This window comes from Zhongshania borealis (assembly GCF_039539625.1).
Lineage (GTDB): Bacteria > Pseudomonadota > Gammaproteobacteria > Pseudomonadales > Spongiibacteraceae > Spongiibacter > Spongiibacter borealis.
In genome coordinates, this window is record NZ_BAABDM010000001.1 from 287,876 (window position 1) to 403,218 (window position 115,343).

General features: G+C 50.1%; 106 protein-coding genes, 1 tRNA gene and 1 pseudogene (1 of these 108 cut by a window edge). 76 read left to right on the forward strand and 32 right to left on the reverse strand.

The genetic code is table 11. The annotated features are described in order from the left end of the window. Positions 1-10 precede the first annotated feature (10 nt). Complete coding sequence (locus ABD836_RS01360) at positions 11-634, forward strand: glutathione S-transferase family protein (RefSeq protein ID WP_344931918.1); 624 nt, start codon at positions 11-13, stop codon at positions 632-634. A gap of 47 nt (positions 635-681) precedes the next feature. On the opposite strand, the gene ABD836_RS01365 is transcribed toward ABD836_RS01360, so the two are convergent. Further along, entirely contained in the window at positions 682-984 is a 303-nt protein-coding gene (locus tag ABD836_RS01365; RefSeq protein ID WP_344931919.1) for a hypothetical protein, read from the reverse strand. A gap of 169 nt (positions 985-1,153) precedes the next feature. Between ABD836_RS01365 and ABD836_RS01370 the strand changes: the two genes are divergently transcribed. The 3 genes from ABD836_RS01370 to ABD836_RS01380 are packed head-to-tail and all read left to right on the forward strand — an operon-like array spanning position 1,154 to position 5,074. Further along, positions 1,154-3,166, forward strand: coding sequence for a DUF3604 domain-containing protein (locus ABD836_RS01370; RefSeq protein WP_344931920.1), 2,013 nt, complete (start codon positions 1,154-1,156; stop codon positions 3,164-3,166). Next, positions 3,163-4,080, forward strand: coding sequence for a peptidyl-prolyl cis-trans isomerase (locus ABD836_RS01375; protein WP_344931921.1), 918 nt, complete (start codon positions 3,163-3,165; stop codon positions 4,078-4,080). Before ABD836_RS01370 ends, ABD836_RS01375 begins: the two co-directional genes overlap by 4 nt. Beyond that, positions 4,073-5,074: a HupE/UreJ family protein gene (locus ABD836_RS01380; protein ID WP_344931922.1), complete on the forward strand. Its 1,002-nt coding sequence runs from the start codon at positions 4,073-4,075 to the stop codon at positions 5,072-5,074. Before ABD836_RS01375 ends, ABD836_RS01380 begins: the two co-directional genes overlap by 8 nt. On the opposite strand, the gene ABD836_RS01385 is transcribed toward ABD836_RS01380, so the two are convergent. Then, the gene (locus tag ABD836_RS01385) at positions 5,068-5,880 is read right to left on the reverse strand and encodes a hypothetical protein (protein WP_344931924.1); all 813 of its coding nucleotides are present in this window, start codon (positions 5,878-5,880) and stop codon (positions 5,068-5,070) included. The two genes, ABD836_RS01380 and ABD836_RS01385, sit on opposite strands and share 7 nt — an antisense overlap. Before the next feature lie 67 nt (positions 5,881-5,947). Here ABD836_RS01385 and ABD836_RS01390 point away from each other — a divergent pair, with 67 nt between their 5' ends. After that, positions 5,948-6,727, forward strand: a complete 780-nt coding sequence (locus ABD836_RS01390) for an alpha/beta fold hydrolase (RefSeq protein ID WP_344931926.1) — start codon at positions 5,948-5,950, stop codon at positions 6,725-6,727. A gap of 100 nt (positions 6,728-6,827) precedes the next feature. Then, positions 6,828-7,694 carry a DUF2971 domain-containing protein gene (locus tag ABD836_RS01395; RefSeq protein WP_344931928.1) on the forward strand — a complete coding sequence of 289 codons (867 nt, stop codon included), beginning with the start codon at positions 6,828-6,830 and terminating at the stop codon, positions 7,692-7,694. Between the two features lie 15 nt (positions 7,695-7,709). Here ABD836_RS01395 and ABD836_RS01400 read toward each other — a convergent pair whose 3' ends face one another. Together ABD836_RS01400 and ABD836_RS01405 are read right to left on the reverse strand one after the other, a co-directional pair. Beyond that, complete coding sequence (locus ABD836_RS01400; protein ID WP_344931929.1) at positions 7,710-9,311, reverse strand: GMC family oxidoreductase; 1,602 nt, start codon at positions 9,309-9,311, stop codon at positions 7,710-7,712. A 117-nt stretch (positions 9,312-9,428) separates the two neighbouring features. Further along, positions 9,429-10,199 carry a pseudouridine synthase gene (locus ABD836_RS01405; RefSeq protein WP_344931931.1) on the reverse strand — a complete coding sequence of 257 codons (771 nt, stop codon included), beginning with the start codon at positions 10,197-10,199 and terminating at the stop codon, positions 9,429-9,431. 174 nt (positions 10,200-10,373) lie between these two features. Here ABD836_RS01405 and ABD836_RS01410 point away from each other — a divergent pair, with 174 nt between their 5' ends. Further along, a complete protein-coding gene (locus ABD836_RS01410; RefSeq protein ID WP_344931932.1) occupies positions 10,374-10,889 on the forward strand; it encodes an SRPBCC family protein in 516 nt (171 codons plus the stop codon). 31 nt (positions 10,890-10,920) lie between these two features. Here the strand turns inward: ABD836_RS01410 and ABD836_RS01415 are convergent, their stop codons facing one another. From ABD836_RS01415 to ABD836_RS01435, 5 genes and pseudogenes are all read right to left on the reverse strand, one after another. Continuing rightward, a complete protein-coding gene (locus ABD836_RS01415; protein ID WP_344931933.1) occupies positions 10,921-11,490 on the reverse strand; it encodes a YtfJ family protein in 570 nt (189 codons plus the stop codon). 126 nt (positions 11,491-11,616) lie between these two features. Beyond that, a pseudogene (locus ABD836_RS01420) lies at positions 11,617-12,026 on the reverse strand (secondary thiamine-phosphate synthase enzyme YjbQ). Between the two features lie 18 nt (positions 12,027-12,044). Beyond that, positions 12,045-13,415: a sigma 54-interacting transcriptional regulator gene (locus tag ABD836_RS01425; protein ID WP_344931935.1), complete on the reverse strand. Its 1,371-nt coding sequence runs from the start codon at positions 13,413-13,415 to the stop codon at positions 12,045-12,047. Beyond that, complete coding sequence (locus ABD836_RS01430; RefSeq protein WP_344931936.1) at positions 13,412-13,744, reverse strand: hypothetical protein; 333 nt, start codon at positions 13,742-13,744, stop codon at positions 13,412-13,414. The genes ABD836_RS01425 and ABD836_RS01430 overlap by 4 nt, the downstream gene beginning before the upstream one ends. Positions 13,745-13,950: 206 nt before the next feature. Further along, positions 13,951-15,426, reverse strand: coding sequence for a sensor histidine kinase (locus ABD836_RS01435; RefSeq protein WP_344931937.1), 1,476 nt, complete (start codon positions 15,424-15,426; stop codon positions 13,951-13,953). A gap of 319 nt (positions 15,427-15,745) precedes the next feature. On the opposite strand from ABD836_RS01435, the gene ABD836_RS01440 reads away from it, so the two are divergent. Both ABD836_RS01440 and ABD836_RS01445 read left to right on the forward strand, forming a co-directional pair. Beyond that, complete coding sequence (locus ABD836_RS01440) at positions 15,746-16,141, forward strand: EF-hand domain-containing protein (protein WP_344931939.1); 396 nt, start codon at positions 15,746-15,748, stop codon at positions 16,139-16,141. Between the two features lie 73 nt (positions 16,142-16,214). Continuing rightward, positions 16,215-16,790, forward strand: coding sequence for an outer membrane beta-barrel protein (locus ABD836_RS01445; protein WP_344931940.1), 576 nt, complete (start codon positions 16,215-16,217; stop codon positions 16,788-16,790). 162 nt (positions 16,791-16,952) lie between these two features. Here the strand turns inward: ABD836_RS01445 and ABD836_RS01450 are convergent, their stop codons facing one another. Together ABD836_RS01450 and bioA are read right to left on the reverse strand one after the other, a co-directional pair. Further along, positions 16,953-17,771 carry an ion transporter gene (locus ABD836_RS01450; protein WP_344931941.1) on the reverse strand — a complete coding sequence of 273 codons (819 nt, stop codon included), beginning with the start codon at positions 17,769-17,771 and terminating at the stop codon, positions 16,953-16,955. Between the two features lie 6 nt (positions 17,772-17,777). After that, complete coding sequence (gene bioA, locus ABD836_RS01455; protein WP_344931942.1) at positions 17,778-19,082, reverse strand: adenosylmethionine--8-amino-7-oxononanoate transaminase; 1,305 nt, start codon at positions 19,080-19,082, stop codon at positions 17,778-17,780. A gap of 134 nt (positions 19,083-19,216) precedes the next feature. Between bioA and ABD836_RS01460 the strand changes: the two genes are divergently transcribed. Then, entirely contained in the window at positions 19,217-20,581 is a 1,365-nt protein-coding gene (locus ABD836_RS01460) for a class II fumarate hydratase (protein ID WP_344931943.1), read from the forward strand. A 9-nt stretch (positions 20,582-20,590) separates the two neighbouring features. On the opposite strand, the gene ABD836_RS01465 is transcribed toward ABD836_RS01460, so the two are convergent. Further along, positions 20,591-21,190 carry a TetR/AcrR family transcriptional regulator gene (locus ABD836_RS01465; protein WP_344931944.1) on the reverse strand — a complete coding sequence of 200 codons (600 nt, stop codon included), beginning with the start codon at positions 21,188-21,190 and terminating at the stop codon, positions 20,591-20,593. A gap of 144 nt (positions 21,191-21,334) precedes the next feature. Here ABD836_RS01465 and ABD836_RS01470 point away from each other — a divergent pair, with 144 nt between their 5' ends. The 4 genes from ABD836_RS01470 to yghU all read left to right on the forward strand — a co-directional run bounded on the left by ABD836_RS01470 (position 21,335) and on the right by yghU (position 24,153). After that, a complete protein-coding gene (locus ABD836_RS01470) occupies positions 21,335-21,886 on the forward strand; it encodes a carboxymuconolactone decarboxylase family protein (RefSeq protein WP_344931945.1) in 552 nt (183 codons plus the stop codon). 128 nt (positions 21,887-22,014) lie between these two features. Next, complete coding sequence (locus ABD836_RS01475) at positions 22,015-22,545, forward strand: hypothetical protein (RefSeq protein WP_344931946.1); 531 nt, start codon at positions 22,015-22,017, stop codon at positions 22,543-22,545. A gap of 102 nt (positions 22,546-22,647) precedes the next feature. Continuing rightward, a complete protein-coding gene (locus ABD836_RS01480) occupies positions 22,648-23,301 on the forward strand; it encodes a DsbA family oxidoreductase (protein WP_344931947.1) in 654 nt (217 codons plus the stop codon). A 3-nt stretch (positions 23,302-23,304) separates the two neighbouring features. After that, entirely contained in the window at positions 23,305-24,153 is an 849-nt protein-coding gene (yghU, locus tag ABD836_RS01485; RefSeq protein WP_344931948.1) for a glutathione-dependent disulfide-bond oxidoreductase, read from the forward strand. A 109-nt stretch (positions 24,154-24,262) separates the two neighbouring features. Here the strand turns inward: yghU and ABD836_RS01490 are convergent, their stop codons facing one another. Together ABD836_RS01490 and ABD836_RS01495 are read right to left on the reverse strand one after the other, a co-directional pair. Then, positions 24,263-24,709, reverse strand: coding sequence for a thiol-disulfide oxidoreductase DCC family protein (locus tag ABD836_RS01490; protein ID WP_344931949.1), 447 nt, complete (start codon positions 24,707-24,709; stop codon positions 24,263-24,265). A 43-nt stretch (positions 24,710-24,752) separates the two neighbouring features. Beyond that, positions 24,753-25,412, reverse strand: a complete 660-nt coding sequence (locus tag ABD836_RS01495; protein ID WP_344931950.1) for an arylesterase — start codon at positions 25,410-25,412, stop codon at positions 24,753-24,755. Between ABD836_RS01495 and ABD836_RS01500 the strand changes: the two genes are divergently transcribed. Next, positions 25,411-26,124, forward strand: coding sequence for an ABC transporter ATP-binding protein (locus ABD836_RS01500; protein ID WP_344931951.1), 714 nt, complete (start codon positions 25,411-25,413; stop codon positions 26,122-26,124). The genes ABD836_RS01495 and ABD836_RS01500 overlap by 2 nt on opposite strands. Further along, positions 26,121-28,619: an ABC transporter permease gene (locus tag ABD836_RS01505; RefSeq protein ID WP_344931952.1), complete on the forward strand. Its 2,499-nt coding sequence runs from the start codon at positions 26,121-26,123 to the stop codon at positions 28,617-28,619. Before ABD836_RS01500 ends, ABD836_RS01505 begins: the two co-directional genes overlap by 4 nt. A gap of 18 nt (positions 28,620-28,637) precedes the next feature. Here the strand turns inward: ABD836_RS01505 and ABD836_RS01510 are convergent, their stop codons facing one another. Continuing rightward, positions 28,638-29,318 (reverse strand): TetR/AcrR family transcriptional regulator, encoded by a 681-nt coding sequence (locus ABD836_RS01510; protein ID WP_344931953.1) that lies wholly within the window; start codon positions 29,316-29,318, stop codon positions 28,638-28,640. 271 nt (positions 29,319-29,589) lie between these two features. Between ABD836_RS01510 and ABD836_RS01515 the strand changes: the two genes are divergently transcribed. After that, positions 29,590-30,381 carry an SDR family oxidoreductase gene (locus tag ABD836_RS01515; protein WP_344931954.1) on the forward strand — a complete coding sequence of 264 codons (792 nt, stop codon included), beginning with the start codon at positions 29,590-29,592 and terminating at the stop codon, positions 30,379-30,381. A gap of 10 nt (positions 30,382-30,391) precedes the next feature. Here the strand turns inward: ABD836_RS01515 and ABD836_RS01520 are convergent, their stop codons facing one another. After that, positions 30,392-34,093: a translocation/assembly module TamB domain-containing protein gene (locus tag ABD836_RS01520; RefSeq protein WP_344931956.1), complete on the reverse strand. Its 3,702-nt coding sequence runs from the start codon at positions 34,091-34,093 to the stop codon at positions 30,392-30,394. Continuing rightward, positions 34,090-35,934: an autotransporter assembly complex protein TamA gene (locus ABD836_RS01525; RefSeq protein WP_344931959.1), complete on the reverse strand. Its 1,845-nt coding sequence runs from the start codon at positions 35,932-35,934 to the stop codon at positions 34,090-34,092. Before ABD836_RS01525 ends, ABD836_RS01520 begins: the two co-directional genes overlap by 4 nt. Before the next feature lie 336 nt (positions 35,935-36,270). On the opposite strand from ABD836_RS01525, the gene ABD836_RS01530 reads away from it, so the two are divergent. Further along, entirely contained in the window at positions 36,271-37,557 is a 1,287-nt protein-coding gene (locus tag ABD836_RS01530; protein ID WP_344931960.1) for an MFS transporter, read from the forward strand. A gap of 322 nt (positions 37,558-37,879) precedes the next feature. Beyond that, complete coding sequence (locus ABD836_RS01535) at positions 37,880-38,350, forward strand: response regulator (RefSeq protein WP_344931961.1); 471 nt, start codon at positions 37,880-37,882, stop codon at positions 38,348-38,350. Positions 38,351-38,521: 171 nt separating this feature from the next. Here the strand turns inward: ABD836_RS01535 and ABD836_RS01540 are convergent, their stop codons facing one another. Next, on the reverse strand, positions 38,522-39,187 hold the full coding sequence (locus tag ABD836_RS01540; protein ID WP_344931962.1) for a nitroreductase: 666 nt from the start codon (positions 39,185-39,187) through the stop codon (positions 38,522-38,524). 179 nt (positions 39,188-39,366) lie between these two features. After that, positions 39,367-40,347: a malate dehydrogenase gene (locus ABD836_RS01545; protein ID WP_344931964.1), complete on the reverse strand. Its 981-nt coding sequence runs from the start codon at positions 40,345-40,347 to the stop codon at positions 39,367-39,369. Positions 40,348-40,644: 297 nt separating this feature from the next. On the opposite strand from ABD836_RS01545, the gene ttcA reads away from it, so the two are divergent. From ttcA to ABD836_RS01660, 23 genes are all read left to right on the forward strand, one after another. Beyond that, positions 40,645-41,538 (forward strand): tRNA 2-thiocytidine(32) synthetase TtcA, encoded by an 894-nt coding sequence (ttcA, locus tag ABD836_RS01550; protein ID WP_344931966.1) that lies wholly within the window; start codon positions 40,645-40,647, stop codon positions 41,536-41,538. Positions 41,539-41,756: 218 nt separating this feature from the next. After that, a complete protein-coding gene (locus tag ABD836_RS01555; protein WP_344931968.1) occupies positions 41,757-42,425 on the forward strand; it encodes a hypothetical protein in 669 nt (222 codons plus the stop codon). Beyond that, positions 42,412-43,428, forward strand: a complete 1,017-nt coding sequence (locus ABD836_RS01560) for a flagellar motor switch protein FliG (RefSeq protein WP_344931969.1) — start codon at positions 42,412-42,414, stop codon at positions 43,426-43,428. Before ABD836_RS01555 ends, ABD836_RS01560 begins: the two co-directional genes overlap by 14 nt. A 58-nt stretch (positions 43,429-43,486) precedes the next feature. Beyond that, a complete protein-coding gene (locus tag ABD836_RS01565; protein WP_344931971.1) occupies positions 43,487-43,828 on the forward strand; it encodes an Hpt domain-containing protein in 342 nt (113 codons plus the stop codon). Between the two features lie 141 nt (positions 43,829-43,969). Beyond that, entirely contained in the window at positions 43,970-44,914 is a 945-nt protein-coding gene (fliM, locus tag ABD836_RS01570; RefSeq protein WP_344931973.1) for a flagellar motor switch protein FliM, read from the forward strand. 44 nt (positions 44,915-44,958) lie between these two features. After that, positions 44,959-45,387 (forward strand): flagellar motor switch protein FliN, encoded by a 429-nt coding sequence (gene fliN, locus ABD836_RS01575; protein ID WP_344931975.1) that lies wholly within the window; start codon positions 44,959-44,961, stop codon positions 45,385-45,387. 15 nt (positions 45,388-45,402) lie between these two features. Further along, positions 45,403-45,960 (forward strand): hypothetical protein, encoded by a 558-nt coding sequence (locus ABD836_RS01580; RefSeq protein ID WP_344931977.1) that lies wholly within the window; start codon positions 45,403-45,405, stop codon positions 45,958-45,960. Next, positions 45,957-46,805: a MinD/ParA family protein gene (locus ABD836_RS01585; protein WP_344931979.1), complete on the forward strand. Its 849-nt coding sequence runs from the start codon at positions 45,957-45,959 to the stop codon at positions 46,803-46,805. The genes ABD836_RS01580 and ABD836_RS01585 overlap by 4 nt, the downstream gene beginning before the upstream one ends. A gap of 91 nt (positions 46,806-46,896) precedes the next feature. Further along, the gene (locus ABD836_RS01590; protein ID WP_425583014.1) at positions 46,897-47,271 is read left to right on the forward strand and encodes a chemotaxis response regulator CheY; all 375 of its coding nucleotides are present in this window, start codon (positions 46,897-46,899) and stop codon (positions 47,269-47,271) included. A gap of 114 nt (positions 47,272-47,385) precedes the next feature. Continuing rightward, the gene (locus ABD836_RS01595) at positions 47,386-48,252 is read left to right on the forward strand and encodes an Hpt domain-containing protein (RefSeq protein WP_344931980.1); all 867 of its coding nucleotides are present in this window, start codon (positions 47,386-47,388) and stop codon (positions 48,250-48,252) included. A gap of 155 nt (positions 48,253-48,407) precedes the next feature. Next, positions 48,408-49,040 carry a cytochrome c biogenesis heme-transporting ATPase CcmA gene (gene ccmA / locus ABD836_RS01600; protein WP_344931981.1) on the forward strand — a complete coding sequence of 211 codons (633 nt, stop codon included), beginning with the start codon at positions 48,408-48,410 and terminating at the stop codon, positions 49,038-49,040. Next, positions 49,037-49,714 (forward strand): heme exporter protein CcmB, encoded by a 678-nt coding sequence (gene ccmB, locus ABD836_RS01605; protein WP_344931982.1) that lies wholly within the window; start codon positions 49,037-49,039, stop codon positions 49,712-49,714. The genes ccmA and ccmB overlap by 4 nt, the downstream gene beginning before the upstream one ends. Positions 49,715-49,802: 88 nt before the next feature. Beyond that, positions 49,803-50,570: a heme ABC transporter permease gene (locus ABD836_RS01610; protein WP_344933553.1), complete on the forward strand. Its 768-nt coding sequence runs from the start codon at positions 49,803-49,805 to the stop codon at positions 50,568-50,570. Further along, complete coding sequence (ccmD, locus tag ABD836_RS01615) at positions 50,560-50,748, forward strand: heme exporter protein CcmD (protein ID WP_344931983.1); 189 nt, start codon at positions 50,560-50,562, stop codon at positions 50,746-50,748. Before ABD836_RS01610 ends, ccmD begins: the two co-directional genes overlap by 11 nt. Before the next feature lie 25 nt (positions 50,749-50,773). After that, positions 50,774-51,235, forward strand: a complete 462-nt coding sequence (gene ccmE, locus ABD836_RS01620; RefSeq protein ID WP_344933554.1) for a cytochrome c maturation protein CcmE — start codon at positions 50,774-50,776, stop codon at positions 51,233-51,235. Continuing rightward, positions 51,232-53,208, forward strand: coding sequence for a heme lyase CcmF/NrfE family subunit (locus ABD836_RS01625; protein WP_344931985.1), 1,977 nt, complete (start codon positions 51,232-51,234; stop codon positions 53,206-53,208). Before ccmE ends, ABD836_RS01625 begins: the two co-directional genes overlap by 4 nt. Continuing rightward, positions 53,195-53,764: a DsbE family thiol:disulfide interchange protein gene (locus ABD836_RS01630; RefSeq protein ID WP_344931987.1), complete on the forward strand. Its 570-nt coding sequence runs from the start codon at positions 53,195-53,197 to the stop codon at positions 53,762-53,764. Before ABD836_RS01625 ends, ABD836_RS01630 begins: the two co-directional genes overlap by 14 nt. A gap of 11 nt (positions 53,765-53,775) precedes the next feature. After that, positions 53,776-54,249: a cytochrome c-type biogenesis protein gene (locus ABD836_RS01635; protein WP_344931989.1), complete on the forward strand. Its 474-nt coding sequence runs from the start codon at positions 53,776-53,778 to the stop codon at positions 54,247-54,249. Next, a complete protein-coding gene (ccmI, locus tag ABD836_RS01640) occupies positions 54,246-55,454 on the forward strand; it encodes a c-type cytochrome biogenesis protein CcmI (protein ID WP_344931991.1) in 1,209 nt (402 codons plus the stop codon). Before ABD836_RS01635 ends, ccmI begins: the two co-directional genes overlap by 4 nt. Before the next feature lie 145 nt (positions 55,455-55,599). After that, positions 55,600-59,100, forward strand: a complete 3,501-nt coding sequence (gene smc / locus ABD836_RS01645; protein WP_344931993.1) for a chromosome segregation protein SMC — start codon at positions 55,600-55,602, stop codon at positions 59,098-59,100. Positions 59,101-59,244: 144 nt separating this feature from the next. Continuing rightward, positions 59,245-60,192 (forward strand): cell division protein ZipA, encoded by a 948-nt coding sequence (gene zipA, locus ABD836_RS01650; RefSeq protein ID WP_344931995.1) that lies wholly within the window; start codon positions 59,245-59,247, stop codon positions 60,190-60,192. 40 nt (positions 60,193-60,232) lie between these two features. Continuing rightward, a complete protein-coding gene (ligA, locus tag ABD836_RS01655; RefSeq protein WP_344931997.1) occupies positions 60,233-62,260 on the forward strand; it encodes an NAD-dependent DNA ligase LigA in 2,028 nt (675 codons plus the stop codon). After that, positions 62,257-62,862: a transglycosylase SLT domain-containing protein gene (locus tag ABD836_RS01660; protein ID WP_344931999.1), complete on the forward strand. Its 606-nt coding sequence runs from the start codon at positions 62,257-62,259 to the stop codon at positions 62,860-62,862. The genes ligA and ABD836_RS01660 overlap by 4 nt, the downstream gene beginning before the upstream one ends. 14 nt (positions 62,863-62,876) lie before the next feature. Here ABD836_RS01660 and gloA read toward each other — a convergent pair whose 3' ends face one another. Continuing rightward, entirely contained in the window at positions 62,877-63,317 is a 441-nt protein-coding gene (gene gloA / locus ABD836_RS01665; protein ID WP_344932001.1) for a lactoylglutathione lyase, read from the reverse strand. A gap of 84 nt (positions 63,318-63,401) precedes the next feature. Between gloA and ABD836_RS01670 the strand changes: the two genes are divergently transcribed. The 5 genes from ABD836_RS01670 (at position 63,402) to ABD836_RS01690 (ending at position 70,986) form a co-directional block, all read left to right on the forward strand. Beyond that, a complete protein-coding gene (locus ABD836_RS01670; RefSeq protein WP_344932002.1) occupies positions 63,402-63,872 on the forward strand; it encodes a flavodoxin family protein in 471 nt (156 codons plus the stop codon). A gap of 206 nt (positions 63,873-64,078) precedes the next feature. Continuing rightward, entirely contained in the window at positions 64,079-66,442 is a 2,364-nt protein-coding gene (locus ABD836_RS01675; RefSeq protein ID WP_344932004.1) for a TonB-dependent receptor, read from the forward strand. A 294-nt stretch (positions 66,443-66,736) separates the two neighbouring features. Further along, positions 66,737-69,328 (forward strand): TonB-dependent receptor, encoded by a 2,592-nt coding sequence (locus ABD836_RS01680; RefSeq protein ID WP_344932006.1) that lies wholly within the window; start codon positions 66,737-66,739, stop codon positions 69,326-69,328. Positions 69,329-69,406: 78 nt separating this feature from the next. Then, positions 69,407-70,387 carry an XdhC family protein gene (locus ABD836_RS01685; RefSeq protein WP_344932008.1) on the forward strand — a complete coding sequence of 327 codons (981 nt, stop codon included), beginning with the start codon at positions 69,407-69,409 and terminating at the stop codon, positions 70,385-70,387. After that, positions 70,387-70,986: a nucleotidyltransferase family protein gene (locus ABD836_RS01690; protein WP_344932010.1), complete on the forward strand. Its 600-nt coding sequence runs from the start codon at positions 70,387-70,389 to the stop codon at positions 70,984-70,986. The genes ABD836_RS01685 and ABD836_RS01690 overlap by 1 nt, the downstream gene beginning before the upstream one ends. Before the next feature lie 6 nt (positions 70,987-70,992). On the opposite strand, the gene ABD836_RS01695 is transcribed toward ABD836_RS01690, so the two are convergent. After that, complete coding sequence (locus ABD836_RS01695; protein ID WP_344933556.1) at positions 70,993-71,874, reverse strand: LysR family transcriptional regulator; 882 nt, start codon at positions 71,872-71,874, stop codon at positions 70,993-70,995. Positions 71,875-72,002: 128 nt separating this feature from the next. Between ABD836_RS01695 and leuC the strand changes: the two genes are divergently transcribed. The 20 genes from leuC (at position 72,003) to ABD836_RS01795 (ending at position 95,527) form a co-directional block, all read left to right on the forward strand. Then, complete coding sequence (gene leuC, locus ABD836_RS01700; protein WP_344932012.1) at positions 72,003-73,424, forward strand: 3-isopropylmalate dehydratase large subunit; 1,422 nt, start codon at positions 72,003-72,005, stop codon at positions 73,422-73,424. Between the two features lie 10 nt (positions 73,425-73,434). Then, a complete protein-coding gene (leuD, locus tag ABD836_RS01705; protein WP_344932014.1) occupies positions 73,435-74,085 on the forward strand; it encodes a 3-isopropylmalate dehydratase small subunit in 651 nt (216 codons plus the stop codon). 207 nt (positions 74,086-74,292) lie between these two features. After that, a complete protein-coding gene (gene leuB / locus ABD836_RS01710; protein WP_344932015.1) occupies positions 74,293-75,375 on the forward strand; it encodes a 3-isopropylmalate dehydrogenase in 1,083 nt (360 codons plus the stop codon). A gap of 75 nt (positions 75,376-75,450) precedes the next feature. Further along, entirely contained in the window at positions 75,451-76,569 is a 1,119-nt protein-coding gene (gene asd, locus ABD836_RS01715; RefSeq protein WP_344932017.1) for an aspartate-semialdehyde dehydrogenase, read from the forward strand. Beyond that, positions 76,569-77,537: an Asd/ArgC dimerization domain-containing protein gene (locus ABD836_RS01720; protein ID WP_344932019.1), complete on the forward strand. Its 969-nt coding sequence runs from the start codon at positions 76,569-76,571 to the stop codon at positions 77,535-77,537. The genes asd and ABD836_RS01720 overlap by 1 nt, the downstream gene beginning before the upstream one ends. 138 nt (positions 77,538-77,675) lie before the next feature. Beyond that, the gene (locus tag ABD836_RS01725) at positions 77,676-81,077 is read left to right on the forward strand and encodes a FimV/HubP family polar landmark protein (protein ID WP_344932020.1); all 3,402 of its coding nucleotides are present in this window, start codon (positions 77,676-77,678) and stop codon (positions 81,075-81,077) included. Between the two features lie 16 nt (positions 81,078-81,093). After that, positions 81,094-81,930 carry a tRNA pseudouridine(38-40) synthase TruA gene (truA, locus tag ABD836_RS01730; RefSeq protein ID WP_344932021.1) on the forward strand — a complete coding sequence of 279 codons (837 nt, stop codon included), beginning with the start codon at positions 81,094-81,096 and terminating at the stop codon, positions 81,928-81,930. Between the two features lie 75 nt (positions 81,931-82,005). Beyond that, entirely contained in the window at positions 82,006-82,641 is a 636-nt protein-coding gene (locus tag ABD836_RS01735) for a phosphoribosylanthranilate isomerase (RefSeq protein ID WP_344932022.1), read from the forward strand. Then, the gene (gene trpB / locus ABD836_RS01740; RefSeq protein WP_344932023.1) at positions 82,642-83,865 is read left to right on the forward strand and encodes a tryptophan synthase subunit beta; all 1,224 of its coding nucleotides are present in this window, start codon (positions 82,642-82,644) and stop codon (positions 83,863-83,865) included. It begins immediately after the preceding gene. Between the two features lie 12 nt (positions 83,866-83,877). Continuing rightward, positions 83,878-84,687, forward strand: coding sequence for a tryptophan synthase subunit alpha (trpA, locus tag ABD836_RS01745; protein ID WP_344932024.1), 810 nt, complete (start codon positions 83,878-83,880; stop codon positions 84,685-84,687). A gap of 150 nt (positions 84,688-84,837) precedes the next feature. Beyond that, positions 84,838-85,707 (forward strand): acetyl-CoA carboxylase, carboxyltransferase subunit beta, encoded by an 870-nt coding sequence (gene accD / locus ABD836_RS01750; protein WP_344932026.1) that lies wholly within the window; start codon positions 84,838-84,840, stop codon positions 85,705-85,707. A gap of 14 nt (positions 85,708-85,721) precedes the next feature. After that, positions 85,722-87,035 carry a bifunctional tetrahydrofolate synthase/dihydrofolate synthase gene (gene folC / locus ABD836_RS01755; RefSeq protein ID WP_344932027.1) on the forward strand — a complete coding sequence of 438 codons (1,314 nt, stop codon included), beginning with the start codon at positions 85,722-85,724 and terminating at the stop codon, positions 87,033-87,035. After that, complete coding sequence (locus ABD836_RS01760; RefSeq protein ID WP_344932028.1) at positions 87,032-87,655, forward strand: SPOR domain-containing protein; 624 nt, start codon at positions 87,032-87,034, stop codon at positions 87,653-87,655. The genes folC and ABD836_RS01760 overlap by 4 nt, the downstream gene beginning before the upstream one ends. Positions 87,656-87,751: 96 nt before the next feature. Beyond that, positions 87,752-88,276, forward strand: a complete 525-nt coding sequence (locus ABD836_RS01765) for a CvpA family protein (protein ID WP_344932029.1) — start codon at positions 87,752-87,754, stop codon at positions 88,274-88,276. Between the two features lie 36 nt (positions 88,277-88,312). Next, positions 88,313-89,833 (forward strand): amidophosphoribosyltransferase, encoded by a 1,521-nt coding sequence (gene purF / locus ABD836_RS01770; protein WP_344932031.1) that lies wholly within the window; start codon positions 88,313-88,315, stop codon positions 89,831-89,833. Positions 89,834-89,857: 24 nt separating this feature from the next. Further along, complete coding sequence (locus ABD836_RS01775; protein WP_344932032.1) at positions 89,858-91,069, forward strand: O-succinylhomoserine sulfhydrylase; 1,212 nt, start codon at positions 89,858-89,860, stop codon at positions 91,067-91,069. Beyond that, the gene (locus tag ABD836_RS01780) at positions 91,059-91,988 is read left to right on the forward strand and encodes an AAA family ATPase (RefSeq protein WP_344932033.1); all 930 of its coding nucleotides are present in this window, start codon (positions 91,059-91,061) and stop codon (positions 91,986-91,988) included. Before ABD836_RS01775 ends, ABD836_RS01780 begins: the two co-directional genes overlap by 11 nt. 2 nt (positions 91,989-91,990) lie before the next feature. After that, the gene (locus tag ABD836_RS01785; RefSeq protein ID WP_344932034.1) at positions 91,991-92,944 is read left to right on the forward strand and encodes a DUF58 domain-containing protein; all 954 of its coding nucleotides are present in this window, start codon (positions 91,991-91,993) and stop codon (positions 92,942-92,944) included. A 1-nt stretch (position 92,945) separates the two neighbouring features. Beyond that, on the forward strand, positions 92,946-94,955 hold the full coding sequence (locus ABD836_RS01790; protein ID WP_344932036.1) for a transglutaminase TgpA family protein: 2,010 nt from the start codon (positions 92,946-92,948) through the stop codon (positions 94,953-94,955). Beyond that, a complete protein-coding gene (locus ABD836_RS01795) occupies positions 94,952-95,527 on the forward strand; it encodes a mechanosensitive ion channel family protein (RefSeq protein ID WP_344932038.1) in 576 nt (191 codons plus the stop codon). The genes ABD836_RS01790 and ABD836_RS01795 overlap by 4 nt, the downstream gene beginning before the upstream one ends. A 12-nt stretch (positions 95,528-95,539) precedes the next feature. Here ABD836_RS01795 and ABD836_RS01800 read toward each other — a convergent pair whose 3' ends face one another. Beyond that, positions 95,540-96,151, reverse strand: coding sequence for a TetR/AcrR family transcriptional regulator (locus tag ABD836_RS01800; RefSeq protein ID WP_344932039.1), 612 nt, complete (start codon positions 96,149-96,151; stop codon positions 95,540-95,542). 114 nt (positions 96,152-96,265) lie between these two features. Here ABD836_RS01800 and ABD836_RS01805 point away from each other — a divergent pair, with 114 nt between their 5' ends. The 3 genes from ABD836_RS01805 to ABD836_RS01815 all read left to right on the forward strand — a co-directional run bounded on the left by ABD836_RS01805 (position 96,266) and on the right by ABD836_RS01815 (position 101,012). Continuing rightward, positions 96,266-97,333, forward strand: a complete 1,068-nt coding sequence (locus tag ABD836_RS01805; protein WP_344932040.1) for an efflux RND transporter periplasmic adaptor subunit — start codon at positions 96,266-96,268, stop codon at positions 97,331-97,333. Between the two features lie 6 nt (positions 97,334-97,339). Next, on the forward strand, positions 97,340-100,459 hold the full coding sequence (locus tag ABD836_RS01810; protein ID WP_344932041.1) for an efflux RND transporter permease subunit: 3,120 nt from the start codon (positions 97,340-97,342) through the stop codon (positions 100,457-100,459). Positions 100,460-100,655: 196 nt separating this feature from the next. Then, positions 100,656-101,012 carry a YibL family ribosome-associated protein gene (locus tag ABD836_RS01815; protein ID WP_344932042.1) on the forward strand — a complete coding sequence of 119 codons (357 nt, stop codon included), beginning with the start codon at positions 100,656-100,658 and terminating at the stop codon, positions 101,010-101,012. A 77-nt stretch (positions 101,013-101,089) separates the two neighbouring features. Here ABD836_RS01815 and arsB read toward each other — a convergent pair whose 3' ends face one another. The 3 genes from arsB to ABD836_RS01830 are packed head-to-tail and all read right to left on the reverse strand — an operon-like array spanning position 101,090 to position 102,982. Beyond that, positions 101,090-102,094: an ACR3 family arsenite efflux transporter gene (gene arsB, locus ABD836_RS01820; protein ID WP_344932043.1), complete on the reverse strand. Its 1,005-nt coding sequence runs from the start codon at positions 102,092-102,094 to the stop codon at positions 101,090-101,092. Positions 102,095-102,129: 35 nt separating this feature from the next. After that, entirely contained in the window at positions 102,130-102,612 is a 483-nt protein-coding gene (locus tag ABD836_RS01825; protein ID WP_344932044.1) for an arsenate reductase ArsC, read from the reverse strand. A gap of 40 nt (positions 102,613-102,652) precedes the next feature. Then, positions 102,653-102,982 carry a metalloregulator ArsR/SmtB family transcription factor gene (locus tag ABD836_RS01830; RefSeq protein ID WP_344932045.1) on the reverse strand — a complete coding sequence of 110 codons (330 nt, stop codon included), beginning with the start codon at positions 102,980-102,982 and terminating at the stop codon, positions 102,653-102,655. A gap of 233 nt (positions 102,983-103,215) precedes the next feature. Here ABD836_RS01830 and ABD836_RS01835 point away from each other — a divergent pair, with 233 nt between their 5' ends. From ABD836_RS01835 to ABD836_RS01855, 5 genes are all read left to right on the forward strand, one after another. Next, complete coding sequence (locus ABD836_RS01835) at positions 103,216-103,641, forward strand: hypothetical protein (RefSeq protein ID WP_344932046.1); 426 nt, start codon at positions 103,216-103,218, stop codon at positions 103,639-103,641. After that, complete coding sequence (locus ABD836_RS01840; RefSeq protein WP_344932047.1) at positions 103,628-105,991, forward strand: CFI-box-CTERM domain-containing protein; 2,364 nt, start codon at positions 103,628-103,630, stop codon at positions 105,989-105,991. Before ABD836_RS01835 ends, ABD836_RS01840 begins: the two co-directional genes overlap by 14 nt. Positions 105,992-106,132: 141 nt before the next feature. Beyond that, a tRNA-Leu gene (locus ABD836_RS01845) sits at positions 106,133-106,219 on the forward strand. Positions 106,220-106,354: 135 nt separating this feature from the next. Further along, a complete protein-coding gene (locus ABD836_RS01850) occupies positions 106,355-107,281 on the forward strand; it encodes a HipA domain-containing protein (protein WP_344932048.1) in 927 nt (308 codons plus the stop codon). After that, positions 107,278-107,973, forward strand: a complete 696-nt coding sequence (locus ABD836_RS01855) for an HIRAN domain-containing protein (protein WP_344932049.1) — start codon at positions 107,278-107,280, stop codon at positions 107,971-107,973. The genes ABD836_RS01850 and ABD836_RS01855 overlap by 4 nt, the downstream gene beginning before the upstream one ends. 160 nt (positions 107,974-108,133) lie before the next feature. Here the strand turns inward: ABD836_RS01855 and ABD836_RS01860 are convergent, their stop codons facing one another. The 5 genes from ABD836_RS01860 to ABD836_RS01880 all read right to left on the reverse strand — a co-directional run bounded on the left by ABD836_RS01860 (position 108,134) and on the right by ABD836_RS01880 (position 112,872). After that, the gene (locus ABD836_RS01860) at positions 108,134-109,843 is read right to left on the reverse strand and encodes a replication endonuclease (RefSeq protein ID WP_344932050.1); all 1,710 of its coding nucleotides are present in this window, start codon (positions 109,841-109,843) and stop codon (positions 108,134-108,136) included. Beyond that, on the reverse strand, positions 109,840-110,049 hold the full coding sequence (locus ABD836_RS01865; RefSeq protein ID WP_344932051.1) for a helix-turn-helix domain-containing protein: 210 nt from the start codon (positions 110,047-110,049) through the stop codon (positions 109,840-109,842). The genes ABD836_RS01860 and ABD836_RS01865 overlap by 4 nt, the downstream gene beginning before the upstream one ends. 104 nt (positions 110,050-110,153) lie before the next feature. Continuing rightward, entirely contained in the window at positions 110,154-110,939 is a 786-nt protein-coding gene (locus tag ABD836_RS01870) for a hypothetical protein (RefSeq protein WP_344932052.1), read from the reverse strand. Then, the gene (locus ABD836_RS01875) at positions 110,936-112,129 is read right to left on the reverse strand and encodes a tyrosine-type recombinase/integrase (RefSeq protein ID WP_344932053.1); all 1,194 of its coding nucleotides are present in this window, start codon (positions 112,127-112,129) and stop codon (positions 110,936-110,938) included. The genes ABD836_RS01870 and ABD836_RS01875 overlap by 4 nt, the downstream gene beginning before the upstream one ends. Next, positions 112,126-112,872: an HNH endonuclease gene (locus tag ABD836_RS01880; protein WP_344932054.1), complete on the reverse strand. Its 747-nt coding sequence runs from the start codon at positions 112,870-112,872 to the stop codon at positions 112,126-112,128. The genes ABD836_RS01875 and ABD836_RS01880 overlap by 4 nt, the downstream gene beginning before the upstream one ends. 525 nt (positions 112,873-113,397) lie before the next feature. Between ABD836_RS01880 and ABD836_RS01885 the strand changes: the two genes are divergently transcribed. Next, positions 113,398-114,414, forward strand: coding sequence for a tyrosine-type recombinase/integrase (locus ABD836_RS01885; protein WP_344932055.1), 1,017 nt, complete (start codon positions 113,398-113,400; stop codon positions 114,412-114,414). An 11-nt stretch (positions 114,415-114,425) separates the two neighbouring features. On the opposite strand, the gene ABD836_RS01890 is transcribed toward ABD836_RS01885, so the two are convergent. Both ABD836_RS01890 and ABD836_RS01895 read right to left on the reverse strand, forming a co-directional pair. Beyond that, positions 114,426-115,280 carry a hypothetical protein gene (locus ABD836_RS01890; protein ID WP_344932056.1) on the reverse strand — a complete coding sequence of 285 codons (855 nt, stop codon included), beginning with the start codon at positions 115,278-115,280 and terminating at the stop codon, positions 114,426-114,428. 32 nt (positions 115,281-115,312) lie between these two features. After that, on the reverse strand, positions 115,313-115,343 hold the final stretch of the coding sequence (locus ABD836_RS01895; RefSeq protein WP_344932057.1) for a DEAD/DEAH box helicase. Its footprint extends 3,020 nt past the window's final position; the window shows 31 of its 3,051 coding nt (coding positions 3,021-3,051); the start codon falls outside the window, past its right edge; the stop codon is at positions 115,313-115,315.

A 115,343-nucleotide genomic window follows, 5' to 3' on the forward strand; every position in this document is an offset into this window, starting at 1 on the left:
GACGCGATAGGTGAAATTATATACATTTGATGCGGCGCCAAATCCACGGCGTGTAGGTCTATTACTGAAATATAAGGGAGTCAAGATCGACACCCAAGCGATTGACCTTATGGGTAAAGAGCAGTTTGCTGATAGCTTCCGTGCGATTAACCCGCGCTCTACTTTGCCAACATTGCAACTTGATGACGGCACAGTGCTAACCGACACCATCGCTATCTGTATGTATATTGATAGTGTCTACCCTGACAAACCCTTGTTTGGCCGCGACGGTCTGCAAAGAGCGCAGGTTATTGGGTACTGCCACCAAATATTTTTTGAAGGCGCCATGGCAGTGGCTGAAGTTCTCCGCAATAAAGGCGAGGCATTTAAAGACAGACCGCTACCGGGGCCACTGAAAATGCCGCAGCTACCGGAATTGGTAGAACGGGGAAACCTTCGGATTGGTGCTTTTTTTGAGTCAATGAACGCAGATATTGGCGGTCGAGAATTCTTGGTTGGCAATGAGCTTAGCCAAGCTGATATCGACCTTTATGTGGTGTTGGGGTTCTGCGGTTGGGTCAAGCGCCAAATCCCGGACAATTGCCCAGCGCTGCAGACGTGGTTTGCCAGCATGAAATCTCGATTCGGCGAATAATACATAATGCCGCTTTTGCCGCTGATTGTGTATCAGCGGCTTAGGGTTTAAATCCCAAGAAATACCTTAACCCGTGTATTAAATGCCGGTTGGTAATTATGTCCGCAGCTGCGGCTGTGAACGTGGCGGACATAGTAGCTGTCATGGCTATCATAGTAATGATCATGGTGGTCATCGCGGACATAGTAAACATCTTGGTTGCGATGATGTTTCTTACTGTGTTGATTGTGGCTGTTATCGTTGCTGTACCGGTAACGAGCTTCAAATTCGCTATGGCGTTGATGATCTGCGTAGCTGTTTGCGGCAAAGGCCAGCCCAGCGACGAGGACAAAACAGGCACTTAACTTCATGTTGATAACTCCTAGGCTGAAGAACAACTGTAGGATGGCATAGGCAATCTGAACCATGGCTGAATCAGTTTTACTGTAAGTTAAGTCGTGCTACTGCGAAAGGATCATAGTCTGGTGGTTCTGTGTAGCGGATAATGTTCTGAGTCTAATAAAAATGGAACTATTGCCAATGCGCATTTTTCTGTCAGCGCTCATGCAAGTGCGACCCAGTATATCTATATTCCCTGTTTTAATGTTTCTTGCCTTTAGCTGCGTTGCGAGCAGTCAGCTTATTGCCCAGCAGCAACTTGCCGTGCAGCCCTATACCGAATTGCGTGAGCCTTGTGCACAGCAATATCCACATCGCGAGGTTTTATTTGGTGACACACACGTACACACCAAATATTCGCTCGATGCCAGCACGCAGGGGACTCGCACTTCGCCTGCGGATGCCTATCAGTTTGCACGCGGCGCCGCTATTGGTGTGCAGCCTTGGACTGAAGAAGGTAAGCCCTTGCGCACCTTACAGATCGACAGGCCTTTAGACTTTGCTGTGGTTACTGATCACGCAGAATTATTTGGTGAAGTCGAAATTTGCCAGAATCCGGCGTTAAGCGGCTACGGTAGCTGGCAGTGTAAACTTTACCGAAACTTTCCGCGCACAGCTTTTTTTCTATTTAATACGCAGTCGTCGCTTGCTGGGCGCCTCGGTTTCTGTGGTGAAGATGGCGAGCGATGTCGGCAAGCAGGCTTGCGCCCTTGGCAAGAGATACAGCAGGCGGCGGGAGATGCATACGACCGCACTAGCGACTGTCAATTTACCAGTTTTGTTGCCTACGAGTGGACAGGCGCCTCTGCCAATCTCGCCAATCTACATCGCAATATCATTTTTAAAAATGAGCAGGTGCCACGCTTGCCATTAAGTTTTATCGATACGCCGTCGGCGGAACAGCTTTGGGATGCCCTAGATCGTGATTGTGTGAATGTCGGCACGGGCTGTGACGTAATGGTGATACCGCACAATTCCAATTTAAGCGACGGCTATATGTTTAGCATCTTGCGGGATGATGGCTCCGCTATCACGGCAGCGGATGCCGCCCAGCGATCGCGCTTAGAGCGTTTAGTGGAAATAATGCAGCACAAGGGTAGTTCTGAGTGTTTTTATAACCCCCTCGCCAGCGCAGATGAGCTATGTGGTTTTGAGCAATTACCGTATAACCGATTTTCAGGTAAGTTCGTGCCTTTTTTGCGAGATGAACCCACCGAAAAATCCGGCTTTCTTCGGGATGTCTTAAAAGAAGGATTACTGCAGGAGCAGCGCTTAGATGTAAATCCCTTTAAATTTGGGTTTATTGCCAGCTCAGATACCCATATCAGCGCACCGGGCGCGGTGAGTGAAAAGGGCTTCCTCGGCCATGGCGGTGCGGGCGTGCCGGCTGGGGCCGAGGTCCCTCAGGGACTTCCGGACGATCTTGAATTTAATCCTGGTGGCTTAGCTGCTGTGTGGGCGACGGAAAACAGTCGCGCGGGCATTTTTGAGGCCATGCAGCGTCGCGAAACCTACGGCACTAGTGGGCCGCGTATGGAGGTGCGATTCTTTGGTGGCTGGCAACTGCCGGCTGATATGTGTGCGCGCCGTGATTACGTGGCAAGTGGTTATAACAATGGTGTCGCGATGGGCGGCGATCTACTGCCGACTATGGATGAAGTGGCGCCGGTATTTTCAGTCTTTGCGCGTATGGACCCGGGCACCGCGAATCAACCGGGTATGCCCTTGAATACAGTTCAGATTATTAAAGTCAGTGTCGCTCCCGATGGCACGAGCACAGAGCAGGTCATTGATGTTGCCAGCAGCGGTGCCACCGATGTTGGTGTCGATACGACGAATTGCAAAAGTTATGGTGAAGGTGCTAGCCAACTTTGTGCGAATTGGCAGGACCCCAATTTTAATGCCGGACAGAGTGCGTATTATTATGCGCGGGTACTCGAAAACCCAAGTTGTCGCTGGAGTCAGCAATTGTGTGTTGCGGCGGCAGTCGACTGCAAAAAGCCAGAAACGATAACGCCAGGCTATGAATCCTGTTGTAGTGCTGATCACCGCCCAATAATTCAGGAGCGAGCGTGGACCTCGCCAATTTGGTATAAGCCCGCGAATAACCGTGAGCAAGCAGCCGCAGATAGCGAAGAGTCTAGGCTGCCTTGATACGTTTACTTCGCGCTAAATTGTTTCACTTTTTTGCTCTTGGCCTCGCCTTGTATGGACTTAACACGGGCTATACGGCGTATGAACAGCGGCAGCTTGTGTGCCCAGCAGCCGGTGAGATGGACGCAATGGTGGCTGTATGGGCCCAGCAAAATCGCCAGCCAATCACGACTGTGGTGCGACAGGCGCTTGGTCAGGCGGCATTGGATGAGCAGATGCTTGTGCGCGAAGCCCAGCTTAAGGGCTTACACAAACGTGATGATGTTGTGCTGCAGCGTTTATTGCGTGATGCAGAATTTCTCGGAATTGAGGGCGGTCGGGCAAGCCAATTAGACGCCGTGCTGGCGATGGGCCTTTTAGAGAGCGATGAGGTCATTCGACGACGGCTGATTCAATTGCAGGAGCATCAGGTGACAGTCGATGTGTCAGCGCAAAACCCGAGAGAGCGAGACCTGCGACGCTTGGCTGCAGTGCATCCGCAGCTTAGTCATCGCCCTCCGCGTTATAGTTTCGAACAGCGGTTTTTCGCAGGTGATTCGCTTGCGCAGCAACAGTCGGCAGCGCGCCTCATGGCACAACTTAATAATGATGAGTCGCCAATTTCTAGTGATGTATTTCTCAGTGGTGAGTCATTTACAAGAATGACAGCCGCGGAGATTAGCCGCATATTTGGGCCGGGTTTTTGGTTTGATGCACTGACGGATGTCAATCTTAATCGCTGGATTGGCCCGCGAAAATCCGTTTATGGTTGGCATCTTATCAATTTACACGAAATAGTCCCTGGCGCAGTGAGAAATTTTGAAGAGATGCGACCGGAGCTCGAACTCATTTGGCGACAAGATCTACAGCGCCGCAGTTGGCAGGTGTATATCGCGAGATTACGTGAACAGTATCGGGTGTCGTGCAGTGAATAAGCTTCGATTATTTTTCTTGTTAATGTGCGTGGGGAATATGACGCAGGCGCATAATTTTGCCCCTTCGCTTTTAGAGTTGCGGGAACAGCCTGGCGGTATAGTTGAGTTGTTATGGCGTACGCCAATGCAAGCCGTTACACAGCCCGCGCCGGTGTTGCCGCAAGGGTGTCGTCAGCTTGGCAAGCGTGTTCAAGTTGTTAATGGTAGCGCAGTTGAGTTTCGTTATTCGCTTGTCTGCCCGGTATCTATGGGCGAGCTGAACTTTTCCGTTCGCGGTCTAACTGAGTCAAAAACGGCAGCTTTACTGCGCTGGCACAGCTTGGCAGGTGGTCGTCAACAGCTTCTGCTGCGCACAGATCAAGATTCCTTTGTACCTAAATCGGATATTGGTATGGGCCGGGCTTTAGTGCAGTTTAGCGCGCTGGGTGTTAGTCATATTTTAGCTGGCGTCGATCATTTGTTGTTTGTGCTGGGCTTGTTGATGCTGGCCTCGGGTATTCGGCAATTAGTGATACTCATAACGAGCTTTACGCTTGGCCACAGTATTAGTTTGGCGCTGGTGAGCTTGGGCTTTATACCTTATATGCCAAGCTTGGCAGAGTGGTTAATCGCGCTTAGTGTTTTGCTGATGGCTGGGTTTCTTAGTACAGGTGTTGGTCAAACTAAATCGCGAGCGGGCATGACTGTTTTAATTGCCGGTTTTGGCCTGTTGCATGGTTTAGGCTTTGCCGGTGTATTGAGCGAATTACTTGATGGGAGTAGCGGTGTAGTATCGGCTTTACTGGGGTTTAATATAGGTATCGAGCTGGGCCAACTGATGTTTATCGCGGCGGTAATGGCCGGGGTTTGGTTGCTTAGGCAGTTGCCTAGCCTGCGGTGGCTTGCTGGTGCACGCTGGGCGGCAATATATCTGATGGGATCAGTGTCAATGTATTGGTTATTGGATCGTGGCCTCAAACTCGTTGAGGCCACGCTGGACTACGGTGTTTATTGAGTTGTAGCTGCTTGGTTAGTCGGCGCTGCCGGGACTTTTCCTGGATAGTGCTTCATGACAATCATAGGGTGAAAAGCCAGCTCAATGCCTTCCTGAATATTGCTTGAACGACTCAAAATCTTTTTACGTCGCACAAAGCTTTTCTGAGATTTACGTGAATCAATGCTGTGTAAGGTGTCTATACCGCCGCGGCTGGAAAACAGCGGTGTGCCGTCAGTGGTATAGATGGTTACCATCAATGTGGCGCCTTTAATAATTTGCGTCCAATTGAAATCGGTCGGTACGCTTGAAGTAGGGCCTTCGGTAGCGGGTTCGCGGCTCACGCCGTACCAGCGTGCGTAGTGTTTCATGCCTGGGCTGTGCTGAATGTCATGCTCTAGCAGGTCGGTAAATACTACTGCGTCGATATCTTTCCGGTCAGCTAGGCTTTGTAGCGTCGCCGACATCACCTGCTGCCATGCAACACGGTCGACCTTACCGGTGGTTGGGTCATAAAAATTGCCGAAGCTTAACAGGGCTTGGCGCCAGGCATTGTCAAACAAGTGGCTGGGTGCGAAGCTGTAGCCATTGCTCTCGAGGTAATCGACGACTTGAGCATCGACTTTGTCGACGCTGTCGCGCAAGATCGATCTTGTCGGTTCGCCACTGACATTCACGCTCGCCAATATAACGTTTTTGATGGGCTTTTGTTTGAGTTGGTCGCGACTGATAAAATAGTCGTAGGTCGTTGGGTTGTATTCTGTTGAGCTACAGCCTGTACTGAGTACAGCACCGACCAATACTAAAATGAGAAAAGATAATCGCACAGTAACACCTTTTTATTTGAAAGCCTGTGCATTCTAACAACCGCTATAGATGAAGAGAAGCGAACATATGCCCAGGGTTCTTAGTTTACACACCGAAGTAGCGGGTGATGGTACGTTCCCCGTTATTTTACTGCACGGTTTATTTGGCTCTGCCAGCAACTTAATGGGCGTGGCGCGTAGTTTAGGCGCCGACTATCAAGTTGTCCGTATGGATTTACGCAACCACGGTAAATCGCCGCACAGCGATATCATGGATATACCCACAATGGCCGAAGATGTGCTGGCCACTATGGATAAACTGAACATTAAAGAAGCGCATATTTTGGGGCATTCGCTGGGCGGTAAAGTCGCCATGCAAGTGGCGATCACCGCGCCAGAGCGGATTCAGCGTTTAATTGTCGCTGATATTGCACCGGTGCGTTACGGGCGGGGTCACGACGACATTATTACTGCATTATTAAGCATGGACTTGCGGGCCTTGCGCAGCCGCGAACAGGCGGATGAATTATTGCAAAAAGCGGTTCCTGAATTGGCTATCAGGCAGTTTCTTCTCAAAAATATCGTTCGGGACGGTAAGGATGCATGGAGCTGGCGGATGAATTTAACGGGGATCGCCGACTGCTATGACAATCTGCGTGACGCACCAAGCGCCGAGCCTTTTGATGGGCCAACCTTATTTATTCGCGGGGAGCTGTCGCGATATATCCGCGACGAAAATCGCGCGCCAATGCAGCGCCAATTTCCGCAAATGGAATTGCTTACCATCGCCGGTGCAGGGCATTGGCTACACGCTGAGTACCCCAAAATCTTTAACGGCATGGTCACGGCGTTTTTGGCCGAGGGCTAAGCTTGGTCGTAAACAGTCTTTAACATTCACAGGACAGACTATACTTTTTGGGGTAAGCCAAATTAGCTAAAAAAGAGGAGGTGGATCACGGTGGTGGCCAATGATTAGTAAAATTACCGAGGCGCTTTTTTCTGAGCCCCCCCAAGAAACCCTGTATCACTACACCTCGCTGAGTGGGGTCTTGGGAATTATTGGCAGTCGCACCTTGTGGGCCAGTGATATCCGCTATATGAACGATTCTGCCGAGCTGCGCCACACTGCAGATTTAGTTGGTCGTGAAGTGACGGCGCGTATCAATGGCGGGCACAGTCGCCCCCATTTGTTAACCTGTTTTTTAGATTGGGTCGAAAACCGTATCACCAACGGTCATATTTTGTTTGGTGCTTCGTTCCGAGCGAACGGAAATTTGCTCAGTCAGTGGCGGGGCTACAGTGCTATTGGTAAGGGCGCTAGCCTTGGTTTTAATCCTGAGACCGTGAGTCGCTGTGCGCAAATGCAGGAGTTTCGCATGGGTCGCTGCATATATGATCGTCAGACCCAACAGGGTTTGATTGCCCAGGTACTTGACGCGGTAGAAGTGCTGGCAGGTGATATTGAAGACGGTGTGGAGCGCGAGGTTTATCATCAACTATTCGAGCATTTAGAGAGTGATTTATTGCGCTTGGCCGCTATCCTCAAACACCCCTCTTTTGAAGAGGAGCAGGAGTGGCGTTTGGTTTCACCGGTAATATCTGACTACCGCCAGGCGGCGGTAAGCTTTCGCGAAGGACGAAGTATGCTCGTGCCGTATATGCGCTTTGCCCTAGTGGCAGAGGAACATGAGGCGGTCGCGCTCGATCATGTGTTCCTTGGCCCAACACCGAATATCAGTCTGTCGATGAACTCCATGAAAATGTGCCTAGCCAAACACAGTATTCGGCCGGCGCGTGGTATTGAATATTGTCAGATTCCCTACCGGCAAAACTAAGTTCTGCAGCGGAGCCTATTCTCCGCCGAGGATAAAGTCTGCGCAGCGCTCACCGATTAACACCGCTGTGGCGTTGGTGTTGCCCGAGATTAACGTCGGCATAATCGACGCATCGGCAACGCGTAAACCTTCTACACCATGCACTTTTAAACGGTCGTCGACCACCGCCATGTCGTCGTTGCCCATTTTGCAGGTGCCAACTGGGTGATACACCGATTCACCGGTATTGCGGATAAACTCAAGCAGTTCTTCGTCACTTTGCGTCGCGGGGCCTGGAATGAGTTCTTCCCGTCGGTGCTTGGCAAATACCGGTGCATCAAAAATGGTGCGGGTCTTGCGCACCGCGGCAATCATCTTCTGCTGATCTTCTTCTTCCGCTAAATAATTATGCAGCAATGCGGGAGCATCACGGGCGTCGTTGCTGCGAATATGCACCCAGCCGCGGCTTTTGGGACGCAAATAACACACCGTTGCCGTTGTCCCCGGTGTGGTGATCATTCGACCTTTTTCATCCTGGGTGCCGGCGGCGGGGGTGAAGTGGATTTGGGCGTCGGGACGGTCTAGTTCAGGATCAGTTTTGAAAAACACACCGACCTGAGACGCAGGATGAATCAACATGCCACTGCGTTTGAATATCAGTTTGGCAAAGGTTTTTATCATGGCCAGCGGTCGGCTTTCCTCGTAAAAGGTTTTTAAGCCAGCAACAGCACGCTGGGTGTTTACCGTCAGATGGTCTTGTAAATTTTCACCAACCCCAGGTAGTGGCACCGTAACCTTAATACTGCGCTGCTGTAATAATTCAGGGTCCCCAATACCGGACAGTTCTAATAATTGGGGCGAATTAATTGTGCCCCCGCACAGAATTATCTCGGCGCGACAGCGGGCAGTAATTTCTTTATTGTTTTGTAAATAGCGAACGGCAATTGCCTTATTGCCTTGAAACTCGATGCGGCTGGCTAGGGCATGGGTTTCAAGGTGTAAATTTGTGCGTTTTAAGATGGGTTTTAAATAGGTTTTTGCGGTGCTCTGTCTTAAGCCATTGCGAATATTAACTTGGAAATAGCCCGCACCTTCTTGCGTCGGACCGTTAAAATCGGTACTACGCGGAATTCCAGACTCCACTGCGGCCTGAATATACATCTCAGCCAAATCGTATTTGTCGCTAACATCGTCTACCCAGAGCTGCCCGTCACTGCCGTGGTAGTCGTCGTCACCATTGGCATTGTGTTCGCAGCGTTTGAAAATGGGCAACAAGTCATCGTAGCCCCAGCCGCGGTTGCCGAGTGCTGCCCAGTGGTCGTAATCCTCACGCTGTCCGCGAATATATACCATACCGTTTATTGAGCTAGAGCCGCCGAGTAACTTCCCGCGAGGCTGATCAATACAGCGTTGATTCATGTGGGGCTCAGCTTCGCTGCGATAACACCAGCTAAAATCCGGATTTTTCATGGTAAAGGCAAAACCGAGGGGGATATGTACCATCGGATGGCTATCTTTACCGCCGGCTTCCAGCAGCAGGACCTTGTGCTTGGGGTTTTCAGATAGGCGGTTAGCGAGTGCGCAACCTGCTGAACCTGCGCCTACAATGATGTAATCGTAATAGTTTGTAATGCTCATGGCGTTTGCACCTGTCATGCCCTTGCTTGCATCGCGTTTGTAAAAGTAGGCACGCGGAACAGAAGGGGAATTCGCTTTTATGCAGATACCATACTGATAAAGTTTCACGCATGTAAGTTATAATTTTGTAACCTTTTCTGGGTGCCAGTCATCGCACAGTTTGTCGTCCCAATTAAAGCGTTGTGCCAAACCGAAAAAATACTCATCTAGCGGCGCATTTACACATATTTCGGCGTCGCTTAGCGGGTGGGTAAAGCGCAGCTGAGCTGCATGCAGTAGCAGACGAGGACAGTTGAGCTGCTCAGCAAAGTAGCGGTTGTGGCGGCCGCGGCCGTGTTTGGCATCACCAATAATTGGGTGTGAAATGTGTTTGAAATGACGGCGCAATTGGTGGCGGCGACCGGTCTTGGGTTGGGCGAGCGCCAAGGAGTAGCGCGACTGCGGGTAGGTTTCGATTTGTGCATCCAGCTCATAGGTTGCTAAACATTGAAAGTCAGTGATGGCCTCTTGCGGGACTGCAGGCTTGCTACGGGCGATTCGTTTATCTGGTTCTTCAGTCAGCGCGTAGTCGATGTGGCCGGAGGTCGGGCAGTAACCGCGCAATACTGCTAGGTAGGATTTCGATATCTGATGTTGCTGGAATACCTGCCCAAGTTGACTGGCGACCTCGGGATTCAATGCAAAAAGCAACACACCGGAAGTTGGCTTGTCTAAACGATGTGCTGGGTAAACATACTGACCGATCTGATCCCTGAGTATTTGTATGGCAAAGCGGGTTTCATGGCGGTCGATGGGGCTGCGGTGAACCAGTAGACCGCAGGGCTTATTGACCGCGAGGATGTTTTCGTCGCGGTACAAAATGGGTAAGGTTTCGGGAGTGTTACTCATGTATCTACCTTCTGGGCTTAGATGAAGACTTTGTCATATTCACCTACATCGCTTGTTAGAGTTTTGCTGGGGGTGTTAGATTTCGGCCTAGTAGCAATCAGCTCAAAGTTTGTTCAATGAATTACTAGCTGATTTTGCGCCAGATTGACAACCATACTCAATTGGAGACGTTGCGTGTCAAAAAGATACCCGTGTAAACCAGTCGATATTACTTTTTTCGATACGGCACCATTTCGCTACGTAGCTGAAGTCGTGGTGAAAGCCAGTGCAGCTGATGTGTTTTCATCTTTCGAAAATGCAGATGATTGGCCGCGTTGGGCAATGCCAATTCAGAAAGTTGAATGGACCGCACCCCAGCCCTTTGGGATTGGTACAACACGCACAGTAAGCATGGTCGGCAATTTGATTGGCTGGGAAGAGTTTATCGCTTGGGAGCGGGGGCGGGAAATGGCATTTTGCTTTACTCATGCCAGCGAAGATAATATTGAATCTTTTGCAGAGCGCTACCAGGTTGAAGAGCTTGATGACAACAGCTGCCGGGTAAAATGGACAATGGCCATGAGGCCCAAGGGGTTCAGTCGATATTTTTTGCCGGTGTTTAGCCCAGTAATGCACGTGGGCGTTAAGCTAATGCTACGCAAATTTGCTAGATTAGTTGAAGGCCGCCATTGTTTTAGCGGCCGCGGCTAGAGCCTTTTTATCGCGGTAAAGGTTGCCAGTATTATTTGCTGGCAACGAGAGCAATTTCTGTTTTCAGCAACGATAAAATAGTATCTATGTCACTAGAATGAAGTTTGCCTTCCTTCAAATAACGAATTTCCCCGCTCGCATCCAGCAGTATCACCGCCACAGTGCCTTTTTGTAACTCCCATGCTTTTAGTCCACGGCTAGCGTCATCGGCGACCATGATAGCTTCGGGGTGAGCGCGTTTGTTTTTCTCCATTTCGCTGCCGACCAGACCTGCAGTTCCCCACATTGCGTCGTCGATGTTCACGACACTGATAGACTGGAAACTGCCGGGAGTGAAATTTTCTTGCTCTAGCCGTGTGCGTAGGGGGTCAATAATTTTGTCTGACGACATTCTAGCTGCAAGATGAAAAATTAATGCGGGAGTGCCGCGGCTGATTGTGCTGGTAGACCACGCTTTGTAGTCAACCTTAGATTTATTTAAGATCAGCTCGCCTTTGGTAGGAATATTGATGTCGGCCAGTGTGCCGCCAAGCTCAAGGGCATAGCCGTTAATGCTGCCGAAAAGCGCTAAACTTATTAAGTATTTTTTAAAACGCAGCATATGCTGTTCACCTGTGGTGTAGTGGATAGATTCAATTTTTGCCAAGAATAGCATAGCGATCACAAAAGAATGATGACGCTTAGTTCATAGTTTACCCCGCTGAGCTTAACCAACACTGAATAGCCGCTATTTGCTCAAATGTAGGAGTACAGTACGTTTGCTGGCAGCATGGCGGTGCTCCCACAGGTAAATACCCTGCCAGGTGCCCAATGCTAGCTGGCCATTGAGTACGGGGATGGCGAGAGAGCTGGCTGTTAGCGCCGCTTTGATATGGGCTGGCTATCGTCCGCACCCTCCATGGTGTGGGTGTACAGTGGGTCGTTTTCGGGCACCAGCCTATTAAGCCAGCGCTCTAGGTCAATTCTGGCGCTGTCGTCGTAATTCTCTTGAATGAGCAAGCTCGCCGAAGTGTGCTGAATAAACAGGGTACACAAGCCATCTTGGCCGGGAAGTAGGCTGGCAATGCTGTTGCTTATAGTGCTGGTGATGCTATGCAGGCCCTGGCCGCTAACAGCAATTACGAGGCGTTCCATCATGGCTAGTTATTCCCCATGTCATTGATTGGATTGTTTCTTGGCATTGCGCAGTATATCGGGATTGAGCTGATGCTTTTTAATCAGTTTATGAAAATCAGAGCGATTTCGGCCTGCTTGACGGGCTGCATCAGTAACATTGCCTTGGGTAGATATCAGCACTTGCTCTAAGTAGTCACGTTCAAACTGTTTACGGGCCTGCGCGAGGGAGGGTATTGCTTCAGTTTTTAGCTTTTCCTGAGGTAGTGCTGCTATGGTTTGGGCTTCACCAATAATCGCCGCAGGAGATAGCGCCGCCAATTGCTCAACAATATTGCTTAGCTGGCGTATATTGCCAGGCCAATCGTAGGACATTAATGCACACAGGGCTTCCGCTGAAAAGCGTTTTGGCGAGCTCCTTGTGCGCAGGGCAATACTTTGTAAAAAATGTTTAGCCAATAGCTGGATATCGGCGCGTCGCTCGCGTAACGGCGGTAGACTAAGAGATGCGACATTGAGGCGATAGTACAAATCCTCGCGGAAGCCACCGTCGCGAATGGCGTCTTCTAAATTTTTGTGCGTGGCCGACAACACGCGAACGTCAATGCCAATATCCTGCTGGCTACCCACAGGACGGATTTTTTGTTCTTGTAAAACCCTGAGTAATTTAACCTGCAGAGGCGCCGGCATATCGCCAATTTCATCTAAAAACACAGTGCCGCCGTCAGCGCTGGCGAATAACCCTTTGTTGTCGCGGCTGGCGCCAGTAAAGGCACCTTTGACGTGACCAAAGAGCTCTGACTCCAATAAGTCCGCGGGAATCGCGCTGCAGTTTATGGCGATGAATGGTTTGGATGCGCGGTTACTGGCCGCTTGAAGAGTGCTCGCCAACAGTTCTTTACCAGTGCCACTTTCACCGCGAATCATGATATTGATATCACTTCTAGCCAATAGCTTTGCTTGCTCCAATAACTGCTGCATTTTTGCGCTGCAGGTGATGATGTCGCTCTCAGTGTTCTGATTCGACGCGGGACCTGCACTTAAGTTAAGCGCCAGCTGGATACTATTTAGTAGCTCGTCCTTATCTACTGGTTTAGTTAGAAAACTGAATACGCCTTTTTGGGTCGCGCTCACAGCCTCTTTAATTGAGCCGTGGGCGGTAAGTACGATAACGGGCAGGCCGGGATACAAATGTTGAATCTTCTCAAAAAGCTCAATGCCGTTCATGCCATCCATTCGCAGGTCTGAGATAACTATGTTTACCAAATTTAACTGTAATTTTGCTAGCGCACTGTCGCCGCCGTCGGCACAAATAACGTCAAAATCGAGTGACTCTAAGCGCATTGATAGTAATTGCAGAACGCCTGGGTCATCGTCCACCAGTAAGATTTTTATATGTTGTTCAGTCATCATTGTTGGCCTCGTAACGACCGGCTGTTGTCGCTGTTCATTTGGGTTTCGATGTCACTGATGCCATCAATGGTGTTGCGCAACTTTGAGCGCAAGAAACGTTGTTCTTGCTGGGCGGCCATCAGCTGTTGGTTGCTGTCGTCGATAAGTGCGAGCAAGGCTCGGTCTGTTTCATTTAAATACTGAAGGTCAATCATTGTTATCAACACTTGGCTTTGAATGGCGTTTTTTGCTGGCGCGCATGTACTTAGTATTAGGCGCTGAAATACGCTGGAATTGTTTTTTTCTATGCGCAGTAGGGCGTCAATTTGCTCTCGTTCTGCCTCAGGCAATAAGCACCAAGCCTGACGTTTTGCGAGTAGTTGAGTTGTCCTGTCGGACGCTAGCGCGGGTTTTTTTGTGCTTCTATGGCATGCGGTATGTGCGGGTGCAGTGTCGGATTTCAGGTCAAAAGCCCCTTGTTTTGTGGATAATTGAGAGCAGGCGCTCACCAGCGTCATTAGGGAAATGAGTAAAGTTTTATTCATAGTGTGTGTTTTCATTGTTTTGGAAAGCAGAGTGTGAACTCTGCACCTTCATTTTTTTTAGACCGTAAACATAGCGTTGCTTTAGATTGCTCTACGCATGCTTTGACAATGGCAAGGCCAATGCCGCTACCCTTCAAAGCACCTTGCCGCTTTTTTTTACCTTGATAAAATGGTCGAAAAATAGCGTCCTGTTCGTCGGTATCAATGCCGGGGCCATCGTCGCTAAGTTGTAGCCACCAGTGACTAGTGGCTTCGCTTTCGCTCGCTATCCTATCACCCTGCTCATTGACAAAGCAGGCACCCCAATTAATATTAACTTCGCCATCCCTCTTGCAAAAGTGAATGGCATTCGATAATAAATTACTCAGAATCATGTCAATAAGTTCGGCATTTGCGGTAACCAGGTACGGATGATTTGGATGATTTATTTTAATGGTGGAGTTAGGCAGGAAGCTCTGATAGCGCGCGATTAATTTCTTACACAGCGCGTTTAAATCAAGGGTTACTTTATGGCTAGCGACCCCTTGCGAAACGGTATTAAAATTCAATAATTGTTGGATAAGCTCTTGTAAGTTCTCGGCCTGGCTTCGCAGTATTTCCAGTACGGCCATCTGCTGATTGTTGATTGCGCCGGGAATTTGATCCGCTAGCAAGGCTTGGGCGTCCATTATGGCAGCGAGCGGGCTTTTAAGTTCGTGGGTTATGTGTTGAGTGAACTGGGCCTTTTGCCGTTCACTACTAAGCAGTTGTAGCCGCATCCATTCGAGTTTATGACCTAGTTCTATTAAGTCAGATGGCCCGTCTATTTCAATTGTGCTCTCCCAATTGCGCTCGCCCAAGTGATTGATCGCGAGCGATAGCCTTCGTATTGATCGGGTAGCAATAATCGACCCAGCACCGAGCAGGAACAAACTGGCTGGTAGTGCTAATAGTCCGGTTATGAGCACTCGCCACAATACATGGCTTAATTCTTGGTCGGCGTTATTTAATTTATCCTGAATTGCCGCTCGCAGCTGCTGCTGCAGAACAAAGCTACTCTCCTTTAATGCAACGTATAGGCCCTCTAAGCGCTCTTGTTGAGCACTGTCATTGCCGCGCGACACGGTATAGATATCCCTGCCTATGGCGTCGATCTGCTTTAAGCGTTCGTTCGTTTTAAACGGTGGTAGTAGCATTGCTATGCTGTTGAGATTTTCCGCGAGCTGGAATTGTTTAATTTGCAAAATATCTAAAATACTTTGGTCTCGCAGTAATTGGTATTGCCGAGCCGAACGTTCAATCTCCTTGCGGAGATCTTGGATAGTGGTGCTAATCTGTGAGATTTGCGCCTGATCCATTACTAGCCGCTGCTGTACGCGCGCTTGTGTGTTCATTTCCCATGCCGCGTAAGTGACCGCAATGATCAATGGCAACATTGACAGTATCGTTGTGCTTATCCATTGCTGGGCAAGACTCGTTGTTTTGCGATTAAAAATAGGTATTTCCACATTTAGATGCCGAGTTTTTTACTTGTTGCGAAAAAAAGACTAGTTAAGTTACTGAAATAAATAAATAAAATATTAACTTTTGAAGTTGTGTTGCCAAATGCCTACGGTTTGACCTCGGTATTGTCTTCTTAGTTCGATGTTAATTTCTAAGTTGTTGTATTTAATGGAATAAATATTGTGGCACGACGGTTGCTATTGTTTAGATGACGCCGCAGTAAAGGGCTTTTAAGGAAAGGTTAGCATTGGCGTCATTGGTGAATTTAGTAAATCATGAATTATTACGATTACTTTTGAATTGGTAATAATTAAGGAGAAAACCATGAAGAAGATAGCAGCAGTTGTCGCAGGTTTAGCATTGAGTTCATTTAGTTTGGCAGATCCTATGGCGGGTGCTATTCAAGGTAGCGGCGCGGCGTCCGGTGGTGTGAATGGCGGCATACAGCAGGAAGCACAGCCTGGTAGTGATATGGGTTCGGTAGACCTCAAGGGCCAGGCTCAGGGTGAGCTGCAGGGTACGGATGAGGCGAGCGGTGCAATTTTTACAGCGCTTGATCAAAACCGTGATGGCGCACTGGATGAAAGTGAGGCGAAGTCAGAGCGTTCACTTAATCAATATTTCGCTGCGGTAGATACCAATGCAGATGGCGCGGTAAGTCGTGAGGAGTATTTGGGACGCTGGAAGGCGATTCAGGAGCATCAAGAAGAGGCTGAATAAATCAGCGAAGGCGGGCCATTGGCCCGCTTTGATAGGTCTCTAGTATTCTTTTTAACTCATAGAGGAAAACATTATGCGATCAGTATACTCACATAGTTTGGCACTACTTGCCGTCGTGGTTGGTGGTACATCATTGGCGTCGACAGCACTCGCTAACCCAAGTGCAGGGCCACACGCTTACATTGGCGCTAACTACGGTGGCTATAAGGATCGCGGTGGAGACTTCGATGAGGATGATGATTTTAAAGAGGCGATTATTGGCGCTCAAGTAAATTCATTTTTGAGCTTTGAAGCGAGTTATATCGACTTTGGCTCATTTGGCGGTGATGCTGGTAAAGCCGATGTGGATGGCTACGGTGTGGCCGTTGTCGGTCGTTTACCAGTATCTGAAAATATGGGCTTATACGCGAAAGCTGGTCAATTGTTTTGGGATGCCGATATTAAGTTTGCTGGCCTAAAACAAAGCTATGACGGCGATGAGCCTTTTTTCGGTGTAGGTGCCGATTTCAAGGTAACTGAACATTTTGTTGTGGCGCTTGAGTATGATCGCTACAAAGTTGATCTTGATGACTCCAGTTTTCCCGCTCCCGCGTCTAACTGGGAAGGCGATATAGATACCGTGAAGCTGGGTGGCCGATTCATGTTTTAAGGCTTAAGACTGACTTATTAAGCGGCTTGACTCAGTAAGTCGTCAGCATAGTTATACGCTACTACTTGGCGAAAAACTCGCTTGAAACCTTTTTCCTCAGCCAGTCGCGTATGTCCCCTCATAATCGCGGCTGGCCTTTTTTATAGAAGACTTTTGATTATTTCACTGTGGTGGCGGCATTTTTTCCCCGCAGTGTTTGCAATAAATGGCTTCTTTGTCATGGCCAAATTTTGCGCAGCTAGCACACTGGCGATTGGTAATCATGCGCTGGCTTTCTTGAATTAACTCAGCGCTGAGAATACCCGTGGGAATAGCGATGATCGCGTAGCTTGTGATCATGGCCATTGCGGCTACTAACTGGCCCAGCGGGGTGTGTGGTGCTATATCGCCATAACCAACAGTGGTGACGGTCACAATCGCCCAGTACATGCTGCGGGGCAAGCTGGTGAAACCATTTTCTGGGCCTTCGATGAGATACATTAAGGCGCCAAAGACGACGATTAAGGTGAGTACAGAGACCAGAAAAACAGATATTTTACGGCGCGATGACACCAGCGAGCGCAGCAGCACATTGGCTTCGCTCATATAGTGAAAGAGCTTAAATACTCTAAATACGCGCAATACCCTAAATACACGAATAACGAGTAAGTGCTGGGCGCCGGGGATGAACAGCGAGAGGTAGGTGGGCAGTGTGGCCAACAAATCAATCAAGCCGTAAAAGCTAAATATATAGGCGCGACGGTTGGGTGAGCAGTAGATTCGCGCACCATATTCAATGGTGAATAGCACGGTAAACAACACTTCTAATGCGAATAAAATGTCGCCGTAATACTGGTGAATAGATGCCACCGAATCAGCAAATAGGGCGGCAACACTGCTCAGTATAATGACGATTAAAAAAATGTCGAAGTTGCGTCCCGGGCCTGGTTCGGTGCCAAAAATAATTTCATGAAGCTTGGCTTTAAAATTGGCATCGCTCATGGTGCATTATTCCTCTTCGGCCAAGGCGGCAATCATCTGCTCGCACAATAGCGCGAGGTCCGCATCACTAATAATATAGGGAGGCATGGTGTAAACCAGCTTGCCAAAGGGGCGAATCCAAATACCCTTTGCGATAAAGCGTGCTTGCAGGCTGGCCATGTTTACTGCAGTCTTCATTTCAATCACGCCAATGGCGCCAAGGCAACGCACGTTGGCAACACTGTCTAGTTCGGTAGCGGACCCGAGACCGCTATTTAGGCCAGCTTCAATCCGTTTGATGTTGCTTTGCCAGTCGCTTGCCAATAATAGGTCAATGCTGGCATTGGCAATGCTGCAGGCTAAAGGGTTGCCCATAAAAGTTGGTCCGTGCATAAAGACCCCAGCCTCGCCTTCGCAAATTCCCTGCGATATTTTCTCACTGCACAGCGTCGCGGCGAGTGATAAGTAACCGCCAGTAAGGGCTTTGCCAACGCACATAATGTCGGGGCTGATGTCGGCGTGTTCACAGGCAAAGAGCTTGCCGCTGCGGCCAAAACCCGTGGCGATTTCATCGTGAATGAGTAGCACATTGTAGTCGTCGCAGAGCTGGCGCAATTGGCGTAAATAGTCGCCAGAGTAAAAACGCATTCCGCCAGCACCTTGCACCACCGGCTCAACAATAACAGCGGCCAATTCCTGATGATGCGCTTGTAGCAGTGCTGTTATGTCGGCCATGTCAGCCTTGCTTGCCGCTTCACCAAAGGCGGTTTGTGGCGCCTCGGCAAATAGATGCTGAGGCAAAACCTTATTAAATAGATGATGCATGCCAGTAACCGGGTCGCAGGTGGCCATCGCGCCAAAGGTGTCGCCATGGTAGCCATTGCGCAGTGCCAGCAAGCGGGTTTTGTTAGGCTGGCCAATGGAATGCCAATATTGCAGGGCCATTTTTATGGCAACCTCAACGGCAACGGAGCCGGAGTCTGAGATAAATACACGGGTCAAGGGTGCAGGGGTTATGTCTACTAGACGCTTACCGAGACTGGCAGCGGCCGGGTGCGTGAGCCCACCAAACATAACATGCGACATATCATCTAGCTGCGCCTTGGCTGCAGTGTTTAAGCTCGGATGATTATAGCCGTGTATTGCTGACCACCAAGACGACATGCCATCGATAAGTTCACGGCCATCAGCTAGAGTCAGCCTAACACCTTTGGCTGAAACCACGGGAATCATTGCTGGCGGATTCAGGACCGAAGCATAGGGGTGCCAAATATGGTCTTTGTCCCACTGTAGCCACTGTTCGGTGCTCGCGTTTTGGTAGTCTGTAAACATACTTGTCTCCGTGTTAAGGCGGCTTTATTTTAGGGCTTATAGGGACATAACACGAATTATCATTGCCATAGTGGTAATGGCGTTATGCTAATACGATGTGAATGCGCAATATCTAGGCTAAGCAAGGAGCAACTGTGAAAAATTTTCGGCTTGAACGCGACAGTATGGGCGAAGTGAGTGTGCCGGTCTCGGCGAAATACGGTGCGCAAACCCAGCGCGCCATCGACAATTTCGGGCTAAGTGGCTTAAAGATGCCCGCTCAGTTTATTTCGGCGGTTGTACGTATTAAGCGTTGCGCGGCCATTGTGAATAGGGAAGAGGAGTTGCTCGCAGAAGATGTTTTTCAAGCAATTGTAGGTGCCGCAGATGCGGTATTGGCCGGCGACTATGGGGGGCAATTCCCAGTTGACGTATTTCAAACGGGTTCTGGCACGAGTAGCAATATGAATGTGAATGAGGTTTTAGCGAATCTCGCCAGTGAAGGTAGTGGCCTCAAAGTAAGCCCAAACGATCACGTTAATATGAGCCAGAGCAGTAACGACGTTATTCCCTCTGCGATTCATCTAAGTGCGGCGCTAGCCTTGCAGGATCAGCTATTACCCGCATTAGAACGCTTAGAGCGGGTGCTAGACCGTAAGGCCAGTGAGTTTGATAGCATCATTAAAACCGGCCGTACCCACCTTATGGATGCCATGCCGATCAAACTCTCGCAAGAAATTTTGGCCTGGGCGGAGCAAATCCACAAGGCCCGCAAGCGCCTGTTAGATACCCAAAGCCAGCTTTGTTATTTGGCGCAGGGTGCAACGGCAGTGGGTACCGGCATAAACGCCCCAGATTTATTTGCCGAGAAATTTTGCGCGGCCATTAGCATCGACACTGGTTTACACTTTAAACCCAATGACTCGCTGTTTGAGGCGCTTTCAAGCCAAGATACCGCGGTGGCTGCTTCAGGGCAGCTAAAGGCATTAGCCGTGGCGCTGATGAAAATTAGCAACGATTTACGTTGGATGAATAGTGGCCCGCTCGCGGGTTTGGGTGAAATTCGTCTGCCAGCGCTACAGCCAGGTAGCAGCATTATGCCTGGCAAAGTAAACCCAGTGATTCCCGAAGCTGTGGCCATGGCCGCGGCGCACGTTATCGGCAACGATACCTGTATTACGGTGGCGGGGCAGTCGGGTAATTTTCAATTGAATGTAATGCTGCCGGTCATTGCCTATAATCTGCTGCAAAGTATCGAACTCCTGAGTAATGCCTGTATCGCGCTGGCCGATAAAACGATTGCTGAATTTACAATAGACGAAGCCGTAATGGCCGAGAGCCTTGCCCGCAATCCAATACTGGTCACCGCCTTGAATCCGGTTATTGGATATCTAGCCGCAGCGGAAATAGCAAAAAAAGCCTACGCAGAGCAACGGCCAGTATTGGATGTGGCGGAGGAAATGACGGAATTAAGTCGCGAGGAATTAGCGGTGTTGTTAGATCCTGTGAACTTGGTTTAAATGATTTATTTAGCAAATTCGGTAGGCGTCGAGCATGCTGGCCATATCATCAGCAAGTGCTATTAACTGATCGTTGGGTACGCTGCGCTCGGCAAATGCCCGCAAACCTATGATCTGTGTTTGTAATAAGCGCGCCAATCGAGGGCAGTCAACATCTGCACGCAATTCACCCTGTGCCTTAGCCTTATGAAGCACTTCGCAAAGCCGGCTCTCGACCTTAGCGAGTATCCCGTCTACCTGAGACCGTAGTTCAGCATCTTCGGCATTAACTTCAAGCAGTGTTTTAATCAGCATGCAAGCCTGGGCAGGCGCTTGCGCATCGCCACTGCAGGGCAGGGCGAATGAACGTAGATAGCGTTGTAAACCCTCTACCACACTCTCAGCGTCTTCTATTTGCTCAAAGTCACTACCGGCACGGGCCGCATACGTATTTAATGCCTCGGCAAACAAGCCGCTTTTGCTGCCAAAGGTTGCGTAGAGGCTGCCAGGGCGCATGTCTAGTGCTCGCTCAATATGCTTCATTGAGGTGGCGTAATAACCTCGTGACCAGAACAGCTCAACAGCACTATCCAGTGCAACTCGTCGATCAAAGCTAGCAGTGCGGGCCATTGTAATATCTCTAGGGAGGGGCCTAAGTAGTGTCGGCCGGATTTAAATTTGAGTGATCGCTCAATTTTAGCTTGACCACTGTCCATTATGCAATATAAGATCTAGCCCATATTTGAGTGATCATTCAAAAAAAGGAGACGATTAATGAGTACTTTTACCCTACACGACATTAGCAGCGCACCAGAGGCAGCCAAACCATTATTGGAAGGCTCGCAGAAATCCTTTGGTATGATTCCCGGCTTGCATGCAGTTATGGCTGAAGCGCCGGGTTTACTTGAGGGTTACCAAGTTTTACATAGCTTGTTTGTTAACAGCAGCTTAGACGCCGATGAGAAGACAGTAGTTTGGCAAGCTATCAACGTCGAGCACGCCTGCCATTACTGTGTTCCAGCCCATACCGGTATTGCGAAATCTATGAAAGTTTCCGATGAAATCAGTAATGCCTTGCGGGACGAGACGCCGTTGCCAAACGCGAAACTTGAGGCTTTACGTGACTTTACATTGGCAATGCTTCGTCAGCGCGGTGCGCTCGAAGAAAAACAAGTACAAGATTTTTACACTGCCGGCTATACCCAGCAAAATGTACTGGAAGTGATATTGGGGCTAAGCCAGAAAGTCATGAGTAATTACACCAATCATGTCGCCCAAACGCCGGTGGATAAAGCGTTCAAACAGTTTGCGTGGGAAAAGAAGTAATTTCCAGTTAGCACCAAGCGACCTCAAATAAGGTAATGATGAATTCTTAGCCTGGCGCCAGGAACTCATCATTGCGTTTTCCTATGAGGTAATATAAGTCACGAGCGTTCATCTATTGAGCATTTCTAATGCATGATCAAATTCCAAAGCAAAGTCATATAACAGTGGTTGAGCCCGCAAAATACAATTCCCTAAACCGACCCCGCGAGGCCGAAACTTTGTTAATGGCGTGTCTTTTCGGCGCCGTGATGGGATTTGTATTTATCGGCATTCAGCCACTGTTTGGAATGGATACATTAACTAGCAGGCATGCGGCCGCGTATCAGCAACTTGGTGGCTGGGGAAGTGCTGCAGCCATCAGTATTGCGTGGGCTGCTCACATAGCGGTTTCGGTTTGCTACGGATTGCTCTGTGGCCTTGTTGTATTACGCACCGCCCGACTGGACGTCGTGTTATTTGCTACTATTGTCCTTGCATGGCTGACAACCATTGTCGCGCCGCCTGCAAATGTAATTATCGTGCAGTTTGTTTCTTCGCGGGAGATTCAGCTTAGCCAATTACCCGATTTTAACTTCAGCGTGGATGTTAAGTTTGTGCTGCATCTCGTGTTCTTTGCAGTCATCAGTGTCGCTTTGTTTCGTTACATGAAAAAGACATAAGCACTGGCCTTTAATCCACGCCGTCTTTGTGGGCTTTCCATGCTACCGGCGTTGCTAATCCGTGTTTTAACGGCTGTTGTATTTAATTTTAAGGAGACAATTATGACCAGTATTTCAAGCACGCTGCGAATAGATATCGTATCTGACGTGGTTTGCCCGTGGTGCGTCATTGGCTACCGACAGCTGGCTGCCGCGCTGGAGGCAAGCGCCACGCCCTACGAAATTTATTGGCATCCCTTTGAACTGAATCCAAACATGCCGGCAGAGGGTCAAAATCTCCGAGAGCATGTTGCAGAAAAATACGGCACAACAAAACAGCAATCGGAAGACAGCCGACGCCAAATGAGCAAGATTGCTGAAGAAGTCGGATTTGAATTTCACTTTACCGACGATATGCGAATGCACAACACCTTTAATGTGCATCAGCTATTACATTGGGCCGACCAGTACGGTCGTGCGCACGACTTGAAACAAGCGCTTTTTGCTGCTCACTTCACCGATGGCCGTAATTTGTCGGACGATAACGTTCTAGCGGATATTGTTGCGGAAATTGGCATCGATCGCAGCGAGGCTTTCGCTGTACTGAAGGATCAGCGCTTTGCCAATGATGTGCGAACAGCTCAGAAATTTTGGTTAGACCAAGGTATTCAAGGCGTACCCGCGGTGGTGTTCAACCGTCGCCATCTTGTGACCGGTGCACAAGGCATTGAGAACTACGAGCGCATCCTGACGGAGTTAACAGAGGAGAGTAGCTAAGTCATGTCAGATACACACAATTATCAACCACCGAAAATTTGGACCTGGGACGAGGAAAATGGCGGCGAATGGGCTAAGGTAAATCGTCCTATTGCTGGCGCAACGCATAAGGCGGCATTACCGCGCGGTCGGCATCCTTTGCAGCTCTATTCGCTTGGCACGCCCAACGGCCAGAAAGTGACTATCATGTTCGAGGAACTTCTCGCTAAGGGTGAGGCAGGAGCAGAGTATGACGCCCACTTAATTCAGATTAGCGAGGGCGATCAGTTTTCGTCGGGTTTCGTTGACGTGAACCCAAACTCGAAAATCCCCGCGCTTTTTGACACGGAAACGGGTAGTCGCATTTTTGAAAGCGGCGCGATACTTCTTTACCTAGCGGAAAAATTTGGACAATTTCTGCCCGGCGGCGCTGCTGCTCGCACCGAAGTTCTCAATTGGCTTTTTTGGCTGCAAGGCGCCGCGCCCTATTTAGGCGGCGGGTTCGGTCACTTCTATGCGTATGCGCCGGAGAAATTCGAATACCCGATTAATCGCTTTACGATGGAAGTAAAGCGGCAAATGGATGTGCTTGACCGGGAATTATCCGAACATCGTTATTTAGGGGGTGACGAATACACTATCGCTGATATCGCAACATGGCCTTGGTACGGCAACTTAGTATTGGGTCAGGCCTACGAGGCAGGCGAGTTTTTAGACGTTGGCAGCTATAAAAATTTGCGGCGCTGGGCTGAAGAGATCCTTGCACGACCCGCTGTGCAACGTGGCCGCAGAGTAAATCGTACATGGGGTGAGCCGTCTGAACAGTTGCGCGAGCGACATGAGGCGTCGGACTTCGAACACTTGCCAGCATGAATTTACTAAGTATTGATCGAGTATGACTTCAATTCCAGTGTTTGCTTAAAATCCCTTAGTAAGACTGCTGTATAGATGAATCGCTAACACGGTAAAACACCACCGCGATTTACCTAAGGACAAAATACCTTGCTTGCTGCGCTGCAGTCGGCAAGGGGCACTGTTCATAGCGGCCAAATAATCGATAGCGATTGCGGGCAATAAGATCGTAGAGAGCATCGCGAACCGGGCGGGGAATCACCGAAAATATTCGTAGTGGCCGCCAGGGCCATGGCAGTTTTTTGATGATGTGCAGTACGGCATCACTTTTATCAAATACCTGCCCATCGGCAAAATAATAGACGGATTCAATCTCACGGTTTGGTAGGCCGTAGTGCTCAAATAGTGCGTGGCCAACAGGCGACTGCACTGTCGCGAGTTTAATGCCTTGGCTGCTGTCAAAGCGAATGATGAAACGACTCCAGAAGTGGCAAAATTTGCACACGCCGTCGAATACCACGAGCTTGTCGTCGGGCACTAAAAAGCGCGGCGGAACTGTCATTCTATTGTCGCTCATGCGGCGCTGCTATCGCGTTTCAAAATCCTTCTCTTACCAAAACTTAATTCAGCAGGGGTGTTAGTGCTGGCAGTACCTTCTGTACTATCAGGACTTGGGCATCGGCATTAGGATGTATGCCATCGCTTTGCATCAGGCTGCTATTGGTGGCGATATCGTCGAGGAAAAAATCAACCCATGGCAGATCGTTGGTCTCGGCAATTTTTTTGTAGCTATCGGCAAATGCTTCGGTATAGCGTTTGCCATAGTTCGGTGGGATTTTCATGCCGAGGATCAGGGGTTGGGCGCCGGCATCAATACTTAAATTGATCAATGCTTGCAGGTTTTTACGTAAGTTAATCACCGGGTAGCCGCGCAGGCCATCGTTGCCCCCGAGTTCAATGATGACAATATTTGGTTGATGTTCCGTGAGTAGCGTGGGCAGGCGATTTAAACCACCAGCACTGGTTTCACCGCTAACGCTGGCATTTATCACCGTGTAGTCTGGTGGAATATGTTCGCTAAGCAATGTTACCCAGCCGAGTGCAGGGTCAAAGCCATAGCCGGCGCTAATGCTGTCGCCAAGCACGAGTATGTTTGCTGTCTGTTTGGCGGTGCCGGCGTGGGACAAAGACGTAAGAACAGCCAGAATAAAGCTCAATACCAGTAACAATCGACCGCAGTGATTCGCGCGGGAATTAAATGTAAATACAGGTTTCAACATGATTCGAGTACAAAATCTCTGTAAAACGGTCACCAGCGGTGCCCAGGAACTAGCCATATTGCGAGGGATTAACCTCGAAATCAAGGCGGGGGAGAGTGCGGCGATTATTGGGGTGTCTGGGGCGGGGAAGTCGACCTTATTGGGATTGTTGGCGGGTTTAGACAACGCCAGTAGTGGCGCCATTTTTCTGCACGGCCAAAATATCAGTGTCATGACCGAAGATCAGCGCGCCAGTTTGAGGGCGAAACATGTCGGCTTTGTATTTCAGTCCTTTCAATTGTTGCCGGGTTTAACGGCGCTAGAAAACGTGATGTTGCCGCTTGAGCTTAGCGGTCGCACGGGGGCTGCGGCAAAAGCAAAAACCTTTTTAGACAAGGTTGGCTTGGCCGAGCGCGGCCATCATTACCCTCGGCAGTTGTCCGGCGGGGAGCAGCAGCGGGTTGCACTGGCGCGGGCGTTTGCGGTGGAGCCAGATATTCTGTTTGCCGATGAGCCCACCGGAAATTTAGACGAGCAAACCGGGCAGCGGATTATTGAGTTATTGTTTGAGCTTAATAGTGAGAGTGATACCACCTTGGTGCTTGTGACCCATGAATTGCCGCTTGCGCGCCGCTGTGAACGGCAATTTGTAATGCACGACGGGGTATTGAGTGAAACCTCTCATGACGAGGACGCCGCGCCTGCGGGGCATTCAGAGCAGGGCGCGCTATGACTGGGGTGTTTGCGGCATTACGAAATCTTAGCCGCGCATGGCGAGGCGGCGAGCTGGGCTTGTTGGGCTTTTCACTCTGTTTAGCGGTAGTGATTGTCACCGGTATTGCGGGTTTTTCTGAGCGGCTAAGTGGGGCGATGACGCAGCAAAGTCATCATTTTTTGGCGGCGGACCGGGTACTGAAAGCGCCGCGGAGTGTTCCTGAAAGTTGGTTGATAGCGGCGCAGGAACAGGGCCTGAGAACCGCAAGCGTGGTGAGTTTTCGGTCAATGATCGCTGCGGGTGATGAGATGCAGATCGCCTCAATTCGCGGGGTATCTGATGCCTATCCTTTGATTGGCGAGCTCGGGGTGAGCGATACGCCTTTTGGTGAGGCGCAGCTGGTTAATCGCGGCCCGGTAGCCGGTGAAATTTGGCTGGACTCGCGCTTAATGGCACTGCTGAATTTGAACATTGGTGATATTGCCGCGCTAGGCGAAGCGCAGTTTACCGTCGGCCGGGCCTTGATCAGCGAGCCAGATCGCGGCGGGATGAATGAAATGTTAGCGCCACGAGCGTTGATCAATATCAGTGATTTAGCCGCAACTGAGGTGGTGCAACCGGGTAGCTTGGTTCGCTACCGATATTTGTTTGCCGCGAGTGAGGCGCAGCTCGACAACTACGCGGCGTGGCTCACGCCCCAGCTAAATGCGGGGCAGCGCTGGGAAGACCTCCGTGATGGTCAGCCGGCGCTGGCCAAAACCCTGAAGCGGGCTGAGGGTTATTTATTATTGGCTGCCAGCCTAGGCGTCGCCCTCGCAGGTGCGGCAATTGCCTTGGCGGCGCGACGTTATGGTGAACGCAATACCGACAATGTGGCGGTAATGAAGGCTTTGGGCGCGCGTCGTCGACAAATTTTGTATCGCTATGTTACGCAGTTGGCCTTGCTTTGCTTTGGCGCGATTTTATTGGGCGGCGTGTTTGGCTATGCCTTACAGGAAATTTTATTCAGTAGCTTGCAGGGCTTAATCGATATTGAAATACCCGCGCCGAGTTGGCGGCCGTTTATGGTGGGCGCGATTACCGCGTTCGTCTCGGCTGGGGTTTTTGCCCTGCCGCCGCTGTGGAGTTTGAGCAAAGTGGCGCCGTTGCGGGTCTTGCGTAGGGATCTTGCTGATAATAGCGACGCCTTGCTGGGGAGTGGTTTGATCGGTATTTTTGGTGTTGGTCTGTTGATGTGGTGGTATAGCAACGACATTTTTCTTAGCGGTGCTTTATTAATCGCCAGTATTAGTTTGAGTTTGTTAGCGGCAGCGTTGGTATTGGGTTTAATTTCATTGGCCCGCCGCGCGACTGCCAGCCGGACTCAAGGGGCATTACGTTTAGCCATAGCCGCTATTTTTCGCCGTCGCTATGCCAATGCCTTTCAGGTGGCGAGTTTTGCGCTGGCCCTTATGGCGCTAAGTAGTTTGGGTGTGCTGCGTTCTACTTTATTGGCTGACTGGCAAATGCAGTTGGCGGAGGGCTCGCCGAATCATTTCCTGATTAATATTCAGCCAAATGAGATTGCACCACTGGAGCAATTTTTTCAGCGTCATCAGCTCAGCAATGCCGGCTTGTACCCGATGGTGCGTGGCCGACTTACGCATATAGATCAGCAGATGCTTAAGGATATTGAGGGCATCGATGCCGAGCGCGGCAATGTGAATAGGGAAATGAATCTTAGTTGGGCAAGTGATTTACCCGCAGATAATCACCTTGAAGCAGGAGCGTGGTGGCCAGAGGCAAATTTAACTGACGCGAGCAATATCGCTGTTTCAATCGAGCAAGACCTCGCCGAGCAATTACATGTTCAAGTCGGAAGCGTGTTGAACTTTGATGTTGGCGGGCAGCCCTTGCAAGCTGAAGTCAGCAGTATTCGCAGCCTAGATTGGAGCAGTATGCGGCCCAATTTCTATTTTATGTTTCCGCCGAATAGCTTGGAAAATTACGCCGGAAGTTATATCACCAGTTTCTATTTGGCCGAGGCCGATAAGCGTTTACTAACTGATTTGTTGCGAGCCTTTCCTACCGTGACCTTAATTGAAATCGACGCGGTGATTAAGCAAATGAACACGGTTGTATCGCAGGTAAGTGCGGCTATTGGCTTGGTGTTGCTCTTGGTGGTGATTTGCGCGCTGCTTGTGAGTGTTGCCAATGTGCAGGCAAGTTTGGACAGCCGTCTGCAAGAAAATGCCATATTGCGCACGCTGGGTGCTAGTCGCAAGCTAATAGCCAGTGGTTTGCTGCTGGAGTTCGCTGCAGTGGGCTTGCTCGCGGGGCTGCTGGCCGCTTTGGGCAGCAATATAGCGTTGTACGGCGTGCAGCGTTGGGTTTTGGATATGGATGCGGTTTGGCATTCAGAGGTGTTTATTGTGGTGCCGCTGCTCGGTGTGGTGACGATGGCGGCAACGGGGTGGTTTTACTGTCGAACAGTACTCACCACGCCGCCGCTCTTGGTATTGGGTCGCTTGTAGTTCACAAACTCGGGCAATTTACTCGGCGCTGGTTGGCGCTGGGGTGCCGGCTGTTGGTAGTTTTGAAATGTCGCTGGGGTCAGTGCAAAGGCCGGCGATCATCATGCGCAGTGATTTTTCCGCTTGCAGATCAAGGTCGCGGTGATAACCATAGGTATCGCCGTGATCCAGCATTAGGGTCGCAACGCCGTGTACCGCCGCCCAGACTGTGTGGGCCATTGAAGCAACATCGTCGAGTTGGCGGATTACATCTGTTTTAAAGCCGCGCTCTACACCGGAGCGAACTTTGTAAATGGCTTCGCGACCAGCGGCAAACAGCTCTGGGTAGTCGTTGCGGGGCTGCAATACCGGGCCAAACATCAGGTGGAACATTTCGGTGTGAAGTTTAGCGAATTGCACATACGCTAAACCGAACATTAATAAGCTTAGGTCGGCACGAGGCTCATTTTCACTGGCTTCGCAGACAATAAAAAAGCGTCGAAAGCCTTCGGTGGCCAAAGCGGCGAGTAAGGCATTTTTGTCTTTGAAATGACGGTAGGGCGCTGTTTGTGAAACGCCGATTTCTCGGGCGAGGGCACGTAGGCTCAACTCACCGATGCCGCCGGTAATGAGGTGTTTTTCGGCCAGCGTCATCAACTCTTGGCGTAAATTGCCATGGTGATAACTCGTGCTAGTCGTTGTGTTGGAATCTGTAGTCATATTTATTTCGCCCGTCATTCTCTGGCAATGTTGACAGCGATTATATCTGATGTCATGTGTTTTTTCGGTTTTCTTGGCTAAGTGCCTGCGGCGTTTTATACAAAGCAAATTTTAGGCCGACAATTTTTGCGGGTATTCTAACGAATTATTATCCAGCCGTCTTGGCTGTTTCCGGGCTTTGCTGAAGCACATAGGCGGGCGGTGTTTTCTCGGAGATAATACCTGCTTAGTACCTTTTGTTAGTCGTGTTATAGGGCAGTGGGAATTGAGTATGGATTTACAAATTGACGACAAAGTGTTTTTGGTGGCGGGGGCTAGCAAGGGCTTGGGCTTGGCGATTGCCGAACAATTGTCTCTAAATGGTGCGCGGGTGGCGATTGCCAGTCGGGATACAGCCGCAATTGCCGCGGCCGCCGGAGCCTTGACCGCGCGCAGCGGTAAGGAGGTGCGAGCTTACACCATGGATGCCAGCGACAAGCTGAGTATTCAACAGTGGGTGGCGAATGCACATGCTGATTTTGGCCGCATAGATGGTCTAGTGGTGAATGCGGGAGGCCCGCCCCCCGGGCAGTTTGACGTATTTAGCGACGAAGATTGGCTGGCGGCATTCAATTTAACGCTAATGAGCGCGGTGCGTATGGTGCGTGAAACCCTGCCCCATTTACGCAGTGCCGGCGGCGGGGCGATTTTGACGCTGACCTCATCGTCGGTAAAGGAGCCAATTGATTTTTTGCTGCTTTCGAATGTGATGCGCTCGGGCGTGACTAGCTTGGCTAAGAGCTTGTCTAAGCAATTGGCCGCAGAAAATATTCGGGTCAATAATCTCATCCCGGGTTTGATTGCCACTGACCGGATGCAGAATTTGGATACGGCCCAAGCGAAGGCAAAGGGCATTAGCATTAGTGATCAGCGCAGCCTCAATGAACAGAGTATTCCGTTTGGCCGTTATGGTGAACCGATGGAGTTTGGTAAAGCCGGCGCTTTTTTACTGTCGCCGGCGGCAAGCTATATTACCGGTGCAACCTTGGTGGTAGACGGCGGCACCATGAAGACGGTTTGGTAAGCTCAGTTTGTCAGTCTTTGCCATGTTCCACTCGGTAGAGCAGGTCAATGCTTTGCGTTTCGCCGGACTGGGCTTTTAAACCCAGCGATTTACTCAAGGTATAGTCGAGCTGAATACTGCCGGCCGGGGTGAACAAGTTTTGAACGTAGCTAATAAAGATATCTGGTGTTAAATATTTGCCAACCACCAGTGAACTCTCTTCATAGCTGTCGCCGCCCTGTAAATTTAATACATCCATGCCGAAGGTGTTCTGCAGCGTATTTGTGATGCCCTTGCTTTGCGATATTCCCAGTGAAGTGGCGGCATTCATAACCTGATTGGCGTCGGACTGGCTCATTGCACCCGGTACTTTGCCGGTGATTAACATCGAGATCACGTCGGTGGGAGGCATGACGGGGTCGGAGAATAGATCGCTGCGAATATCCTGGGCGAAACCGCCAATATTAATGCCCACTTGGTAAGTTTCAACTTCGCGCACGGCGGTAATATTTAAGCCCGGATTGTCGACGGGTCCTTGGAATAAAAGCAGGCCGCGCTGAATACTCAGCTCTTGCCCATAGGCTTTGTAAATACCATCGTAAAGCGAAAGACTGCCAAAGGCTTGTACCGACGATTGCGGCTTTTGAACTATTCGTAGCTTGCCGCCAAGGCGGGTGTTTAATCCATAGCCGCCGAACTGGAAGCTGTCATTCAGTGTTATGGTGATTTGGGTGTCTATTTCTCGTTTGTTAGTCGCCGCTACTGGACTTTTACTGCTAATAATAACTTCGTCTGCGGACACGGAACTTGCCTGAGTGGGCAGGGACTTTAGGGTAAATTTACCCTGTGGAATCGTTAGGCTACCGCGTATTTTAAGCAATTCGGCGGCGAGGCTAATCGTGATGTCTGGTGAAATAAGCACATTTGCGTCGGGAAGGTCGACTGCGGTGAAATTTTCTCCGCTAATCATAATATCGCCAATTGGCCCCGTGTTGGGCTTAAAAACACCTTGACCATTTAAGGTGATACGGCCGGTGCCAGAGCTGATGCCTGCGTCGAGCTGCCAGTCGCCAGCGTTGGCCAAGTTCAAGTTTGCACTGCCAGAGTTTAGTGCAAGACCGATAGCGGGCAATTGCATATGGAGGTCGTTTAAATCGACAGCGCCAAGAAGGGTCGGCGTAGAGATAGTGCCGGTAATGGCAAGCGCCGCATTCAGGTTGCCGTCGAGTTTTTCGAGTTCAGGGAAAAAACCGCCAAGCCACAGTAAATTATCAAATTTACTGTCTACTGAACCGGTAATGACACTTGCCGGATCAAGGCCGCTGGTATTTAAGCTGCCAGTCATACTGCCGACGTCGGCAATAGTGAATTGCATTTCACTATTCACTTGACCGTTTTTGAGTTTTGCACTGGCGCTTAAGCTGGCTTGGTGCTCCAGCGCGTCTTCGTCAGCACCCGCCTGGTAGCGGATGACAATGGGCGCAGCTTGCAGTGAAAACTCGCCGCTCAGCTGGTCGAGGCTGCCCTCGACATTGAATTCGCTGTCGACATTACCTTGTATGGATGAGCCTGGTGGCAGCCCCGTGCTAAGGCGATCGAGTGACAGCGCGTGAATATAGCCCTTAAGCGCAAGGGTTTTGTTCTGCATGGCAAAAGCACTACATAGGCTGGCCGGTGAGTCGCCTTGTTCCTGTATTAAACAGAGATTGCCGAGCTTGACGTTATTTCCCGAGATTGATAGCGCACTTTGCTTGGTGGTTTGCCATGGGCCTAATTGCGGATGATTGAGCGCAATGCGCTGAACATGACCTTGCCACGTCATAGGATTGGCTGTGGTTTTAGCTGATTTTGCGCTACTGCCCAGACCTCCAGTCAGATTTAAATCAAGCTGCTGATCGTGATCAGCTAAAGCGAGGTTAAGGGTATGGTTTGTTAATGTGCCGCTGCCTTGCAGTTTAATACTTGCCTTAGATAAAGGTCCCGCACTGAGGTTTGTGGCGTTGAGGTTAAGCGCTACGCTTTGACCCTTGTTTAGGCTGATGTCGAGGTCGGCCGCTTCGAGGGTGTAGCCCTGATATTGGAGTTCACGAGCGTTTAACGTGGTCTTGATCTCCGGTGTGTTGGCGTTGGCTGCCGTTGGCCTTAGGATGCTTGATAAGGGGCCACCGTGTAAGCTGCCCTCACTATAAAGTGCGCCACTGAGCGCAGGCAAAATTTGCTGGAGATCGCGGGCATCTATTTGCCAGCGCAAGGCGCTGGTGTCGGCCAACGTGCCATCTAGCTGCACGTGGTTGTCGCCTAGCAGCAGCTTGATTTGATTAAATGCTTGGCCGCGTTCGTTCAACGCAATAGTGCCTTTACCTTGTACTGGCTTAGCTAAAAATTCACCACTGAGACTGACGATTTCTACATTCGCTTGATACTGATCACCTTGCCACTGGCCGCTGCTATTTAGCTTAGCCGATACCCGCGCTGGCCATTCGGGCAACAAGCGGCTGCTGTCGATATCGCTCGCGTCTAGCGCGAGCTGCCAGCTCAGTGTCGACGCAGAGCTAGCGTCGGACTTGTCGATAAAATTATTGGCATTTACCTTACCGGTGAGGAGTAATTCGCCCGCTGATGTTTTTGCTGCGAGCTTGGCAATGGCAATGTTGAGTTGTTTGCCATTGATCTTGGCCGTCAATTGGCCGGGTTCACTGAATAGGGTAGCGAGTATGTTTGCGGCTCCCGGCAGTGAATGTTGAGGTGAATTCGATAGGCTGTCGTCTAACGTTTTTTCAGCAGATGGCGCTGTGACTTTGGTGTCTAACCGCAGTTTATAATCTTGCCATTCGCCGTCGATGCTTAGGCTGCCGCTGCTGATTAATGGTGTATCCGCTAGGTGGCTATTCGCGGGTGATTTAAAGTTTTGCCATTGATTACTGATGCTGACTTGGATTGCTCTGTAGTCGATGCTCATCGTCTTGGCATCGAAGGGCAGGTGAATCTCCGCTTGGGTGTCGAGTGCTGACGGTTGGGTTAATTTGTGGTTTAGTTGTAAGTTGCTCAGGTCCCCGCGGAGTTTGGCTTCGCCGCTGAGCTGGCCGATGTCGTCGAGGAGCGTCGCCCACTTTAAATTTAGGTCTAGAGCATACGGCGGCTTATTTTTGATTTGGCCGCGTAAGCTCAGCTGCTGCGTTGGTGTTTGAATATTAAAGGTTTTAATTTTGCTGCTCAGTAAGCCTAGCACCGCGCTGAGTTTTATTTGTTCAATAAGCTGCTCGCTTTCGTTGCCGGTTTTGTCATTTTGAATAATACGTAGCTGACTGATACTGACATCTTCTATAGCGACTGAAATCGGTAAGCCTAAGTTTGGCCAAGGGCTAGGGGCGGCTGAGCTATCTGATTCGACCTGTGTTTCGCTGGTGCTGAGTCGTATTGTTAGGTTGTTAAGGTGGATCGTATGTATTGGCAGGCGCCCGCTTAATACGCCCCATAAATTCCAGCTGCTAGTTAATTGTTCAAGGCGAATGTCTGCGCCGTCTAAGGGAAGGTGCAAACCCTGCAGCGAGATCCCGCGCGCCAAGCTACCACTGTAAGAATTAAACTCCGCCTCTGGCGATGCCAGCGCCAGGCCGCGATGTAGCAGCCAATCGCTGCCCCGCTGGGTATCTAATATGAGATAGAGACTGGCCACGCTCAGCACCGCAAGGGCAATGAATGCGAAAATATAGCGACCGAAAATAGCGATCATAAATCCGGTCCCATCGATAGGTGAAAATGAAATCCGCCGTCTTTAAGCGGAAAGGCAAAATCGACCCGCACTGGTCCAATTGGCGATAACCAGCGCAAGCCGAAACCGGCGCTTTCGTAAAACGTAAAATCGCTGGTATCAAAGGCATTGCCGGCATCGTAAAACCCGGCCAGGGCAAAGTCTCCCCAAACCCGGTAGTCGTATTCAACGCTGCCGGTTAGGCGATGTTTGCCGCCCACTACTTCGCCGGTAGCGTCTTCTGGTCCTAAGGTTTCGTAGCCGTAGCCGCGCACGCTATTGTCGCCACCGGCAAAAAAGCGTAGCGAAGCAGGTAGTTCTGAGAAATCATCTAGAGTGGTAATACCCAATCCGCCTCGGCTGATAAGGCGACCGCCCCACAAGGGAAATATCCATTTGGTGTCGAGCTCGGCTTGCGCCAAACTTAGGTCAGACGCTACGCCCTCTAGGGCGCCGCGCACGGCGGTATTGATTCGCCAGCCTCGGCTTGGGTAGCGGCGGTCGTTGGCTTCGCTGCGCGACCAGGCAATACCTGGCATGAGTAGGGTCGAGGTGTTACTTACGTCAGCAATATCGTAGTCTTCTCGCAAAAACTTGAGGCTCAGGGTTTGAATCCAATTGTGATTTTGCAGTGAAATAAGGGCGACTTCAGCGCGGTAACTGGTGCTGTCTGATGTGTCGGTTTTTTTGCGCTCAACCCCGGTTGCCCACTGCAGTTTGTCGGTGAGGGGCTTGTCGCCGGGTAGAGTGTATTGAAAGCTAAGATTCGACAATACCGGCGAATACTGGCTGGCAATTTGATAGGTGTCGCCGTCGGCATTGACGCGCCTATTGCGAAGGCCGTAGCTGACGCGTGGTCCTGTGTCGGTGGATGCGCCAATGCCTGCTGTCGTCTCGTATTTGCGCTTCTCTGCAGTCGTCACGCTGAGGCCAACGGTGTGGGTTTCTGGGCCAGGATTGTCTTGGTCGATACTGACCGAGGAAAAGTAGTTACTGCTGATTAAGTTATTTTGCAGTTGGACAATTTTCGTTGATTCAAAGGCGTCGCCAGACTCGAAGGGAACGTAGCGCTCAAGCAAACTGGTGTTGAGCAGCGATGGCCCAAAGTTTATCTTGCCGAAGGTATAGGGCGTACCGCTGTCAAATACCAAAATAACAGCGGCGCTGTGCTTATCAATGTCGACTTCTAGGCGGTGCTCGACGAACTTGCCGTCAATATAGCCGGCATTGCGGGCGCGCTGATGTATGGATTTTTTGGTGCTTTCGTAGAGGTCGTGTTGTATAGGGTCGTTTATGGCGATAGGGAGCTTTGCCAAGTACTGGGTGAACAGCGGGTCGTTCGCCCCTGCGCCGACCACGTTTACATCTAACTTTGTAATCAGGGTTTGCGGTCCGGGGGTCAAATTAAGCTTGAGCAGCCAGCATTCGCCGGCCTCAGTATTGTTTGGCTGGGCTTTGTTACTCAGTTTTTTTACCGTAGAGCTAAGCGGATTATTTTTAAGTATCGTCGGCTTGTAGGTGACGCGCTCGCGGCGCAGCTCCCAAGTGCCATGGTAATAACCTAGGGCGCGCATGGCATCGGAAATTTTGTCGTCGCTACCACGTAAACGGCTTCTTAAGCGCAGTTCGGTCGTGTCGCAGAGAATATCGCTGAGGTCCAAGTGAGCGCGAATATTTGTTTGCAGCTCGCTTTTACCGCCGTCAATTTCTAAGCTGGCGAACGCTGCTGCCCAGCTGGGTATAGTCCATAATAGAGCGCAGAGCAGCGTTATGGGAATACTGGCTTGGCGTGAAGTCGGTTTAAAAATGAAGGCTCTATGCATAAATCCTGACATTGCCTATTGTGTAAATGCCGCACCTAGTGCGGGGACGATTTGTTATGCTGACCTCGGCTTAAGGATAGTCGCCCTTACCTAGAAAACCACATTTAAGGTGGAGCGAAGGGTGGTTTTAGCGTCGCGCCGCGCATTTTAGCTGCCTGCGGCTGATTGTGATACGTACTGGATGATTTTTAGATTTATTACTTTAAATTTAATTGCGCTATTTTGGCGACATTAAGGCGTGATTTCATTTTCATGTAGACAAGCTGTACATGCTGTAGCATAGAGTGGCGTTGTGCTGATTTGTAATATGGCGCGAGCCACGAGATTGGACGATTCATGAAACGTTTATTATTGCCGTTAACGGCGTTGCTGCTATCTGACGCCTTGCTGCTTCTTGCTCACGGTATGATGCTGACCTTGCTGCCGCTACGGGCGGAAATTGAGCAATTTAGCGCCACGGAAATCGGCTTTACCGCCTCGTGTTACTTTGTTGGCTTTGTGGTTAGTAGCCTTATTACCCCGCATATTGTTCGTCGAGTTGGTCATATTCGCAGCTTTGCGGTCTTGGGCTCGGTTTTTTCCGCCATTGTATTTCTATTTCACGCGTTGCCGGTGTTTGAAGTTTGGTTGGTGCTGCGCTTTATTTTGGGTTTTTGTATCTCGGGTTTATACATGGTAATCGAGAGCTGGCTCAATGACCGCGCTACGCGTGAGACCCGGGGTACATTGCTGTCGACTTACACCGTGATCAATTTAAGTATGATTATTTTAGGTCAGCAAATGATCAACTTTGCGGAGCCTTCTGGGCCGATGCTATTTGGCCTTGCCGGCGTATTGTTGTCCTTGGCAATTGTTCCCGTGTCACTAACCTTGACCTTAGCACCGGCGCCGATGCAAATCGTAAAATTGGATTTTAAGCGCCTTTGGCAATTGTCCCATGTTGGTATGGAAGGCGCGGTGTGCAGCGGTTTAATTACGGGCGCATTTTGGGCCTTAGGCCCGGTTTACGCGCGTGGCTTAGGGTTAGATACCGGGCAACTAACCTTGTTTATGAGTGGCGCGGTATTAGGTGGAGCGCTGTTTCAGCTGCCCTTGGGCCGGCTGTCTGATTATTATGACCGGCGCCTAGTGCTGTTTTTTACCAGTCTGTTTGGCGCGGTAGTGTCGCTAATACTCGCCTTTGTTCCCACGAGTGGGAATTTCTTATTACTCCTTGCGCTGCTGTGGGGTGCCTCAGCAATGACAATGTACTCAATCTGCTTGGCACACACATCCGATAACGCGGAGCCTAGCGACTTTGTGCTGATAGGTAGCGGTATATTGTTCATCTTTGGCGTTAGTTCGGCATTGGGTGCGCCACTGGCCTCGTTACTAATGTCCTTGCTGGGTCCGCAGGGCTTGTTTGTATTTTCTGCGCTGAGTTTGCTTGGCTTTACCTTAGGCATTGCCATCCGGCGCAAGTCTCACACAATGCCGATTATTGATGAAACAGAGCCTTTCCGCCCCGTGTCGGTGACCTCACCGGTTATATTTGAGCTCGATCCGCGTATGGATGAAGATGCTTTGGTTGGCTCAGAGACAGACTCCGGTGGTGATAGGCCGCCAGACGGGCCAGCGGTTTAAAGCGTGAAGTAGCGAGGTTGTTATGCCCAGTTCTCCTCGGCTACTTGTACCTCTAAAAATTGGACAAAGGCTTTAACGCGCGGGCTGGACATGTAAGCACGTGGTCGATGATCCGTGGGTGGGTATTCCCTTTGCATAGTGTTCAGTTGCGTCGCTAAATGCCTAGTATTTTGCGAATCGGCTGACTATTTTTATATCTTATTATTGCTCGCCAGAAAAAAGTTGTTTAGAAACAGTGGGTAATGGGTTTACTCTCTAATTTTTTAGTGCGGCGTAATAAATGCAACGCTATTGGTATCTATACCTTAGTGGAGTAGTAGTAATGAGCGATTCATCTGCAGAAAATCCTGGCCAGGGCCTTGTACGAGTGTTGGTTGTGGAAGATAGCCGAGTCGAGAGAATGCGTTTGCAGGCGATTTTGCAGTCGATGGGTATGACGCCGATTCTCGCTGAAAATGCGATCGAAGCCCTGCGGTTTTTAAAGAAGCATGAAGTGGATATCGTGCTCTGTGATTGGTTAATGCCAGAAATGACCGGCTTGGAGCTTTGTCAGCGGCTCGCGGGCGACGACGATTTAGGTCGGCCCTACTTTATTATGTTAACGGGGCGCAATGCGTCGGTTGATTTGATCGCGGCTATGGACGCTGGTGCTGATGACTATCTTGCCAAACCGGCATGGCGTGAGGAATTGCGTGTGAGATTGCAGGCTGGGGTTCGTTCACTTCGTCGCTTCAAAAACAGGCCTTCCTTGCCGAAGTTACCGGGTTTGGTTAGTGTTGATAGCAAAGCCTAGTGCAGTAGGAGTATTGAAGCAGACTTAAAGAGCGCTGTACAAATTATTAATGCGTGTGATGGCGGCTTAGGTCAGCGAGTATGGCGGGTCCAGGTGTTTTTAGTGTTATTCGTATGCACGCAGATGGCTCGCGGAAAAGCCATCTGCGTGGTGTTGTCGCCACCAAAATTCCTAACTAATAAACTGTACCGTGTCGGCTAGCGGTGCGCGATCCATGATCACTTTGTTTATCTGTGCGCCAACTTCTTCGTAGCCAAAGGAAAGCCCGCAAATAATGCCATTGCCTTCTGGGATGTTGGCGATCTTTTTGACTTCATCTGGGTAAAAGGCGAGCGCGCCCTGTGGGCAGCTAGCCAGTCCGTGTTCAACTAATACTAGCATGAGAGTTTGAAGGTAAATGCCGACATCAATTGCATTGACTGGGCCCATGCTGGTCGGCATGGAAATGAAGGCGACATGGGGTGCGCCAAAGAACTCCCAGTTTTTCATCATAAGCGCAAAGCGCTTGTCTTTTTCGTGGCGCTCGATGCCCATGGTACCGTAGTAACCAAAAGCGCATTGGTATTGGCGGTCTTTATAGTCACCGGTTAGGCCTTGGTCGCCGGGTGGAAAGGCTGGAGAGGGCGCTTTGCCCGCGCTCATTTCTGCAAAAATAGCCGTTTGTAAGTCGATTCTTGCTTGGCCAGAAACCACGACAATATGCCAAGGCTGGGTATTGCAGTTCGAGGGTGCCAAGCTTGCGGTAGTGAATATTTTCTCGAGTAGCTCGGGTGCGACCGGGTCTGGTTTAAAGCCGCGAATTGAACGGCGCGCCGAGATGGCATCTGAGACATTCATGGTGTGCATCCTGTGTTACCGAATAAAGTAATGTAAGTTTTCAGTGAAAACAAAAGAGTTAAGATAAGGTATTTTTAAACAGCTGTCACCGCTGTTTTTATTCTGTGTTTTGTGGTGCTGGTTTTTATTGGGGCACAAAAAAGGCGACCCGAAGGTCGCCTTTTATACTTGCTTAAGTCTTAAGGAAGCAAGTGTTTTACGCCGTCGCGCTCTTCAGCGAGCTCTTGCTCAGAAGCTTGCATTTTTGCGCGGCTGAAGTCATTCACGTCAACGCCTTGAACAATTTCCCACTCGCCATCTTTGCAGCGGCAAGGGAATGAGTAAATCAGGCCTTCAGCAATGCCGTAGCTGCCGTCGCTGTATACACCCATAGAAACCCAATCGTCGCCTTCGGTGCCCAGTGCCCAGCTGCGCACGTGGCCGATTGCGGCGTTAGCTGCAGATGCGGCAGAAGATGCGCCACGGGCTTTAATGATGGCTGCGCCGCGCTGTTGAACAGTCGGGATGAAGTCGCCTTCGAGCCATGCTTGATCAACCAGATCACTCGCTGTTTGGCCAGAAACTTTGGCATTGAACAGATCTGGGTACTGAGTCGCAGAGTGGTTGCCCCAAATGGTCATATTGCTAACGTCGTTTACAGTTTTGCCAGTTTTGATAGCAATCTGAGTCATGGCGCGGTTGTGATCCAAGCGGGTCATAGCAGTGAAGTTGCGTGGGCTGATTGATGGCGCGTTACGCTGAGCGATTAGGGCGTTGGTGTTAGCTGGGTTACCAACAACCAATACTTTGATGTTTTTGCTGGCGTTCTGATCAATGGCCTTGCCTTGAACAGAGAAGATTGCTGCGTTTGCTTCGAGCAAATCTTTACGCTCCATGCCAGGACCGCGTGGACGGGCACCAACAAGTAGGGCGTAGTCGGAATCTTTAAAGCCAACATTCGGGTCGTCAGTACAAACAACACCGGCTAATAATGGGAATGCACAGTCTTCAAGCTCCATGCGCACGCCTTGCAGGGCATCCATTGCTGGAGTGATGTCGAGCAGGTGCAAAATAACGGGCTGATCGTCGCCCAACATGGCGCCAGAGGCGATACGGAAAAGTAGAGCGTAGCCAATTTGGCCGGCTGCACCGGTAACGGTGACGCGAACTGCTTGTTTCATGGGGCGATTCCCTTTGTGATGAGTGGCGAAAATTTTGAGCGGGTGCGATCGGATGTGGATTACACAGTCCGACATGCACCCGTGCCGGGGTCTGGCCGTGTCCAATACACCTCGTGCCAGCTGATTTTGGCGCGCTAATGATAGTCATCTCGACTGCAGATTGCCAGTGCCGCCGGCCTGCGAGGGCAAATACGGTCGTTTATTTTATAGTCTGGCGATTAGATTGCTTACTTTGTAGCCGCATTATTGGCGTTTCTATATAATGCTGGGCCCCAGATTACGATTGATTTGTGTGCTATGTCCAGTTTGCCAAAGCTCGAATTCAACAAGCTCCAGAAACGTTTGCGCCGCCATGCCGGTCAGGCGATTGACGATTATAAAATGATCGAGGAGGGTGATCGGGTGATGGTGTGCCTGTCAGGGGGCAAAGACAGCTACACCATGCTGGAAATTTTAATGAACCTGCAAAAGAGCGCGCCGGTGAAATTTGAGCTGGTGGCGGTCAATATGGATCAGAAGCAGCCGTTCTATCCAGAGCATATTCTGCCGGAGTACCTCGACGGGCTCGGTATTGAGTATTACATCGTTAACAAAGATACCTATTCGATCGTTAAGCAAAAAATCCCGGAAGGTAAAACCACTTGTGGTCTTTGCTCGCGGCTGCGTCGTGGCACCCTGTACGCCTTTGCTGAAGAGATTGGTGCGACTAAAATCGCCTTGGGTCATCATAAAGACGATATTGTGCAAACCCTGTTTTTAAATATGTTTTACGGTTCGCGCCTGTCCGGCATGCCGCCAAAGCTCCTGTCTGACGACAAGCGCAATATTGTCATTCGGCCGCTGGCCTATTGCCGTGAATCGGATATTGAGGCGTTTTCTCAATACAAAGAATTCCCCATTATTCCCTGTAATCTCTGTGGTTCGCAGGAGAATTTACAGCGGCAGAATATTCGTAAAATGCTGCTGGATTGGGAAAAACAGGACGGCAGTCGCATAGAGAAAATTTTCTCGTCAATGCAGAATATTGCCCCCTCGCAAATGGCCGACGCTGAGTTATTTGATTTTGCCAGCCTCACGATAGATCGCAGTGGTGAACGCAAAGAATACGGTTTTGACTCCTCGCAAACGGTTGACTCTGGCGGCGTACCTTTGTCATCTAGAAGCGATTACATCGAGATCACTCAGCTTTAGTTGCTCCTTCAGTAGGCCTGTCCGTTAAGTATAGCGGCCTGTGGCTAGCGTATTGGCGCTGGCCCATTTTCTGCATTATCCCCTTTCCATAGACCGTAAAACCTAGAATTACCTCGGTTGTACGGTTTTTTGTCAATAATATGACGGATGACGTTGGGTGTTATTGGTGGTTTGTCAAAAAAATGACGAATTCAATATGAAAGGTGGTGGAATGCGCGGTGCTTAAAGAAGGATGGGCAGATAAATTAATAACGGGATTGCTCTCGGTGTTATTACTGGTTGGTGGCGGCTTGGTCGGTCAGGCCGTTTGGCAGTGGGCCAATAGCTCGCAAGTACAAACTTATGTAGATACAAGTCCGCTTGGTGACGATTTAAGTCAGCGTGAAATGCAGTTGCAACGCCAGTCAGCTCAACTGATTGAAACACTGCTGGCGCCAGCGGATTTTCGTCTGGCGGTGTTAATCGATGACACTAAGTTCCGCGCTAGGCAGCTTACTCTCCTCGTTAACCGTGCGACGCCGGATGAAGAGCTTGAAAAAAGCCTGCAAAACATCCTCTGGGCTGGCTTGGCTCTGCAGAAAGAGCGCGGTGATCGTATTATTGTTAAGTCATACGCGTTTGCCGCCTTGAACAGTGGTAAAGCAGGAGTAGACGCATTTCGCGTGCCGCAGTTACTACTTCAGCGCGCTATTGCTGGGGGCGGTCTACTGGCGCTAGTGTTGCTCGGTTTTTGGTTTAAACGTCTGCAACGTGGCCGCGAAAACGCCGCATTACAGCAGGCCAATGACTATCAAACGCAGCTGCTTGAACTGAAGTCGATGGCAAGGCATGAGCCTGCGCGCGTTGCAGGGGTGTTGAGTGCTTGGTTAAACGATGAGCAGCTCTGATATGGTAAACGCTGGCTCTGTCGCGCTGTCTAGCACGGAGCAAGCAGCAGCACTGCTAATGTCCTTGGATAAGGAAGATGCCGCGGCAGTAATGCGCGCAATGCCACCGCGTGATTTACACCAGCTTGCGGTGGCAATGACGGCCCTATCAACGCCAAATAACGCCGAGTTTTTGTCAGTTTTACATCGCTTTCATGTCGATGTGAGGGGGTTTTCTGGGGTTCGGCCGGGGGCCAGCGATGCGGTGCGAGGCCTACTTGAAGAGGCGTTGGGTGATGAGCGTGCCAAATTAGTCAGCGACCGCTTGGCATTTCATGGTGAGTCCAAACACATTGCTAAATTAAAATGGCTAGATGCCTCAACCATTGCCGGCATTATTCATCGTGAGCACCCCCAGATACAAACCGTTGTGATTGCATGTTTAGAATCTCGCCTGGCGAGTGAGGTTTTACTTCAATTTGAAGAAGCTAAGCGCGTTGATATTTTGGCGCGCTTGGCCTCCCTGAAATCCCTAACGCCGGCGGCATTGCTTGAATTGGATTGGCTGCTGGAGCAGTACTTTAATGACCTTGGTCGCCCGGTTGGTCGAGTTTTGAAGGGCCGCAATATGGCCGCCAATTTATTAAATGAATTGGATGTAGGAACCGAGAGTGCGTTATTGAATGGCTTACGCTCCGCTCAGCCGGAAAGTGCTGCGAGTGTCGAGGAGTTGATGTTTGGTTTTGCTCAGATTAGTAATATGGCTGCGAGAGATATGTCGATATTGCTGGCACAGCTGGCGCCAGAAGTTCTAGCGCCGGCCATGCGTGGCGCGGACGCAGAACTGCGTAAGCAGCTGCTTGCCTGTTTGCCTGGGGAGAAGTTGGCGGCGATCACTGCGCTTGGCTCGCGCTTTAGTGCTGCTGAAATTGCGTCGGCGCGAGCCGAGATCGTTAGCATTGCAAAACAGATGGCGGCAGTGGGTGAAATAATACTCGATGCGCGTAAAATAGACGTGTTTTAAGGTCTTGAACGCAGTGATATTGAACGCTGTGGGGCCGAGCGTTGCATAAGGCGTATAAATGAAATCTTTGGATTTAAGTCTGTTAGCAGAATTGCGTGAATTTATGGACGCCGATGTCCATATTTTAATAACAGAGTTTGAAGCTGATACGCGGGAGCGATTGATTCAGATTGCGCAAGCGATAGAGAACCATGATGCAGAAACGTTAAGGCAGACTGCTCACAGTTTAAAAGGCGGCGCGGCAACTCTAGGGGCATTGAGTCTGTCACAACAATTTCGTGGGCTGGAATTGCGGGGTCGTGATGCCAGTTTTAGTGGTATAGAACAGGACTTTGGAAATACCCAGCGCAGCTTTGAAGAGGCCATGGTGTCGCTTAATAAATGGTTGCTACAGAGCTAAAACGCTAGATTCTGCTTACGGTGTCAATAAACTGACACTAGAGTTTTGTAAGTTGTTGATATTATTATAATAATTAATTGGCGTAGCCTTTGCATTGCGAGTAGCGTTACTTCTTGTCAGTGCTGACTGGTGTACCTACCTATGGTTAAAGATTTACTGTCCCAGGCCGAGATCGATGCTCTGCTAGCCAATGTGCAAGCGCAGGATTTTCGTGCGGAGAATGCCGAGGCGCCTGCGCAAGCTTTTGATCTGGCTAGTCGGCGGCAGCCCAAAAAACGTCGCCTGCCGGGCTTGGAGCAAATTAATAAGCGGTTTGCCGAGCGATTTAGAGACAGTATTTCCGATGTTTTGGGACAAGGCGTCGATGTTATCGCGCTGGATTTGCAGTTTTTACCCTATAGCGAGTACCTCCATTCGCTCTATGTTCCCACCAGTTTAAATTTGCTGCGCGTGCATCCGCTGAAAGGAGCGGCAATGTTGGTCTTTGATGCGCGCCTTGTTTTTAGATTGGTCGATATGTTTTTTGGCGGCAGTGGCGGGCAGGGTAGCGCTGACGGGCGAGACTTTAGCCCTGTTGAGCGCAGGGTGCTATCTCGCTTAGTTCAGCGCGCACTCGGCGATTACCAGCAGGCCTGGACTTTGGTGCAGGATGTGCAGTGCGAGGGTTTTGCTATGGAGGTTAACCCCGCCATGGCGGCAATTGCCGCCAATGCTGAAACCGTGGTGTTATGCCGTTTCCAAATAGAGCTAGAGGGTGGTGGTGGCGGTGAGTTTCATATTACTTTGCCGCAGTTAATGTTGGAGCCAGTACGGGAACAGTTGAGTAGAAGCGAAAGTACCGATCAGGCGGTAGACGATCCCTACTGGCAAGCCGCTTTGCGTGATTCGCTGATGGAACTGCGGGTGGCGACGCGTTGTACCATAGCAGAGCCTGTGTTGAGCTTGCGCGAAGTCGCGAGCATGAAGGTTGGCGATATTATTCCACTGGGGGCTGGTCAGCGTTCGGTGTTAAAAGCAGGTGGTATTGCCATGGCTAGCGCAAGTTTGGGCGTAGCTAATGGTCAGTTGGCCCTTAAAATCATTTAGTTATGAGCGTCATGTAATGAATAACTCGCGTAGAGAGAGGCCCAATGGATAATCAAGAAGAATTGCGCCGCCAGCGCCGCGCATTAAAAGAAGAGATTGAAGCAGCTGATCTTGGTGCCGGCGCGCCGCGCACAGAACCGCCGCGGGAAGCGTTTCAGGGTGCGGGTGCGTTCCAGAGTGCTGGTGCGCGGCTCAGGGATCGCAAGCCCGTGGCGCCGGACTTGGATATGGTGCTTGATATTCCGGTGCGTATCACGCTTGAAGTTGGTGGTGCCGATATGCCTATCCGAGATTTATTGCAGTTGCATCAGGGCGCCATAGTTGAATTAGATCGACAGGCCGGTGAACCGCTTGATGTTTTAGTTAACGGTACCTTGGTCGCCCGTGGCGAGGTTGTTGTTGTCGAGGATAAGCTCGGGATAAGGTTAACCGAAGTCGTAAGCCCAGCAGAGCGCTTACAGTCCTTACGGTAAGATCAGGATGATTGCATGAAACACCGCCTTATATTTATCAGTAAGTCGCCGGCCAATCTCCAAGAAGTTGCCTGTATGCTTGATCAGCCGCACTTAACGGGTTGGCGCTGGTGTGTGGTCAGCAAGCATGCCGCGGATGTTCAGCGTTTGGGTGTGCCGGTGGCGCCAGTGACGCTACTAAGTAATTTATACGGCCGGGCATGGCGCGGCGGGTTTTGGGGTTTTCTACTTGGCTGTTTATTAGTGATGATCTTTACGGCGGTCTTTAAGCTAGAAGAAGGCTTGGCACGTGCGATACTTTTTAATTCCCTACCGTTAGGCTTTTTGTGTTTTGGCGCATGGGAGGGTGGGTTTGTTGGCCTGACCGAAGATAATCCAGATTTAAAAGATTTCCAGCCCGAGGTCGATGCGGGCCGCTTGGTGCTTTTAGTGGATGTGCAAGATATTGATCAGCGTCTTGTTAAAAAAATCATGGCTATGTGTAATGTAGAGCAAATCGCGGATTACTCTAGGCGGCTGCCCTTTATGCAGTGGCAAGTCAATGCCGTACCCACGGCGGGGGGCGCGGCGTGAATCGGCGGCCAGTGCAAGTTATCGCGGTGAGTGGCGGCAAAGGCGGTGTAGGAAAAACCAATGTTGCGATTAATCTCAGTATTGCCTTAGCCGAAGCTGGTAAGCGCGTCGTTATTCTGGACGCTGACTTTGGCCTGGCGAATATCGATGTGCTGTTGGGTTTGCGCAGTAGCAAAACCATCGAAGATGTACTTTCCGGTGACTGTTCACTGCAGGAGGTGATGTTGACGGGGCCAGCGGGGATTAAAATTATTCCAGCCTCCTCAGGCACCCGCCGACTAACAATGCTCTCGAGTCTTGAACATGCGGGCTTAATTCGCGCTTTTAGTGATATCGCTGAGCAGTTAGACGTACTTATTGTCGATACCGCCGCGGGCATCTCAGATTCGGTTGTGAATTTTGTTTGCGCCGCGCATGAGGTTTTGCTTGTGGTTTGCAATGAGCCAAGTTCGATCACAGATGCCTATGCCATGATCAAATTGCTGAATCGGGATTTTGGTCGCAGTCGATTTCGTATTGTGGCCAATATGGTGGCTGACGACGCCGAAGGGCTGCAATTGTTTGAGACGCTGAATAGCGTGTGTCGACAGTTTATTGATGTGGCGCTGATTTATACTGGCGCGGTCCCTTTTGATCAAAATTTGCGTGACGCGGTACGCCAGCGACGCCCAGTGATACTAAATGCGCCGAGCAGCGTCTCCGCGAGAGCCTTGCGGGCGCTTGGCAATAAACTGCTTGCTTGGCCCTTGCCTAGTCGGGTCGAGGGGCACTTATTGTTTTTTGTTGAGCAATTAACCGCAATGGATGTGAGCAATCGCGCTGCAGTTGAACATAACTATGAATGATCGCTCGGATAAATTATCGTCGCCTAACCCCTTCGGCTACAATCAGGAATCGAGTGATCCGGCGTCGCCAACGTCGGGCCTGCGCAGTGAAATGCGGATTTTGGTGGTGGAGGACTTCTCTACCATGCGGCGAATTATCCGCAATTTGCTTGGTGATTTAGGCTACCACTACGTTAGCGAGGCTGATGATGGTTTGGCGGCCTTGCCTATGCTGCACAATCAGCAGTTTGATTTCGTTATTACGGATTTGCTCATGCCGCATATGTCGGGCTTAGACCTGTTGCGCGCAATTCGTGCTGATCGCCGGCTTTGCCATATCCCTGTATTGATGATTACCGCCGATGCGCACCGTGAGCAAATTATTGAGGCTGCCGAAGCAGGCGTTAATGGTTATATCGTTAAACCCTTCACTGCAGCGATGCTCGAAAGCAAAATTACGCGTATTTTTGCCAGAGTCGGCAGCTAAGATAACTGCCGAGATTGTGACCGGTCTTACAGTCGCTTAGCGCTTATTTGTACATAATAAAAAGAATGAGTGGTCGTCTCGCAAGCGTAGTAGCGAGATCTAAGTGAGTACGGTGTGAATAGAATCGAACATGAAGGCATTATGGCGATCTTTTTGGCGGAAGCCGAAGAGATTGTCCAGCGCTTATCCGAGCAATTAGCTGAATTGCAATATGGCTATGACGGTCAGCGCGTCCTTGACGATATTCATCGCGGATTTCACACGCTGCATGGCGGCGCCAGCGTACTTGGCCTGCCGGAGCTCGTAGAGTGCGCGCAGTTATCTGAGCGCTTAATGGAGCGCCTGCGGACCCGCCGCTTGTCCTTGAGTCCAGGAGTCGTTTCGCTGATTTTAAATGCCGTGACGGCGATTGAAGTCATGCTGGCCCGGCGTATTAATCATCAGCCGCCTGAATCGGTAAGTGATGAGCTAAAGCAGCGTTTGATTCGGGCTACTAACGGCAGTGATAAATCAGCAAATACCGTTGTATCAACGCGCTCCGATGCTGATTCGATGGGTTTGTTCTTCGACGGACGGCTAAGTCAGCGCAAGTCTGGCTCTGATGTGCGGCTGGAGGCGTCGGCGATGATCAAGTCTGATACCGCCGCGCAAATCACCGACGACGAGTTTGAAAATATACTCGATACGCTCTACGGCAAAGGCCGCGGGCCGACATCGCTTCGTCCTAACGATCGCAGCGCAGCGTCTGCTAGCGTTGATGTTGAGACCTTAGCTCGGCCAGCGGCGCAGAGTGCCGCGGCTACCCCGAGTAACGACGACAGTATTGCTCATTTGGTTCAGGAGCTCTGCTGGGTGCGAAATCGCTTGATGCGCTTTCAGGACCTCGATCACAAAACGGAGCTCGATAAAGCCTTGGCATACCTCGATTTGGTTACTCAGGATTTAGAAACCTGGTTGGGTGAGCGAGCCAAGCCTCGTTAGCGCACTGCAAATTTCTCGGTGACGTCTCCTTAATTATTAAATTTGCGCAATGCCAGCGCTGTTTTGCCACTATATTCCGCTTCTCTTCGTATATACTTGCAGCGTTTTGACAGATGCTGGGGCCCGCGCGATGTTGGCCTGCTACAGGAGTGATTTTGGCGGATACGGGGCTGGAGGTAAGACAACTCTACAGTGAGCGAGATGATCGCGTACTGTTCGGCGATCTGTGCTTTACGTTAAATGCCGGTGACGTGCTGCAAATTGCCGGGCCTAATGGCAGCGGTAAAACGAGCTTGCTACGAATATTGGCAGGGTTATCGAGCCGCTATCAGGGCGACATCCTTTGGCACAATAATTCGCTGAACCAGCAACGCGCGGACTACCTTCAACAGCTTCTCTATATTGGTCACGGCGCTGGGATTAAAGCTGGCTTGAGCCCACTCGAAAATTTGCGCTGGTCTTGTGCGCTACGCGGTTTACAAAATAACGATAATCAAATCCGTGAGGCTTTGCTTAAAGTTGGTTTGCGCGGATTTGAGGAACAAGCCTGTTATAGCCTGTCTGCTGGCCAACAGCGGCGTGTGAATCTTGCTAGATTATTTTGTATTCCCGCGCAGCTCTGGATCTTGGATGAGCCTTTCACGGCGATTGATCAACGTGGCGTGGCAGAAATAGAAGCGTGGATCAGCGACTTTGCCGACGGTGGCGGGACAGTTTTATTAACAACCCATCATCGCCTTGGGATAAGTCGTCCCCTGCGGGTCATTGAACTCGGGGAGGGCTCATGAGCTTATTCAGCTTAGGGCTTGCTGTACTGCGCAGAGATCTACTTGCTGCCGCGCGACGCGGCAGTGAATGGTCGAACCCGCTGGTGTTTTTTATTATGGTGTGCGCGCTTTTTCCGCTGGGGATCGGCCCGCAACCGGAGCGCTTGGCCGAACTGGCGCCAGGTATTTTGTGGGTAGTGGCCTTGCTGGCCTCATTGTTGGCCAGCGATACCGTATTTCGCAGCGATTACGACGATGGCACGCTAGAGCAGATGCTGTTGAGCCACCAAGCTCTGTACCCACAAGTGATTGCAAAAACGCTCGCGCACTGGCTGCTAAGTGGCTTGCCCTTGAGCTTACTTTCGCCGCTACTCGGTGTTTTGCTGCATTTACCTATGGCGGGGATGGGTGCCTTAATGGCCAGCTTGGCGTTAGGCAGCGCGGTATTGAGTTTTATTGGCGCCATCGGCGCCGCGCTCACCGTAGGGCTGCGGAAGGGCGGGTTGTTGCTGTCACTAATCATTCTACCCTTATATATTCCTGTGCTTATTTTCGGTAGTAGCGCGGTGAAATCGGCTGTCGAGGGTGGTTTGTATCTTCCGCAGCTGGCTATGTTGGCCGTATTTTTTCTGGTCTCCTTGGCCTTGGCGCCACTGGCGATATGTGGCGCCTTGCGAATCAGTGTCGATCAGTAGTCGCGCTTTGTATCTGGTATACTGCTGCGCGGTAATCGATCTGGCCTGCGGCAATAAGCTTTAGCGAAAAGAGAGAATAGTTTTGTCAATTTGGACTACGTTTCATAAATGGGGGTCGCCGCGCTGGTTTTACCAGTTTAGTGGACGCCTGCTACCGTGGGTGGCAACGCTGGCGCTGTTGCTGCTGGTTGGCGGCGCTGTTTGGGGTTTGGCATTGGTGCCCCCTGATTTTAAGCAGGGGAATAGTTTTCGTATTATATACGTGCATGTGCCTGCATCAGCAGTGGCCATGGGCGCTTACATGATGATGGCAATCGCTGGTGCGATTCATTTGATTTGGCGAATGAAGCTCGCGGCAATGGTGATGAAGGCCATTGCGCCCATCGGCGCGTCATTAACTTTTCTGGCGTTATTAACTGGCGCGGTTTGGGGTAAGCCGACTTGGGGAACCTGGTGGGTATGGGATGCGCGTATTACCTCGGTATTGATTCTGTTCTTTTTGTATCTCGGTGTTATTGCTTTGCACCAAGCCTTTGAAAATCGCGAGGCTGCCGCCAAAGCCTGTGCGGTGTTGGTTATTGTTGGCGCAGTGAACATTCCTATAATTTATTGGTCGGTAGAGTGGTGGTATAGCCTGCATCAGCCCGCCAGCATTCGCTTTATTGGCGAGTCAACGATTCACCTGAGTATGTTGCGGCCGCTGATGGCGACACTGTCTGGTATGTATCTGTTTTTTGGCTGGGCAATGTTGCTGTTTACGCGGGCAGAAATACTTGATCGTGAGCGCAATACCCGCTGGGTGCAAGATATTGTTTGTGGGGACGCGAATAGGGCGGAGAGCAATAATGTACTTTGAATCGGTTAGCGAACTGATGGTCATGAATGGCCACGGCCCTTATGTGTGGTTTTGCTATGGCATTACCGCGCTGGTGCTAGTTGGTCTTATTGCCGAGGCGCGTCGCCGTCGTCGCAGCGCAGAGGATATGGTGCGGACAGTGGTTCGCCGCAAACAGGCAAATGCTCGTAACAAGTGAAAGGCAAAGAGTAAAATTTATGGCAATGCACCCACAGCGTAAACAGCGCTTGATGATCATTATCTTTATTCTACTGGCGGCGAGTTTGGCTGCTGGCTTGCTCGGCTACGCCTTAAAGGAAAATATAAATTTATTTTACCCGCCAGCGGAAATAGCAGCAGGTAAAGCGCCGGTCGGTAAATCTATTCGAGCCGGTGGAATGGTTAAAGAAGGTAGTATTCAGCGCGCCACCGACAGTTTGAAAATTCGCTTTGTGGTAACCGACTATAGCGCTGAAGTGACAGTGGAATACGAAGGGATTCTGCCTGATTTGTTTGCCGAGGGCGAAGGCGTCGTTGTCTCAGGGCAGTTGGCCGAAGACGGTGATTTTTACGCGAGTGAAGTACTCGCCAAACACGATGAAACCTATATGCCGCCAGAAGTCAGCGACGCCTTGAAAAACTCAGCTGCCCAACGTGCCGAACTAGAAAAGAAGGATACCCCGTGATTGTAGAGCTGGGCCATTTTGCCCTTATCCTCGGTTTTTGTTTTGCATTAGTGCTGGCTGTTTTACCTCTCTGGGGTGTGCAGCGTGGCGATCAATTGGCGATGGCATCGGCGCGCTACTTGAGCTTTGCGCAATTTTTGTTCACGACAATCGCAATGATTTGCCTCGTCTATGCATTTATGACGGACGATTTTTCAGTAGATATCGTCGCGGCGCAGTCTAATTCGCTACTCCCTGTGGCCTATAAATTCAGCGCTTTGTGGGGCGGGCATGAAGGCTCGTTGTTGCTGTGGTTGGAAATATTAACGCTGTGGACAGTGGCGGTAGCGATTTTTTCACGGCAATTGCCCCGCGAAATTCTCGCCAGAGTACTGGCCGTGATGGGCATGATCGCTGTCGGCTTTTTTAGCTTTTCTTTATTTACCTCTAATCCTTTCGCGCGGCATCTTTTAAACGCGCCGCTTGACGGTCAGGATTTGAATCCATTATTGCAAGACCCAGGCATGGTGATTCACCCACCAATGCTCTATGTCGGTTACGTTGGTTTTTCAGTTGCTTTCTCGTTTGCTATTGCGGCCCTACTCAGCGGGCGTATGGACGCCAGTTGGGCGCGCTGGTCTCGCCCTTGGACAAATACCGCCTGGTTGTTTTTAACCGTAGGTATCGCGCTGGGCAGTTGGTGGGCTTATTACGAATTAGGTTGGGGCGGCTGGTGGTTTTGGGACCCGGTCGAAAATGCCTCGTTCATGCCGTGGTTGGTTGGTACTGCTTTGATTCATTCGCTAGCGGTTACTGAAAAGCGGGGCGTCTTCAAAAGCTGGACTTTACTGTTGGCGATATTTGCCTTTTCCTTGAGCTTATTAGGCACATTTTTGGTTCGCTCTGGGGTATTAACCTCGGTGCATGCATTTGCGGCCGACCCCACCCGAGGGATGTTTATACTAGCTTTTTTGTTTTTAGTTGTCGGTGGCTCGTTAACGCTCTACGCCCTGAAGGCGCCTGCAAGCAAAACGGCCCCAAGTTTTGGGTGGGTGTCACGAGAAGCGCTGCTACTCGCCAATAATATTGTCCTGTTGGTTGCGGCCATGACGGTGCTCTTGGGTACCTTATTTCCACTCATTATGGATTTTGCTGGCCTTGGTAAATACTCAGTGGGGCCGCCGTATTTTAATGCTATTTTTGTCCCGCTAATGTGTTTGCTGGCGCTGCTTGTGGGTATCGGCCCGTCTTCTCAGTGGAAACGCACAAATGCGGGCCGTTGGTGGCGCTCGTTACTTGGCGCTTTTGTGAGCAGTATGTTAATTGCGTTGATTTTACCTACCAGCCTTGCCGGTGAGTTTCACATTGGCGCCACGATTGGCGTATTGCTGACAGCGTGGGTTGTGTTGAGCAGCTTGGTTAATTTACGCAGTAAAACCCGCAATGCACCAAATTTTCTCAACGGCTTGCGCCGCTTGACGCCGTCGTACTACGGGATGTTATTGGCGCATATTGGTTTTGCCGCCAGTGTGCTTGGCGTGGCCATGGTGACCAGCTTTAACGACGAGCGCGATATTCGCATGCAAGTCGGGGAACGAATGGAGAGTGTGTCGGGTTACGAAGTGAGCTTTGATGGTGTTAAGTCGATCACCGGCCCTAATTACCAAGGCCAACGCGGAAGTTTTACGCTCTGGCAAGATGGCGATTTCGTTGCTGAGATGCATCCAGAAAAGCGCCGTTACCATGCACGTAGCGGACAAGTGATGACCGAGGCGGCAATAGACGCCAGTTTGCTCCGCGATGTCTATATCGCGCTCGGCGAGCCGGTTGGTGAGCATGCCTGGGCAGTGCGGGTCCACGTAAAACCGTTTATACGCTTTATTTGGCTGGGTGCCATATTGATGGCACTGGGTGCTTTGCTTGCTATTTGCGATAAACGCTACCGAGCTGCAATACCACGCAATGAACAAGGACCAGATGATGCAAAGGCTTAAACTCTTTATTCCCCTGCTGGTGTTTGTGGCGCTAGCGGCAATGTTTTTTGGTGTTGAGCGCCGCGTGCAGCGCGGTGAATATGCACCTACCGATCTGCCATCTGCTTTATTGAACCAACCGTTACCTGATTTTTCATTGCCTGCGCTGGATGACGGCAGAATCCTTACCAAGAGTGATATTCAAGGCGAGTGGTTTTTACTAAATGTGTGGGCGACGTGGTGCCCTACTTGTCACTACGAGCATCCTTTTCTTATTAAACTCGCTGAACGGGGTGTTAAAATTTACAGCGTCGATTACAAAGATACTGCAGACGCGTCAAGGCGTTGGCTAGTTGAGAAGGGTAACCCCTATGTGGCGACGCTTTTTGACGCTGCCGGTGATTTCGGTTTAGACCTTGGTGTGACGGGAGCACCTGAAACTTATCTCGTCGATGCGACGGGTGTTGTTCGGTTTCGCTATCAAGGTGCACTTGATCAGCGCGTTTGGGATCGTGAATTTGCGCCACTTATCGATAGCTTGGCGCTGATTCCAGTAAGTGCCGAGGTCAGCCAATGAGGAATTTTCTATTGACTAGCTGCTTGCTGCTAATGAGCATTGCGGCGCATGGGGTAATTGAAACCTATCAGTTCGATACTGATGTGCAGCGCGCTCGATATAACCATTTTATTGAGGAGTTGCGCTGTCCGAAATGCCAGAATCAAAATCTATCTGGATCGGACTCTGCGATTGCTGAAGATTTACGTCGCCAAATTCATCGGATGATAATGGATGACAAATCTGATATTGAAATTACCCAATACATGGTGGCGCGCTACGGTGATTTCATTCTTTATCGACCGCAATTTAATGCGGCGACGGCAGTTTTGTGGCTGGGGCCATTGGGATTATTGTTCATTGGCTTAATTGTGTGGTGGCGGATGGCCTCGATGCGAGCGCGACCCAAACCGATTGATAAAGATCTGTCGCCGACTGAGCAGCAACAGCTAAAGGATTTACTTGTTGATGAGGACCTTGTTCGCAAGGACGGAGGTGCTCAATGATGACTTTGTATCTTGGTATTGCCATATTACTTGGGCTCGCAGTGGTGTTTGTTCTACTGGGTGCGCGCAGTAGCGCAAGTACTTCTGCCGACGGCGAATTACACCGCCGGGCTCAGCGTCGATTTTATTTGCAGCGGCGAAGTGAATTAACGGCTGATCGTGACGCCGGATTGATCGATGAAACGCAATATCAGGATCTTGAACGCGAACTTGATCGGCAGTTGGTGTCCGAGTCGGCTGCGAAGTTGCCCAATGCCGCTCTCGGCCGACGTCGTTCGGTAATTTTGATATTAGCCATCGCACTGCCCATGCTTGCATTGGCTATCTACGGGCAGTTGGGTCACCGTCTTGATATTGAGCTGCGTTTGCTACAGTCTGAAATCGTTAAAGAAGGCATAGACGATTCGCGCTGGCAGCGCTACCAGGATCTTGTAACAAAAATATTAGAAAAACGGCCTGAAAGTGCAGAGCATTTGGTTATGATGGCGACGCTATTTCGCCAACAAGGTGATTTTGCAGGTGCATTACCTTATTACCAACGCTTAGAGGCTTTGTATCCCCAAGACGCTGACGTGTTAGCGCAATTGGCGCAAGCGCGGTATTTAGTCGATGATCGCCGGGTAGATGCGACAACCCAGGACCTTTTAGACCGGGCGCTGGCAATCAATCCACAGCAGGCGACGGCGCTCGGGGTTATGGGAATTAACGCATTTGCGGCGGGTCGCTACGGCGAAGCGCTGAAATATTGGCAGAGCTTATTGCAGGTATTACCTCCAAACTCTGGTGAGGCCTCGGTGATTGCCGAAGGTGTCGTTGAGGCGAAACGCCTTGCGATGGCCCGTGGTGAAGTGCAGAGCATTGCGTTAACAGTCGCTTTAAATTCGGACTTGGGATCGGCACCCGCGGGCGTGTTGTTTGTGGTGGCTAAAAGCACCGATGGTATGCCGATGCCCGTCGCGGCCCTACGTATACCTCTGTCGGGCCAGGAATGGCCAATAGCATTGCACTTGACCGACAGTGATGTGATTCGCCAAGGCAAGGTGTTGGCTGATTTTCCTGAGTTAATAGTATCTGCGCATATTAGTTTGGCGGGCACTGCGATTCGGCAAGCCGGTGATTGGGTCTCTGATCCTATTCAGATCAGCAATATTGGTGAGTTGGCCCCCATCGCTTTACACATTAATGCGATACACGGCGCGAAGTAGAAATTTCGGCAAAGTGGGAATTTCTACTGTTAGTCATCGCGATGATGGCTATAATCGCGCTTTGCGCAAATTTATCCTGCGTTTGCCCCGAAAACGATAAAAAATACAACGGTTGGCAAAAGCTTCATGTCTTGGTTATTGGTTTATGCGTCTAAAAAGTATTAAGTTGGCTGGATTCAAATCCTTTGTCGATCCAACCACCGTTCATTTCCCGACAAATTTGTCGGCGGTGGTCGGACCAAACGGTTGTGGCAAATCGAACATCATTGACGCTGTGCGTTGGGTGATGGGCGAAAGCTCGGCTAAAAATCTCCGTGGCGAGTCGATGACCGATGTTATTTTTAACGGCTCAGTGAATCGCAAACCCGTTGGTCAGGCCTCAATTGAGTTAGTATTTGATAATACCGACAAGAAATTAGGCGGTGAATACGCGGCTTACGACGAGATTGCTATTCGCCGTAAAGTCACCCGCGAAGCGGTGTCGGAATATTATTTAAATGGCAGCAAGTGCCGCCGCCGCGACATTACTGACATCTTCCTAGGTACGGGTTTGGGCCCGCGTAGCTACGCCATCATTGAACAGGGCATGATCTCGCGTCTGATTGAATCCAAGCCCGAAGAACTGCGGATATTCATCGAAGAAGCGGCAGGCATCTCCAAGTATAAGGAACGTCGCCGTGAAACTGAAAATCGCATGCGCCGTACCCAAGAGAACCTCGAACGTCTCACCGATTTACGCGACGAATTAGAACGTCAGTTGCAACATTTGCAGCGCCAGGCGGCCTCGGCAGAAAAATACACCGAATTTAAAAAAGAAGAGCGTTTGCTCAAAGCTCAGGTGCAGGTCTTGCAGTGGAAGGCCCTTGATGAGCAAGCCAGCCTTAAAGAAAAAGACATTAATCAGCTTGAATTAGATCGCGAAGCGATTGTCACCGAGCAAGTGGGTTTAAATACCGGTATTGAAGAAGCTCGCGACCAGCACAGCCAATTGAACGATACCTTTAACGAGGTGCAGGGCCGGTTTTACAGCATCGGCGCTGAAATTGCGCGAGCTGAGCAGGCGATACAGCATCAGCAGGAACGCCGTCGGCAATTAGACGCTGATCTGCAACAAGTTGCTGGCAATGTTCAGGAAACCACTCGACATCTCGACAGCGATAAGGAAAAAATCGCTGCGTGGGAAGAAGAAATTGCTGAAATAGAGCCGGAGCTAGAACTTACTGAAGCCAGTGAAGAAAGCGCCGCCGAGGCCCTAGCTGCCGCCGAAGAGGCGATGCAGTCTTGGCAACAGCGCTGGGACGAGTTTAACCACACGGCCGCGGGCCCGCGTCAGCGCGCCGAGGTTGAGCAATCGCGTATTCAGCACCTCGAGATGAGTTTGCAGCGTATACAGGAGCGGGTAGAGAAACTCGACCAGGAGCGCAAAGGCCTTAGTTTGGCAGATGTTGACGAAGACATAGAGCTTCTTCAGCAGGAGGTTGCTGAGGGCGAACTCGAAGAGTCGACTGCTCAAGAGCGCCATGCTGCCTTGCTACCGCAAATCAGTGAATGCCGCGATCGCATTAAACAGGCCAATGATAACTTGGATCGTTGCCGTAGCGACTTGCAGAGTATGCGTGGTCGTATGGCCTCACTTGAAGCGCTGCAACAGGCTGCTCTGGGGCAAGGCGACAAGGCGACGAGTAAGTGGTTGGCGAGTCATGGACTTGATAGCAATGCGCGATTGGCCGAGCAGCTGCAAGTTGATGACCACTGGCAACAGGCCGTAGAAACGGTATTGGCCGATCAGCTGCAGGCGCTTTGTGTTGAATCCCTAGATGGTGTGGCGGATTTGCTCGCAGGTCTCACCGAGGGCAGCGTTACGTTTGTTGAACCTTTAAAAGCGGGGCAAGCAAGTGCGGCGCCATCGCTGGCGGATAAAGTCACTGGCAATGCGGCGCTGTCAGGTATTTTGGCTACAGTAAAATTGGCAGATGATCTCAATGCCGCACTGGCGATGCGCGCGACTCTTGCGGCTCACGAGTCGGTGATTACGCCCGAAGGTTTATGGCTAGGTGCAAATTGGTTGCGCGTAAGCCGAGGTAATACTGCGCAGGGTGGGGTGTTGCAGCGTCAGCAGGATCTGGAGGAACTCCGGGAATCCATCGCCAGCAATGAATCGCGCGTTGAGGAAATTATTGCGGCGCTCGATAGCGATCGTGAATTGCTAAAAAGTCAGGAACAGGATCGCGAGAATTTAAATCGTGATGTTCAGCAATTCAATCGTAAACTCAGTGAGCTTAGAGCTAAGCTCAGTGCCCAGCAGGCTAAAGTTGAGCAGGTGAGTACTCGGCGTCTGCAATTAGAAAATGACGGTAAAGAATTACGCAATCAGTTCGCTATGGAGCAGGAGTCAGTTGCTGAAGCGCGGATGACCTTGCAAGAAGCAATCGAGGCGATGGAGCTTGATTCTGGTAAACGCGAAACCTTATTAGGTGAGCGCGATAATAACCGCACGGTATTGGATGCGGCCCGGCAAACTGCCCGGCAATCAAAGGATCATTCGCATCAATTGGCGATGCGTCACCAATCGCTGCGTACTCAGCGCGATTCGGTACTTCAAAATATTGGCCGGACCGAAGAGCAATTAGCGCAACTGCACGGGCGCCGCGAGCAACTGGCGCTGACACTTGAAGACAATGATGCGCCAATCGACGATTTGAAAATTGAGCTGGAATCGCGCCTTGAACAACGTCTTGCTGTTGAAGAAGAACTGGCCCAGGCGCGCCGTGCGCTTGAGGTTGTTGATCATCAATTGCGTGAGAATGAGCAAAAGCGTCACGGTATCGAGCAACGCCTGCAAACCGTGCGCACGCGGTTAGAGCAGGCGCGGGTCGATAACCAAGGCCTGCAAGTGCGCCGTAAAGGCTTGCAAGACCAGCTGCAAGAAGCGCAATTCGATTTGCAGTCAGTACTCGACAGTCTGCCGGAAAATGCCAACGAGGCCGAGTGGCTAGAGTCGCTGGAACAGGTGGGGCGGCGTATTGCGCGTTTGGGGCCCATCAACCTTGCCGCAATCGAAGAATATAAACAGCAATCTGAGCGAAAAAATTATCTGGATGCCCAAAACGCAGATTTGGAGCAGGCATTAGAAACCTTGGAAGCGGCGATTCGTCGTATCGACAAAGAAACCCGAAATCGCTTTAAAGAGACCTTTGACCGAGTGAATGCCGGTTTGCAAGACCTCTTCCCCAAAGTATTCGGCGGGGGTAGTGCTTCGCTCGAAATGACTGGCGACGATCTACTCAATACGGGTATTTCGATCATGGCGCGACCACCGGGAAAACGTAACAGTACGATTCATTTGCTTTCGGGGGGTGAGAAGGCGCTAACAGCGATCGCGTTGGTATTCTCGATTTTCCGGTTGAATCCCGCACCATTCTGTATGCTTGATGAAGTCGATGCACCGCTAGATGACGCCAACGTTGGTCGCTATTCACGCATGGTGAAAGAGATGTCATCAGAAGTGCAGTTTATTTATATTAGCCACAATAAAATTGCCATGGAAATGGCGCACCAATTAATGGGTGTCACTATGCACGAACCCGGAGTTTCGCGCTTGGTATCGGTGGATTTGGAAAAAGCAGCTGAAATGGCGGCGATGTAGACTAGGCGATGATTCGCTGTTGCTCGGTAATTTGCGAAAATATGGAAATTTAGCAAAACGCGTGGAACAATAGGCGCAGAATTTTATCTAATGCCACAGCATGCTATTGGGGATATGGTCGTAAGGGCCACAAAGGGTTAAATAATGGACCTCAGTGTCAGAGATTGGCTAATTATAATTGGCTCACTGCTAGCACTGGCAGTGTTGCTTGATGGTTATCGGCGGATGCATAAAGACCGCAGCGATACCATACGCTTAACGCCTAAGGCGCGCCGTGAAGTCGACGAAGATTTGGTGAACCCCGAATTGCCAGGTGCTGCGCGGGTTATTGCCGTGCGTGAACAGCCGAGCCTGCATGTGAAGCGAGCGCCGGGTGGTGCAGCCGTAGCTCGCAAAGAGCCACCATTGAGCGCTGCTGCTGAAGAATCTGATGACGATATTCTCTTCACCGATCCAAAGGAAGAGTATGGGCGCAAAGCAAGCGTTGTAGATGACTTCGATGAAACACATGATGTTGGCGCAGGCTGGCGTGGTGAACTGGATGACGATGAAGAACTCAGTGCACCGCGCAGCAGTGAAGCTAAACCCGCGGCGGTAAGTGCTGAAAGCCGTGCACCCAAGGAAGCCAAGTCTTTAAAGGCAGCGCAATCGACGCCATCGTCACATCAAGAGCTGATAGTCCTCAATGCCATGTCGCCCACGGATAAGCCCTTTAACGGCAATGATTTATTGCAAATTTTGATGGCTTGCGATGTGCGCTACGGCAAAATGAATATCTTTCATCGCTATGAAAATGCGGATGGCACGGGCGAAATTCAATTTAGCGTTGCGAATTTGGTGGAACCGGGTAACTTTGATCTGGATGAGATAGAAGGTTTTACCACGCCCGGTGTGGTTTTTTTCATGCACTTGCCCGGCCCTGCCGACAGTATGAAAGCCTATGAGGCTATGGTGGAAACAGCGCGTTGCCTCGTTAAAAACCTTGATGGTGAACTGCGCGACCAAACTCACAGTGTCGCAACCAAGCAGACCCTAGAGCATTATAAACAACGAATTCGCGATTTTGAGCGCCGCCAGCTAACCCTGATGTAAGCGGGTGCTTGCAATATTAACTATTATAACGGCGTCCTGAATGCTTGATCCCTCTCTACGCGAGCGCTTAGCAGCGCTTCGCGAACAGCTGCACAGTCACAGTTATCACTATTACGTTCTTAATGAGGCGACTATTCCCGATGCGGAATACGATCGCCTGTTTCGCGAGCTGCAAGAAATTGAAGCTGCACACCCCGAATTACAAAGCTCAGATTCCCCTAGCCAACGCGTTGGTGCACCGCCACTTGCGGCCTTTAGTCAGGTGCGCCACGAAACGCCAATGTTGTCTTTGGATAATGTGTTTTCTGAACAAGAGCTGCTGGAATTTGATCAGCGCATAAAAGCGCGCCTGAAAGACAGTAGCGAATTCGCTTATGCCTGCGAGCCAAAACTCGACGGCATAGCGGTAAGTCTACTTTATGTCGACGGTGTTTTAGTTAGAGGTGCCACCCGTGGCGACGGTCGGGTGGGCGAAGATATTACCCAGAACGTGAAAACTATCGCCTCGATTCCTTTGAAATTGCGCGGATCTGGCTGGCCCGAAGAGCTAGAGGTCAGGGGCGAAATCTATATGCCGCGTGCCGGTTTTGCTCGCATCAATGAAATGGCGGGTACCACCGACGGCAAAGTGTTTGTGAACCCTCGCAACGCCGCGGCAGGAAGTCTACGGCAGCTAGATAGCCGTATTACAGCCACTCGGCCCTTAGAAATGAGTTGCTACGGTATCGCGCAAGGTGACGGTGACCCATGGTTTAGCAGTCACAGTGAAGGCTTAGCGCGTTTGCGCGACTGGGGCTTTCTGGTTAGTTCCGAGTTGCGTGTCGTTATGTCGATCGAGGGTTGCGTAGCGTATTACCAAGACTTACTCGCGCGGCGAGATAGCCTCGCCTACGACATAGATGGAATTGTATTTAAAGTTGACTCGCTAGCCTTGCAAGAAAAGCTCGGCTTTGTGTCTCGGGCACCGCGTTGGGCGATTGCTCATAAGTTTCCTGCCCAAGAAGAAATAACGCAATTGCGGGATGTCGAATTTCAAGTGGGCCGCACGGGTGCGGTAACGCCGGTTGCGAAACTAGAACCGGTATTTGTGGGCGGTGTGACGGTTAGCAATGCCTCATTGCATAATTTTGACGAGGTTGCGCGTCTTGGCGTAATGATTGGCGATTTTGTGATTGTGCGCCGCGCCGGCGACGTTATTCCCCAGGTGGTTCAAGTTGTACTTGAGCGTCGGCCGACGACGGCGCTCGCTATTGTTGCGCCGGAGGTCTGCCCGGTTTGTGCCAGCGGCTTAGAGCGGGCACCGGGTGAGGCTGTTTTACGTTGCACGGGTGGCTTGGTTTGTGGTGCTCAGCGCAAAGAGGCAATAAAACACTTTGCCAGTCGCAAGGCGCTCGATATTGAAGGTTTGGGCGACAAGCTTGTTGAGCAGCTGGTTGATGCCGGTTTAATTGAAACGGTTGCTGATTTGTTTGTATTAGAACTTGAACAGTTGGCTGGTTTGGAACGCATGGGCCGTAAATCGGCAGAAAACGTCTTGGCTGCACTGGAAAAGGCGCGCTCAACGACCTTGCCGCGGTTTTTATATTCTTTGGGGATTCGTGAGGTCGGTGAAGCCACAGCGTTGAATTTAGCGAAGCATTTTGGCGAGCTGCCCGCTTTATTAGCCGCCACTGAAGAGGAACTGATAGCGGTTGCAGACGTTGGTCCGATTGTCGCGAGCCATCTCCATGCCTTTTTGAGTAGTGACTATAATCGTGAGGTTATCAATTTATTAATCGAACGGGGTGTGCATTGGCCTGCCACGCGGCAAGAGGGGGGCGCTCAGCCACTAGCAGGGCAAACGTGGGTGCTTACCGGTAACTTGGAGAGCATGACCAGAGGCGAGGCAAAGGAAAAGCTACAGGCCTTGGGAGCAAAGGTTGCCGGCAGTGTGTCAGCGAAAACCGATTGCGTCGCAGCTGGTGCTAGTGCGGGCTCAAAATTAGCGAAGGCCGAAGCGCTGGGAGTGGCAGTGATTAACGAACAGCAATTACTACAGTTGTTTGTCGAGAATGGCAGTAGCGTATGAGAATTATCTGGGTTTTGTTCCTTTCAGTGACTGTGGTTGGCTGTACTACCTCGCCACCGCGCAATCCTGGTGATATCTGCGCTATTTTTCGCGAGAAGGACGATTGGTATGGCGACGCAAAGTCAGCGTCTAAAAAATGGAATTCCCCAATTCCAATTATGATGTCGATTATGTATCAAGAGTCGGGCTTTGTGGCTAAGGCTAAACCGCCGAAAAAATATTGGCTAGGCTTTATTCCGGCAGGTCGTATGTCAGATGCCTATGGCTATGCGCAGGCGAAAGATTCAACGTGGGATTGGTATCTTGATAAGTCCGGTAACTGGGGCGCAGACCGCGATGATTTTGCCGATGCTATCGATTTTATCGGCTGGTATAACAATGTGAGTACCCGCACCGTTGGGATTAGCCCCACCGATAGTTATAGCTTGTATATGGCCTATCACGAGGGGCACGGTGGCTATAAAAAGCGTAGCTACAACAATAAACCGTGGTTGAAACGGGTAGGTGGTAAAGTGGCCGCGCGCTCACAAACCTACACAGCGCAATTAGCGCGCTGTGAAAAAGATCTGAAAAGCGGCGGCTGGTTTTTCGGTATTTTTTAAGGCCTAAATCGGGATTACCATTCGCCGGTATTTGGCATAGATAGCCAAGGTTCTTGTGGTGGCAGAGCTTCGCCACGCTGCAGTAATTCAATAGAGATATTGTCTGGTGAGCGCACAAACGCCATATGGCCGTCGCGGGGCGGGCGGTTAATGCAAACGCCCGCGTCTTGTAAGCTTTGGCAAATGGCATAGATGTCATCGACGGCAAAAGCGAGATGACCAAAGTTGCGGCCACCCTGATAATCTTCCGCGTCCCAGTTATAGGTCAGTTCAATCGTCGGCGCTTGGGTCTCCTGTGCGGAGGCTACGTCCTCGGGCGCGGCAAGGTATATTAAGCTAAAACGGCCTTTTTCACTGTCGTACCGGCGTACTTCCTCTAGGCCGAGTAGCTCGCAGTAAAAGCGTATTGAGGCGTCAAGGTTTTTGACCCGAATCATGGTGTGTAAAAATTTCATGTGTCTTCCCGCTAAATTCCGCCCGCGTGTAAATAGACCGCGGCTGTGTTTTCATTGTGGTAACTTTATTAAAGAGCGCTGATCGTGGCTGATTCTGAAACAAAGCACCTGTTAATTGTATATCACAGTCAGTCAGGTAGAAACGAGCGTTTAGCCTATGCCGCTAGCGCTTCTGCCGCTGCTGAATCCGGTGTCGAGGTGCGATTGCTCAGGGCGGCAGAGGCGGGCACCCGCGACATTATCTGGTGTGACGGTGTACTTCTGTTTATGCCCGAGAATTTTGGCGCACTGGCTGGCGGTATGAAAGATTTCTTTGACCGTACCTTTTACCCCACGCTAGAGCGGGAGTTGGTGAGGCCCTATGGTGTGTTTGTCTGTACAGGCAACGACGGCACTGCGGCGCTAAATCAATGGCAGCGCATTGCAAAAGGCTACGCGTGGCGCTGCGTGACTGACCCCGTTGTTTGTTTTGGCGAGCCAAATGCCGACGCTTTTCAGCAGGCTGAAGAGCTTGGCGCTGGGTTTGCCGCGGGCCTCGTCCTCGGCATTTTTTAAAGTCACTTTCTGCCCAAAACAACTGATCCATTTACCCCCTACTATTCGTAGTATCTCTTGCGCCATTCATAGGCGAATATAGGGGTTATTCACATTTTACATTCGCGAATTCCCGACTAGACTCTGTATTAGCCGCTATACGTGTGTCATTGGCACCGTTAGTGGCGCGGACATAATTAAAATAAATCTCTTTGGGAGAGACATTGATGAGAAATCATTCCAAATCAAACCGCTGTTTAATGCCCTTGGCCGTGGCTATTGGCCTTTGTGCGAATAACACCGTCATGGCAGCACCAGCATTAGAGGAGGTGTTGGTTACCGCGACCCTGCGTACTGAGAGCTTGCAAGACGTGCCAGTATCGGTAAATGCGGTGTCCGGCGAAAAAATGGCCGAAGCGGGGATCGATAAAATCGAAGACCTCCAAGCTTATGTACCAAATTTATCAATGTCGGAGACCGGCATCGGCACCAATATTTATATCCGCGGTATTGGCTCGGGTATTAACCCCGGTTTTGAGCAGTCAGTGGGTATGTATTTTGATGGCGTTTCCTACGGTCGTGGTCAGCTTACCCGCGCCCCTTTTCTTGATTTAGCGCGTGTCGAAGTGCTGCGCGGACCACAAAATATTCTTTACGGTAAAAACAGTATCGCTGGTGCCTTAAGCTTGATCTCGGCGCGTCCAGATCAGGAAAATGAGGGCATGATCTCGGGCCTATACGAACCAGATCATGGTGAAAAGATTGTCGATTTCATGGTTTCAGGCCCGATCACCGAAACACTGGGTGGGCGTATTGCGATCCGTAAGCGTGAAATGGACGGCTATATCGAAAATCTGACGCTGAACCGCGATGAGCCGCAGCGGGACGAGAGCACGGTGCGGGTTATTCTTGATTGGGATGCCTCCGAAGATTTAACCGCCATGCTTAAGTTTGAGTTGGGTAAATTTAATGTTACTGGTCGGCAAGTAGAGATAGTCAATGATCAAGTTAGTACGAGTTTTACGAGCCCCCACCCCTTCACTGGCTTGACGTATTCTCAGATACTTGTTGGTGGTTTTGGTGCTGATGCTTCAACTTTAAATACATCTCAGGATTACAAGCGTTCATCTAATGGTGATTACAGTAACAACCGCACTAAAAACCTGACCTTAAATGTTGATTACGCTCTAGGCGAAAGTACATTGACCTTTATTACCGGTTTATTGCAATACGAATTTGATGAGTTGTGTGATTGTGACTTCACGGGTGCGCCGGTCTTCAGTCTGCCGATGGACGAAGAGTACGAACAATACAGTCAGGAGATTCGCTGGGTATCTGCCGCAGGTGGTACGTTTGAACATATTGGCGGCATATATTTTCAAACCAGTTCCTTGGATTTCTATGATTCACTTGTGATTGATAGTTTGATTCTGCCTACTGTTGTGGGCAATGTATTAGGGGCTTCTGCGGGTGCTACCCTTGCAAATACCACTGCGCCGCGTAATTTCACTTCGGACTCTGATTTGTGGTCTGCTTTTTGGCAAACTACATGGAATGCGTCAGATCGCTTAAGAGCGACGTTGGGTTTGCGCTATTCCTATGAAGAAAAGGAAGGGACGAGAAATTTAAGTTTTGCTGACCTTAGCGGGGTGACAAAAGCGCCCAATGGTACTCCTCCTGATGGCATTGATTTTATCATGGCAGCGGTATTCAAGGTCGAACGGCATGATTTAGACGGTAAACAGAGTGGCGGTAATTTGGCTCCGTCCATCAATGTCCAATTTGATATAAATGATGATGTGATGGCTTACTCAACACTGAGTGTCGGTTATAAGTCTGGTGGCTTTGATGCACGCTCGAATGCCTCACCTGGGGGTGCCATTGATGGTGCCTTTGAATACGATGAAGAAAAGGCGACTAGTTTTGAAGTCGGCGCCAAGACCAGCTTTTTGGATGGTCGTGGTGAGTTGAACGTTGCCGCTTTCTTTACCAAGTATGATGATCTTCAGGTGAGTATTTTTGACGGGAAACTCGGCTTTAACGTTGGTAATGCCGGTGCCGCTGAAACGAAAGGGATAGAGTTGGACGGTCGTTTTGCGATAACGGATCGGTTAATGATGGGGGCTGCATTGGCTTTCTTGGACTTTGAATTCACCGACTTTAAAAATGGTCAGTGCTACCAAGGGCAGGTTCCTGATAACGGAACGAATTGCGACTACACCGGTAAAACTAACCAATACGTTGCTGACTACTCGGGTAATGTGACGTTTACTTATACTCGTGAGTTTGGCGATGCGCTAGAGTTGCGTGCTGGCACTGACTTTGTCTTTACTGATGACTACAACTCATCGCAGAATTTAGATCCTAGCCAAGAGCAAGATGGCTATGTGAAGGTTAATGCACGTCTTGCGCTTGCGGATATTAAGTCCGGATGGGAAGTGGCTTTGATCGGTAAGAATCTGACGGATGAGGATGTTATTTCTTACTCAAACGATACGCCGCTGGCAAACAGTTCCTTTGGAAGTATAAATCACTATGCTTTTGTCGAGCGTCCTCGCAGTGTAGCTGTGCAGGCTAGCTATCGCTGGTAGTGGTTTGGCTGTTGGCTCTTTGTATGGGGAGCTGGTTTGTTAAGTAGAGCTAAAGATGTCGCTTAGGCGGCATCTTTTTTTTACCTAGGCAGTAAGGGTGATTATTTTATTTTGATATAGTTACTATACTGATTAAAAATGCTAAATCATTGAACCATTAGCGAATATGCTTTATGTTTTCGATGCAAACATTTTGATAGCACCGTATAATAACGACTACATTACAGAACGTTGGCTTACTGGGCTTCGGTTCGGTGGCTACATATAAAAAAATCAACTGCATCTGGAGGTCCTATGACCTTGAAAAAAACTATCTCTGATTTTCGCTTATCCGCTCTCGCGGCAGGTGTTGTGCTGTGTACAGCACAAGCGCACGCGGCAGGCGTATTAGAAGAAGTCATTGTTACGGCAACATTGCGTGCCGAAAGTCTGCAAGACGTTCCTGTTTCAGTTAACGCTGTGTCAGGCGAAAAAATGATGGAAGCGGGCATAGGCAAGGTCGAAGACCTTCAGGCTTATGTTCCTAACCTAACCATGTCTGAAACAGGTATTGGTACTAATATCTATATTCGCGGTATTGGTTCTGGTATTAACCCTGGTTTTGAACAGTCTGTTGGTATGTATTTCGACGGTGTGAGCTATGGTCGCGCGCAATTAAGCCGTGCGCCATTTTTGGATTTAGCGCGGGTTGAAGTACTGCGCGGCCCACAGAATATACTGTTTGGTAAGAACAGTATTGCTGGGGCATTGAGTTTGATTTCTGCTCGCCCTAGTCAAGAATTTGAAGGCATGGTTTCTGGCACCTATGAGGTTGAAACCAATGAGCAGGTTGTGGATTTGGTATTGTCTGGCGCGATGACCGACACTATCGGAGCTCGTCTTGCGATCCGGAAGCGCCAAATTGATGGCCATCTAGAAAACTTGACCTTGAACCGCGATGAACCTGAGCGCGACGAGCAAACCGTTCGCTTAATGTTAGAGTGGGACGCTAGTGCAGACTTGACTGCTGCATTAAAAGTTGAATTCGGTCAGTTTGATGTTAATGGTCGTCAAATCGAAATCATTAACGACAATCCGTCGACTTCCACAACAAGCGCTTTTACCGGCCGTACCTATGGCGAGATACTTGATCGCACGACTATTGCGTATGGCCCAATCACCTTGGTTGATGTTGACTCTGACTCGTCGGTGTTAAATAACTATCAAGATTTCAAGCGCTCTTCTAACGGTGACTACAGCTACAACGATACGCATAACGTAACCCTTAATGTGGATTACGTTTGGGGTGAACACACGTTTACCTTTATCACAGGTATTTTGGGGTACGAAACCTCTGAACTGTGTGACTGTGATTTTACTGGCGCATCAGTATTTAGTGTTGCCGCCGAGGAGGAGTACAGCCAGTTTAGCCAAGAGATTCGTTGGGTATCACCGGTTGGTGAAACCTTTGAATTCATCGCTGGTGCGTTCTTTCAGCACAGTGAGCTAGATTTCTTTGACAGTATTCGCGTCGAAAGCGACATCTTACCGCAATTGCTGAATGCTGCTGATATTCAAGAGGCTGGTGCTCGTGGCGAGCGTCCGACTGGTGGGGATATTGAGGGTGGACCGCTCGATAATGTAACAGCCGCTGCGGTTGCTGGTACGCCGCTAGAAGCTGCTCTGGCACCGCTCTTTGGTCTTGGTTTATTAGAGCTTGGTGGTTTGGGTGACGCTGGTGATGAAATCGTTAATCTTGGTACGCCGCGTTACTTTGAATCGACCACTGATCTGATTTCTGGTTTTGTGCAAGCGACCTGGAATATTTCTGATTTGACCCGCGCAACACTTGGTTTACGTTATTCTTACGAGGAAAAAGATGGTAAGCGTAAACTTGATTTCAGTGACATCACCACCGGTGAAATTAGAGCCGAAGGTGAGATTGATACTGTTGTAGCGAAAAACTTTTCAGCTGAGCGTCACGACCTAAGTGGTTCGCGTAGCAGTGGGAATCTAGCGCCGTCGTTGAATATCCAGCACGACTGGAGTGATGACGTGATGCTATACGCTACAGCGAGTATTGGTTATAAGTCTGGCGGTTACGATGCGCGCTCTAATGCTTCTCCTGAAGCAAATGAGATTCGTCCACTTCAGAACCTAGACGAACCTACGCCAATTATACTGGTAGGTAGTTTTGAATATGAGGAAGAGCAGGCAACAAGCTTTGAAGCCGGAGCCAAAACAACGTTGTTAGACGGTGCTGCTGAGTTGAATGTTGCAGCGTTTTACACTCAGTACGACGATCTGCAGGTGAGTATCTTTGACGGTACGCTAGGTTTTAACGTTGGTAATGCTGGCGCTGCAACCACCATGGGTATCGAGCTCGACGGACGTATGGCGCTTTCTGAAAACTTGATGATGACGGCTGCTTTGGCATTCTTGGACTTCGAGTTTACAGATTTTGCTAATGGTCAATGCTACCAAGGACAGACTGTCGATTATGAAGTAGATGGCAACCCCTACTGTGACTACAAGGGTAAAACCAACCAGTACGTAGCTGATTACTCCGGTAACATGACCTTTGTTTACACCACTATGGTGAGCAAAGACTTGGAATTCCGTGGTGGTGCTGACTTCGTGTTTACTGGCGATTTTAATTCTTCACAGAACTTAGATCCAAGCCAACAGCAAGATGCGTATGTTAAAGCTAATCTGCGTATGTCTTTGGCGGATGTGACGGCAGGTTGGGATGTAGCACTGCTAGTTAAGAATGCGACGGATGAAACCACCGTTTCTTACTCTAATGACACGCCTTTAGCCAATAGCATTTTTGGTGCGGCCGGCCACTATGGCTTTATCGATACCCCGCGCACTGTGGCTTTGCAGGCAACTTACCGCTGGTATTGATTTTGTCCTGAGGGATAGACGAATATAACGCCGCGTAAGCGGCGTTTTTTTTGCAAAAAATTTATATAGGTTCTTTGTGTGAAAACCATAGATCAGTTAGTTTTGGCAGCAGCGGAAGCATTTTTACAGCGGGGTGAGTCCGGGTGGTTGTGTACTGTTGTAAAGACTTTTGGGGCGTCGCCACGACCTTTGGGCTCCATAATGGCGATGGATGAGCACGGAAATCTGCATGGCTCGCTTTCCGGCGGCTGTATTGAAGATGAGTTGCTTGGCAAGCTGCAGCGCGGCGAGTTAGCGGCCACAACGCCGGTGCTATTGGAATACGGGGTGAGCCCAGAGGAGAACGAGCGTTTTGGCTTACCTTGCGGTGGTCGAATGCATATTTTAATTGAGCCTCTAGCGCCAAGTAAAATGCAGGGTGATTTACTTAATGAGCTTTTAGTTGCCTTGGCGGCACGGCGGCCTATTCGTCGCAAAGTAGATTTAGCGCAGGGCGGCTGGCAACTCGAAACAATTGCTAGCTGTCAGCCGCTCTGTATTGATGAAAATGCTATGCAGCAGGATTTTGGTCCGCGTTTTCAAATGTTGCTTATAGGTGCAAATGAATTGGCGCGTTGCATTGCCGAAATTGCTTTGGCGATGGATTACCGGGTTTTGGTCTGCGATCCTCGTGAAGACCGGCGGGCGCAATGGTCGGTTAGTGGAGCGGAGTTATTAGCTGATATGCCTGACGATGCGGTCAGTGAATATGGCGATAGTTACACGGCCGTCGTGACCTTAACACATGACCCGCGTATAGATGATATGGCGTTAATGCAGGCGCTTACCCAGCCGCTATTTTATGTTGGTGCCCTAGGGTCGCAGCGCACCTCGGATAAGCGCCGTGAGCGCTTGTTAAACTTGGATATTACTGGTGAGCAATTGCAGCAATTGCATGCGCCGGTGGGTCTGCCTATAGGCAGTAAGTCGGCCATGGAAATTGCACTGGCGATTATGGCTGAACTTACCCAGTTGCGGGCCGGGATGCGGCGCGCTGATGGTGGAGTACCCATAAGATAATGGGACTTCCCTTATTGGTCCTGGCGGCAGGTAAAAGCCGACGCTTTGGCGAGCAAGACAAGCGCTTTGCCGCTTTACCCCATGGCGGCGTATTGATTAACGCGCTGGTAAGGCGGGCGCGCAAAGCGGGCTTAGAGGTCAGTGTGATTATTGATGTTGCTGATAAAGTGGCTGCCGACATTGATGCGCCCTGTCTTTTCGCCCCAAACGCGCAGATGGGGATGGGGCATAGTATCAGTGATGGCTTGAAGCAACTTGCTTTATCAACAAGTGCCGATTCGGTTTTACTGCTGCCGGTAGATTTGCCGCTAATTCGCATTGCTTCGCTGCAGGCGGTAGCCGCAGCGGCGCGCTCCGATAATATTGTGGTGCCGGTTTGCGATTCTCGCCGTGGCCACCCGGTAGCGTTCGGTCGGGAATTTTGGCCTTTACTAGCTGACTTGAGTGGCGATATTGGGGCTAAGTCTGTGCTGAATAAATGTGCAGCGATCGTGCAAGAAGTAAGGTTAAGCGATGAGGGAATATATCAAGATGCTGATACGCCTGAGCAAATGGCTGAATTGTTGTCACGTTTGAAGCCGCGTTTGCGGCCAGAGTAACTTGGTTTAGTACGGCTCTGTGCGCGCTGCAAGCAGTAATTCAATAAATGCCTCTGCGGCATTCGATAAGCTGCGGCTGCGATGATGAACACAGCCCAATGTTCGCGATAGCGCTTGGCCTTGCCATTGTAGTGCGGTCACTGAATCGTCGAGCAGGGTCAGCGGTAAAATACTCCAACCCAAGCCAATACTGACCATTACCTTGATGGTTTCTAGGTAATTGGTCGACATACCGATATTCATACTCAGGCCTTGCTGGTCAAACAGGTCTTTAATAATTTGTCCTGTATAGGTGTTTAGTCCAGGCGGTAAGGCAATGTGCTGGCTGAGCATCTTCGCGCTTACGGTGTGATGTTTGGCGAGGGGGTGATCTTTGGCAACGGTAACGGCTAATGGGTCTTCCCAAATTGGGATTGACTGCAATTGTTGCTCATCCGTAGGGGAAAGGGTGATTACTGCCAAATCCATTTCGCCGTGCAAGATTCGCTGATGGGCAAGTTCAGAGTCCATAAAATCGATATCGAGCTTCACTTCTGGGTAGCGCTGACTGAACGCCCGCAATACCGGTGGCAGACGATGAAGGCCAATATGATGACTGATACCCATCGTTAATCGCCCGCTAACGTCACCCCGTAAGTCGTGAATGCTGCGCACGGCCTCTTTAATGTCTTGCAGTATCCGCCGACTCTGGGGCATCAGTGCGCGACCCGATTCGGTTAGGTGGATATTGCGGCCAATTCGGTCAAATAATTTGCAGTCTAGTTGCCGTTCCAACGCGGCTATACGCTTGCTCACCGCAGGTTGCGTGATATGGAGTTGTTCCGCCGCCAGTGAGAAAGACTGCTGCTCTGCGACGGCGAGAAAGGCTTTTAGTGATTCAGTGTCCATACCCTGATTGTATTTGTATTCCATATAGGAATGCAAATAATGAAAAATATGAATTTGTGTTATTTGGTTGTGCTGCGTAAGATTGCGTTTCTGGAATTATTCATTACGACAGGGTGGCGGGACAGGATATGGCTGGACAAACACTTTACGACAAACTGTGGGCGGCTCACTTGGTAAAAGAGCGTGACGATGGCACTGCACTTATTTATATCGACCGCCATTTGGTACACGAAGTTACTTCGCCACAGGCATTTGAAGGTCTGCGTTTGGCTGGCCGCAATCCGTGGCGGGTAAGCGCGAATTTGGCGACCCCTGACCATAACGTGCCTACAGAGGCAGTTGAGCGCAGCGGTGGCGTCGAGGCGATTGCCGATGAAGTGTCACGCATTCAGGTTCGTACTTTAGACGAAAACTGCAGTGAGTTCGGCATTACCGAATTTTCGATAAATGATGTGCGTCAGGGTATTGTTCACGTGGTTGGCCCGGAACAAGGTGCGACGCTGCCCGGCATGACGGTGGTTTGTGGCGACTCGCATACCGCTACTCACGGTGCACTTGGTGCGCTTGCGCATGGTATTGGTACTTCCGAAGTTGAGCATGTGCTCGCGACTCAGTGCTTAATTCAAAAGAAAAGCAAGAACATGCTGGTTCGAGTTGACGGAGAGCTCCGCCCGGGTGTGACGGCAAAAGACGTGGTGCTGGCCATTATCGGCAAAATTGGCACTGCGGGTGGTACTGGCTACGCGATTGAGTTTGGTGGCGACGTAATTCGCAAATTGTCGATGGAAGGCCGCATGACGATCTGCAATATGGCTATCGAAGGTGGTGCGAGAGTCGGCATGGTTGGGGTTGATGATATAACGCTCGACTACGTTAAGGGTCGTCCTTTTGCGCCAAATGATGCTGAGTGGGATCAAGCGGTCAAATACTGGCGTACTTTGCTCAGTGACAGCGATGCGGTTTTTGATGCCACGGTTGTGCTTAACGGTGCAGATATTCTACCTCAGGTTACGTGGGGTACGAGCCCAGAGATGGTGCTGCCGATTAATGGCATGGTGCCTAGCCCAAGTGATTACGCTGATCCTGCCAAGCGGACTGGATGCGAACGTGCGCTGGAGTACATGGGTTTAAAAGCTGGCCAAGCCATTACCGATATTAAGTTAGACAGAGTGTTTATAGGTTCATGCACCAATTCGCGAATTGAAGATCTGCGTGAAGCCGCCGCTGTGGTGCGGGGCAAAACGGTTGCGAGTAACGTAAAAGAAGCGCTCGTCGTGCCCGGTTCCGGCTTGGTGAAAAAACAGGCTGAGGCTGAGGGCCTGGATAAAATCTTTATTGAGGCAGGCCTACTGTGGCGTGAGCCTGGCTGTTCTATGTGTCTGGCCATGAATGCCGACAAACTTGGTGCCGGCGAGCATTGTGCGTCGACATCGAATCGTAACTTTGAAGGTCGTCAGGGCTTTGGTGGTCGTACGCATTTGGTGAGTCCTGCCATGGCTGCCGCGGCGGCGATAGCCGGTCATTTTGTTGATGTTCGGGACTGGAATTGAGGGGTAGGCAATGAAAGCATTTACAGTATTAGACGGCATCGTGGCGCCGATGGATCGCGCCAATGTTGATACCGATATGATTATTCCCAAGCAGTTTTTGAAATCGATAAAGCGCAGCGGCTTTGGTCCTAATCTTTTTGATGAACTGCGCTACCTTGATGAAGGTCAGCCAGGTGAAGATTGCAGCCAGCGACCGCTGAACAAGGACTTTCCGCTGAATTTTCCACGCTACCAAGGTGCAGAGATTTTGCTGGCACGGGAGAATTTTGGTTGCGGTTCAAGTCGCGAGCACGCGCCTTGGGCATTAGAAGACTACGGCTTTAGTTGCGTGATAGCGCCGAGCTTTGCCGATATCTTCTTCAACAACTGTTTTAAAAATGGCGTTTTACCCATTGTGCTGCCAGCAGAAAAAGTAGCTGAGTTATTTACTGCTATGTTTGCGGATGAAGGCTATAAGCTCAAGATTGATCTGCCAGCGCAGACGGTAATTACGCCAGCAGGCGAGTCAATTCCGTTTGATGTTGATGCCTTCCGTAAACACTGCTTGGTGAATGGGCTAGATGATATCGGTTTAACATTGCAAGACGCCGATGATATTCGCGCCTATGAAAGCAAATTGCAGCTTTCCTCGCCGTGGTTATTCCGAGAGCACATCGCCTAAGGGAATAATGTAAACTAGCGTGCTTAGTATGGGAGCCGCTAACGGTGCTCGAAATTAGAATTTATTCGCTATAAACTCCGCTGTCAGCGCTCCAGCGGCGGCCCAGCTGCCGTCGCTTCCCAAGCCCCTCGGGCGTTTTGGCCGCTCGACATTATCCAGAGGCTATCTTTCATTATCCTCGGCTAATCCAATTTAAAGGAATGTAAAGTGTCTACACAAAGAACAATAGCAATATTGCCCGGCGACGGCATTGGTCATGAAATCATGGCAGAAGCGGTAAAGGTGTTGGAAAGCGTTAATGCCCGTTGCGAACTGGGTCTTAATCTAGAGCACGCCCTGGTGGGCGGTTCTGCCATTGATGCCCACGGCACTGCGTTGCCAGAGGCGACTTTTGAACTGTGCGCGCGCGCCGATGCTATTCTTCTTGGTGCAGTGGGCGGCCCCAAATGGGATAAATTACCCGTGGCTGAGCGTCCTGAGAAGGCGGGTCTATTAGAAATTCGCCGTCGCTTGGATTTGTTCGGGAATTTGCGCCCCGCAATTTTGTACCCTCAGTTGGCGGATGCCTCGTCGCTTAAACCTGAATTGGTTGCGGGCTTGGATATTTTGATTGTACGGGAGCTGACCGGCGGTATTTATTTTGGTCAGCCACGCGGTATTCGCGTTTTAGAAAATGGTGAGCGCGAAGGCTATAACACCTACGTGTATAACGAGTCTCAAATTCGTCGCATTGGTAAAGTCGCGTTTGAAGCGGCGCAAAAGCGCGGCGGTCGCCTGTGCTCGGTCGACAAGGCCAATGTGCTTGAGGTCACCATGCTGTGGCGAGAAATCATGGAAGACATGGCCAAGGATTACCCCGATGTTGAGCTGTCGCATATGTATGTCGACAATGCCGCCATGCAGCTTATTCGCGCGCCGAAGCAGTTCGATGTTGTGGTCACGGGCAATATGTTTGGCGATATATTGTCGGATGCCGCAGCCATGCTCACCGGATCGATAGGCATGTTGCCATCGGCCTCGCTGGATGTGAATGGTCGGGGTATGTATGAACCTTGTCATGGTTCAGCACCGGATATTGCAGGTCAAAACAAAGCGAATCCACTGGCGACGATATTGTCGGTGGCCATGATGCTGCGTTATTCGATAAATGAGCCTGAAGCGGCGCAGCTTATTGAAGACGCGGTAAGTAAAGTATTGGATCAGGGCTTGCGCACGGGCGATATCTTCTCGCCAGGCAGCACGCTCGTGAATACCGTCGAAATGGGCGATGCCGTAATTGCCGCGCTTTAAATCGCGCAGGGCAGCTTAAAGCAAAAATTCGCAGCGACGATGTCGTCGTTTGCAAAGCAGGATTTGGGAGTAAATATGAAAAAAGTAGGTTTTGTAGGTTGGCGTGGAATGGTTGGCTCGGTATTGATGGGTCGCATGCTAGAAGAGAAAGACTTTGATGGCATTGAACCAATATTTTTTACCACCTCTAATGTTGGTGGGCAGGGTCCTTCAATTGGCCGTGATATCGATGCCTTAAAAGATGCCAATGATGTCGCAGAGCTGCGGCAGATGGATATCATCATTTCTTGCCAGGGTGGTGATTACACCAAAGCAGTGTTTCCTGCATTGCGTGAAGGCGGTTGGGATGGCTACTGGATTGATGCGGCGTCGTCGCTACGCATGAAAGACGATGCAATTATTACCCTTGATCCCGTCAACCTTGACGTAATTAAAGATGGTTTGTCTCGCGGTGTTAAAAACTTTATTGGCGGTAACTGCACGGTTAGCTTAATGCTAATGGCGGTGGGCGGCTTATTCCGTGAAGGCTTGGTTGAATGGGTGAGTGCTCAAACTTACCAAGCAGCCAGCGGCGCTGGTGCGCAAAATATGCGCGAATTGATCACGCAAATGGGCAGTGTGCGGGACAGTGTCGCTGACGAACTGGCGGACTCCCGCTCAAATATCCTTGATATCGACCGCAAAGTAGCTGAAATGATGCGTAGCGACGCGTTTCCGAAAGAGCAGTTTGGTCATGCCTTGGCGGGTAGTTTGTTGCCGTGGATCGATACTCAGCTGGAAAATGGTCAGAGCCGTGAAGAATGGAAGGGCCAAGCCGAGACGAATAAGATTCTTGGTCGCGAGCAGTCGCCTATCGCTATAGATGGTAACTGTGTGCGAATTGGGGCAATGCGTTGTCACAGCCAGGCGCTGACCATTAAATTAAATAAAAACGTCGCAATAAGCGAAGTAGAAAGCATTCTCGCTAGCGCCAATGACTGGGTGCAAGTGGTTCCAAATGATCGCGCCGAGACCTTGGCTAAACTGACGCCAACCGCCGTAACCGGCAAGCTGCATGTCCCTGTTGGTCGCTTGCGCAAGTTGAACATGGGTGATCAGTATTTGTCGGCGTTCACTGTTGGCGATCAATTATTGTGGGGTGCGGCGGAGCCTCTGCGCCGGATGCTGCGAATTCTGCTGGGAGACATAAAATAATGGCCTATAAACGCGTTGCGGTTTTCGGCGCCACTGGGCTTGAAGGTGAGTCTTTGTTGCAAGGCTTGTCTGAACTAGAGCTTGGTATCGAAAGCGCGAGCGTGTTTGCGGCGGATGCCGAGGGTGAAACTGCGATGTTTCGTGGTCGCCCGGTTGCCGTCAAAGAGCCAAGTACCGCTGATTTTGGTGTGCTAGATTTAGCCATTTTTCTTCCTGAAGCGGGCAGTGATGCAGGGCTAGTTGATGCCGCCTGTGACGCGGGTATTGTGGTGCTGGATGCCACCGACACCTTGGCGCAGCGCGATGATGCCGTAATTTTCTGTGAAGGTGTGGCAATTGCGGGTGACGTTAAACTGTTCGCCATCGCCGATGCCGCCAGCAGCCAAGTGGCCGCGTTGCTGCAGCAATTGCCTGTGGGAAGTATAAATCGCGTGGATATTAGCCTTGCGCAGGCGGTGTCCGTCGCAGGTCGTGATGGCATCGAAGCGCTCGCGGCAGAGACAGCGCGCTTATTGGGTGGGCAAACGCCTGACAAAACTGTGCTTGGTCAGCAAATTGCTTTCAATGTTTTGCCGCAATCTGCGGACCGCGCTGCGGCTGAGGTCGAGCATAATTTAAGTCGCTTATTGGGTGGTGATATCGCCATTGCAGCTAGCGTGATGATGGTTCCGGTATTTTATGGCCACACCATCATGTTGCGTGTGGAATGCGAAGATAGGCCAAATTTGTCTGCACTGCGAGGCAGTTTAAGCGAAGATTCACGCTTCCGTTTATTCCCAAATGAGGACGCTGAACAAGCTTCGCCAGTGTGTCTGCAGGGTAGTGATTGTATTGATATTGATCAACTTAATTACGATCGGCGTGACGAAACAGCCTTTCGTTGTACTGTTGTCGGTGATAATCTCCGTAAAGGTGCGGTGTTTAACATTATTGAGCTACTTAAAAACTTGATTAAAATCAACATCTAGCTAATATCTACGCATGTGATTTGGAGATGTGCTTGGTCTCCATACGGCGTAGTTCCCGCAAGGTAGGATTACTTTATAAAAAGCAGTATTTCAGTTTAGCCGCTGAGAGCTGAGTGCTAAGACACAGACGGTGACAATATGGTTAGGAAGAGGCTTGCTGCAGCGATACTGGTATCGGGTGCCCTGCATAGCGGATTTGCCAGCGCGCTCGGCTTGGGTGAACTGACGCTTAGGTCTGCATTAAATCAGCCTTTTCGTGCGGAAATTCTGGTGCGGGATGTTGGCGAGCTTGATGTTGAAGAAATAAAAATTGCGCTCGCTGACGATACCGCCTTTGAAAATGCAGGTGTGGAACGTAGCCAGTTTCTGAGCTCACTCGAGTTTCAAGTGGAATTGCTGGGCGGCGGCAATGGCAAGATCATTGTCACGACCACTAAAACAGTACAAGAACCTTACCTCGACTTTATTGTGGAAGTGCGCTGGCCCAGCGGCAAGATAAATCGGGAATACACCGTTTTATTGGATTTGCCGGTATTTTCGCCAGCCTCTTCGGCGCCTACCGTGAACGTAGCGCGCAGCGTGCCGCAGAGCACGCCAGTTGTTAAATCTCCTGTACCGAAGGCTATGCCTGCTCGGGAGCCGGGTGGCAGTATTGGTGTTGCTAATCGCACAGCGCCGCAGGTGCGCGATGCTGCCGATCAGCAAAGCTTACCGAAGGCGGCTGACCCAACTGAATACCGCGTACAGCATCATGACACTATGTGGAAAATTGCAGAGAAGCTGCGTCCCAGCTCCTATGTAACCACGCAGCAAACCATGATTGCGCTACTTAAAATGAATCCAAAGGCTTTTGTTGCGGGCAACGTGAACCGCATAAAGTCGGGGTATGTTTTACGAATTCCCAGCGAATCTGAAGTGAATCAATTCAATCACGACGAAGCCGTTGATGAAATTCGCGAACAAGATCGGGAGTGGCGAGGCGGAAATGCCCGGCCTGTTAGTAGCGCAAAGAAATCCCCAGTAGCTAAACCCTCTGAAGCAAAGAGTGCTGCATCTGCAGTGGCGAGTGCGCCTCAGCTAGACGCCACAGATAAGTCGGCTAAAGAATCCATTGCACCAGAAGAGCAGGCGGTTAAGTTTTCTGTTGGCAGTGCCGGTAGCGACACAACGGCGAGTAATGACGTTGATGCATTGCGTCAAAAGGTCCGTGAGGAACGTGAGAATTTAGAAAAATTCGCGCTTGAGAATGGCGAAATGCAAGCCCGCGTTGTTGAAATGGAAAAGCAGATTCGGACTCTGCAAAATTTAATCACACTTAAAAATAGTCAGTTGGCGGCGTTGCAAACTGGCTTGGCTAGTGGCGCTAACGACAGTGGCGAATCTTTAGACGCGGAGCCGAGCGCAAGCGAGGGCGTTAGCGCTAAGGACGAACAAGTAGCCATGGCGCCTGTGGGCGACGGTAGCAGTGCTAGTAGCATTGCTTCGGCCCCTGCGGTACTTGCGGAAAAAGCGGATGCTGCCGCTGCGAAAGACACTAAAGTAGAGCCTGCGGTGAAGCCCACCTCGCCAGCTTCTAACGCTAGCCTCGCGGCGACCGCGCAAGCGTGGTTGAGCAATGGCTTTGTTAAATTTATCGGTTTAGGCGTTGCCGTACTGGCATTGCTGATTTTGGTGCTGCGCCGTCGTCGAAATGAAGTCGATAACGACGCTGATCTTGCCGCATTTGAAGCCAGTTTGGCTGGAGGTGCCGCGGCAGCTGAGACGGATGTATTTTCGGCAGAGCGCGATTCACTTGATTTCGACATAGGAAATACCGAAGCGACTGAACTCAGTGATTCAGCCGACGAGGACAGTGAGCCGTCGTTTAACGCAGATGATTTTGATTTCGATAAGTTTGACTCCTCAGCAGAGCCTGCTGAAGAAACGGCAATGGACGAGGGTGAAATTACCGTTAGCGCAGTTGAAGCTGAGTCAGTGCAGCCTCAAACCGGGGACATTGTCGCGGAGGCTGATATTTATGTTGCTTACGGCCGCTATGATCAAGCTGCCAGCTTATTAAAAACCGCGATAGCGCAGGATCCGGAAAATGCAGACTTACACGTTAAATTAGCCGATATTTATTTAGATACCCGAGATCGTGACAACTTTAGTGCCGCTTTTGCTGAGCTCCAGAGTTTGGGCGATGCCGACGCGGTTGCTCGTGTTAAAGAGTCAATGTCGGCTATCGAAGGCGTAAGCGATTGGTTGGATGATGGGGTTGACGCTGAGCTCGGTGAGAAATTGCTTCCCGCTGACGACTCTACGGCTGAAGCTGTAGAGGCTGATCTCGATTTTGAGCTTGATGAAGACCTTGATTTTGAGTTGGGCGAGACTGACTCGAATGAGACACTGGCAAATGCCGCTGCAGTGGAAGCAGCCCCTGGCAGTGTTAGTGATTTTGAAGATCTCGATATTGATTTTGATTTGGCTGACCCGGCGGCAGCATCGACTGTTAGTGCGCTGGGTAGTGATGACGTCCAAGACACTGAGGATGCTGCAGCAACGCCAAACGACGAGTCGATTCGTGATGCAGATGCAGATGCAGATGCAGATACTTTAGCGTCTCTGGATGTTGATTTGGCGGATCTTGATTTTGATTTTGAGCCAGAATCTGAGGCTAAGCCTAAGCCAGAACAAGAGTCAGTGCCAAGTACGATACAGGAAGACGACAGCGCTGCCCTTGATTTTAGCTTTGGTGAGCCAGCTCTTGGCGAGGAGATGCCTGCAGAGGTAGCTGCCGACGAGAATGAAATTACTACCGGAGATGATGAAGAATTTGATTTTTCTGAATTTGATGAACCGGAAGAAATCGATGCGAGTTCGGCTAATGGCTCTGAGCCAGATTCCTTGGCGCCAGGCGCTGCCGACGTGTCATTGGACTTGGCTTCAGCTGACGAGGATTTAGACCTAGATTTGTCTGCTTTCGAAGAGCTCAGCGCCGACGATGATGAATTACTGAGCGCGGCAAGTGATTTAAGCTTTGACGAAGAGGATCTTGATCTCGGTAAGGCTGAAGATGATGTAACGGTGAATCTAGGTGCGGTGGCTGGCAGCGAAAGTGCCGACGAGGACTTAGACCTTAATCTTGACGATTTTGATACCCCACTGAGACCTGCTGCGCTGGATTCGGCTAGTAATGTCAACGAGTTAGGCGCAGACCTGGCGTCAGATGATGAATTTTTTGTAGATGCTGGTGATGGCGATAATACTGCAGATAGTGTTGAGGGCAGTGGCACAGAGTCAGCCTTAAATTCAACTGAGACGGGCGGCATCGACGTAGAAGATTTGAGCTTTGACGAGTTTGATGTTGGCGACGATGACGAGGAATTTGATAATTTACTTGATACCGAGTCAGTAGCCACCAAGTTAGATCTCGCTAGAGCATATGTTGATATGGGTGACAGTGAAGGCGCCCGTGAAATGTTAGAAGAAGTTCTGGTTGAGGGCGACACTCAGCAGCAAAGCGATGCGCAGGCATTGTTGGACAGTATTGGCAAATAACAATGCAGCAGTTGGCATGACCAATTTTGATCGTTTTGCCGATGAGCCATTGCCCGTCGGTAGCCGAATTGCGCTGGCCTTTGAATATCAGGGCAGTGCATATCGCGGCTGGCAAAGTCAGTTAAAACCCCAAGTAGCAACGATTCAGGAACGGCTTGAGAAAGCTATTTCTGCAATTGCTGCTGCGCCGGTGGTGGTCATGTGCGCTGGGCGTACAGATGCCGGCGTGCATGCTACTCACCAAGTGGTGCATTTCGACGCCCCAGTCAGTCGCTCGCTGCGATCATGGGTTGCTGGGGTAAATGCTAAGCTGCCTAAAGATATCGCGGTGATGTGGGCGCAGGCGGTGCCGGATGATTTTCATGCTAGATTTTCAGCAACGGCACGGCGTTATCGCTACGTTATTCTTAATCAGCCTCGGCGTTCCGCTCATTTACTCAATGGTGTGACTTTAGTCGACGCAAAGCTTGACGAAAAGCTTATGCATCATGACGCGCAGGTGTTATTGGGTGAACAGGATTTTAGTGGTTTTCGCGCGGCGTCTTGTCAGTCTAATACCGCAATGCGCAATATTCATTTTGCGAACGTAAGTCGCCGCGGTCGCTATGTGATTATCGATATTGCCGGCAACGCTTTTTTACACCATATGGTGCGCAATATTGCGGGTGTGCTTATTGCTGTTGGTAGTGGTGAGATGCCAGCTGGCTGGACGCGGCAAGTTCTCGAAGGTCTGGATCGCAGCAAAGGTGGTGTTACCGCTAAACCGGACGGATTGTATTTGGTCGATGTAATCTACCCTGAGCACTTTAATTTGCCCCAAACGCATTTGGGACCGGATTTTCTTGTGTCCTAAAGTGGGCTTTTACAGACACATCCCCAGCTTATTTGTTAATATTCGCAGCAATTAATTGTCTGGTTGTACATCCGAGTGTCCCGTACCCGCGTAAAAATCTGTGGTATTACCCGTGCTGACGACGCCGCGGCGGCGGTGCGCGCCGGAGCGGATGCTTTGGGCTTTGTTTTTTATGCGAAAAGCCCGCGTTATATAAGTCCCAAGCACGCTGCAGAAATTATGGCTGCAATGCCACCCTTCGTGTGTAAGGTTGGTTTGTTTGTCAATGCTGCTCCCGACGAGGTTCGGCAGGTGCTGACAGTGTGTTCTTTGGATTTATTGCAATTTCACGGCGACGAAACACCGGCCTATTGTGCGTCTTTTGCTACGCCGTATATGAAGGCCATAAGAATGCGCGACGACATTGACGTTGCGGACGCGATAAAGGCTTATGCTAGTGCCTCAGCAATATTGCTCGACAGTTATAAGCCAGGCGTTCCCGGTGGTACCGGTGAATCCTTTGATTGGGCGCGGTTTCCTGAGCGTAATGCGCAGTCCTTGGTGCTTGCTGGTGGTTTGCGACCAGAAAATGCAGGCGCGGCGATTGCCAGCTGCAAACCCTATGCACTAGATGTTAGCGGCGGCGTAGAAGCTGCACCGGGAATTAAATGCCCCGACGCGATACAACGATTTATTGAAGCGGTCAGTCTTGCTGATCGACGGGAGGATTGAGTGAGTAGTAAGGTAGTAACACCTGATTTTAGCCAGTTTCCAGACGCAAGTGGCCATTTTGGCCCCTACGGGGGTCGGTTTGTATCCGAGACCTTAATTTTCGCCTTAGATGAATTGGCTGAGGCCTATCAGCGACTCCGTAAAGACCCGGCGTTTCAAGCCGAGTTTGACCATGATTTAGCGCATTATGTTGGTCGACCGTCGCCGCTTTATTACGCAAGACGCTGGTCTGAAGAAGTTGGTGGGGCGCAGATTTATCTAAAGCGTGAGGATCTAAACCACACTGGTGCCCATAAGGTAAATAATACCGTTGGTCAGGCATTATTGGCAAAATACATGGGTAAGAAACATGTTATTGCTGAAACCGGCGCAGGCCAGCATGGGGTTGCTACCGCAACGGTCGCCGCCCGGTTGGGGATGACCTGCCAGGTATTTATGGGTGAGGAAGATATTCAGCGCCAGGCTCTCAATGTTTACCGAATGAAATTACTTGGGGCCGAAGTGATTTCCGTTAAATCCGGTTCGCGCACCTTAAAAGATGCAATGAACGAGGCCATGCGTAACTGGGTAACCAATGTTGATGATACTTTTTACATCATCGGTACTGCGGCGGGCCCACACCCATACCCTATGCTAGTTCGGGACTTTCAATCAGTGATTGGTCGCGAAGCGCGGGAGCAGTGCTTGAATCAAAATGGTCGCCTACCAGATGCCTTAGTTGCCTGTGTAGGTGGCGGATCAAATGCCATCGGTTTATTCCACCCCTTTCTTAATGATGAGGGTGTGGCGATGTTCGGTGTTGAGGCTGGCGGTCACGGCCTCGCCACAGGCGAGCATGCCGCCCCGCTGAATGAAGGTATTCCCGGCATATTGCACGGTAACCGCACCTATCTTATGCAAGACGAAGCGGGACAAATTATTGAAACGCACTCAGTTTCTGCGGGTCTAGATTATCCCGGTGTTGGCCCAGAGCATTCATGGTTGAAAGACATGGGTCGAGTAAATTACGTAGCCATTGACGATGATGAGGCCTTGGCGGCGTTCCGTAAGCTCACGCTAGTTGAAGGTATTATGCCTGCGCTTGAGTCGGCTCACGCGGTTGCTTACGCTGAGAAGCTGGCCAAAACAATGAGTCCTGAACAGCACATCGTGGTGAACCTATCCGGTCGTGGTGACAAAGACATTCATACCGTCGCGACACTCGACGGTATTGGAATTGAATAACGGGGAAGTATTTTGAGTCGTTTAGCCGCTTTATTTACAAGTTTAAAAACCCAGGGCCGCAAGGCGCTGGTGCCGTATATTGTTGCGGGCGATCCTGAGCCATCGGTGACGGTAAATCTAATGCACGAGCTGGTTCGCCAGGGCGCGGATATTATCGAGTTAGGTGTGCCATTTTCGGACCCAATGGCCGAAGGCCCAGTAATTCAGCTGGCACACGAACGGGCGTTAGCGCACCACGTTTCCTTAACAATGGCCTTGGCCATGGTTGCCGAGTTTCGTGAAACCGATAGCAAAACTGCGGTTGTGTTAATGGGGTATGCAAATCCCATTGAGCGTATGGGGTACTCGGTGTTCGCCGAACGTGCCGCTGCCGCTGGGCTAGATGGTTTGTTGACTGTCGATATGCCGCCAGAGGAAGCCGAAGAGCCAAGCCGGATTCTTAAAGCTGCGGGTATCGACAATATCTTCTTGTTAGCGCCAACCACCGACAACGCGCGTATAGCGAAAATTGCTGCACTCGCGAGTGGTTACCTGTATTGCGTGGCTCTGAAAGGGGTGACGGGTGCAGGAAATTTGGATGTTGCTTCGGTTACCCAGCTCTTAAACAATATAAAAGCGCACACTGACCTACCAATCACCGTGGGTTTCGGGATTAAAGACGGCGCATCAGCTGCCGCGTTAGCCCCGCTGTGTGAAGGCGTTGTGGTTGGTAGTGCACTAATCGAGCGCTTGGTGGCTGCAGATCGTACCCAGGATATTGATGTATGGATTGCCTCTGTTGCTGGCTTGATTGGTGAAATGCGCGCGGCCATAGACGCTTAATACGCGTAGCGATTATGACGAAAAGCGCGGTTTTCTATGCTGCCATTTTCTTTGTGAATACGCTAAAGTGGGCGCCGGGTAGGGCACTTTTTTGAATAATGGAAATGTATAAGTCAGCCAGTGGCCGGCGATAACTAACAGGAACGGATTATGAGTTGGGTAGACAAAATTCTTCCTTCGGGAGTGCGGCGGGTAGAGTCCGAAAAGCGCAGTGCCAAAGGTGTTGTGCCGGAAGGTTTGTGGAAAAAGTGCGTTAAATGCGAGGCGGTTTTGTATCGCCCCGAGCTGGAGAGCAATATGGACGTTTGTCCAAAGTGCGACCACCACATGCGCGTTGGCGCACGCCGACGTATTGCACTATTTTTAGATGAGACTGGCCGTGAGGAGATCCTCACGCATATTGAGCCTGTCGACCGTCTCAAATTTAAAGACAAGAAAAAATATCGCGACCGTTTGACTGCGGCGCAAAAGGCCACCGGCGAAAAAGATGCGCTTATTGCGTACACGGGCAAGGTCAAAGGTTTGCCCGTTGTGGTTGTGGCCTTTGAATTTAATTTTCATGGCGGTTCAATGGGCTCGGCCGTGGGTGAAAAATTTACTCAAGCTGCTAATGTTGCGATGAAAGAAGGCTGGCCATTGATTTGTTTCTCTGCCTCTGGCGGCGCCCGCATGCAAGAGGCGCTTATCTCGCTCATGCAAATGGCCAAGACCAGCGCTGTGCTCGAGCGCATGAAACAAAACAGCGTACCCTATGTGTCGGTAATGACCGATCCAATATACGGCGGTGTGTCGGCGAGCTTGGCCTTGCTGGGTGATATTAACGTTGCTGAGCCGGGTGCGCGAGCTGGATTTGCTGGTCCGAACATCATCGAACAGACGATTCGTCAAAAGTTACCCCCAGGCTTCCAGCGTAGTGAATTCTTGCTGGCGCATGGTGCTATCGATATGATCGTGCGCCGTGCGGATATGCGTGACACCCTGAGCCGAGTTTTGTCTAACCTTACGCATTACACCCATTAAGCAATACCCAAGAGATGCGCTTTGCGAGGCTTGATGATTGGTTGCGGTGGCTGGAAACCCAACATCCCCGCGAGATTGATTTGGGCCTTGAGCGTGTTGCCGCGGTTGCTAAGGCGCTGAACATAAGTTTGTCGATGCCGGTCCTGACAGTTGCAGGTACTAATGGCAAGGGTAGTTGTGTAGCCTTGGCGGCGGCGATATTAAGTGCCGAAGGTTATCGGGTTGGTACGTACACCTCTCCACATCTTGTTGATTACAACGAGCGTATCGTTATCGCTGGCGAGCGTGTGGCTGATGCGCCACTAATTGCTGCGTTTGCGGCAATAGACGCCGCGCGTGGTGAAATCTCCTTAAGCTATTTTGAATTTGGCACCTTGGCAGCGTTGTGGCTTTTCCAGGACGCGGCGCTTGACGCCGTGGTATTGGAAATTGGCTTGGGCGGCCGCTTGGATGCAGTGAATATTGTTGATGCCGACGTTGCGATTGTCAGCTCAATCGCCATTGATCACGAAGCGTGGCTGGGTAGTGACCGCGAGGTTATTGCTCGGGAGAAGGCGGGGGTTTTTCGCGCCGGCCACGCGGCAGTGGTCGGGGACCTAGATCCGCCGAAATCACTGTTGGCGTATGGGCGCGAAATCGGCGCTAAGATGCTATGTCGCGGCCATGATTTCTCTTTCATAGACGCAGGCCATCAATGGCAGTGGCGGGGGGTAGGCGCTGGCGGCGAAGCAATCAAATACCTTGATTTGCCCGTGCCTAGAATTTTGCTAGACAATGCCGCTGCTGTGCTGCAGGCCTTGCAATATCTCGATTTAGCCGTCTCAGAGGCGTCGCTACGTCAAGGTTTAGCGCTTGCGAGCGTGCCGGGACGTTGTCAGCATTTTGTGGTCAATGGCGTTGATATTGTCCTAGATGTCGCGCATAACCCCGCTGCAGTTGTTACACTGCGCCAACATTTGCAAACGCGCCCAGTGAGTGGACGTTGCCAAGGTGTTTTTGCGGTAATGGCCGATAAAGCCATTGCTGAGATGATTGGCATTTTGGAACCCTGTTTCGACAACTGGGTGTTAGCCACATTGGCCGGAAATGGCCGGGCGGCCTCGGCTGAATATGTGGCAGCGCTGCTAGCCGAACAGCTAATTGAGCCTGTTGATGTTGGTGGTACGGTTGCGGAGAGTGTCGAGCGGGGGCTGGCGGAATCTCGGCCAGGCGACAGGCTTGTAATTTTTGGCTCTTTTTTTACTGTGGCTGAGGCCATGACTTATTTGTCGGCACACGAGGGCTTTGCGTTGAATTCTGCAATGGCTGGTAGGGGGAATACATTATGATGAGGCAACGCTTAATTGGTGCCTTGGTATTGCTGTGTGGAGGCGTTATTTTATGGTCTTTACTTTTTACTGGGCCTGCAGCATCTAAGCTAGACCGCCATAGCCAAATTCCTGCGGCGCCACAAGATGAGCCCTTAATTGCACAGGCGCCGGCGCGGCCCGAGGGTATTGTGCCTGCAGATACTGAGCTATTGCCGCCACAGCCTATTCCTCGCATTGATGACGAGGTCCGGCCCGCATCAGCGCCCGTCAAGGCGGCGGCGAGCCCTGAGCCAGTAGCTGAGGCGCCGAAAGTGGTAAGCAAGCCTGCGCCGAAGCCAGCAGAGCGAGTGGCGCCAAGTGTGACGCCTAGCAAGCCTGGATTAGATAAGCGGGGTTTGCCCGTTGCCTGGGTGGTGCAGGTTGGGGTGTTTGGCAATGGCGATAATGCCGCGGCACTCAAAAAATCGCTACAAAGCGCCGGCTATAAGTCCTTTATTGACCCAGTGCAGCGGGACGGCAAGCGCCTGCACCGGGTGTTGGTGGGGCCGGTATTGAGTGAGGAAAAGGCGATTTCCCAGCAAGGCGCCATAAATAAGCGGTTTAAAGTGAAGTCAATCGTTAATCGCTTTGAGCCCTAGTGATGTCAATTTTATGCCTAGAGTGAAATCTTACTTGGGCTGGGGCCGCGGGCTTGGTAGAATTCGCGTCTCGAAATTCCGCGGGAGCTGTGTAGGGTGCTAAGCACGTTTGTTTGGGTAGACTGGGCCATTGTTGGCGTTGTCACCATGTCGGCACTGATAAGTTTGATTCGTGGTTTTGTCAAAGAAGCCCTGTCGCTGGCCTCTTGGGCGGTGGCGTTCTTCGTTAGCGTGGCTTTTCATAATCAGGCCGTTGGCCTATTCGAAAATTTGATAGATAAAGTTTACCTGCGCGAGATCATCGCCTACGTCCTGTTATTTGGCGGCACCCTCGTTCTTGGCAGTTTGTTGACGCATTTCATTGTAATGGTTGTTAAACGGACTGGCTTGAGCGGTACGGACCGTCTGTTGGGCATGATATTTGGCACGACCCGCGGCTTAATCGTGGTGTTGGCTGCTCTAGTTTTACTGCCGTCGCTTTTGACGGGAATAGAAAATGATCAGTGGTGGAAGGACTCACAGCTGATACCCGAGTTTCTGTTGATGAAGGACTGGTCAGAACAGAGCTTCAACGATGTGGTTAATTGGGCGTCGACATTACTGTCGAATAATTCAGTTTAAGTACATTGATCTTCACCTTAATTGAGGTAGTACTGCATGTGTGGCATTGCAGGCATAGTCGCCAAGTCCAACGTAAATCAAGATTTATATGATGCCTTAACGGTATTACAACATCGCGGCCAGGACGCCGCTGGTATTGTGACTTTTGCCGATGGCAAATTAAATCAACGCAAAGGCAATGGCCTGGTAAAAGATGTGTTTCATACCCGACACATGCAGCGCCTTGTCGGTAATATTGGTATCGGCCATGTTCGCTACCCCACTGCGGGTAGTTCGAGCCCCGCGTTGGCGCAACCTTTCTATGTGAATTCACCTTACGGTATTAGCCTTGCCCACAACGGCAATTTAACGAATGCTGCAGAACTTTCCCAAGAGCTTTTCCAATCAGATTTACGCCACCTCAATACCGACTCCGACTCGGAAGTGTTGCTCAACGTTTTTGCCCATGAATTGCAGCGCCTTGGCAAATTAGTCCCCGAGGCTGATGATGTATTTGCCGCTGTTAACGGTGTACACAATCGTTGCAAGGGTGGCTATGCCGTTGTTGCAATGATAGCCAACTACGGTGTGATTGGCTTTCGCGACCCCAATGGTATTCGCCCATTAGTTTATGGTGTGCGGGAATCTGCGACTGGCAAAGAATATATGCTGGCCTCGGAAAGTGTGGCCTTAGACGCGCTAGGCTATAAATTAGTGGCAGATGTTGCGCCGGGTGAAGCAGTTTATATTCAAACCACTGGCGAGATTCATGTACGTAAATGTGCAGAAGCCGCAGATTACCGACCTTGTATTTTTGAGCACGTGTATTTTGCACGGCCTGATTCAATTATGGATGGTATCTCTGTTTATAAATCTAGGTTGCGTCAGGGTGAGCGCCTAGCAGAGAAAATTCTGCGTGAACACCCAGATCACGATATCGATGTTATTGTCCCTATTCCTGATTCAAGCCGTATTGCGGCGCAGTCAATGGCTGCAAAACTGGGCGTTAAATTCCGCGAAGGCTTGGTTAAAAATCGCTATATTGGCCGCACATTTATTATGCCAGGTCAGAGCGCCCGTAAAAAATCAGTAAAACAAAAACTCAATGCTATTGGTCTTGAGTTTAAAGATAAAAATGTAATGCTGGTGGATGACTCGATTGTCCGTGGCACTACTTGCCAGCAGATTATTGAAATGGCGCGGGATGCTGGCGCTCGCAAAGTGTATTTTGCCTCGGCAGCGCCACCGGTTCGCTACCCAAATGTATACGGTATTGATATGCCATCGGTAGAAGAGCTGATAGCGCACGGCCGCTCTGTAGAAGAAATTCGTACCGAAATTGGTGCCGATTGGTTGCTGTATCAAGACCTCGACGATTTGGTGAGTTGCTCCTCAGAGGGTAATCCTAAAATCAATGATTTTGAGTGCTCGGTGTTTAACGGCGAGTATGTAACCGGCGATGTTGATAAAGCTTACCTTGATAAACTGGCGGCAGATCGTAATGATAATAGCCAAAACGAGCGTAACGCGGGTAGTGGTGACGGCGGGTTGATTGGTTTACATAACGACGTATCATAGAAAATAAGCGGGTCTTGAAGAGTGATGACTGAAGAAGAGTATTTAGCCCAGCGCTCGGCGGTATTGGCGGCTGCAGCACTTGATACGCGCGCCGTGCGCAGTGGTCAGCGGCGCAGCGCCGAGGGTGAGCACTCTGAACCCATATTTACAACGTCGAGTTATGTTTTTGCCTCCGCTGCAGAAGCGGCGGCGAGGTTTTCTGGCGAACAAGCTGGCAATGTTTATTCTCGGTATACCAACCCCACGGTACGGACTTTTGAGGAGCGGATCGCAGCCCTAGAGGGCGCAGAAATGGGGGTGGCTACGGCGTCGGGTATGGCGGCTATACTCAGTACCTGCATGGCCTTGCTTAAAGCAGGGGACCACATCGTTTGTTCCCGCAGTGTGTTTGGTACGACCACCGTATTATTGACCAAATTTTTGGCCAAAGTCGGTATTCGAACTACCTTTGTAGACTTGGTTGACCCAAAAGCTTGGCAGGCGGCAATATGCGCCGATACGCGGCTTTTGTTTTTAGAAACGCCATCTAACCCGCTGTCGGAAATAGCCGATATTCGCGCCTTAGCGGATCTGGCTCATCAGCATAATAGCCTGCTGGTGGTCGATAATTGTTTCTGTACACCGGCTCTGCAATTACCGTTGGCGCTGGGCGCGGATATTGTTGTGCACTCAGCAACTAAGTATTTAGATGGCCAAGGCCGTTGTGTTGGCGGTGCAGTTGTTGGTCGCCGCGAGCATATGGATGAAGTGCTCGGTTTTATCCGTACGGCGGGCCCCAGCATGAGTCCTTTTAATGCGTGGGTGTTTCTCAAAGGTTTAGAGACTTTGCGTTTGCGGATGATGGCGCACTCAGCCAGTGCCTTGTCTTTAGCACAATGGTTGCAAGACCAGCCCAATATTGCCAAGGTCTATTACTCCGGTTTAGAGGATCATCCTCAGCACGCACTGGCGGCGGCTCAGCAAAAAGCCTTTGGCGGGGTAATGGCGTTTGAAGTGCGCGGTGATATGGCGGCGGCGTGGCGATTTATAGATGCGACGCGCTTAGTGTCAATCACGGCAAACCTTGGCGATGCTAAAACCACGATAGTGCATCCGGCAACCACGACCCATGGGCGTTTGTCTCCAGAGCAAAGAGCCGAGGCCGGTATATCAGATAGTTTGATTCGAGTCGCTGTTGGCCTTGAAGATATCGACGATTTGCGCGCTGACTTGCAGCGCGGCCTAGATGCGGTTTGAGCAATTGACTATTTTAGAGCAGGTAAGTGCAGAAATTGGTCGGGTTGTCCTTGGTAAGGACCGTCAGGTGCAGCAGGCCTTGTGTTGTTTGCTGGCCCGGGGTCACCTGCTAATTGAAGACTTGCCCGGTGTTGGTAAAACAACCTTGTCGCAAGCCTTTGCCAAAGTGACCGGGCTAGATTATCAGCGCATGCAATTCACCAGTGATTTGTTGCCGGCAGACATTCTTGGTGTCTCGATTTTTGACCGCAATAGCAACGCCTTCCATTTTCATTCGGGACCAATTTTTACGCAATTTTTACTGGTCGACGAAATAAATCGTGCCAGTCCAAAAACCCAAAGTGCATTGCTGGAAGCCATGGCCGAGCAGCAGGTGAGTATTGAAGGCGAAACCCGTCAATTACCGCAGCCGTATTTTGTCATGGCGACGCAAAACCCCTGGTTCCAGTCAGGTACATTTCCATTGCCGGAATCGCAGCTCGACCGCTTTTTAATGCGAATTTCGCTCGGTTATCCCGATGAGCGTTCTGAACGCCGTTTATTGGCCGGCGGAGATCCGCGCGCCTTGTTGGCAGAATTGCGCCCGCTGTTGAACGCGGAAAAAATTATAGCTCTGCAAAGTGCAGTCGATAAAGTTGAAGTGCGCGACAGCGTGTTGTCGTATGTGCAACGACTCATTGGTTATACTCGTCAGGACTCCCACTACGCTTTTGGCTTGTCTACGCGCGCGGCGCTGGCGCTAATACAGTGCGCCAAAGCATGGGCGATGTTGCAAGGTCGGGACTATGTTTTGCCCGATGATATTCAATTGGTCCTTGAGCCGGTGGCGGCGCACAGACTCAAAGCCGCAGCCGATAGCGATGGCGAGGGGCCAGATTTAATTAAGCGTTTATTATCGCAGGTGCCGGTAGTGGTATAGCCATGAAAAGCCGGATAAGAGCGTTATTTCGTCGTCGTTTTAACAGCTGGTTAGACAAACGCAGTCCGCGAACTAGTGAAATTACCCTTAACCAACGCCGTATTTTTATTATCCCTTCCAGTGCAGGTCTTGGCTTCGCCACTATGTTATTGGGCTTGCTGTTGCTCGCCATTAACTACCAGAATAATTTGATATTTGCTCTGTGTTTTTGGCTGTTTAGTATTTTTCTGGTTGCCATTTTACATACTTATGCAAATTTATCGGGGCTGTTGCTGCGGGCTGGCGCCGCTGAACCGGTGTTTGCTGGCGAGTTGGCGAGTTTCCACTTACATCTTGAGGCCGGTAACCGTGATCGTCACCGCTTAAGTGTCGGCTTCCCGGGGCAGCAATTGGAAATCTGTGATATCAATGCGGAAACTGGTGCGGCGAATGTCATCATTAAATATCCCACGCAACGGCGGGGAGCTTTGCGGCCCGGACGAATGGAAGTTACCTCGCGTTATCCCCTTGGTATTCTCCGTTGTTGGAGCGCGCCTTCCTTAGATTGGCATTGCCTTGTTTACCCGCGTCCGCGCAAGCTACGACCGCTGCAAAATAGTGCTGATAGTGGCGAAGGGCATATTCCTGACCGCAGTAAAGACAGTGATGAGTTCAGTGGCTTTAGTCGCTATCAAGCTGGTCAATCACCCCGGCGAATATTCTGGAAAGCCTATGCCAAGGGTCAGGGTCTGTTAGTTAAGCAATATGAACAATCGCAAGCCGATGAATTAATTCTCGATTGGGAAAGCCTGGATGGACTCGATACTGAAGAGCGTTTAAGTACCTTGTGTGCGTGGGCACTCGATTGTGAAAAGAATGGCCTATCCTACGGTTTAAAGCTGCCATCAGTTAGTGTGGCACCGGCTACCGGCGCCGCGCAATTGGCTAAGGTCTTGCGCGAATTGGCGGTCTATTAATATGGCGACGTCGAATATCAATTTTGTTGTGCAGCGGCACGCCGTTATTTGGTTATTATTGGCGCAACTCGTTGCCTTGGCGCCTCAGCTTGGGATCTTGCCGGTTTGGATTGTACTGGTTTGGTCCTTTGTTGCCTTCTGGTATTGGCGGATCGTTACAGCAGCATGGTCTTTCCCCCGGGGCTGGATTAAAACCTGTTTATCGTTAAGTACCATCGCGGGTGTGTATTTTTCGTTTACATCCTTATTCTCGCTCGAAGCCATGGTCAGTATTTTGGTGCTGGCGGTGAGCCTTAAGTTATTAGAATTAAAAACCCCTCGTGACCACTGGCTGATCTTAATGCTTAGCTATTTTATTGTGGCTTGCGGTTTATTATTCTCACAGCAGATTGGCGCCTTGATCTTAGCCCTACTGCAAATAGCCGTGTTATTGATGGCTCAGCAAGCGCTGCAGCGTCGTGAGGCCAAAACCGTGCCGATGCTGCGTATGGTCGGCGTAATGGCGCTGCAATCGCTGCCATTAATGTTAATGTTATTTGTTATATTTCCCCGTATTGGTCCCTTGTGGACAATGCCCTTGCCCAGTGCTCAGGGCACAACTGGCATGTCGGACTCGCTCGAGTTTGGTGATATTGCAAAATTAAGTCAATCTGGCGCGCTGGCTTTTCGGGTTCGATTTAATGGCCCAATGCCGGCCACCGAGGAATTGTACTGGCGAGGATTAGTGCTCGACGATTTTGACGGTCGGCGATGGACGCGAAGTAGCTGGTCATTGTGGTCGAATAAAATGCCATCGCCGGTTGTGACTGAGCCAACGCTTGATTACACCGTGACTTTAGAGCCAGGATCACACAAGTGGTTGTATGCTTTGCCACTCGCAACAGTGCGTCGCGACGACGTGTATTACAGTAAACAACATCTTTGGTTGGTGGGACGGCCATTAACTGGCCGTCTGCAATATTCGGCGAGCAGTTCATTCAATAGTGGTTTAGCTGACGAGGATGCCGCTGCGCGGAAAAACCTGAGTTTGGGTCGATCGGCAAACCCTCGGGCGCAGGCACTTGCCGCGCAATGGGAGCAGCGGTGGCCGGAGCCCAAGGACCGCGTCACTGCCGCGATAGCGTATTTTAGGCAAACGCCGTTTACCTATACCTTGACGCCGCCTCTGCTGGGTGAAAACAATGTCGATGAGTTCTTGTTTGATAGCCGTCAGGGCTTTTGTGAGCATTTTGCAGGAAGCTTTGTTTACTTAATGCGTGCAGCAGGTGTGCCTGCGCGTATTGTGGTGGGTTATCAAGGCGGTGAGTTTAATGAGCGAGATGGCTATTTGCTGGTAAATCAATCAGACGCCCACGCCTGGGCCGAGGTGTATATTCAAGGCCAGGGGTGGCAGCGGGTAGACCCTACCGCGACGGTGGCGCCGAACCGAATTCGTTTAGGCGCGGAAGGATCACTCCGAGGTCAAGAAGGCTATTTGGGTGAATCGCCGCTGTCGCTGCGCAAGTACGACTGGGCCAAGCGCCTACGATATTTTGTTGATAATATGAATTACGCTTGGGCGCGTTGGGTGTTGAACTTTGATTCGAGTACCCAAAACGATTTTCTACTGCGGGTGCTGGGTGATATAAACCCGCAGCGTTTGATGTTGGTCATCATGATGGCCGGTGGAATTCCTTTGGCCTTGGCGGCATTTTTTAGCTTACGATTGCCACGCCGAGCTGGAGAGGATTTGGCGGCGCGTTACTATCTCGCTAGCTGCGCCGCACTGGCGCGTAAAGGAGTGAAGAGAAGGGCAGGAGAGACACCAGAAGATTTTGCTCAACGTGTCGAATCCGAGGAACCTTGCTGGGGAGTATGGCTGCGGGAGCAAACGCGCTTGTTTAGTTTATGCAGTTACTTGCCCGAAAACAGCAGTGCCTACGTCGAGAATTTGAAATCTTTAAAGCGTGCACAACGCCCGCAAAGTTGGTTGGGCCGTGGCAATACTGAAACAGGAAATACCAGTAAATGAGTAAGTTTTTGATTGTGTTACTTGCTGTCGGCGTCATGTTTTATGTGAACCGCGTGCTAAATACCATGTTAATTGATTTCGCCGAGAAAAATCAGCGCTCGGCATTGCGTGTGGGCTATGTTCGTAAAACCCTCAATTTTGGCTCACTAATATTGGGTTTTGTATTGGTGTGTTTTTTCCTTGGCCTTGGTTACCACCAGGTGTTTATTTTTATATCGTCTTTTTTGGCGGTGCTGGGTATCGCTTTGATCGCGCAATGGTCAATGTTGAGCCATTTAACCGCTGGGGTAATTATCTTTTTCGCGTTTCCCTACGGTATTGGTGATCGCATTCGCGTGGTTGATAAGGACGACGACATCAGCGGTCGTATTTTAGAAATTGCACTGTTTCACGTCTTAATTCGCCGGGACGACGGCACAACGGTGGTTTACCCCAACAGCATGATGTTGCAAAAAGCCGTGATAAAACTCAATGCAAACTCATCCTTGGCAGCGCGTGCCGAGGGTTCTGGATTGCCAGCAGACTTGGGCGCAGCACCGGCCCAGCAAAAAGAAATCGACGATCAAGTCTGAATAATTTTTGTATTAGGGCTTATGCGCTTTTAAAAATACCTGCACACAGCTCCGTGCATAGTCGGCGAGTTCATTGTTAGGTTTAGCGTCGCCAGCGCATAGCAGGCTGCGAAACTGCGCTTCGCTGTGAATCATGGCAATGAGCTGACTGGTAGCAAACTCGATGTTGTCGAATTTCAAATTGCCACGTTGGCTTTGTTCGTGCAAATAACTGCTTAGGCGCTGAGTAATTTTGCTTGGGCCAGCTGCCCAAAACAGCTCGCCGATCTCGGTGTTGCTGTCTTCGCGGATGCAGGCTTTAAGAATGCCAATGGCTTCAGGGCTGGCGAGGAGTGAGCAGAGGTCGGTGCAAAAGCTCGTTAGATAGGTTTCGCAGTCCATTGTGCGGCTCTGCTCTTCCGGCACTAACGTGTACTCGTCACATTTTGCCTCGATCGCAGCAGTAAATAATTGCTGTTTATTGCCAAAATGACTGTAGACCGTCTGCTTGGAAACCCCTGCAAACTTGGCAATACCCTCCATACTGACTTTTTCAAAGCCATGCTCGACAAATAGTTCGCCAGCGGCCTGAATGATCAGCTGTCGTTTTTCTTCGCTTTTTGAGCGCCCGCGTTTTTCTTGCACTTTATGCGTCCGTTATTGCTTTTTTGTAATGCTAATTTAAACAAAATAGACTGGACAGTCCAGTATGATTTATCTATATTTGTGCCATTCAACACTGAGTAGAGAATTTTGGCTATGAACCGCTTTTATAAAGCCGCGACCCTGATATGTTTAGCAAATTTTCTACCAATGTTGGCGCAGGCGGAAAACACCTTACTCCCAGTCAGCCACATCACCGTAGAAGAGCAATCTTCCTACCAAGCGCAACGCCTTTTTGCTGGGCGGGTTATTGGTGGGCAGCGCGCTGAAATCGGTTTCGAGCTCGCAGGCCAAGTGCTAACGGTCAATGTTGACGACGGTGAACACGTAGAAGCGGGCCAATTGCTGGCCAGCTTGGACCTGCGAGCGCTAAAAATTGAGCGCGCGGAACTGAAGGCTGCGCAAGTTGAAGTTAGCGCGCGTTTGGCTCAAATCGATAAAGATTTGGTGCGTCTACAAGCATTGCGTGAAAAGTCCTATGTCTCTGAGGGGCAGCTAGAAACCCTTCGCTCTAACCAACAAGCCACCGCCGCGCAGTTAACGCAAGTCGAATCCAAACTCAATGGGGTGGCACTGCGCTTGCAAAAATCCCAATTGCTGGCCCCATTTTCCGGCGAAATTGCGGGGATGCAGTTAGAGGCAGGGGTCTTGGTTGCCGCAGGTCAGCCTTTGATGCAAATAGTGCAAACCAGTCGCAGTGAAGCCGTTTTTGGTGTTTCTGAACAGTTGGGCCGTAATTTGGTGGTTGGCCAGCCCCTAAAAATGTTCGGCGACTTTGGCGATTGGCAAGTAAACCTTATTTCCGTAGCGCAGAACCTGGATTGGCGTACTCAAACCCGCGCTGTTCGGGTTGCAATACCCGCAGAAGCGCCGGTTGTTGACGGCAATACTGCGTATCTATTACTCCCGGAGACCCGCGAAGTGAAGGGTTTTTGGTTGCCTTTACAGGCACTGCTTGAAGACGTCCGCGGCACCTGGGCGGTTTACCAGCTGGTAGGCGCTAAAGACGATAGCTTTGTATTAAAAAAACGCTCGGTGCAAGTGGTGTATCAATATGAGGGGCAGGTTTACTTACGCGGTGAACTTCACAGTGGTGATAAGGTTGTGAGCGGTGGGATGCATCGTCTCGCGCCTGAATTACATGTGAGCTTGGCTCAGGAGTAAACGACGATGAGCCAAAAACTACTGAATAACCCACGCATGGTCGCTTTGGCATTTGCCTTGATTGTGGTGGCGGGACTTGCGGCAATCGCCAGTTTGCCGCGCATGGAAGACCCTCATATGACGAATCGCCATGCCATGGTGATTACTACGTTTCCGGGTGCCAGTGCCGAACGGGTCGAGACACTGATCTCAGAACCCCTCGAAAATGTGGTTCGTCGTATTCCTGAGGTTGTTCACGTTACCTCCCACTCCAGCTCCGGTGTTTCGGTGATGGTGGTGCAGTTAAACGACAATATCTATGGCGACGAAAACGTTGTTCTCTGGGCGGAAATCCGCGACAAAATTGATCAAGCTCGGCATTTGCTGCCCGCCGGGGCATCTGCGCCTGTTGTCGACTCAGAGCGTGGTCACGCATTTACCTGGATTGGGGCGCTGGTTTGGCAAGGCGAGGGCGAGATAAACGCGCTAACGCTGGGCCGCTACGCGGCGGAATTAGCCAGCCGCCTGCGGAGTTTGGCGGGTACCGATATCGTTCAGCTCTACGGTGCACCAGACGAAGAAGTGAAGGTGAAGGTGGATGTGGTTAAGGCCGCGGCCGTTGGCTTAGATGTCCCGCAAATTGCCGGTTTACTGAATAATAGCGATGCTAAAACGGCAGCGGGTGAGTTGAGTAATGCGCGGCAGCGTTTGTCGCTGGAATTAGAAGGTGGGTTTGATGAACTTGAACGTATTAAGCGCACGCCGCTGTTAACACTTGCCACTGGCGGCTCATTGCAGTTGCAAGATATCGCAAGCATCGAGCGTGGTGAACCAGATTCGCCAAGCGCTTACACGATTATTGATGGCGATCGCGGTGTCGCGGTGGCATCACGCATGCTTCCAGATCGCCGGGGCGATCAGTGGACCTCGCGTTTGCAACAAGAAGTAGAAGCCTTTAAGAAAACCCTACCCGAAGAAATTGGTGTACAGGAGTTGTTTGTTCAAGAGCGCTATAACGGCGTCCGACTCAGCGATTTGTTAAACAATATCTTTTTGGGTTTCTTTTTCATTTTTATTATTCTGTTGTACACCTTGGGCTGGCGCTCGGCGGTGATCGTAGCGGTGTCGCTGCCGCTCACTATGTTGTTTTCGCTGGCGTGCATGCGGTCTTTTGATTTGCCAATTCACCAGATGTCGGTGACGGGTCTTATTGTCGCATTGGGAATCATGGTCGATAACGCTATCGTTGTGGTTGATATCGTAATGCGGAACCGCCGCGAAGGGTATTCGGCGATCGCAGCATCAACCAAGGCCCTAAAACACCTTTGGGTGCCATTGCTCGGCTCGACTTTAACTACTATTTTAACCTTTATGCCGATAGTATTAATGCCCGGCCCAGCGGGTGAGTTTATTGGTCCATTAGCGCGAGCGGTTATTTTCTCCTTGGCAGGTTCGTGGTTAATTTCGCTGTTTATAATTGCGCCTATAGCGGGTCGTTGGTTGGGCAAAGACCAGCGCAGTGGCGTAAGCCACCCGAATCTGGATCGGCATTTCAGAAACTTGTTATCGTGGGTGTTAATGCGGCCGCGCCGAGTCATTGTCATTGCGTCGATTTTACCCCTGAGTGGTTTCTTTTTAATTCAAACTCTGCCTGAGCAGTTTTTCCCGCCGTCTGACCGGGACATGATTAATTTTGAAATTTTCCTGCCCGCGGGCACCAGTATTCACCGCACATTGGAAGCCACCGAGCAGATTAGTGATGTCATTAATCAACACCCTGAGGTTGTGGCATTAAACTGGATTGTGGGTCGGAATGGTCCCTCCTTTTACTACAACTTAACAGACAATCGCGACGGTTCATCGAATTACGCACAAGCGATGATCACGATGGTGGATTTTGAGGCGGCTAATCGCCTAGTGGGCGAGTTGCAGCTGGAGTTGGACGCGGCATTCCCCGAATACCAAGTTATAATTCAGCGCCTAGTGCAAGGGCCGCCATCAAACGCACCGGTTGAGCTGCGTTTATATGGCAGTAATTTGGCACAGCTAAAAGATTTAGGTGATCAATTACGCCGTATTGCTTTGGAAACGGAAGATGTTACCCAGGTGCGCGACTCCCTTGGTGAGGCCGTGCCTAAGATCTGGCTGGATATTGATGAGAGTGAAGCTCAGCGAAGCAAAGTCGGCTTAAAAGACTTGTCACAGCTTTTAGCTGCCAGCGTCGATGGCGTGGTGAGTAGCAGTTTACTTGATCGCACTGAGCAAATTCCGGTGCGGGTGTCCGGTGCGCAAGTTAAGCAGTTGAGTGTGGATATGCTGATGTCATTTCCATTGAATCTGCCAACAGGACAGCGCCCCTTGTCGGCAATTGCCGATGTTGATTTGCGACCGGCGCTAGCGAAAATATCGCGGCGCGACGGCCAGCGTATGAATAGTGTCGGCGTATTTATCCGTAATGGCGTGCTACCCGCTGTGGTGTTACAAAGGATTCGAGATAAATTAACTGCCGATAATTTTGTGGTCCCCGAGGGCTTTAAGCTTGAAATTGGCGGCGAAGCGGAAGAACGTAATAATGCCGTTGGCCAGCTATTGGGCAGTGTCGGTATTATTGTGGTTCTGTTGGTTGTTACCGTATTGATGGCCTTCGATTCATTCCGTTTATCAGCGCTCGTATTTCTAGTTGCTATTCAATCGGCTGGCATGGGCATGTTGAGCTTGTGGATGTGGCAATTTCCCTTTGGCTTTACGGCCATTGTTGGCTTAATGGGTTTAATGGGCTTGGCGGTTAACGCGGCAATTGTCATATTAACTGAGTTGAAGGCCTCGCCATTGGCTATGTCAGGTAATCGGGCGGAAATTGTCGAAACAGTGGCTGTCTGTACCAAGCATATCAGCTCTACAACCATAACCACGGTGGCGGGTTTGGTTCCCTTGATCTTTGCCGGTGGGGGATTTTGGCCACCTTTTGCCATTGTGTTGGCAGGCGGCACGGTATTAACCACCATTTTGTCCCTGGTTTTTGTTCCCGCTGCGTTTTTGGTGCTGCGTAGACCGTTCTTTTTGAAATACCTGCCTAAACAAACTGCTGACGAAGAACCGGTATCCGAGACCCATGCCAAGCAAAACCCCGCAACTGATTTAGTCTAATGAGTTATTGCAGTATGGCTTAAGTAAATACGGCTGTGCTGCTAACGTCAGATTTTATATAGGGTAATTTTCGTGAACTCGGCTGCATGGTTGAATCATCGCCTCGACTTCTTGCTATACTGCCGCCCATTAAGTCAGCCGCAATGCCGGTCGACGTTGAGGTCCGTGAATGCCGGCCCGGAGTGAGGTTTACGCCATGAATTTGAACAAAGATATCCAGCTACTGAATAATAAAATTGATTTATACCGCCGCAAATTAGAAGCTGCAAAACTGCGCGATGATCAGAAATCGGTACTGCAGTTTAAGAAAGAGCTAAGCACGCTTAGTCGCAAAGCTGCCAGTATTAAGGGTATGCGCGGTGCACAAAACGCCGGTAAGGCGGAAGACCTTAAAGCATTGGGTTTTAGTCGCGCTCTAAGCAAGGCCGAGCAAGCCGATATGGGTAAGTTTAAAAAATCGGTCAGGGGCTTGGTTGTTGTACACCCTTTGACCGCGCTAGGTAAGGAAATGGGACTTACTGAAGTTACGGCTTACGCGCCAGTTAAATTCTAAGAGTGCGAGACGGACGAAAACCAGCTTTTGAATTTCCCGTCTCACATAAAGAATGCAACAGCATCACTATATCTGCCTCAAATAAATCGATGCTGATTGCGATTCGCGATATAGACCAGTGATAGCATCACCGGCACTTCCACCAAAACCCCAACCACGGTGGCAAGCGCGGCTCCAGAATTTAAACCAAAAAGTGAAATGGCCACTGCCACTGCCAACTCAAAAAAGTTCGATGTGGCGATCATGCACGCCGGTGCGGCGATATTAAAAGGCAGGCGCAGGCGTTTGGCTGCAACAAAACTCAGGGCAAAAATGCCATAAGTTTGAATTAGCAGCGGAATCGCAATCAGCACAATAATATGGGGCTTAGACAGAATAACCTCTGCCTGAAAACCAAACAGCAACACAATGGTGGTTAATAAACCGATAATTGACCAAGGCTTGAGCGTTCTACCGAGTGCAGTAACCCCATTGCTGCCAAGTATTTTACGAGTAAGATAGCCGGCGCTTAGGGGAATTAGCACGTACAAGAACACCGATAGCAACAAGGTTTGCCATGGCACCACAATGCTGTTCACGCCAAGCAGCAAGGCACAAAGCGGCGCAAACGCAAACACCATAATAATATCGTTAATGGAGACCTGCGCAAGAGTGTAATTGGCATCGCCATTACAGAGTTGGCTCCAAACAAACACCATGGCAGTGCAGGGCGCAACGCCGAGTAAAATCATACCGGCAATGTACTCACTGGCCGACTGAGGGTCGACCCAGCGCGCAAACAGTACATCAAAGAACAACCAGGCAATGAATGCCATTGAAAAGGGTTTGATCAGCCAGTTAACGATTAAGGTCAGTGCCAAGCCTTTGGGTTTTTTACCGACATCTTTCATGGCGCTGAAATCGACATGAATCATCATTGGGTAAATCATTACCCAGATCAGCGCGGCTACCACCAGATTAACGTGCGCAATTTCTAAACTGGCCACCATGCTGAATAGGGCCGGAAACCCTTGGCCCAATAGCACCCCAGCGACAATGCTCAGGGCAACCCACACACTTAAATACCGTTCAAATAATCCCATTTCATACTCCGGGTGAAGCTATTGGTGACCCGCGATTACTGCGCGCCAAGTTCACGTAGTGCGCTGTATCGTTCATTTAGTGGAAGTGCACCCAAGTCTAGAGCTAACAGTGCTGAGGTGCGTTTTTTGATTTCGGCAATACAGGCATAAAAGGCCTCACGGATCTCGTCATCGCTGCCGCTTAGTTTAGAGGGGTCTGCTAGACCCCAATGCACCTTTTGGGCGCTACCCAGCCATAAGGGGCATGATTCATTCGCGGCGCTGTCGCATACGGTCACCACTAAATCTGGCGCAAAATCCTCGTGGTCATCCCAAGATTGGCTTTGCAGTGTGCCGGTTGCGACGCCGATCTCTGTTAAATATTTCAGGCTAAGCGGATGAACCTCACCACTAGGCTGGCTGCCAGCGCTGCGGGCATCGAGTTTGCCTTCCCCCATGGCGTTGCTAATGGCCTCGCATAAAATACTGCGGCAGCGGTTGTGGGTGCAGATGTACAAAATTTTAAACGGTGTGGTCATGGCCTATTTGTCCTTAAATGGGTTGGGTTATCTAGGTTTGTTAACAGCAGCGCTCGTCGCTGGGCTGGGCAAGCGTTTGATTTTCTGTATGGACAAACTCCGAATGCTTAAGCAGCGTTTGGCTAATGATCGTTGTTTGCCATTCTTGGAGTTCGGCGCTTAGTCGGTAGTAAATCCATTTTCCGCGCCGCTCATCGCTTACGAGGCCATGTTTTTTTAGTTCGGCCAGGTGCCGAGAAACCTTGGGTTGGCTCATATTAAGCGCCAGGGTGAGGTCACACACGCAAAGCTCCGGATGCCGGGCTAGCAATAGCAGTGTTTTAAGCCGGGTGTCTTCGGCTAAGCATTTAAAGAATTGTGTTGGTGACATGGTTATGCAAATCGTTGGATAACATATGCGGATTTTCGTATATGTTATGGGCCACTGTCAAGCGAGCAGTCGAGTAACTACGCTTGTGTAAATCCCTTACTTCTAACAGTTGTTATTAGCGTTAAGCTTGCGGGTATTGCACCTCTAGGATGGGGGATGCACTACCGATAGGAGGGTAATTTCTGACATTTAAAAAGTATTTTATCGCCATCGTAGACCTATGCTTAATTATCATGGCTGTGGGCGGCTTGTTATTTGCGTGTACTAGCCAAGAGGCCGACCGCCAGCGCGAGGATCGCGATGCTGTCATTCTTCAAGAAGTGATTTTGCAAGCCCCGCTAGACACGATTGTAAATCTAGATGAGTCGCTTTGGCGTATAACCGCAGAAGGCCTAGCAATCCACATCGACCCAGAGCGTGGTTTGTTGGTTGATATTCGCTATTGGTCAAAAGATGTCGACACAATGGTCGCAAATATTAAAAATGCAGGCTATACATTAGACTACCTAAATCCCGTTAATCAACGCTTGAGACTTTGGGTTAAAACCCAAGTCCAGCTGCAGCAATTAGCCGGAATAGAAGGTATTAGTGCGGTGTCGGCGAGTGTGGGCGGGCCCAAGCGAGAATTAACAATGAAGGCATATAATGAGCGTAAATAAGGGCTGGGCGGTATTAGCAGTCTGTGGGCTAAGCCTTTTTAGTGAGACTCTGTGGGCAGAAGCAAATATTAAACAACAATTTGCTCAGCAATCCCCCGCGCTCGCTAAAATGGACAGTCGCTTGCGAAGTGCTATCAATTCGGAGCCCCAGTCACCGACCCTTGGCGATACAGGGTTAAGTTTGCGTCGTGGTGTTAGCAGCGGTCTCGTGCAGAGCGAGATAGTGGAAGTACACCTAAATGATGCCGATGGTTTTAGGGAATTCTTAGCTGAGCAGGGCATTGAATTACAATTTTTAAGTGATGATGGCAAATACGCGTCGGTTAAAACGACTTCTCGCAGTGCCCTGATTGCGTTGGCTGAACTGAGCAATATCCGCTCACTTAACTTGCGAACGCCGTCGATACTGCGGGCTGGTTCAGTAACTAGCCGCGCCGGACGGGCGATGCGTAGCGATAATATTCGCACTAGCCTTGGCGCTGACGGCAGCGGTCAAACCATCGGCATTGTTTCAGACAGCTTTGCCCAGACCAGTGCAATGCGTGATAACAACACGACTCCCGCGCTGAATGCTACCGGTAATTTACAGGGCAGTGTCTCTCAAGACAGTGGTGATTTGCCGGCCGCTGTCCGCTTACTGCGTGATAACGTCGAGGGCGGTACCGACGAAGGCGCGGCAATGGCGGAGTTGGCCTATGATGTTGCGCCTGGCGTGGATTTCCTCTTTCACGCAGCGGGTAATAGCCGTGTCGAAATGGCGGCGGCAATCGACAAGCTCTGCAGCGCCGGACAGGCTGATATTGTTGTCGATGACATACTATTTATTAGCGAGAGCGTTTATCAGGACGATTTGCCGGCACTCGCGGCAAGCCGCTGTGTGGCGGCAGGTATTCCCTATCTGACCGCCGCTGGGAACGATGCTGATCAGGCCTATCGATTTGTGTATAAGGATTCGAATAGCGGCATAGATGAAGCGGGAACCCAGCTGTATCCCTCTGGCAATGATCTTCATAACTGGAGTTCCAATGCGACTGACCGGTTTCTTGCAATTACTCTCGAGGCGGACTCCTTAGTCTATGTGGTACTTAACTGGAATCAGCCTAACGAAAGCGTAAATGCCAATAACGGCGCGCAAATAGATCTGGATTTATATGCGACAACTGCCGCTAATGTTTTGGCGCTTAATGCCGCAAGTCTGAGCTTTGTCGACGCCAGTACAAATCGGCAGGGCACGACAGGAAATCCAAATGGCGATGCCTATGAATTTGTTGAATTAAAAACCGGTGCCAACCCAGAAACGTTTTACATTGCTGTAGAGCATTTTGACGGCAGCCAAGACGATATACCTCAGCGCAGCGGTGTGCCGCTAGAATTCCGGCTACTGATCACTGGGGGTAGCCCAAGCAACCTAGAGTACCCATACAACGGTGTTGCTATTTGGGGTCACTCAATGGCTGCCAATGTGGCGTCGGTTGCCGCAGTGCCATGGTGGGAGTCGTCAGAGTTTAGACCAGAAGGCTACGATACTTTAGGTATAGACCCCGAGCCGTTTACCTCTCTTGGCGGCGTAACGACGTTGCAATTTGACTCTAATGGCGACTACCGCGTGGAAAATCGCGCGGCACCCACTTTTGCGGCAATAGACGGCAATAACAATACCTTTTTAGGCAGCTACAACAATGTTGCGCAGGAAGATGGCGAGATTGATAGCTTCCCTAATTTTTATGGCACCTCGGCGGCCGCACCTAACGCCGCAGCGGTTTTTGCGATTCTTAGGCAGGCATACCCCAGTGTTACCCCAGCGCAGCTAAACAGCGCGGTTCAAAGTACTGCCACCGATGTGAACGGCCGTCGGGCGAACAGTGGTTACGACGAGGTTAGCGGCGACGGCTTATTGAATGCAGTGGCGGCAGCAAACGCCGTATCTACAGCTGTTGGCGTAACTCCAACGCCGACTCCAATACCGACTCCAACTCCAACTCCAACACCGACACCGACACCGACGTCTAGCGGTGGTGGTGGCGGGGGAGCCTGTTTTATTGCAACGGCTGCATACGGCAGCTATCTCGCACCAGACGTAAAAGTATTGCGCGATTTTCGTGACACCGTATTACTGCCTTATAGTTGGGGGCGCCGTATCGTGGCAAGTTATTATCACTATTCACCACCGATCGCCGACGCCATTGCGGGTTCAAGCTCTCTGCGGTTCCTTACGCGAGCGGGGCTTAGCCCTTTAGTCTATGGGCTAAAATACCCGCTATGGACCTTGTCAGCGTTAATGGCTGCACTACTGGTCTCTATACGCTATCGCGCCCATCGCCGGGCGCGTGAGACAGTAATCGCTAATTAGCTAGCAATTAAAGCTTCTAAGCCGTTGATTTTTTTCAATCATATCAGTAGACTGCGAACGCTTTTAAAGCACTAGCGCTACCCAAAAGCTGTTGTTCATAAGCTTTTGCATCATTACCGGCTCTTACGTCGGAACCCCTTAGCCCGGGTGGTGAAATCGGTAGACACAGGAGACTTAAAATCTCCCGACAGCAATGTCGTGCCGGTTCAAGTCCGGCCCCGGGCACCAATAAAATCAACTAGTTATGATCTGCTTTCGATTTCGTTTGTTCGTTGATAATTTTCGTGTAGACGCAATGTAGACGCTTCAGCCTGCCGACGATATAGTGATGTTATTAATGGCGACTTAAGTAGGCTTGCTTACATGGAATTGGTTGACGTCTCAAATTGGCCTTTAGATGAAAGTGCTGGTGTCTTTCCAGTCGGAGCCAGAGATAAAGAGATGGTCTGGGCTCCGGAGTCTGTTGAGGCACCCTTGCGATCTAGCTGGCCATATTTATTTAAAGAATCTATTGCTCGATATCCTGATCAGTATTGGACTGAAGTGGTAGCGTATATAGTCTCCACGCACCTCGGGGTATGGGTTCCCCGTACGCTGCCTGCCTTTAAAATTGTTGATGGAGTACGCCGGGAGGGAGCGCTGATCGAGTGGTTCTATGACGTTAATTCAGATAGGTATATTTCTGGAGAGCCATTTTTTAAAAAGCTAATTCCGAATTTTGATGATAAAACTGGGCGGCAGCACAATATCCGAGATTTGATACTTATACTGCGAAGCTTTGCCATAAATTACTCGCTAGATACGGATTACAAGAGTTGGTTGGCAGATGTTGCTATTTTTGATTGTTTAATTGGTAATACTGACAGGCATCAAGAAAACTGGGGCGCTATTTATAAAGAGGGCGACATCATAGTCCTTAGCCCTTTGTTTGATAATGGTACTAGTTTAGGGCATGAAAGGTTTACAGACCGAGTGGCTGGGTGGGATATTGATAGATTATATAAATATTTACTTAAAGGCGATAATCACCTCAGGTTTACAAGAAAAGCTGATAGTAAGCGAATAAATCACTTCAGTTTAGTGCATTTAATTGCTAATAAGCTGCCTTGGGGGCTGAATGATTACATGCTAAGTAAAGTCGAATCTGTCGATTTGCCTTTAATGCTTCGTGAAATTAGTACTTTGATAGATATTAAATGCGAACAGAGCTTCACCAGAGAACGATATGACTGGATGGGGCGTATATTAGTTGCACGGCATATGCTGTTACTGAACACTATTAATAGATGAATACTCAGAGTAATTTAAAAGTCAACACGCTTCTTTTAACTTGGCGGCCAATACGCGAGGCGGCCAGCCGTTATCTTGTAGGTTATCTGCGACGTTCAGAGTCTGGCTATACGTTTGAATATGCACTTAATACTCAAGATTTTATTGACGCTAAAGATCATGGGTTTTCAGGATATCCGGCATTTAAGATTGCTGATCGATCTTATAACATTGATGTATTGTCGAGTTTTGCTAAACGTCTGCCGCCAGCATCACGAGGTGATTTCTCGCGATTTCTTGCGGCCCACATGGTTGCTCCAGGTTCTTATGAAGACGCTTTTGAGCTAATTTCATATACGGGCATCAGGTTGCCTAGCGACGGCTTTGATCTAATACCGGATTTGGGGAATGTTGCACTGCCTTTTAATTATCTCGTTGAGGTTGCAGGAACTCGATATAATATTTCTACAGAAGAGGCCGGCAAGCTAAGTGTCGGTGACAGGGTGAATCTCTTTAGGGAGGACGATAATCAATATGATTCAAATGCCATAGCAGTAATGAATGGAAATATGAAAATAGGCTACATTAATCGCCTTCATTGCCGAGCTTTGAGAGCACTAATCGCTAACGGAGTAAGTGTATCCTGTCGTATAGCCCGGCTGAATGGGACACAGGAGAGGCCGCTAATCTTCGTAATGTTGTCTGTGTTCTAACGCACTATCATCGATAAGTTGTAGCGGTAGAATAACTCGCTAGTACCGTACAGTTATTGACAGAACTCCAAGGAAAAGCATTTTAAAACCTGACTGATCCTCAGTGCGAATGGATTCTTCGAATCCAAGCGCTCTGAGGATCTCCGGTGGGGTGAGTTGTTCATTTATAGTCCCTGCCACTATTTGGCGAAAATCGGTCAAAAATTACATCAGGCTCGTATGGCGTTTTGTAGAACTCGCGTTGATCGAATTGAGCCACCACCTCATCGCGGTCAGCTAGCTGTATTCTCCATTCGTGAATTCTTGTGATTACCCGGCAACCACCGCGCATTATCACGCCTTGCAGACGCTTGGTAATTTCGCCGTATTTGTTTTCAGATTCATCGTTATTGTCAGGAGTGACATGAAGGGCGCGAACGGGCATCTCGGAGCGTTTTACCAAAGGGCCGCCCATTAGGTCGATAAATCTCGCCCAGTCGCCTGCGTCACATGCTGAACGTAGCTCCTCCAGATCCTTGAGGCTGGCGCCTTCAAGTGGATCTCGGAGTCGGCGCAATTCGCGCCAGACAGTAACGGATGTGCTTCCTATCTGCTGAAATTGACGAATTCCCCAAGTACTGGCCCACGCCTCGACTCGTTGTATACTTTCGAGTGCTTTATTGTCTACTTCAAAGTCTGATTCTGACTCCATTCCCGCACCGTCGATATTTTTCGAGACGTATTTAGCTATATAGCCAGTCGCGCTGCCTTTACTCGGATCAATCAATTCGTAATCAAATCGATACTTACTAGCTCCGGGTTCGTCAGGGGCGACTTCCATGGCGTAATTACGAAAGATCTCGATTGCCTTATCCAGTACGTCTGGCGCAAAAAACAGCAAGAGATGCCAGTGAGGGGTGCCATCATGATGCGGTTCAGCAATCCTAAAACCGAAACACATAATATCGTTGCGGTGCCACTTCGCCCGAGTCTTCGCCCAGACACTATTGAGATAGGATTGCGCTTCTATCGGTGAGTAACCGGCAAAATTTGGGTTTTTTTGTCCTGAGTGTTTCACTGCATGATAAGCACTTGGACATGTAAGTGTAAGAAATGCTGCTTTAAAGCCAAGTGCGGTTGCGCAGTCCTCAGCGCCACGAACGCGGGTCATAAATTCATTTCGTCTATTTCGCGGGTTTGATACTGAACTGTCGACCATGTCTGCGAGACTTGCTTTAAACCCTGTGTCGAGATTTTCGGCCTCGAGCCGTTCCATTAGCTTGCGGTTTCTATGTCGCTGTTCTGTTCGGCGACGAAGGGTATAGTCGGAAACGTAGGGCGCTTTGGTTTTAGAAACCATACCCAGCTTTCTGCAAATATTCTCAAGTTGGCGAGCAGCCTTGACCCGTAACTTACGCCGGAGCCATATGGGGTCGGTAATGCGCGCAAGCGCTGATACTGCCTTTTCTTTACTGAAATCACGGCTTAGGTTTAACGGGAATGCGACCCCGATTAGCTCGAATTTAGCAGCAACGTCCCGAATTACCTTTTTATAACTATCGGGGCCGTAGGCTTGAGCTAGATTTGCAGTCAGGCCAAAGAGGCTTTTCGTTTTTACCTCGCAATACTGCTTTATGTCTTCGTCGTGGCAGTCAACGAATAGACCAGTTCTCCCGAGTTTCAGCTCCTTTTCTAAGTGCACCAGCCAGCGATTGGCATCGACATACCCACCAGCTAACGCAATTCGTTCATATTCATCGGCGAGCGCACTAGAAAACCAAGGGTGACGAGCGAAGATCTTACTCCGCCACAAATGGCACTGAGGGGTGCCGAAATGAGAAATCCGATCGATAGGTGCACGGGTGCTTCGAGTTCTTACCTCGTTCGTCATTTGGCAGCTCCACGGTATTCCGAGGTAGAGCCGAACGTCTGGCTATCTAGGAAATGTTCAAGATCATTCTCTCGGTATCTAATTGCACGGGAGCCGATACGTACAAAAGGAATACGAGAGCCACGCCAGCGGTCTTTCTCAAGAAATGAAGCGCTTACGCCCAGAAATTGGGCGGCCTGTTTGGTCGTGAATAGATTCGTTTTCATTGGAGCCTCCAGCACAAGTAGGTGTTGGAGGTAGTGTGCGGAGGTATGATTATTGATGGCTTGGCACTGTGCGATCGTGCCTAGGCATAATCATTAGCAATTGTTTATTTTTTCCTAATCCAATCTGCGAACTTAACCGGAGGGTTTGTAAGTAGTTCATTGCCTTCATCATCAAGCAGCAGGTCTGGAGGGATTATTTTATATAGCTTTCTGGCCGCCGCCGCGTAGCTGATTTCAGTGTCTTTGTAATGGGTAGCCCAGTTTGTAAGCACCCAATCCTTTATATCTGAAAAGCGACCCGACCGTGACTCTCCGCCTTTTGACGCTCCTTTTTGAATTCCAGCTACTTGTTTGCTGTATTTGAAACCCATCTGATTGAACATAAGCATGCTGTAGGCATGGTTTATCATATATAAATCGTTGTCTAATAATTCGGCGATTTCTTGATAGGCAGTATTGATATCTTTAGATAAAATTCGTTGCTCTTTTCGTGCTAGCTCACCAATACTGCAAAGTAGAATGATTGAGACGAATTCCGGATATTTTTCGACCCCGCCCTTGATGACGTTTCCAAATAGCTGGCTTGCGGATTCATTTTTTTCAAATTCAGGCATGTAGTTGTCCGAGTAGTTAACAGCAGTTGCTGTTGCTTTTCCTACAAATTCGCCTGGACGGGGTATCTCTTTACGCATATTTTCAGCAATGGCTTGGATGTTTGGGTCGGCCGCAGTTTTTTCAAGGTGGGCAATGGTTTCAGCAATCTTTTCACTTGATAAATGAGTGATTATCGAACGTGCGAGTGTCGCAGCCTCCCTCACTATCCTGCCGCCGGTAATTGGAAGCTCACCAGTCATTAAATCAAAATTTGAAAACAAACCTTCATTGTTCATGGCGTCATCAATTCCTGTATACGGGCCGCAATTTTGTCCATAGGGTTTCTAAGCCGCTGAACGTCAGCCACTATATAGCCTGCGGTAACGTCATTTGGGTTTCGGTGATTCAGCAATCGTTTAAGAGCGTAAGCCGGAATATCAAGGCTCTCAGCAATTGTTATGAAGGTTCGTCTTAGGTCGTGGAGTGTAAACGTAACCCCCGAAAGCTCGGTGACCTGCTTAATAGCGTGCCGAGGCTCCTTAAAATGAGTGTCGTGTTGGGGGCTTGGAAAAACCCACACTTCGTCTTTTTTAGCTGCATCCTTTCGTTTGGTCAGTAATTCAAACAGATAGTTAGGCAGCGGCAAAACATGCTTTTCTCGGTTCTTTGTGTCGGGAATGGTAAATGTTCGGTCGATTAAATCCACTTCTTGCCAGCGCAATTTAGCGGCTTCCATTTTACGAAGCCCGGTAAATAGCAGGAAGAGTAAGAAGTCTCGCGTAACTTCTAAAGTCAGTTGCTCGACGGCATCATTCCATGCCTTTAATTGGTGCTGTTTGATAACGCCGGTACGCCGTTCTACGCGATACCAGGCTCGATTTCGTCGGAGCCTATCTACCGGGTTTGTGCGAATAATCGGCTCGCCTTGGCCATCTTCGTATTTTTCCATTGAGTGGTTAAAAATGGCGCGCAGCACTCGCATGGTGTTGTTGGCCCTTGCGGGGGCACGTTGACCAATCTCGTAGTGCCTGGCCTCGACCATATCTTTGCTGATAGCGGTAAGAGGGCGGTTTTTCCAGTCAGCGAGGCAGCCATCGACACATTTCTCGTAGTTCTTGATGGTGCCTGGCTTTAAGTCCTTGCGGCTTTTTTGGTAGCTTTCAAAGGCTTCTTGCAAGGTGACCTTTCGGCTTGAATCGGCCCGTTTCTCGGCAACGGGGTCTTTGCCGACGGTAATGTCGCCCAATAACTCAATGGCTTTACCTCGCGCTTTCTCTGGTGTCAGCGGGCCATATTTACCAATCGTTAGCCTCTTTACGCGGCCACTAATGCGCTTCTCGACAATAAAGGATTTGGCGCCGCCACTGGTTACCCGTAGGCCGAAACCGGGTAGGGCGCTGTCCCGATAAAAGGCTTGCTTGGTTTTACCGTCTGTCGATACCGGAAGCGGGAGCTTGTCGATGAACGATTTACTCAGTCGGGTCATGATGTTTTTCGCTCCAAGATCAATGCGCGTAATTCGCTGATGGCTTTCCAGGGGCGGTATCGGTGAATCATGCGGTGGCAATTACTGCATACGATAGCGAGATCGTCGAGCCGGGTTTTTTCACCTTTGGTCATCTCGGATACAGGCTTTTTGTGGTGGCATTCCGCAAACTCTTTGCCGATATCGCCATATACTGCGTGGAAATCAAAATCGCATACCTCGCAGAGTAGGGTGCCAGTGCGTTTTAATACGGCCTGCTTTTTTTGTTTGATCAGCTTACTGTTGCGCTCGCGGGTGCGGTGAACGCGCTCAATGATACCGCCTTCGTTCTGACCGTCTTGCTCGTCTATGTCTAGGGCCTCTTCAGCGGCGCGCCGAGGCACTTCAACCGACAACTCTCGAATACTTTTGGCGGTTTTACGTAAACGGGATAAATCGTCTGAAAATTCTTCGAAAACCATTTTGTCGAGCTTGCTGGCTGAACTCATACCGGCGCCAGCAGCTTTAGGGTCAATGGCGCGGAAGTTGGCGAGCTTAAGGCCGACGCCGTTGGGGTTGCGGAATGTGGTAGCGCGACCTTCTACAGTGGGGTGAATGGGGAGGGAGTTAAGGGTGTCGCTTAAGGTGATAACGTCGGGGTGAACATTGTTGCCGACAGCGCCGGGGGCGTTAAAATACAGTTCGAGTGCGAGTATTAATTCTTCGCGCTTCCATGCTGGGTTGCGTGGTAATGGGTCGCCCATAAAAATCTCCCGTCCGTGTATAGAAAAATTAACTGCTCCGTGTGTAGACAAGGGGTGTAAAAACGGCCTAAAAAACCCGTAAAAATCGCCCTATAATCTCCCGGCCACAAATATGTAGACGCAATGTAGACGGATAATGGCAAAAAATGGCTAGTTTGGTCAATAGCCGTCTAAGAGGAAAGTTGGGGAATGTTGCTTAAGTGTCTGATTATTATTGTTAAATGTGGCTGCGTCTAAATCTGTCCAAGAATCCTGTAAATAACTTAAAATCTCCCGACAGCAATGTCGTGCCGGTTCAAGTCCGGCCCCGGGCACCAAGTACTATTTCTCGTACATTTCTTTTCTCGTCACATTGCGTCACATGACGGCATCAACCTATTAAAAATCAATAAGTTGCATTGGCTGTATGTGGTTTCTGTATTTTTGACAGATCGCTTTTCGTCTCATACTATCAGTTCATATCATTACAAAATCGCACCAAATGACGCAATTTTGCCCCATGAATGACGCGGTCGGAGATATTAAATGGCAAGTATCCAGAAGACAGCAGCAGGTTGTTGGAGAGCTCAAGTAAGAAAACTTGGTATCAGAGATTCAGGCACATTCGACTCTAAGCGTGAAGCTCAAGAATGGGCAGCAAAACGTGAAACTGAAATAGTGAGTTCAGGAGGTAAGAAAAACCTTCATAAACAAACATTGATCCCTGATTTGTTTGATAGGTATGCCCAGACCGTCAGCATACACAAGGGTGGTAGAAACACCGAAGGCAAACGCTTGCAGTATTTTGCTTACAATCACCCGTCTATTGCCGATTTAGTAGCACAAGGGGTGAATGTATCGGGCGTCAGAAAAGAGGATATTGCGAGCTGGCGTGATGAAAGGCTCAAAGTAGTTAAGCCCTCCACAGTTTTACGTGAGAAAAACTTACTTTGTAATGTTTTTTCTAAGGCCGTTGAATGGGGCATAGTTGAAGAATCACCCTTTAAAGGTCTTAGCTGGCCTAAAGAACCGGAGAGGCGTGAGCGAGCAATATCAGTTGATGAAATTGACAGTATGGTTTTTTGCTTAGGTGATTGGGATAGAAAATCTAAACCGTCATGCAATGATCACAAAATTGCAGCGATGTTTTTATTGGCGATTGAAACCGCTATGCGGCAAAGTGAAATAAAGTACCTTAATCACAGTGAAGTATGCATTTCTGAGAGAGTTATTCGGTTGTCAGCAATTCGAACAAAAGAAAGAAGAAAAAAGGTTATCGGTTTATCTTCTGAAGCTGTCAGATTATTAGAGGTTTGCAAAACTGATGGGGCTGACTGGCTTGGCGCTTCGTCGATTGATGTTAGCTCTAGGTTTCAAATAGCAAGGAAAAATGCTGGCATTTATGATTTGGTCTTCCATGATACCCGCCATGAGGGGATCACTCGGCTTGCTGAACTACTAAACCCTTTCGAGCTTGCTCGACAGGTTGGACATAAAGACCTAGGGGAGCTCAACACCTATTATGAAAAGCAAGCGGATCAGTTTGCTCACAAACTTGGCTGATTTATAGAATACTAACCGATTACCTTGCTACGAAAATAATTTAGGGCGTTTTGATGCTCTGTCTTTAAACCTGGAATAGTCCAGATTGCCCACTGGCTAAAATTATTAAACTGCGGAGATTCATCGGCTATATCAGTGACCATAGACGTAGAAGCTATAACGGCTAAAATCCGGCTTTTAGACAGGTACTTTAAAAAATGGTGCTCGTGTCGCGCCAAGAAATTCATATTAATATTGTGCAATTTATCGCCTGCTTCTTTGAACGTTCTGGCTCTCAACAGTACGGCCTCAGGAATAAGGTCGTCGATATTCATGGCTACAATACCAAACTCATGGTCATTCTCAATTTGAGACACAGCTTTAGATAGTGCTTTCGGAACTCCATTTTCTGAATACGTTTTTTTACAAGGTATAGCTATGCGACACTGATTAATGTTCGCGACTATATCAGGCTCTTCTAAATATGTTTCTGGTATGACTTTCTTTATTTTTCTAAAGACTTCTAGCTCCCAGAGTATATTTTTGGCGTGCGAGTCTCTCCTTTCAAAAAAATCAAGGGTTCCATTTAGGAGATCTTTTAGATACTTTTCTTTATTGTCTTCAAATTCTAACGACTGAACGCCTTGATAAATTCTTTCTACATGCAGCGCACAAAACAACTTATTCATGTCTGTGTTTTCAACGTCACTTTTGGCCCAAGCTAAAGCAAGATCTTTCGCATTTCGTAACAACCCAAGTAGTTTATGCGAGTTATTGATTCCAATATTTGAGTCCAAAAAAATGCTTTCGATTTTAGCAATTTTTGAACTTATTCCATCATGCTGGAATCGCTGCTTTTCTGAACGCTCTGTGGTGATCTCTGCCATTAACTATTGCCTATATTAATCGACTATAACGGTCATGGAGACACGAAAATTTTTAAGTCCACA

Excerpts from the sequence above, each read along its gene's own strand:
- ABD836_RS01860 (WP_344932050.1), bottom strand. The coding sequence starts at position 109,843 with ATGACGAACGAGGTAAGAACTCGAAGCACCCGTGCACCTATCGATCGG.
- ABD836_RS01890 (WP_344932056.1), bottom strand. The coding sequence starts at position 115,280 with ATGGCAGAGATCACCACAGAGCGTTCAGAAAAGCAGCGATTCCAGCAT.
- folC (WP_344932027.1), top strand. The coding sequence starts at position 85,722 with ATGCGCTTTGCGAGGCTTGATGATTGGTTGCGGTGGCTGGAAACCCAA.
- ABD836_RS01510 (WP_344931953.1), bottom strand. The coding sequence starts at position 29,318 with ATGACTACAGATTCCAACACAACGACTAGCACGAGTTATCACCATGGC.
- ABD836_RS01500 (WP_344931951.1), top strand. The coding sequence starts at position 25,411 with ATGATTCGAGTACAAAATCTCTGTAAAACGGTCACCAGCGGTGCCCAG.
- ABD836_RS01495 (WP_344931950.1), bottom strand. The coding sequence starts at position 25,412 with ATGTTGAAACCTGTATTTACATTTAATTCCCGCGCGAATCACTGCGGT.
- ABD836_RS01370 (WP_344931920.1), top strand. The coding sequence starts at position 1,154 with ATGCGCATTTTTCTGTCAGCGCTCATGCAAGTGCGACCCAGTATATCT.
- ABD836_RS01535 (WP_344931961.1), top strand. The coding sequence starts at position 37,880 with ATGAGCGATTCATCTGCAGAAAATCCTGGCCAGGGCCTTGTACGAGTG.
- ttcA (WP_344931966.1), top strand. The coding sequence starts at position 40,645 with ATGTCCAGTTTGCCAAAGCTCGAATTCAACAAGCTCCAGAAACGTTTG.
- ccmE (WP_344933554.1), top strand. The coding sequence starts at position 50,774 with ATGCACCCACAGCGTAAACAGCGCTTGATGATCATTATCTTTATTCTA.
- bioA (WP_344931942.1), bottom strand. The coding sequence starts at position 19,082 with ATGTTTACAGACTACCAAAACGCGAGCACCGAACAGTGGCTACAGTGG.
- yghU (WP_344931948.1), top strand. The coding sequence starts at position 23,305 with ATGTCAGATACACACAATTATCAACCACCGAAAATTTGGACCTGGGAC.
- gloA (WP_344932001.1), bottom strand. The coding sequence starts at position 63,317 with ATGAAATTTTTACACACCATGATTCGGGTCAAAAACCTTGACGCCTCA.
- ABD836_RS01675 (WP_344932004.1), top strand. The coding sequence starts at position 64,079 with ATGAGAAATCATTCCAAATCAAACCGCTGTTTAATGCCCTTGGCCGTG.
- ABD836_RS01545 (WP_344931964.1), bottom strand. The coding sequence starts at position 40,347 with ATGAAACAAGCAGTTCGCGTCACCGTTACCGGTGCAGCCGGCCAAATT.
- asd (WP_344932017.1), top strand. The coding sequence starts at position 75,451 with ATGAAAAAAGTAGGTTTTGTAGGTTGGCGTGGAATGGTTGGCTCGGTA.
- ABD836_RS01540 (WP_344931962.1), bottom strand. The coding sequence starts at position 39,187 with ATGAATGTCTCAGATGCCATCTCGGCGCGCCGTTCAATTCGCGGCTTT.
- ABD836_RS01690 (WP_344932010.1), top strand. The coding sequence starts at position 70,387 with ATGGGACTTCCCTTATTGGTCCTGGCGGCAGGTAAAAGCCGACGCTTT.
- ABD836_RS01720 (WP_344932019.1), top strand. The coding sequence starts at position 76,569 with ATGGCCTATAAACGCGTTGCGGTTTTCGGCGCCACTGGGCTTGAAGGT.
- ABD836_RS01760 (WP_344932028.1), top strand. The coding sequence starts at position 87,032 with ATGATGAGGCAACGCTTAATTGGTGCCTTGGTATTGCTGTGTGGAGGC.
- ABD836_RS01725 (WP_344932020.1), top strand. The coding sequence starts at position 77,676 with ATGGTTAGGAAGAGGCTTGCTGCAGCGATACTGGTATCGGGTGCCCTG.
- ABD836_RS01390 (WP_344931926.1), top strand. The coding sequence starts at position 5,948 with ATGCCCAGGGTTCTTAGTTTACACACCGAAGTAGCGGGTGATGGTACG.
- ABD836_RS01475 (WP_344931946.1), top strand. The coding sequence starts at position 22,015 with ATGCATGATCAAATTCCAAAGCAAAGTCATATAACAGTGGTTGAGCCC.
- ABD836_RS01425 (WP_344931935.1), bottom strand. The coding sequence starts at position 13,415 with ATGATGACTGAACAACATATAAAAATCTTACTGGTGGACGATGACCCA.
- ccmB (WP_344931982.1), top strand. The coding sequence starts at position 49,037 with ATGAGCTTATTCAGCTTAGGGCTTGCTGTACTGCGCAGAGATCTACTT.
- purF (WP_344932031.1), top strand. The coding sequence starts at position 88,313 with ATGTGTGGCATTGCAGGCATAGTCGCCAAGTCCAACGTAAATCAAGAT.
- ABD836_RS01840 (WP_344932047.1), top strand. The coding sequence starts at position 103,628 with ATGAGCGTAAATAAGGGCTGGGCGGTATTAGCAGTCTGTGGGCTAAGC.
- ABD836_RS01365 (WP_344931919.1), bottom strand. The coding sequence starts at position 984 with ATGAAGTTAAGTGCCTGTTTTGTCCTCGTCGCTGGGCTGGCCTTTGCC.
- ABD836_RS01680 (WP_344932006.1), top strand. The coding sequence starts at position 66,737 with ATGACCTTGAAAAAAACTATCTCTGATTTTCGCTTATCCGCTCTCGCG.
- ABD836_RS01630 (WP_344931987.1), top strand. The coding sequence starts at position 53,195 with ATGCAAAGGCTTAAACTCTTTATTCCCCTGCTGGTGTTTGTGGCGCTA.
- ABD836_RS01865 (WP_344932051.1), bottom strand. The coding sequence starts at position 110,049 with ATGAAAACGAATCTATTCACGACCAAACAGGCCGCCCAATTTCTGGGC.
- ABD836_RS01810 (WP_344932041.1), top strand. The coding sequence starts at position 97,340 with ATGAGCCAAAAACTACTGAATAACCCACGCATGGTCGCTTTGGCATTT.
- ABD836_RS01400 (WP_344931929.1), bottom strand. The coding sequence starts at position 9,311 with ATGAGCATTACAAACTATTACGATTACATCATTGTAGGCGCAGGTTCA.
- ABD836_RS01470 (WP_344931945.1), top strand. The coding sequence starts at position 21,335 with ATGAGTACTTTTACCCTACACGACATTAGCAGCGCACCAGAGGCAGCC.
- ABD836_RS01465 (WP_344931944.1), bottom strand. The coding sequence starts at position 21,190 with ATGGCCCGCACTGCTAGCTTTGATCGACGAGTTGCACTGGATAGTGCT.
- arsB (WP_344932043.1), bottom strand. The coding sequence starts at position 102,094 with ATGGGATTATTTGAACGGTATTTAAGTGTGTGGGTTGCCCTGAGCATT.
- accD (WP_344932026.1), top strand. The coding sequence starts at position 84,838 with ATGAGTTGGGTAGACAAAATTCTTCCTTCGGGAGTGCGGCGGGTAGAG.
- ABD836_RS01440 (WP_344931939.1), top strand. The coding sequence starts at position 15,746 with ATGAAGAAGATAGCAGCAGTTGTCGCAGGTTTAGCATTGAGTTCATTT.
- ABD836_RS01695 (WP_344933556.1), bottom strand. The coding sequence starts at position 71,874 with ATGGACACTGAATCACTAAAAGCCTTTCTCGCCGTCGCAGAGCAGCAG.
- ABD836_RS01565 (WP_344931971.1), top strand. The coding sequence starts at position 43,487 with ATGAAATCTTTGGATTTAAGTCTGTTAGCAGAATTGCGTGAATTTATG.
- ABD836_RS01530 (WP_344931960.1), top strand. The coding sequence starts at position 36,271 with ATGAAACGTTTATTATTGCCGTTAACGGCGTTGCTGCTATCTGACGCC.
- ABD836_RS01395 (WP_344931928.1), top strand. The coding sequence starts at position 6,828 with ATGATTAGTAAAATTACCGAGGCGCTTTTTTCTGAGCCCCCCCAAGAA.
- ABD836_RS01835 (WP_344932046.1), top strand. The coding sequence starts at position 103,216 with ATGGCTGTGGGCGGCTTGTTATTTGCGTGTACTAGCCAAGAGGCCGAC.
- ABD836_RS01795 (WP_344932038.1), top strand. The coding sequence starts at position 94,952 with ATGAGTAAGTTTTTGATTGTGTTACTTGCTGTCGGCGTCATGTTTTAT.
- smc (WP_344931993.1), top strand. The coding sequence starts at position 55,600 with ATGCGTCTAAAAAGTATTAAGTTGGCTGGATTCAAATCCTTTGTCGAT.
- ABD836_RS01785 (WP_344932034.1), top strand. The coding sequence starts at position 91,991 with ATGAAAAGCCGGATAAGAGCGTTATTTCGTCGTCGTTTTAACAGCTGG.
- leuD (WP_344932014.1), top strand. The coding sequence starts at position 73,435 with ATGAAAGCATTTACAGTATTAGACGGCATCGTGGCGCCGATGGATCGC.
- fliM (WP_344931973.1), top strand. The coding sequence starts at position 43,970 with ATGGTTAAAGATTTACTGTCCCAGGCCGAGATCGATGCTCTGCTAGCC.
- ABD836_RS01815 (WP_344932042.1), top strand. The coding sequence starts at position 100,656 with ATGAATTTGAACAAAGATATCCAGCTACTGAATAATAAAATTGATTTA.
- ABD836_RS01660 (WP_344931999.1), top strand. The coding sequence starts at position 62,257 with ATGAGAATTATCTGGGTTTTGTTCCTTTCAGTGACTGTGGTTGGCTGT.
- zipA (WP_344931995.1), top strand. The coding sequence starts at position 59,245 with ATGGACCTCAGTGTCAGAGATTGGCTAATTATAATTGGCTCACTGCTA.
- ligA (WP_344931997.1), top strand. The coding sequence starts at position 60,233 with ATGCTTGATCCCTCTCTACGCGAGCGCTTAGCAGCGCTTCGCGAACAG.
- ABD836_RS01850 (WP_344932048.1), top strand. The coding sequence starts at position 106,355 with ATGGAATTGGTTGACGTCTCAAATTGGCCTTTAGATGAAAGTGCTGGT.
- ABD836_RS01590 (WP_425583014.1), top strand. The coding sequence starts at position 46,897 with ATGCGGATTTTGGTGGTGGAGGACTTCTCTACCATGCGGCGAATTATC.
- ABD836_RS01520 (WP_344931956.1), bottom strand. The coding sequence starts at position 34,093 with ATGATCGCTATTTTCGGTCGCTATATTTTCGCATTCATTGCCCTTGCG.
- ABD836_RS01405 (WP_344931931.1), bottom strand. The coding sequence starts at position 10,199 with ATGAGTAACACTCCCGAAACCTTACCCATTTTGTACCGCGACGAAAAC.
- ABD836_RS01875 (WP_344932053.1), bottom strand. The coding sequence starts at position 112,129 with ATGACCCGACTGAGTAAATCGTTCATCGACAAGCTCCCGCTTCCGGTA.
- ABD836_RS01560 (WP_344931969.1), top strand. The coding sequence starts at position 42,412 with ATGAGCAGCTCTGATATGGTAAACGCTGGCTCTGTCGCGCTGTCTAGC.
- ccmD (WP_344931983.1), top strand. The coding sequence starts at position 50,560 with ATGTACTTTGAATCGGTTAGCGAACTGATGGTCATGAATGGCCACGGC.
- ABD836_RS01505 (WP_344931952.1), top strand. The coding sequence starts at position 26,121 with ATGACTGGGGTGTTTGCGGCATTACGAAATCTTAGCCGCGCATGGCGA.
- ABD836_RS01805 (WP_344932040.1), top strand. The coding sequence starts at position 96,266 with ATGAACCGCTTTTATAAAGCCGCGACCCTGATATGTTTAGCAAATTTT.
- ABD836_RS01580 (WP_344931977.1), top strand. The coding sequence starts at position 45,403 with ATGAAACACCGCCTTATATTTATCAGTAAGTCGCCGGCCAATCTCCAA.
- ccmI (WP_344931991.1), top strand. The coding sequence starts at position 54,246 with ATGATGACTTTGTATCTTGGTATTGCCATATTACTTGGGCTCGCAGTG.
- ABD836_RS01870 (WP_344932052.1), bottom strand. The coding sequence starts at position 110,939 with ATGAACAATGAAGGTTTGTTTTCAAATTTTGATTTAATGACTGGTGAG.
- ABD836_RS01415 (WP_344931933.1), bottom strand. The coding sequence starts at position 11,490 with ATGCTGCGTTTTAAAAAATACTTAATAAGTTTAGCGCTTTTCGGCAGC.
- ABD836_RS01775 (WP_344932032.1), top strand. The coding sequence starts at position 89,858 with ATGACTGAAGAAGAGTATTTAGCCCAGCGCTCGGCGGTATTGGCGGCT.
- truA (WP_344932021.1), top strand. The coding sequence starts at position 81,094 with ATGACCAATTTTGATCGTTTTGCCGATGAGCCATTGCCCGTCGGTAGC.
- ABD836_RS01830 (WP_344932045.1), bottom strand. The coding sequence starts at position 102,982 with ATGTCACCAACACAATTCTTTAAATGCTTAGCCGAAGACACCCGGCTT.
- ABD836_RS01885 (WP_344932055.1), top strand. The coding sequence starts at position 113,398 with ATGGCAAGTATCCAGAAGACAGCAGCAGGTTGTTGGAGAGCTCAAGTA.
- ABD836_RS01780 (WP_344932033.1), top strand. The coding sequence starts at position 91,059 with ATGCGGTTTGAGCAATTGACTATTTTAGAGCAGGTAAGTGCAGAAATT.
- ABD836_RS01525 (WP_344931959.1), bottom strand. The coding sequence starts at position 35,934 with ATGCATAGAGCCTTCATTTTTAAACCGACTTCACGCCAAGCCAGTATT.
- ABD836_RS01515 (WP_344931954.1), top strand. The coding sequence starts at position 29,590 with ATGGATTTACAAATTGACGACAAAGTGTTTTTGGTGGCGGGGGCTAGC.
- fliN (WP_344931975.1), top strand. The coding sequence starts at position 44,959 with ATGGATAATCAAGAAGAATTGCGCCGCCAGCGCCGCGCATTAAAAGAA.
- ABD836_RS01450 (WP_344931941.1), bottom strand. The coding sequence starts at position 17,771 with ATGAGCGATGCCAATTTTAAAGCCAAGCTTCATGAAATTATTTTTGGC.
- ABD836_RS01855 (WP_344932049.1), top strand. The coding sequence starts at position 107,278 with ATGAATACTCAGAGTAATTTAAAAGTCAACACGCTTCTTTTAACTTGG.
- ABD836_RS01480 (WP_344931947.1), top strand. The coding sequence starts at position 22,648 with ATGACCAGTATTTCAAGCACGCTGCGAATAGATATCGTATCTGACGTG.
- ABD836_RS01825 (WP_344932044.1), bottom strand. The coding sequence starts at position 102,612 with ATGACCACACCGTTTAAAATTTTGTACATCTGCACCCACAACCGCTGC.
- ABD836_RS01880 (WP_344932054.1), bottom strand. The coding sequence starts at position 112,872 with ATGGGCGACCCATTACCACGCAACCCAGCATGGAAGCGCGAAGAATTA.
- ABD836_RS01790 (WP_344932036.1), top strand. The coding sequence starts at position 92,946 with ATGGCGACGTCGAATATCAATTTTGTTGTGCAGCGGCACGCCGTTATT.
- ABD836_RS01445 (WP_344931940.1), top strand. The coding sequence starts at position 16,215 with ATGCGATCAGTATACTCACATAGTTTGGCACTACTTGCCGTCGTGGTT.
- ABD836_RS01490 (WP_344931949.1), bottom strand. The coding sequence starts at position 24,709 with ATGAGCGACAATAGAATGACAGTTCCGCCGCGCTTTTTAGTGCCCGAC.
- leuC (WP_344932012.1), top strand. The coding sequence starts at position 72,003 with ATGGCTGGACAAACACTTTACGACAAACTGTGGGCGGCTCACTTGGTA.